This window comes from Glycomyces halotolerans, from assembly GCF_054779575.1.
Genome location: NZ_BAAGXZ010000010.1, coordinates 1 through 115,343 on the forward strand (window position 1 = coordinate 1; position 115,343 = coordinate 115,343).

General features: G+C 68.7%; 94 protein-coding genes, 1 tRNA gene and 4 pseudogenes (1 of these 99 running past the window's edge). 53 read left to right on the forward strand and 46 right to left on the reverse strand.

What is annotated here, in order from left to right; all coding sequences use genetic code 11:
- The coding region (locus ACYVL2_RS10390; RefSeq protein WP_460542918.1) for a carbohydrate-binding protein at positions 1–2,315 on the forward strand (2,315 nt) is incomplete at its 5' end.
- A gap of 106 nt (positions 2,316–2,421) precedes the next feature.
- Here ACYVL2_RS10390 and ACYVL2_RS10395 read toward each other — a convergent pair.
- Positions 2,422–3,231, reverse strand: a complete 810-nt coding sequence (locus tag ACYVL2_RS10395; RefSeq protein ID WP_460542920.1) for a MerR family transcriptional regulator — start codon at positions 3,229–3,231, stop codon at positions 2,422–2,424.
- A 23-nt stretch (positions 3,232–3,254) separates the two neighbouring features.
- Positions 3,255–3,746 carry a VOC family protein gene (locus tag ACYVL2_RS10400; RefSeq protein ID WP_460542922.1) on the reverse strand — a complete coding sequence of 164 codons (492 nt, stop codon included), beginning with the start codon at positions 3,744–3,746 and terminating at the stop codon, positions 3,255–3,257.
- A 158-nt stretch (positions 3,747–3,904) separates the two neighbouring features.
- On the opposite strand from ACYVL2_RS10400, the gene ACYVL2_RS10405 reads away from it, so the two are divergent.
- Positions 3,905–4,117, forward strand: coding sequence for a hypothetical protein (locus ACYVL2_RS10405; RefSeq protein ID WP_460542924.1), 213 nt, complete (start codon positions 3,905–3,907; stop codon positions 4,115–4,117).
- Here the strand turns inward: ACYVL2_RS10405 and ACYVL2_RS10410 are convergent.
- The gene (locus tag ACYVL2_RS10410) at positions 4,062–5,045 is read right to left on the reverse strand and encodes an EamA family transporter (RefSeq protein ID WP_460542926.1); all 984 of its coding nucleotides are present in this window, start codon (positions 5,043–5,045) and stop codon (positions 4,062–4,064) included. The genes ACYVL2_RS10405 and ACYVL2_RS10410 overlap by 56 nt on opposite strands.
- Before the next feature lie 71 nt (positions 5,046–5,116).
- Between ACYVL2_RS10410 and ACYVL2_RS10415 the strand changes: the two genes are divergently transcribed.
- Entirely contained in the window at positions 5,117–6,022 is a 906-nt protein-coding gene (locus tag ACYVL2_RS10415) for a LysR family transcriptional regulator (protein ID WP_460542928.1), read from the forward strand.
- Positions 6,023–6,167: 145 nt separating this feature from the next.
- On the opposite strand, the gene ACYVL2_RS10420 is transcribed toward ACYVL2_RS10415, so the two are convergent.
- From ACYVL2_RS10420 to ACYVL2_RS10440, 5 genes are all read right to left on the reverse strand, one after another.
- Positions 6,168–6,752: a DinB family protein gene (locus tag ACYVL2_RS10420; protein WP_460542930.1), complete on the reverse strand. Its 585-nt coding sequence runs from the start codon at positions 6,750–6,752 to the stop codon at positions 6,168–6,170.
- 186 nt (positions 6,753–6,938) lie between these two features.
- Entirely contained in the window at positions 6,939–8,609 is a 1,671-nt protein-coding gene (locus ACYVL2_RS10425) for a copper resistance protein CopC (protein ID WP_460542932.1), read from the reverse strand.
- Positions 8,606–9,319 carry a YcnI family copper-binding membrane protein gene (locus ACYVL2_RS10430; protein WP_460542934.1) on the reverse strand — a complete coding sequence of 238 codons (714 nt, stop codon included), beginning with the start codon at positions 9,317–9,319 and terminating at the stop codon, positions 8,606–8,608. The genes ACYVL2_RS10425 and ACYVL2_RS10430 overlap by 4 nt, the downstream gene beginning before the upstream one ends.
- A gap of 164 nt (positions 9,320–9,483) precedes the next feature.
- Positions 9,484–10,044 carry a hypothetical protein gene (locus ACYVL2_RS10435; RefSeq protein ID WP_460542936.1) on the reverse strand — a complete coding sequence of 187 codons (561 nt, stop codon included), beginning with the start codon at positions 10,042–10,044 and terminating at the stop codon, positions 9,484–9,486.
- 91 nt (positions 10,045–10,135) lie between these two features.
- Positions 10,136–11,395 carry an ABC transporter substrate-binding protein gene (locus ACYVL2_RS10440; protein WP_460542938.1) on the reverse strand — a complete coding sequence of 420 codons (1,260 nt, stop codon included), beginning with the start codon at positions 11,393–11,395 and terminating at the stop codon, positions 10,136–10,138.
- 271 nt (positions 11,396–11,666) lie between these two features.
- On the opposite strand from ACYVL2_RS10440, the gene ACYVL2_RS10445 reads away from it, so the two are divergent.
- Positions 11,667–11,891 (forward strand): CsbD family protein, encoded by a 225-nt coding sequence (locus ACYVL2_RS10445; protein WP_460542940.1) that lies wholly within the window; start codon positions 11,667–11,669, stop codon positions 11,889–11,891.
- Between the two features lie 82 nt (positions 11,892–11,973).
- Here the strand turns inward: ACYVL2_RS10445 and ACYVL2_RS10450 are convergent, their stop codons facing one another.
- The 4 genes from ACYVL2_RS10450 to ACYVL2_RS10465 all read right to left on the reverse strand — a co-directional run bounded on the left by ACYVL2_RS10450 (position 11,974) and on the right by ACYVL2_RS10465 (position 16,586).
- On the reverse strand, positions 11,974–13,014 hold the full coding sequence (locus ACYVL2_RS10450) for an LCP family protein (protein WP_460543160.1): 1,041 nt from the start codon (positions 13,012–13,014) through the stop codon (positions 11,974–11,976).
- 125 nt (positions 13,015–13,139) lie between these two features.
- Complete coding sequence (locus ACYVL2_RS10455) at positions 13,140–14,273, reverse strand: LCP family protein (RefSeq protein ID WP_460542942.1); 1,134 nt, start codon at positions 14,271–14,273, stop codon at positions 13,140–13,142.
- A 141-nt stretch (positions 14,274–14,414) separates the two neighbouring features.
- Positions 14,415–15,473 (reverse strand): TFIIB-type zinc ribbon-containing protein, encoded by a 1,059-nt coding sequence (locus ACYVL2_RS10460; RefSeq protein WP_460542944.1) that lies wholly within the window; start codon positions 15,471–15,473, stop codon positions 14,415–14,417.
- A gap of 9 nt (positions 15,474–15,482) precedes the next feature.
- A complete protein-coding gene (locus ACYVL2_RS10465; RefSeq protein WP_460542946.1) occupies positions 15,483–16,586 on the reverse strand; it encodes an SPFH domain-containing protein in 1,104 nt (367 codons plus the stop codon).
- A gap of 211 nt (positions 16,587–16,797) precedes the next feature.
- Between ACYVL2_RS10465 and ACYVL2_RS10470 the strand changes: the two genes are divergently transcribed.
- Positions 16,798–18,309 carry a GGDEF domain-containing protein gene (locus ACYVL2_RS10470; protein ID WP_460542948.1) on the forward strand — a complete coding sequence of 504 codons (1,512 nt, stop codon included), beginning with the start codon at positions 16,798–16,800 and terminating at the stop codon, positions 18,307–18,309.
- On the opposite strand, the gene putP is transcribed toward ACYVL2_RS10470, so the two are convergent.
- Entirely contained in the window at positions 18,303–19,820 is a 1,518-nt protein-coding gene (gene putP, locus ACYVL2_RS10475; protein ID WP_460542950.1) for a sodium/proline symporter, read from the reverse strand. The two genes, ACYVL2_RS10470 and putP, sit on opposite strands and share 7 nt — an antisense overlap.
- A 210-nt stretch (positions 19,821–20,030) precedes the next feature.
- The gene (locus ACYVL2_RS10480; protein ID WP_460542952.1) at positions 20,031–20,867 is read right to left on the reverse strand and encodes a P1 family peptidase; all 837 of its coding nucleotides are present in this window, start codon (positions 20,865–20,867) and stop codon (positions 20,031–20,033) included.
- Between the two features lie 317 nt (positions 20,868–21,184).
- On the opposite strand from ACYVL2_RS10480, the gene ACYVL2_RS10485 reads away from it, so the two are divergent.
- Both ACYVL2_RS10485 and ACYVL2_RS10490 read left to right on the forward strand, forming a co-directional pair.
- Complete coding sequence (locus tag ACYVL2_RS10485) at positions 21,185–21,403, forward strand: hypothetical protein (protein ID WP_460542954.1); 219 nt, start codon at positions 21,185–21,187, stop codon at positions 21,401–21,403.
- Between the two features lie 191 nt (positions 21,404–21,594).
- On the forward strand, positions 21,595–22,479 hold the full coding sequence (locus ACYVL2_RS10490) for a hypothetical protein (RefSeq protein ID WP_460542956.1): 885 nt from the start codon (positions 21,595–21,597) through the stop codon (positions 22,477–22,479).
- A gap of 76 nt (positions 22,480–22,555) precedes the next feature.
- Here the strand turns inward: ACYVL2_RS10490 and ACYVL2_RS10495 are convergent, their stop codons facing one another.
- Together ACYVL2_RS10495 and ACYVL2_RS10500 are read right to left on the reverse strand one after the other, a co-directional pair.
- Entirely contained in the window at positions 22,556–23,818 is a 1,263-nt protein-coding gene (locus ACYVL2_RS10495) for a hypothetical protein (protein WP_460542958.1), read from the reverse strand.
- Positions 23,819–23,989: 171 nt separating this feature from the next.
- Positions 23,990–25,264 carry a serine hydroxymethyltransferase gene (locus ACYVL2_RS10500; RefSeq protein WP_460542960.1) on the reverse strand — a complete coding sequence of 425 codons (1,275 nt, stop codon included), beginning with the start codon at positions 25,262–25,264 and terminating at the stop codon, positions 23,990–23,992.
- Between the two features lie 184 nt (positions 25,265–25,448).
- Between ACYVL2_RS10500 and ACYVL2_RS10505 the strand changes: the two genes are divergently transcribed.
- Complete coding sequence (locus ACYVL2_RS10505; protein WP_460542962.1) at positions 25,449–26,678, forward strand: hypothetical protein; 1,230 nt, start codon at positions 25,449–25,451, stop codon at positions 26,676–26,678.
- On the opposite strand, the gene ACYVL2_RS10510 is transcribed toward ACYVL2_RS10505, so the two are convergent.
- On the reverse strand, positions 26,675–28,171 hold the full coding sequence (locus ACYVL2_RS10510; RefSeq protein ID WP_460542964.1) for a glutamate--cysteine ligase: 1,497 nt from the start codon (positions 28,169–28,171) through the stop codon (positions 26,675–26,677). The two genes, ACYVL2_RS10505 and ACYVL2_RS10510, sit on opposite strands and share 4 nt — an antisense overlap.
- A gap of 205 nt (positions 28,172–28,376) precedes the next feature.
- Between ACYVL2_RS10510 and ACYVL2_RS10515 the strand changes: the two genes are divergently transcribed.
- Positions 28,377–29,078 (forward strand): CDP-alcohol phosphatidyltransferase family protein, encoded by a 702-nt coding sequence (locus tag ACYVL2_RS10515; RefSeq protein WP_460542967.1) that lies wholly within the window; start codon positions 28,377–28,379, stop codon positions 29,076–29,078.
- A gap of 38 nt (positions 29,079–29,116) precedes the next feature.
- On the opposite strand, the gene ACYVL2_RS10520 is transcribed toward ACYVL2_RS10515, so the two are convergent.
- The gene (locus ACYVL2_RS10520) at positions 29,117–30,286 is read right to left on the reverse strand and encodes a glycosyltransferase family 4 protein (RefSeq protein WP_460542969.1); all 1,170 of its coding nucleotides are present in this window, start codon (positions 30,284–30,286) and stop codon (positions 29,117–29,119) included.
- 187 nt (positions 30,287–30,473) lie between these two features.
- On the opposite strand from ACYVL2_RS10520, the gene ACYVL2_RS10525 reads away from it, so the two are divergent.
- The 4 genes and pseudogenes from ACYVL2_RS10525 (at position 30,474) to ACYVL2_RS10540 (ending at position 35,227) form a co-directional block, all read left to right on the forward strand.
- Positions 30,474–32,036 (forward strand): sugar transferase, encoded by a 1,563-nt coding sequence (locus ACYVL2_RS10525; RefSeq protein WP_460542971.1) that lies wholly within the window; start codon positions 30,474–30,476, stop codon positions 32,034–32,036.
- 51 nt (positions 32,037–32,087) lie between these two features.
- Positions 32,088–33,017, forward strand: a pseudogene (locus ACYVL2_RS10530) (NAD-dependent epimerase/dehydratase family protein); the annotation flags it as partial.
- Positions 33,018–33,122: 105 nt separating this feature from the next.
- Positions 33,123–34,196 carry an LCP family protein gene (locus ACYVL2_RS10535; protein ID WP_460542973.1) on the forward strand — a complete coding sequence of 358 codons (1,074 nt, stop codon included), beginning with the start codon at positions 33,123–33,125 and terminating at the stop codon, positions 34,194–34,196.
- A gap of 188 nt (positions 34,197–34,384) precedes the next feature.
- Entirely contained in the window at positions 34,385–35,227 is an 843-nt protein-coding gene (locus ACYVL2_RS10540; RefSeq protein ID WP_460542975.1) for a class I SAM-dependent methyltransferase, read from the forward strand.
- A 96-nt stretch (positions 35,228–35,323) separates the two neighbouring features.
- On the opposite strand, the gene ACYVL2_RS10545 is transcribed toward ACYVL2_RS10540, so the two are convergent.
- Positions 35,324–36,211 (reverse strand): helix-turn-helix domain-containing protein, encoded by an 888-nt coding sequence (locus ACYVL2_RS10545; protein ID WP_460542977.1) that lies wholly within the window; start codon positions 36,209–36,211, stop codon positions 35,324–35,326.
- 124 nt (positions 36,212–36,335) lie between these two features.
- Complete coding sequence (locus ACYVL2_RS10550) at positions 36,336–36,581, reverse strand: DUF397 domain-containing protein (protein ID WP_460542979.1); 246 nt, start codon at positions 36,579–36,581, stop codon at positions 36,336–36,338.
- A 561-nt stretch (positions 36,582–37,142) separates the two neighbouring features.
- Here ACYVL2_RS10550 and ACYVL2_RS10555 point away from each other — a divergent pair.
- The 3 genes from ACYVL2_RS10555 to ACYVL2_RS10565 all read left to right on the forward strand — a co-directional run bounded on the left by ACYVL2_RS10555 (position 37,143) and on the right by ACYVL2_RS10565 (position 39,921).
- Complete coding sequence (locus ACYVL2_RS10555) at positions 37,143–37,391, forward strand: hypothetical protein (protein WP_460542981.1); 249 nt, start codon at positions 37,143–37,145, stop codon at positions 37,389–37,391.
- A gap of 801 nt (positions 37,392–38,192) precedes the next feature.
- Positions 38,193–39,191 (forward strand): glycoside hydrolase family 11 protein, encoded by a 999-nt coding sequence (locus tag ACYVL2_RS10560; protein WP_460542983.1) that lies wholly within the window; start codon positions 38,193–38,195, stop codon positions 39,189–39,191.
- A 289-nt stretch (positions 39,192–39,480) separates the two neighbouring features.
- The gene (locus ACYVL2_RS10565) at positions 39,481–39,921 is read left to right on the forward strand and encodes a DUF305 domain-containing protein (RefSeq protein WP_460542985.1); all 441 of its coding nucleotides are present in this window, start codon (positions 39,481–39,483) and stop codon (positions 39,919–39,921) included.
- Positions 39,922–40,008: 87 nt separating this feature from the next.
- On the opposite strand, the gene ACYVL2_RS10570 is transcribed toward ACYVL2_RS10565, so the two are convergent.
- Together ACYVL2_RS10570 and ACYVL2_RS10575 are read right to left on the reverse strand one after the other, a co-directional pair.
- Positions 40,009–40,236: a beta propeller repeat protein gene (locus tag ACYVL2_RS10570; RefSeq protein ID WP_460542988.1), complete on the reverse strand. Its 228-nt coding sequence runs from the start codon at positions 40,234–40,236 to the stop codon at positions 40,009–40,011.
- The gene (locus ACYVL2_RS10575) at positions 40,237–40,650 is read right to left on the reverse strand and encodes a hypothetical protein (RefSeq protein WP_460542990.1); all 414 of its coding nucleotides are present in this window, start codon (positions 40,648–40,650) and stop codon (positions 40,237–40,239) included. It lies immediately after the preceding gene.
- Here ACYVL2_RS10575 and ACYVL2_RS10580 point away from each other — a divergent pair.
- The gene (locus ACYVL2_RS10580; protein WP_460542992.1) at positions 40,639–42,558 is read left to right on the forward strand and encodes a heavy metal translocating P-type ATPase; all 1,920 of its coding nucleotides are present in this window, start codon (positions 40,639–40,641) and stop codon (positions 42,556–42,558) included. The genes ACYVL2_RS10575 and ACYVL2_RS10580 overlap by 12 nt on opposite strands.
- Before the next feature lie 402 nt (positions 42,559–42,960).
- Here the strand turns inward: ACYVL2_RS10580 and ACYVL2_RS10585 are convergent.
- A tRNA-Arg gene (locus ACYVL2_RS10585) sits at positions 42,961–43,033 on the reverse strand.
- Positions 43,034–43,231: 198 nt separating this feature from the next.
- Positions 43,232–44,845, reverse strand: a pseudogene (locus ACYVL2_RS10590) (glycerol-3-phosphate dehydrogenase/oxidase); the annotation flags it as partial.
- 71 nt (positions 44,846–44,916) lie between these two features.
- On the opposite strand from ACYVL2_RS10590, the gene ACYVL2_RS10595 reads away from it, so the two are divergent.
- The 6 genes from ACYVL2_RS10595 to ACYVL2_RS10620 all read left to right on the forward strand — a co-directional run bounded on the left by ACYVL2_RS10595 (position 44,917) and on the right by ACYVL2_RS10620 (position 49,770).
- Positions 44,917–45,561: a hypothetical protein gene (locus ACYVL2_RS10595; protein WP_460542995.1), complete on the forward strand. Its 645-nt coding sequence runs from the start codon at positions 44,917–44,919 to the stop codon at positions 45,559–45,561.
- A 15-nt stretch (positions 45,562–45,576) separates the two neighbouring features.
- Positions 45,577–45,942 (forward strand): dihydroneopterin aldolase, encoded by a 366-nt coding sequence (gene folB / locus ACYVL2_RS10600; RefSeq protein ID WP_460542998.1) that lies wholly within the window; start codon positions 45,577–45,579, stop codon positions 45,940–45,942.
- Positions 45,939–46,463 (forward strand): 2-amino-4-hydroxy-6-hydroxymethyldihydropteridine diphosphokinase, encoded by a 525-nt coding sequence (gene folK / locus ACYVL2_RS10605; protein ID WP_460543000.1) that lies wholly within the window; start codon positions 45,939–45,941, stop codon positions 46,461–46,463. Before folB ends, folK begins: the two co-directional genes overlap by 4 nt.
- A complete protein-coding gene (locus tag ACYVL2_RS10610) occupies positions 46,456–47,019 on the forward strand; it encodes a DUF3180 domain-containing protein (protein ID WP_460543002.1) in 564 nt (187 codons plus the stop codon). The genes folK and ACYVL2_RS10610 overlap by 8 nt, the downstream gene beginning before the upstream one ends.
- Before the next feature lie 67 nt (positions 47,020–47,086).
- Positions 47,087–48,370: a hypothetical protein gene (locus tag ACYVL2_RS10615; protein WP_460543004.1), complete on the forward strand. Its 1,284-nt coding sequence runs from the start codon at positions 47,087–47,089 to the stop codon at positions 48,368–48,370.
- A gap of 47 nt (positions 48,371–48,417) precedes the next feature.
- Positions 48,418–49,770 carry an ABC transporter permease gene (locus ACYVL2_RS10620; RefSeq protein WP_460543006.1) on the forward strand — a complete coding sequence of 451 codons (1,353 nt, stop codon included), beginning with the start codon at positions 48,418–48,420 and terminating at the stop codon, positions 49,768–49,770.
- A gap of 373 nt (positions 49,771–50,143) precedes the next feature.
- Here ACYVL2_RS10620 and ACYVL2_RS10625 read toward each other — a convergent pair whose 3' ends face one another.
- The gene (locus ACYVL2_RS10625; RefSeq protein ID WP_460543008.1) at positions 50,144–50,929 is read right to left on the reverse strand and encodes a DeoR/GlpR family DNA-binding transcription regulator; all 786 of its coding nucleotides are present in this window, start codon (positions 50,927–50,929) and stop codon (positions 50,144–50,146) included.
- Positions 50,930–51,108: 179 nt separating this feature from the next.
- Between ACYVL2_RS10625 and nagA the strand changes: the two are divergent.
- The 3 genes and pseudogenes from nagA to hisC form a co-directional block, all read left to right on the forward strand.
- A pseudogene (gene nagA / locus ACYVL2_RS10630) lies at positions 51,109–52,203 on the forward strand (N-acetylglucosamine-6-phosphate deacetylase); the annotation flags it as partial.
- Between the two features lie 953 nt (positions 52,204–53,156).
- Positions 53,157–54,002 (forward strand): RDD family protein, encoded by an 846-nt coding sequence (locus ACYVL2_RS10635; RefSeq protein WP_460543010.1) that lies wholly within the window; start codon positions 53,157–53,159, stop codon positions 54,000–54,002.
- Complete coding sequence (gene hisC, locus ACYVL2_RS10640; RefSeq protein WP_460543012.1) at positions 53,999–55,054, forward strand: histidinol-phosphate transaminase; 1,056 nt, start codon at positions 53,999–54,001, stop codon at positions 55,052–55,054. The genes ACYVL2_RS10635 and hisC overlap by 4 nt, the downstream gene beginning before the upstream one ends.
- 36 nt (positions 55,055–55,090) lie before the next feature.
- Here the strand turns inward: hisC and ACYVL2_RS10645 are convergent.
- A pseudogene (locus tag ACYVL2_RS10645) lies at positions 55,091–55,432 on the reverse strand (helix-turn-helix domain-containing protein); the annotation flags it as partial.
- Between the two features lie 228 nt (positions 55,433–55,660).
- Here ACYVL2_RS10645 and ACYVL2_RS10650 point away from each other — a divergent pair.
- The 7 genes from ACYVL2_RS10650 (at position 55,661) to pknB (ending at position 64,775) form a co-directional block, all read left to right on the forward strand.
- Positions 55,661–56,380: an FhaA domain-containing protein gene (locus tag ACYVL2_RS10650; protein WP_460543014.1), complete on the forward strand. Its 720-nt coding sequence runs from the start codon at positions 55,661–55,663 to the stop codon at positions 56,378–56,380.
- Between the two features lie 87 nt (positions 56,381–56,467).
- Positions 56,468–56,941 carry an FHA domain-containing protein gene (locus ACYVL2_RS10655; protein ID WP_460543016.1) on the forward strand — a complete coding sequence of 158 codons (474 nt, stop codon included), beginning with the start codon at positions 56,468–56,470 and terminating at the stop codon, positions 56,939–56,941.
- 22 nt (positions 56,942–56,963) lie between these two features.
- Entirely contained in the window at positions 56,964–58,241 is a 1,278-nt protein-coding gene (locus ACYVL2_RS10660) for a PP2C family protein-serine/threonine phosphatase (protein WP_460543018.1), read from the forward strand.
- Between the two features lie 50 nt (positions 58,242–58,291).
- Positions 58,292–60,016, forward strand: coding sequence for an FtsW/RodA/SpoVE family cell cycle protein (locus ACYVL2_RS10665; RefSeq protein ID WP_460543021.1), 1,725 nt, complete (start codon positions 58,292–58,294; stop codon positions 60,014–60,016).
- Positions 60,013–61,476, forward strand: a complete 1,464-nt coding sequence (locus ACYVL2_RS10670) for a penicillin-binding protein 2 (protein ID WP_460543023.1) — start codon at positions 60,013–60,015, stop codon at positions 61,474–61,476. The genes ACYVL2_RS10665 and ACYVL2_RS10670 overlap by 4 nt, the downstream gene beginning before the upstream one ends.
- Positions 61,477–61,519: 43 nt before the next feature.
- Positions 61,520–62,785 carry a serine/threonine-protein kinase gene (locus ACYVL2_RS10675; protein WP_460543025.1) on the forward strand — a complete coding sequence of 422 codons (1,266 nt, stop codon included), beginning with the start codon at positions 61,520–61,522 and terminating at the stop codon, positions 62,783–62,785.
- 70 nt (positions 62,786–62,855) lie between these two features.
- Positions 62,856–64,775 carry a Stk1 family PASTA domain-containing Ser/Thr kinase gene (pknB, locus tag ACYVL2_RS10680; RefSeq protein ID WP_460543027.1) on the forward strand — a complete coding sequence of 640 codons (1,920 nt, stop codon included), beginning with the start codon at positions 62,856–62,858 and terminating at the stop codon, positions 64,773–64,775.
- 158 nt (positions 64,776–64,933) lie between these two features.
- On the opposite strand, the gene ACYVL2_RS10685 is transcribed toward pknB, so the two are convergent.
- From ACYVL2_RS10685 to ACYVL2_RS10710, 6 genes are read right to left on the reverse strand one after another with little or no spacing between them, the layout of a single operon-like run.
- Positions 64,934–66,721, reverse strand: coding sequence for a periplasmic substrate-binding domain-containing protein (locus ACYVL2_RS10685; protein WP_460543029.1), 1,788 nt, complete (start codon positions 66,719–66,721; stop codon positions 64,934–64,936).
- Positions 66,718–66,906, reverse strand: coding sequence for a hypothetical protein (locus ACYVL2_RS10690; RefSeq protein WP_460543032.1), 189 nt, complete (start codon positions 66,904–66,906; stop codon positions 66,718–66,720). Before ACYVL2_RS10690 ends, ACYVL2_RS10685 begins: the two co-directional genes overlap by 4 nt.
- Positions 66,894–67,940 carry an ABC transporter ATP-binding protein gene (locus ACYVL2_RS10695; protein WP_460543034.1) on the reverse strand — a complete coding sequence of 349 codons (1,047 nt, stop codon included), beginning with the start codon at positions 67,938–67,940 and terminating at the stop codon, positions 66,894–66,896. The genes ACYVL2_RS10690 and ACYVL2_RS10695 overlap by 13 nt, the downstream gene beginning before the upstream one ends.
- Positions 67,933–68,973 (reverse strand): ABC transporter ATP-binding protein, encoded by a 1,041-nt coding sequence (locus ACYVL2_RS10700; protein ID WP_460543036.1) that lies wholly within the window; start codon positions 68,971–68,973, stop codon positions 67,933–67,935. Before ACYVL2_RS10700 ends, ACYVL2_RS10695 begins: the two co-directional genes overlap by 8 nt.
- 4 nt (positions 68,974–68,977) lie before the next feature.
- Positions 68,978–69,880, reverse strand: coding sequence for an ABC transporter permease (locus ACYVL2_RS10705; protein ID WP_460543038.1), 903 nt, complete (start codon positions 69,878–69,880; stop codon positions 68,978–68,980).
- Between the two features lie 2 nt (positions 69,881–69,882).
- Positions 69,883–70,980 (reverse strand): ABC transporter permease, encoded by a 1,098-nt coding sequence (locus tag ACYVL2_RS10710; protein ID WP_460543040.1) that lies wholly within the window; start codon positions 70,978–70,980, stop codon positions 69,883–69,885.
- A gap of 367 nt (positions 70,981–71,347) precedes the next feature.
- On the opposite strand from ACYVL2_RS10710, the gene ACYVL2_RS10715 reads away from it, so the two are divergent.
- The 10 genes from ACYVL2_RS10715 to ACYVL2_RS10760 all read left to right on the forward strand — a co-directional run bounded on the left by ACYVL2_RS10715 (position 71,348) and on the right by ACYVL2_RS10760 (position 86,683).
- Positions 71,348–72,571: an NADP-dependent isocitrate dehydrogenase gene (locus tag ACYVL2_RS10715; RefSeq protein ID WP_460543042.1), complete on the forward strand. Its 1,224-nt coding sequence runs from the start codon at positions 71,348–71,350 to the stop codon at positions 72,569–72,571.
- Between the two features lie 183 nt (positions 72,572–72,754).
- A complete protein-coding gene (locus ACYVL2_RS10720; protein ID WP_460543044.1) occupies positions 72,755–73,489 on the forward strand; it encodes a phosphocholine cytidylyltransferase family protein in 735 nt (244 codons plus the stop codon).
- Entirely contained in the window at positions 73,489–74,538 is a 1,050-nt protein-coding gene (locus ACYVL2_RS10725) for an iron-containing alcohol dehydrogenase family protein (RefSeq protein ID WP_460543045.1), read from the forward strand. The genes ACYVL2_RS10720 and ACYVL2_RS10725 overlap by 1 nt, the downstream gene beginning before the upstream one ends.
- Positions 74,539–75,109: 571 nt before the next feature.
- Positions 75,110–75,925, forward strand: a complete 816-nt coding sequence (locus tag ACYVL2_RS10730) for an ABC transporter permease (RefSeq protein ID WP_460543162.1) — start codon at positions 75,110–75,112, stop codon at positions 75,923–75,925.
- 370 nt (positions 75,926–76,295) lie between these two features.
- Complete coding sequence (locus ACYVL2_RS10735) at positions 76,296–78,368, forward strand: acyltransferase family protein (RefSeq protein ID WP_460543047.1); 2,073 nt, start codon at positions 76,296–76,298, stop codon at positions 78,366–78,368.
- Between the two features lie 111 nt (positions 78,369–78,479).
- Entirely contained in the window at positions 78,480–80,972 is a 2,493-nt protein-coding gene (locus tag ACYVL2_RS10740) for a glycosyltransferase (RefSeq protein ID WP_460543049.1), read from the forward strand.
- A 35-nt stretch (positions 80,973–81,007) separates the two neighbouring features.
- Entirely contained in the window at positions 81,008–81,655 is a 648-nt protein-coding gene (locus tag ACYVL2_RS10745; RefSeq protein WP_460543051.1) for a hypothetical protein, read from the forward strand.
- Positions 81,652–81,999, forward strand: a complete 348-nt coding sequence (locus ACYVL2_RS10750; protein ID WP_460543053.1) for a hypothetical protein — start codon at positions 81,652–81,654, stop codon at positions 81,997–81,999. Before ACYVL2_RS10745 ends, ACYVL2_RS10750 begins: the two co-directional genes overlap by 4 nt.
- A gap of 124 nt (positions 82,000–82,123) precedes the next feature.
- The gene (locus ACYVL2_RS10755) at positions 82,124–84,949 is read left to right on the forward strand and encodes a glycosyltransferase family 2 protein (protein ID WP_460543055.1); all 2,826 of its coding nucleotides are present in this window, start codon (positions 82,124–82,126) and stop codon (positions 84,947–84,949) included.
- A 27-nt stretch (positions 84,950–84,976) separates the two neighbouring features.
- Entirely contained in the window at positions 84,977–86,683 is a 1,707-nt protein-coding gene (locus ACYVL2_RS10760) for a glycosyltransferase family 2 protein (RefSeq protein WP_460543057.1), read from the forward strand.
- 105 nt (positions 86,684–86,788) lie between these two features.
- On the opposite strand, the gene glnII is transcribed toward ACYVL2_RS10760, so the two are convergent.
- Positions 86,789–87,802 (reverse strand): glutamine synthetase GlnII, encoded by a 1,014-nt coding sequence (gene glnII / locus ACYVL2_RS10765; RefSeq protein ID WP_460543164.1) that lies wholly within the window; start codon positions 87,800–87,802, stop codon positions 86,789–86,791.
- 312 nt (positions 87,803–88,114) lie between these two features.
- Here glnII and ACYVL2_RS10770 point away from each other — a divergent pair, with 312 nt between their 5' ends.
- Both ACYVL2_RS10770 and ACYVL2_RS10775 read left to right on the forward strand, forming a co-directional pair.
- Positions 88,115–89,128 carry a hypothetical protein gene (locus ACYVL2_RS10770; protein ID WP_460543059.1) on the forward strand — a complete coding sequence of 338 codons (1,014 nt, stop codon included), beginning with the start codon at positions 88,115–88,117 and terminating at the stop codon, positions 89,126–89,128.
- Positions 89,129–89,345: 217 nt separating this feature from the next.
- Entirely contained in the window at positions 89,346–89,522 is a 177-nt protein-coding gene (locus ACYVL2_RS10775) for a hypothetical protein (RefSeq protein WP_460543061.1), read from the forward strand.
- A 605-nt stretch (positions 89,523–90,127) separates the two neighbouring features.
- On the opposite strand, the gene ACYVL2_RS10780 is transcribed toward ACYVL2_RS10775, so the two are convergent.
- Positions 90,128–92,398, reverse strand: coding sequence for a glycoside hydrolase family 95 protein (locus ACYVL2_RS10780; RefSeq protein WP_460543063.1), 2,271 nt, complete (start codon positions 92,396–92,398; stop codon positions 90,128–90,130).
- 181 nt (positions 92,399–92,579) lie between these two features.
- Between ACYVL2_RS10780 and ACYVL2_RS10785 the strand changes: the two genes are divergently transcribed.
- Positions 92,580–93,311: a hypothetical protein gene (locus tag ACYVL2_RS10785; protein WP_460543065.1), complete on the forward strand. Its 732-nt coding sequence runs from the start codon at positions 92,580–92,582 to the stop codon at positions 93,309–93,311.
- Positions 93,312–93,670: 359 nt separating this feature from the next.
- A complete protein-coding gene (locus tag ACYVL2_RS10790; protein ID WP_460543067.1) occupies positions 93,671–95,062 on the forward strand; it encodes an NCS2 family permease in 1,392 nt (463 codons plus the stop codon).
- A gap of 58 nt (positions 95,063–95,120) precedes the next feature.
- On the opposite strand, the gene ACYVL2_RS10795 is transcribed toward ACYVL2_RS10790, so the two are convergent.
- Positions 95,121–96,305 (reverse strand): ABC transporter permease, encoded by a 1,185-nt coding sequence (locus tag ACYVL2_RS10795; protein WP_460543069.1) that lies wholly within the window; start codon positions 96,303–96,305, stop codon positions 95,121–95,123.
- Entirely contained in the window at positions 96,302–97,171 is an 870-nt protein-coding gene (locus ACYVL2_RS10800) for an ABC transporter ATP-binding protein (RefSeq protein WP_460543071.1), read from the reverse strand. Before ACYVL2_RS10800 ends, ACYVL2_RS10795 begins: the two co-directional genes overlap by 4 nt.
- A 273-nt stretch (positions 97,172–97,444) precedes the next feature.
- Here ACYVL2_RS10800 and ACYVL2_RS10805 point away from each other — a divergent pair, with 273 nt between their 5' ends.
- Positions 97,445–97,570 (forward strand): hypothetical protein, encoded by a 126-nt coding sequence (locus ACYVL2_RS10805; protein ID WP_460543166.1) that lies wholly within the window; start codon positions 97,445–97,447, stop codon positions 97,568–97,570.
- Between the two features lie 55 nt (positions 97,571–97,625).
- Here ACYVL2_RS10805 and ACYVL2_RS10810 read toward each other — a convergent pair whose 3' ends face one another.
- The 3 genes from ACYVL2_RS10810 to ACYVL2_RS10820 form a co-directional block, all read right to left on the reverse strand.
- Positions 97,626–98,525 (reverse strand): DUF1996 domain-containing protein, encoded by a 900-nt coding sequence (locus tag ACYVL2_RS10810; RefSeq protein ID WP_460543073.1) that lies wholly within the window; start codon positions 98,523–98,525, stop codon positions 97,626–97,628.
- A 91-nt stretch (positions 98,526–98,616) separates the two neighbouring features.
- Positions 98,617–100,776: a discoidin domain-containing protein gene (locus tag ACYVL2_RS10815; protein WP_460543075.1), complete on the reverse strand. Its 2,160-nt coding sequence runs from the start codon at positions 100,774–100,776 to the stop codon at positions 98,617–98,619.
- Between the two features lie 32 nt (positions 100,777–100,808).
- Positions 100,809–102,665 (reverse strand): hypothetical protein, encoded by a 1,857-nt coding sequence (locus ACYVL2_RS10820; RefSeq protein ID WP_460543077.1) that lies wholly within the window; start codon positions 102,663–102,665, stop codon positions 100,809–100,811.
- A gap of 186 nt (positions 102,666–102,851) precedes the next feature.
- On the opposite strand from ACYVL2_RS10820, the gene ACYVL2_RS10825 reads away from it, so the two are divergent.
- On the forward strand, positions 102,852–103,883 hold the full coding sequence (locus ACYVL2_RS10825; RefSeq protein ID WP_460543079.1) for a LacI family DNA-binding transcriptional regulator: 1,032 nt from the start codon (positions 102,852–102,854) through the stop codon (positions 103,881–103,883).
- Between the two features lie 62 nt (positions 103,884–103,945).
- Here the strand turns inward: ACYVL2_RS10825 and ACYVL2_RS10830 are convergent, their stop codons facing one another.
- Positions 103,946–105,142: an ROK family protein gene (locus ACYVL2_RS10830; RefSeq protein ID WP_460543081.1), complete on the reverse strand. Its 1,197-nt coding sequence runs from the start codon at positions 105,140–105,142 to the stop codon at positions 103,946–103,948.
- 280 nt (positions 105,143–105,422) lie between these two features.
- On the opposite strand from ACYVL2_RS10830, the gene ACYVL2_RS10835 reads away from it, so the two are divergent.
- The 4 genes from ACYVL2_RS10835 to ACYVL2_RS10850 all read left to right on the forward strand — a co-directional run bounded on the left by ACYVL2_RS10835 (position 105,423) and on the right by ACYVL2_RS10850 (position 110,358).
- Entirely contained in the window at positions 105,423–106,826 is a 1,404-nt protein-coding gene (locus ACYVL2_RS10835) for an ABC transporter substrate-binding protein (protein WP_460543083.1), read from the forward strand.
- A 69-nt stretch (positions 106,827–106,895) separates the two neighbouring features.
- Positions 106,896–107,873: a carbohydrate ABC transporter permease gene (locus ACYVL2_RS10840; protein WP_460543085.1), complete on the forward strand. Its 978-nt coding sequence runs from the start codon at positions 106,896–106,898 to the stop codon at positions 107,871–107,873.
- Positions 107,870–108,973, forward strand: coding sequence for a carbohydrate ABC transporter permease (locus ACYVL2_RS10845; RefSeq protein ID WP_460543087.1), 1,104 nt, complete (start codon positions 107,870–107,872; stop codon positions 108,971–108,973). The genes ACYVL2_RS10840 and ACYVL2_RS10845 overlap by 4 nt, the downstream gene beginning before the upstream one ends.
- 26 nt (positions 108,974–108,999) lie before the next feature.
- Positions 109,000–110,358: a GH1 family beta-glucosidase gene (locus ACYVL2_RS10850; RefSeq protein WP_460543090.1), complete on the forward strand. Its 1,359-nt coding sequence runs from the start codon at positions 109,000–109,002 to the stop codon at positions 110,356–110,358.
- Between the two features lie 86 nt (positions 110,359–110,444).
- On the opposite strand, the gene ACYVL2_RS10855 is transcribed toward ACYVL2_RS10850, so the two are convergent.
- The 6 genes from ACYVL2_RS10855 to ACYVL2_RS10880 form a co-directional block, all read right to left on the reverse strand.
- Entirely contained in the window at positions 110,445–111,707 is a 1,263-nt protein-coding gene (locus ACYVL2_RS10855; protein WP_460543092.1) for a hypothetical protein, read from the reverse strand.
- A gap of 395 nt (positions 111,708–112,102) precedes the next feature.
- Positions 112,103–112,828, reverse strand: a complete 726-nt coding sequence (locus ACYVL2_RS10860) for a hypothetical protein (protein ID WP_460543094.1) — start codon at positions 112,826–112,828, stop codon at positions 112,103–112,105.
- Between the two features lie 14 nt (positions 112,829–112,842).
- The gene (locus tag ACYVL2_RS10865) at positions 112,843–113,172 is read right to left on the reverse strand and encodes a hypothetical protein (RefSeq protein ID WP_460543097.1); all 330 of its coding nucleotides are present in this window, start codon (positions 113,170–113,172) and stop codon (positions 112,843–112,845) included.
- 364 nt (positions 113,173–113,536) lie between these two features.
- Positions 113,537–114,529 carry an aldo-keto reductase family protein gene (mgrA, locus tag ACYVL2_RS10870; RefSeq protein ID WP_460543099.1) on the reverse strand — a complete coding sequence of 331 codons (993 nt, stop codon included), beginning with the start codon at positions 114,527–114,529 and terminating at the stop codon, positions 113,537–113,539.
- Between the two features lie 50 nt (positions 114,530–114,579).
- The gene (locus tag ACYVL2_RS10875) at positions 114,580–115,266 is read right to left on the reverse strand and encodes a response regulator (RefSeq protein ID WP_460543101.1); all 687 of its coding nucleotides are present in this window, start codon (positions 115,264–115,266) and stop codon (positions 114,580–114,582) included.
- 13 nt (positions 115,267–115,279) lie between these two features.
- On the reverse strand, positions 115,280–115,343 hold the final stretch of the coding sequence (locus ACYVL2_RS10880) for a sensor histidine kinase (RefSeq protein ID WP_460543103.1). 1,187 nt of this gene lie beyond the right edge of the window; only the last 64 of its 1,251 coding nucleotides appear in the window; its start codon lies beyond the right edge, outside the window — the gene reads right to left on this strand; the stop codon is at positions 115,280–115,282.

A 115,343-nucleotide genomic window follows, 5' to 3' on the forward strand; every position in this document is an offset into this window, starting at 1 on the left:
TGCTGGGCACCTTCTACACCGACGACATGGGCTACTGGGAGGTGACCGGCAATATCTACGACAACGTGACCTGGTCGAGCGACGGCAGCGACAACCACCCGGCCGGCCCGAACCCGCAGTCCACGACCTCGGTCGACATCCCCTACTCCTTCGACCTCGACGACGCCGGCTGCGTACCGCAGGTCGTCGACCAGACCGCCGGAGCCGGCACCGGCATGCGGGTGTCGGACGGCAACTGCGAGTCGCAGACGCCTTCCCCGGACCCGACCGACCCGACCGACCCCGACCCGACCGACCCGGACCCGACCGACCCGGACCCGACCGACCCGGACCCGACCGACCCGGACCCGACCGAGCCTCCGGACGGCACCAACCTGAGCATCGGGGCCGGCGCCGACGGTTCGAGCAAGGCCAGCGGCACCAGTTACGGCAACGTGGTCGACGGCGACATGGGCACCTACTGGTCGCCGTCCGGCTCGACCGGCCGCATCTCGGTCAAGTGGGACTCCGATCCCACGATCGCCTCGGTCAACATCCGCGAGGCGGCGGGCGCCGAAGGCAACATCGGCTCCTGGGAGCTCGTCGACCACGACGCCGGGACCGTCCTGGCCACCGGCAGCGGCGCGGGCGTCATCAGCTTCTCGCCGACCACGCTCCGCAAGATCAGCTTCCACATCACCAGCTCGAGCGGCACCCCGAGGGTCGCCGAATTCGAGACCTACGCCGGCTCCCCGCCGAACGACGGCGGCGACGGCGACGATGGCAGCGATGACGGCGACGGCAGCGGTTCCGGTTCGGTGCGCATCGAAGCCGAGTCCTCGTCGTCGGCGACCTGCGACGGTGCGATCGAGAGCGAGCACGCCGGCTACTCCGGCAGCGGCTTCTGCAACACCGAGAACACCTCCGGCGTGACCGCCGGATTCACCCTCGACGCCGGCAGCGGCGGCCAGGCGACACTGACCGTCGGGTACGCCAACGGCACGTCGAGCGGCCGCAGCGCGGACCTGGTCGTCAACGGCTCCACGGCGGCCTCGCTCTCGTTCGGGCCGACCGGCGCCTGGACCGGCTGGTCGACCGAGACCACCACCGTGCAGCTCGGCGCCGGGAACAACACGATCCAGCTGGTCGCCACCGGCTCGGCGGGCCTGCCGAACATCGACTACCTCGACTCCTCGATCGGCGGCCCGGGCGACGGCGGCGGCGACGACGGAGGCGGCGACACGCCGCCGCCTTCGGGCGACGAGTTCTTCGTGGCCCCCGGCGGCAGCGACAGCGCCTCCGGCACCGAGTCCGATCCCACGACGCTCACCTCGGCGATCGACCGGATCGAGCCCGGCGGGGCGATCTACATGCGCGGCGGGACCTACCACCTCAGCGACACCGTCCACATCGAGCCGGGGAACGACGGTCTCTCGGGCGACCGCAACGAGCTGTTCGCCTACCCCGGTGAGACGCCGGTGCTGAACTTCTCCGCCCAGAGCGAGGACTCCTCCAACCGGGGCCTCGCGATCGGCGGCGACTGGTGGCACATCAACGGCATCATCGTCGAGCACGCCGGCGACAACGGCATCCTGCTCGGCGGTGACAACAACATCATCGAGCGGGTGACCACGCGGTACAACCACGACACCGGACTCCAGTTGTCGCGGTACACCGCCGGAGCGCCGCGCGAGACGTGGCCGTCGAACAACCTGATCGTGTCCTCGGTCTCACACGACAACGCCGACTCCGACGGCGAGGACGCCGACGGGTTCGCCCCGAAGCTCACCGTCGGGGAAGGGAACGTGTTCCGCTACACCGTGGCCTACAACAACATCGACGACGGCTACGACCTGTACACCAAGTCCGACACCGGCCCGATCGGCGCGGTGACCATCGAGGACTCGCTCTCGTTCGGCAACGGCTCGCTCTCCGACGGCACCGTGAACTCCAGCGGTGACCGCAACGGGTTCAAGCTCGGCGGTGAGGACATCGGCGTCGACCACACCATCGTGGGCAACATCGCGTACGACAACGGCAAGCACGGTTTCACCTACAACCGCAACCTCGGCTCGATGACGGTCGAGAACAACCTGAGCATCGGCAGCGAAGAGCGCAACTACAACTTCGACGGCGGCACGTCGACGTTCCGGAACAACACCTCGTGCGACAGCGGGTCGAACGACCGGATCATCGGCAACGACGCCGGCGGGAACCAGTGGTGGTCCGGCTCGAACGGATCTCGATGCTCGCAGTACTCCGGTTCGCTCAACTGGTACTTCGCCTCTGACGGCCGCCTGGTGGTGACCATCGGCGGCAGCGAGGTGTCCCTGTAACGCTCCGACTCGCAGCCGGATCCGGCAGGAACACGGCCGGCCCGTCCGAACGAAACGGACGGGCCGGCCATGTCATGTCGTCGGCAGACCCGGTGACGGGGACTCCTCACTCCCAGGTCGCGGCCTCGGGGTCGACGCCGTGCCTCCGGGCGTTCGCGAAGATCGCATCGCGCAGCCAGACGGTCAGACCCGGTGCGACCGCGTCGTAGTACTCGGTGAACCCGGACTCGGCGACGTACTTCCGGGCCAGGCAGGCGTGCATCGAGTGCGTGCAGTCGAAGTACGTCGAGATCTGCGCGCGGTGCCGCTCGGCGAGAGCGTTCGCTTCCCCAGTTCCGGGTACGACACCGGCACGCTTGGCGGCGGCGAGGTCGGCCAGCAGCGCTTCCGTATCGGCCGCGACCGCTTTCCAATCCTGCGGCGTCATCTCGGCGGCCCGTTCGGCGTACTGCCGCCACTGCTCGGTGTCGCCCCAGCGCTCCTCCGCCTCCTCGACCCGGGCCGGCTGCCAGTCGTCGCCGAAGATCGCGACCTGCTCTTGCGGAGTCAGCCGGATCCCGCGGGCCGACGCCTCCAACATGCGGTCGACCGCCCCGACCATGTCCCGCAGGCGGTCGATGCGCTCCAGCAGCTGCGATCGCTGTCGACGCAGATGCCGGCGCGCATCGGTGTCGGGGTCGTCGAGGATCCGTCCGATCTCGGCGAGCGGGAACCCCAGCTCCCGGTACACCAGCACCCGGTGGATCCGGGCGACATCGCCGCTCGAATACACCCGGTACCCCGCCCAGGTGCGACTGCTCGGGCACACGAGACCGATCGCGTCCCAGTGGTGCAGGGTCTTCACGCTGACTCCGACGAGCGCTGCCGCCCGGCCCACCGTGAGACCGCCGTCGGTCGCACGGGCATCGCTGGTCATGGAGCCATTGTCCTGCCGGATCCTCATCCGTCGATGAAGTCCAGGCCCATCTCCCGCATCCGGGCGGCCTTCTCGCTGCGCGGATCGAGCCGCAGTCCGGCGGTCATCACGACCCGAGTCCGTTCAGGCGTGATGACCGCAACGTCGACGGTGTTCCACGGCGTCTCCGCCGGTCCGGTCGTGCACCCGGGGACCAGTTCCTCGCAGCGGGCGGCGATCCGGTCGATCTCGTTCGCGACGCACGCGAAGCTGACGCTCATCGCCGGAACCTCGTCGGACCGTTCCCCCGGCACCAAGAGGACGTCCTGGAACGCCCAGCGCCGCAGATGGGCCACCTGCTCCGGTATCGAGAACAGGTCGATGAAGCCGAATCCGCGGATCCAGAAATCCATCGACGCCGCGAAATCATCGGTGGGAAGGCTGACGAACATCGGCATGCCGTAGAACTCGCGGTAGACCTCGGGGGCGACCGCGTCGGGTCCGGGCACGGGCACGGGGCTGGTGAATTCGCTCATGACCCCATCCTCAAGCCTCCGGCCGCGTCAGGGTCAAACCCCGACCGCGAACAACCGACATGAGCCCGGTCACCCCCGATTTTCCGCGCGGGTCGCCGTATTCGGCGGTTCCCCGATCGTCAATCGGGTAGCGGCCATTCGACACGAGGAGGGAGACGATGACCTCGCACAGCAAGGCCCGACCCATTCCCGACGACTACCGCCGCGTCACGCCGACGCTGGTGGTGCGGGAGGCGCCGCCAAGGCACTCGGCCCGTTCGGGCGCGGTTGGGCGGTGGCGACCCACCGGCCCCACCGCCGCGTGCGCGCTCGCGCTCACCGCGAACCCGGCCGAGCAGGCGATCCTGCAGCGGCGTCTCGGCCGGGCTTGAGCTTGGCGTGGCCGGCCACGGCCGGCTGCGGCTTCACCCTCCGAACCCGGTATTCGGGCGCGCCCCTGAAGCGTCCGCTGCCGAGCAGCACGCCGCCGACGACCAGGACGCCGCCCAACGCCTCGAGGGCCGTGACCGTCTCACCCAGCAGCAGCCACGCCGCGGTCATCCCCGCGACCGGCACCAGCATGGAGAACGGGGCCACCACTCCCGCCCGATGGCGCGCCATCAGCCACGTCCACACCCCCGAACCCAATACGGTGGCGATCACGACCGTGTAGAGCAGACCGACCAGAGCGATCAGCGCATCCGGCTGCCCCCAACCGGTCAGCGACTCGGCGATACGCGACGGCCCCTCCACCGCGAACGCCAGCACCAGCATCGGCAGCGGCGGCACCACCGCCATCCACAGCGTCAGATGAAACGGGTTGGCCGCCTTCGCCTGCCGGTTGCAGATGTTGCCGATCGCCCAACCGAGGGCACCCGCGAGCGTCAGCAGGAACGGGATGGCGCTGGCGTGTTCGGCCCGCTGCCAGCCGACCAGAGCGAAGCCGCCGAGCGCGATCAGGATGCCGAAGAGCTGGCGGCCGCTCACCCGCTCGCGCAGGAACGTCGCGCCCAGCAGCATGGTGAACGGCCCGGATGCCTGGAGGACCAGGGAGGCCAGGCCGGCCGGCATCCCGGCGGCCATGCCCCAGTACAGGAACATGAACTGGACGGTGCCGAAACCGAGCCCGTAGCCGATCAGCCAGCGCAGCGGCACGTCGGGGCGGGGGACCAGCAGTATCGTCGGGACGGCGATCAGAGCGAAGCGGAACGCGACCAGGAACATCGGCGGGAAGTGCTGGAGCGAGGCGTCGATGGCGATGAAGTTGAGGCCCCACATGAGAGCGACGGCCATGGCGAGCAGCACGTGACGGAATGGCATGGGCTCATCATGAGCGCTCGGATCCTAAAGCACAATTGAAAAATACTAAATGCACTATGTAGCATCGCTACATGGACGTGCGGCACCTCGAACTGCTCCGCGAGCTGGCCCTGCGCGGCAGCGTCACCGCGGTGTCCCGGGCGACGCATCGGACGCCATCGGCGGTCTCGCAGCAGCTCAAGGCGGCCGGACGCGAGTTCGGCATGGCCCTGGTGGAGCCGTCGGGCCGCGGGCTTCGCCTGACCGAGGCGGGCCGGCTGCTGGCCGAAGGCGGGGAGGAGATCGCGACGGTCGTCGAGCAGATCCAGGCCCGGTGGGACCGGTTCCGCGGCGAACCCTCCGGCACCGTCAGCGTCGCCGCCCTGCCCAGCGCCGCGACGTTCCTGTTCGCCGACGTGATGCGACGCCTCGAACCGACCGCGATCACACTGCAGTGCGGTGACGCCGACATCGCCGAAGCCGGATTCGCGGAACTGGCCGTGGACCACGACATCGTGATCGCCCACAGCTTCACCACTGCGCGCCCTGCCGGCGCCGGAACCCTCACGGTCGTCCCCCTGGCGCTCGAACCGCTCGACATCGCCATGGCGGCCGACCACCCGCTGGCGGCCCAGGACGCCGTGCGCCCCGAGGATTTGGCCGCCTGGGAATGGATCGGCGTGCCGCACGGTTACCCGTTCAACTCCGTGATCGAGTCGATCGAGCGGTTCACCGGTGTCGAAATGGCCGTGGCGCAACGGCTCCGCGACAACCGACTCGTCGAGTCCCTGGTGGCGCGAAGCCGCAGGATCGCCGTCCTCCCGCGGTTCACCACCCCGACCGGCGGCGGACTCGTCCTGCGCGAGCTCACCGGCATCCCCTCGAGGAGGCACATCTCGGCGATGGTGCGCCCCGACAAGGCCGAGCGGCTGGCGGTGCAGCAGGTCCTCGACGCCTTCCGCCAGGTCGCCGGCGAAGTGGAACGGCGCCACCGGTGACGGGAAATGCCGCCTCGACGGACGGAGCCCCCGACCCGCACCGCGAAATCACTCGGCCCTGATGTACGAGGCGAGGGCTGAAACGGTTCGGGGAAGTCCGTCGCACGGAAGCGGTCCTCCGAGCGCGCGGGGAACCGGAACGGGTCTAAGGGCGCCAGGCGGGGTCGCGGCCGGTGATGCCGATGAGCCGCTCCTGCGGTGAAGCGTCGTCCGGGACCGGGACGACGGGGCCGAAGACGCCCTCGCGGGCGGCCTGGTCGTCGGCATCGTGACCGTTGAACTCCAGCAGCGCGTCGACGACGTCGGCGGGGATGTCGAATCCCTGGCCGGTGGAACGGGCCAGGTCCCAGCCGTGTATGGCGACCTCGTTGAGGGCGACCATGCCGGCGACCTCGGCGGGCATGGTCACCCCGCCGGCCGTCGCCTCGCCGACCCAGGCCTCCGGTGCCCTCCATGCCTCGGCCAGCGCGGCCAGCCGCTCCTCCAGCACCGATCGCCAGCGCGGATCGACCGCCGTCGTCGGCGACGGCGGGGTATCGGTGTGCGGTCCGCGTTCTTTCTTCGCCGCGCCGGTGAACGCGGTGGCGAACCCGATCGCATGGGTCAGCATCCCGCCGACCGTGTAGTCCTCGCACGGCGTGGGGCCGGACAGCTGCTCGTCGTCGATGCCGTCGAGCAGTGCCGAGAACCGGGCGGTGACGGTGCTGAAGTCGATGATGGCGTCGGTCATTGGTGTGCCTCGTCTCGATCGGAGTGCCTCTCCCGGTTACGACGACGCGGGGCCTCGGGATTCATCGCCGCACGCCGATCGGGCCGGGCCGCTCCTGGTTCGTGCGGATTTTGGCTCGATCTACTCGTCCCAGGTCCATGCGGCACTGTCGACCTCTATGGCGGCGAATGGCGACTCCTGACCCGCTCAAGCGATGTCGGCGGTGATGGTGGCGGTGCGGTGTTCGAACTCCGAGACGCGGACGTGGATCTCGATCTCCCAGCGGCCCGGCAGCGGCAGGTCCAGTTCGGTCTCGTATCCGCCGCCCGGATCGACGGCCGTCTCAGCCGTGATCGGTCCGAAGTCCTGTTCGGGAAGGGACGCCTCTACGATCGGGTCCTCCAGCGGCTCCATGGGCAGCCCCTCGTGGTCGACCAGTTCGAAGGCGAGGGTGTTGCTCCCGGTCGTCGCCGGTGACAGGACCGCTCGCAGTTCGCCGTTCCCGAGGTCGTGCCGCTCGGTGACGGTCGCCGCTCGCGTCGCCGGCACTGGGGCGCCGGGGTCGAGGTGCACCAGCGTCGCGGTCACTCCGATCGCCAGTGCCACGGCGGCGGCCTCGGCGATCAGGACGCGGCTGAGCCGCCGCAGTCCGTCTCGGCGGCCCGAATCGCGACGGATCGACGGTACCAGCCGGAACCGGTTCCAGGCCGCCAAAGCGATCGCCATCGCGACCAAGCCGAGTTTGACCAGCAGCAGCCGGCCGTGGTCCGATTCGAAGAAGCCTTCCCATTCGCGGTGGATCAGCACGGCCATGGCCACGCCGCTCGCCCCCAGCAGGGCCACGGTGAATCCGGCCCATGCCGAGAACCTGGCCACGACCGTCGCCGGACCGGTCGCATCGGCGCCCTCGTCTCCGTGTCGGGCCCGGCGCAGCAGCACGACCAGGCCGACCAGCCCGCCGGTCCAGACCGCGGCGGTGGACAGGTGCACCACGTCGGCTCCGGCCATGAGCCAGCGCGGGCCGAACAGCATGGAATGTCCTACGAGGACCGGCGCGGCGGTCGCCACCGCCGCCGACACGAGCGCCACCGAGGCCGTCCAAGTGCTTCGACCGCGGGTGAAGCACCAGTAGGCCGCGCCGACCCCTATCGATGTGAGCGCCATGATCGCGGCCGTCTTCGCCTGAACGGCGGGGCTCCATGCGCCGACGTCGGCGATCCGGCTCAGTGGCAGGCCCGATAGCGCGAGCGCGTCGAGCGGGACGGCCGCTGCGGCGGCGATGATCGCGATCGCGCCCGAGGCGCGCAGGATCCGGTGCCGCTCTCGCCCGGGCCACAGGCCGCGAGCGATGACGACCTTGAAGAACAGGAAACCGGCGAACACCAGCAGGCCCAGGTAGTGAAGGGCGCCGACGGCCATGAGCGCGGTCCGGTCGCTCTCATCGTGCTCTTGCCGCCCGGCCGGTTCCGGTGCCGCCGCGCCGGCTCCGACCGCGAAGGCGACCACGCCGGCGATCGGGTGGGCGTCGCTCGAGATCACCCGCCAACTCAGGGCGTACTGCCCGTCGGCCAGGTCCGGTGGCACGGCGACGACCACGTCGTGGTCGGTGGCGGTCGCTTCGACCGGATGGTCGCGGCCGTCTTGGTCCACCAGCCGCATCGCCTCGGCCACCGGCTGGACGGTCTCGTTGAACCGCAGTGTGACCTCGCTCGGCGCCTGGTCGAGCACGGCGCCGTTCTCGGGGTCGGTGCCCAGCAGTGACGCGTGCGCCTGCGCGGCCGAGGCCGGCAGCAGCGTCAGCAGCACCGCCGCCAGGGCGAGCAGCGCCTCGAGAACCGGCGCTGCTCGCCCCCGGCGGGGTTCGCGGTGCGCGATCACGACGACCGGCGTCCTCGGAGCAGTCCGACGGCGCCGAGCAGCACGCCCGCAGCGCCCAAGGCGAGCGCGACATACGTGAGCGCCCCGGTCGACGGTGCTTCCGCTTCGGCGGTGTCGGCGGCCGGTTCGGCCGCGGCCTCGCCTGCGTCTGCGGCCGCGTCGGCGGCCGTCACCTCGATGAACGGCGCAGGCTCGTCGAGTTCGTCGGGGTCCTGTCCCTCTTCGGCGATCTGGATCCAGGCGTGCTCGCCTTCCGGGCAGGTCTGGACGACCGGGAAGTAGAGCGTCTGACCGGCGGTCTCCTCGGGCAGGCGCAGCGAGAGCTCGAACGTGTCGCGGTAGCCGTCGGGCAGCGGGTCGATCGCGGTGTAGACGACTTGGCCGACCCGTTCGGTGACCTCGTTGCCGTGGCTGTCGGTGACCGGCTCGTCCAGGGTCGTGTCGACTTTCTCGATCTCCCAGCCGGCGTTGACGGTCGGCGACACCGACAGGATCGGTTCGGGGATCTGGATGGCGACTTCGGTGGTCGGTTGGTCCTCGCAGCCGTGGCCGATGCTGAAGGTCAGGACCGTGTACGTTCCGGCGACGGCGTTGTCGGTCTTGACGGTGGCGTGGGCGGAGGCCGGAGCGGACATGCCGGCGACCGCCGCGGCGGCGGCGAGGCCGACGACGGCGGTTCGGGCGAGGAGGCGTTTGGTGGTGCGGTGCATGGTGATTCCTTGTTCTCGGGAGAAGGTGATGGGCCGCGTGGGCCCGTGCTGGCGGGAGCCGGAACACCGTCGAGACATTGGTGGCCGCGCTCCCATAATCTCATATATCGAAATTTATCGATATAAGATCGAGTTCGGCTGCAGTGCCCGGCCGACGGCCGGGTTCAGAGGGAGGCCGCAGCGAACGCGGGAGGACCGCGCAGCGGATGGATCGCGGCCAGCGCCGCGGAGTGAGGGCCGGGCAGGTCCCGCCACGGCGGTCGAGCGGCCCGGCGCGGCCTCGGTCGCGGGGCGCCGAGGCGCAGCGGGAGCACCAGGGCCGCGAACGCGGCGGACAGCAGGTCGAGGAAGACCGCGAGCGCCGTTTCGCTGCGGTGGAGCCACACCGCCGTCACCGCGATGGCCGCCAGGTGGACCAGGATCATGCCCGGTGAGGGCAGCAGATGTCCCGGATGGACGGCGAGCACTGCGAAGGACGGCAGGTTGAACAGGAAGTGCAGCAGCACTTGGGCGACCGCGCAGCAGACGACGATGACCGGAAGGCCCCGCTGCCGTCGTCCGACGACGAACGCGAGCGCGCTGAGCGCACCGATGGCCGCCATCGTCTCCGGTCCGCGGTGCAGGTGCCCGCCGGCGACAACGTGGAGCAGCGCCGATACGGCCACCGACGCGACGCCGAAGACGCCCGCGCGCAGCAGCCGGAACGGCACCAAGCCCACATGCACACTGAAATACTCTCACGCCGGGACAAACGGGCGGCGGGGAGGTTCTCGAGGCGAAACGCCCGCGCAGCCGACCACCGACACGCGCGCGGCCTCACGAGCTGGGGATGCCCTCGTTCTTCAGCGGCACCGGGTCGGCCTCGACCGGCGTCACCTGGCCGGCGGCGACGCTGTAGGTCGCGTTGACGTAGTCCTGCTCGCCGCCCTGGACCACCGCGATGCCGACGGTGCGGTACCCGGCGTGGTCGCGGTCGCTGTACGTCAGCGGCACGATGCCGTTGCCGAGCAGTCGACCGGATTCGACGGCTTCGAGCAGCGACTCGCGGGTGGGGTCCTCGCCGGCGGCGGCGAGGGCCTCGGAGAACAGGTAGCCGACGCTCATGCCCAGCACGGTGTTGCCGGTGAACGGCGCGCCGTCGTTGTAGTCCTCGTTGATCTGCCGGAACAGCTTCGACCATTCGCTGTCGGGGCTGAACGGCAGGTAGTTGACGCTCACCAGGCCCTCCAGGAGCGGGGCCATCTCCTCGCCCATGTAGCCGACGAGGGTGGGGTAGTCCCCGCCGGGCGAGGAGACGTACCACTGCGGGAACCACTCCATCTGCGCGGCCGTGCCGACCGCCAGCGCGGTGAAGCCGTTGATGGTGCCGAGGATGTTGACCTCGCACTCGGCCTGCATCATCTTGCCGATCTGCAGGCTCAGGTCCTGGCTCGAGGTCAGGTAGAACTGGATCTCGGTGATGGCGTTGCCGCCGACGACCGTCTCGACGCCCTCGAGGATGCCCTCGCCGTAGTCGTCCTGCTGTCCCAGCACGCAGGTCTTCGCGCCCGGGTGCTGGTCGACCGCGTATTGAGCCAAGGCCGCGCCCTCGGTCACGTAGTCGGCGTTGAAGCCGAACGTGTTCGGATACGCGCCCGGCTGGTTCCACGTCAGCGACCCCGAGGAGACGAACAGGTCCGGGACGTTCTGCTGGTCGAGATAGTCCAGCACCGAGGCGTGCGTGGGAGTGCCCAGGCCGTTGACGACGGCGAAGACCTCGTCCTCGCTCACCAGCTCGCGGACCGCGTCCTGCGTCTGGAAGGGGTCGTACGCGTCGTCTTTGACGATGTACTCGATGCTGCGGCCGTGGATGCCGCCGTTGTCGTTGACGTACTCGAAGTAGGCGCTGGTGGCGGCGGAGATGGTGGAGTAGCCGGCCGCGGCCGAGCCGGTCAGCGGCTGGTGCGTGCCGATGATCACAGCCTCGTCGGTGACGCCGGGGGTCCCCTCCTCGCCGGGCGTACTGCAGGCGGCGAGACCGAACGTCGCCGCCGCCGTCACGGCGGCGACGGTCGCTTTCCTTGCGGGGGTGCGCATTCCGATCACCTCTCCGTGGTCGTGGATGCCTGACTCGGGTTACCGGTCGGTAAACCTGCGCGCTGCGGAATAGTACGCGAATCCTCGCGAATCCGCACCAGCCGAGCCCTGTCGCGCACGATCGTTACGAGCGAGCGAACCAGTCGTCATCGACCATGCGCACACCGTGAGCATGGGTCCGACTCCAGACGCCGGCCGCCGCCGAGGCATGAGCCCGGCCCCTGCGGGTACACCCGGTCCAGATCATCGTCATTCGAAGGAGGATGAGCAGATGGGTGCCATGGACAAGGCCAAGGACAAGGCCCAGCAGGCGTTCGGCAAAGCCAAAGAGCGCATGGGCGAGGCCGCCGACGACGAGGACCTGAAGAACTCCGGCAAGCGCGACCAGCTGGAGGGCGAGGCCAAGGAAGCCGGCAGAGACCTCAAGGACAAGGCCGCCGGGACCGCCCACGACGCCAAGGAGCGCTGGCAGGACGACGACTCGGAGAACCGTTGAGCACTGCCTGACAGACGTTGAGGCGGGGCGGAGCCGACCGGCTCCGCCCCGCCTCGGTCATACACGGTTTCCTGGTTTGGTCTCAGGTGCCTGATTTGACCCATTCCGGGTATTCGAGCATCCACTGGTCCAGCGTGTCGGTGCGCACGGCCTCCCACAGCGCGTCGGCCGCGATCTGCTGCTCGCCCGCGTGGATCTGGACGACCGAGAGCTCCTTGCCATTGTGATCGATCGGCCCGGCGGTCGAGGGCACCTGAATCGAGTCGATGCCGTCGGGCGAGAGATCCCGCAGGTTCGTCACCAGGTCGACGACGGTCAGGCCGTCCGGCAGGTCGAGGCTCAGCGAGCTGCCGAAGCCTTCGAGCAGGTCGGTCAGCTTGCCCGGGTCCTTGTGGAAGCCCTGCGCCTTGGCCTCCTTGAGCAGCGACTTGATCGCCTGCTGCTGCATCTTCTGGCGCCCGAAGTCCCCGCCCCAGCCGTTCTCCCAGTCCTCCGGATACTCCCAGTTCCCCCAGCCCTTGCGCTGGCGGACGAGATCGAGCGCGTCCTCCTTGCCGTAGTAGGCGCACTCGCCGGGGAAGGTCTTGTCGGTGTGGATCGAGGTGATCTCGTGCGGCGGGCACAACTCGATCTGCCCGACCAAGTCGACCAGTTCCAGGAAACCCTCGAAGTCCGCCGTCGCCCCCATGTGGAACCGCACGCCGGTCAAGTCGTAGATCGTCGACACCACGTTCGCGCGACTGACCTCCCAGTCGTCGCTGATCGAGGCGGCGTGGTTGATCTTGAAGGTGCAGGGGTTGTCGCCCCAGTCCGGGCCGCAGTCGGGGATGTCCACCCACAGATCGCGCGGCAGCGAGATCATCGTCGCGTCGGTCAGGTCCTTGTTGACGTGCACCATGATCATCGTGTCGGAGCGGGTCGTGCCGCCCTGCTCGTCCACGCCGAGCACGAGGATGTCCAGCGGGCCCTCCAGCTTCGCCGGCTCGGAGGTGTCCAGATCGGCCTGGTGCTCACCGAGGAAGTTCTCCTCCTCGACGGCGTTGTTGGCCGTCGTCAGCCCGTACTGGGCCACCGCCGCCGCGCCTCCCGACACGACCATCGTCAATCCGCCGGCGTACAACATCACGTGCGCCCACCAAGGCGCATGCGGCTTCACCGCCATCAGGTCTCCAACTTACGGGGCAAACGTTTCACGTAATGTTCAACGCGCTGAGTCCCGTCGGAGGTTGCATCCGCACGCCGATCGGCTCAGTCCGACGCCGCTTCGGTGTCGTCGGCCGTCGCGGTCTCACTGGCCGTGGCCGTCGGCGCACCGCAATCGGGCGCCTTGTCGCCGCTGGTCCACTCCGGATACTGGCAGATCCACTCGCCGATGGTGTCGTTGTTGATCGCCTCGTACAGCGCCTGAGCCGCGATCTGCTCCTCGCCCTCGTGAGTGACCACGTAGGAAGTGCCGTTGATCTCATCGGCCGTCGACGGCACCCCGATCGAGATCATCGAATTCGGATCCAGGTCGGCCATCTGCGTGATCATGTCGGTCAGCTTGTACGGGCCCAAATCGATCGTGAGCGCCTCACCGAAACTGTTGAGCAGGCTCACGGCCTTGGTCGGGTCCTTGTGGTAACCCTGCGCCTTCGCCTCCACCAGCAACTGCTTGATCGCGTGCTGCTGCATCTTCTGGCGTCCGAAATCGCCCCACGTGCCGTTCTCGTAGTCCTCCGGCCAGTCCCACACGTAACGCTGGCGCACGATGTCGAGCGCCTCGTCCTTGTCGTAGTCGTTGCAGCCCTCGGGATAGGTCTGGTACGTGTGGATCGAGGTGATCTCGTGCCACAGGCACAGCTCGATCGTCCCCAGCTCCTCGACCAGATCCAGAAAGCCCTCGAAGTTCGCGATAGCGCCGCCGTCGAACTGGACCCCCGTCAAATGCGTGACCGCCTCGGCGGTGTTCTGGAACGCCAGACCCCAGTCCTCGTGCGAGGCGAACGCCTCGGTCAGCTTCGTCTCGCACGACGGATTGCAGCTGGGAATCTCCACCAGCAGGTCCCGAGGCAGCGAGATCAGGCTGATCTCGGTCAGGTCCTTGTTGACGTGCACGATGATGTCGGCGTCGGTGCGGGCCAGCCCCGCCGCGCCGACGCGCTCGTCGGTGCCCAGGACCAGGAAGTTCAGCGGGCCCTCGATGTTGTCGTCCTCGGCCTCGACGCGCTGGTCGCCCAGGAGGTCGTCGGTCCGCACCGAGTCGTTGACCAGATGGACGCTCACCTGCGTGGCGACCGCCCCGCCCCCGGCGACGACCATCACCAACGCACCGACGACGACCATGGCCTTCGCCCACCACGGCGACGAGGCCTTCGCCGCGTGCTTCATCGGCTCGCTCACAGCTGCTACTCCCAGGGGATCATCGGTTCCTCTACCGGCTACACGCGGGGCGGATCATCGGGGTTGCGCTACCGGCACCATAGAACATACCCGGCCGCCACACCCAGTGAACAGGGCTCACATGGGGCGACGGCTCCCGGCTCACCGATTCGCGAAGAAGTAGACGACCGCCGCCACGATCAGACCCAAAGCCACCGCGAACGCGATCTTCCACGGGCTCCACGGCCGCTCGCCGGTCACCCGACCGGTCTGGCCGCTCACCAGCACCTGCCACGACCGGTTCGCGAACAGGTACACCACCAGCCACACCGGCAACAGCAGCAGCTTGTAACGCAGATTCGAGTACGTCGTATCGATCGAGTGGACCCGCTGCTCGTCGCCGCCGATGTCACGACGCACGTCCCGATGGATCTGCGCCTCCATCTTCTGCTTCGCCATCGACAGCCCCGTCTCGGGCTCGATGTCATAGCGCTGCGAATGATGGCCGGCCAGGAACTCCGGCTGGTACGCCAGCGCCTGCCCGGTCGGCCAGTCCCCGCTCAGGTCGTCGAGCCAGCGGTGCGAGACGTGCGTGGTCGCCGGCACCACCACGTCGTCGAACGAGCGCTCGACCCGCCCGCGCACCGGCGACCACCTGGTGCGCCGCTGACGGTTCCCGTTGGAGTCGGTCACGTAGTAGTGCACGCCGCGCTGGCCGGTGTACCGCGATTCGGTCTCGGCGTCCCACGTCCAGTGCGGCAGATACGTCGATTTGAGCGACTCGGCCTCGTCGACGTGCTTGAACCGGTTCGGCGCGAACCAGCGGCTGCGCACCCAGTCGCGCAGCGCCTGGCGTGCCGCCGCCCGGTCGATCTGGAACGGCAGCACTCCTTCGGGCGGCACCAGGTCGGGGTTGAACTCGTCGACCACGACCGGGGCGGCGCAGAACTGGCACACGTCCGACCAGGCGTCGGACTCGGTGTGGGCGCCGCACTGAGTGCACACGAACAGGTTCGGCGCGACCTGGTCGCGGGTGCGCCTGGGCTTGGCGGCCAGCGCCGCCCACTCGCGTTCGACCACGCGGCGCCGTTCGAGCTCGATGTGCTGCTCGGTGCCGCAGTACGGGCAGGTGAGGGCGCTGGCGCCGGGGGAGAACTCGAGCTGGGCGCCGCAGCTCGTACAGGGGTAGGTCTGGTGGCCGGCAGAGGTCTGTTCGGACACGTCGGGCTCCTATTGCGGGGGCAGGGGCGGGGGCATGGACGAGAACAGGCTCGCCAGTTCGGGGATCTCGCCGGCGGGCTTCCAGGAGTCCTGGCCGGCCTTCCAGGCGAGGGTCTCGCGGGTCAGTTCGCCGGAGGCGGCCTGCCGGCGGAGCGCGGCCTGGTCGAACGGCCCCGCCTGCCGCCCGCCGATGCCGAGGTACCACTCGGCCTGGTTCGGCAGCGGCGGCGGGGCCGCGGCCGGCTGCTGCTGGGGCTGCTGTTGCCGCTGGTTCATCTGGTTGGCCATCTGGTTGCCCATGGCCATGCCGGCGCCCAGGCCGAGGCCCTCGGAGGCGCCGCCGCCGTGCTTGGCCGACTCCTCGAGCGCGTTCGCGGCCTGGAACTGGGTGTAGGAGCCCAGGTCCCCGACCACGCCCATCGAGGTGCGCTTGTCGATCGCCGCCTCGACCTCCTTGGGCATGGAGATGTTCGAGATGGTGAACGAGGGCACGTCCAGTCCGAGCGCGGTGAGCTGCTCGGCGACCTTGCCGCGCAGCTGCTCGCCGAGGCGGTCCTGGTGGATCGCCATGTCGAGCACCGGCACGCCGGCCGAGGCGATCGCGGGGGCGAAGGCTCCGGCGACCTTCTCGCGCAGCCAGGTCTCGATCTCCTCGGTGCGGAACAAGGCGTCGGTGCCGGCGGCCTCGCGCAGCAGCGTGGCCGGGTCGATCACGCGGACGCTGTAGGCGCCGAAGGCGCGGATGCGCACCGGGCCGAACTCGGGGTCGCGCACCAGCACGGGGTTCTTGGTGCCCCATTTGAAATCGGTGAACTGCCGGGAGGTCACGAAGTACACCTCGGCCTTGAACGGCGAGTTGAATCCGTGCCGCCAGCCTTTGAGGGTCGAGAGGATCGGCAGGTTCTGCGTCTCCAAGGTGTAGGTGCCGGGGCCGAACACGTCGGCCAGCTGGCCCTCGTTGATGAACACGGCCGTCTGCGACTCGCGCACGACCAAGCGTGCGCCCATTTTGATCTCGTTGTTATAGCGTGGGAAGCGCCAGACCATGGTGTCTCGCGAGTCGTCGAGCCATTCGATGATGTCGACGAATTCGCCGCGGAGTTTCGAGAACAAGGTCTCCACACCTTCCAGGTAGCTTGGGCGGGCTGGTCTCACTTTAACGCCGTCGCGCACCACGCGTGGTCCGGCGACCGTCGGTCCCGTTCCGTCAAGGCCGCGACCGGCGAGGACTCGGCTTCGGAGCCATCGGCATCGGCAGATGCACGTGCAGAGAAAGCGGTAGCCACCTCTAGCTATATCCGCTCGGCGGTGGCAGGATAGGGCTGTGACGCCACGGAGGGAGACCACACCTGCGCGTGATTATGCCGAGGAGTACCGGCGTCTGCGCGCGCTGATGGGATCGGGCCGGGTAGCCGAGGCCGTCGACAACGCCACCACGATCGCCTACAACGCACCGACGGCTCAGCGCCGTGCCCAGGCCTGGCTCTTCATCCTCCAAGGCCAGATCAACCAGCGCGCGATCACCGAGATCCCCGCCACCCTCGACCAGTCCGACTCGGCCGTGCGCCGCTGCCGCGACTACCGCCTCACCGGCGAGTTCCACGCCCTCGCCGCCTGGTACCACCACCACCACGTCAAGTCCCTCCACTTCACCGCGCAGCACCTGGTCCTGGCCTCGCGCGCGCTGCGCTCGATGAACGAGGTCAGCCAGGCCGCCGTCGACGCCTGGTACGACCTGGCGGTGGTCATGAGCAACTGCGGCTATCAGCAGCAGTCGACCGAAGCGCTCGACCAGTGCCACATGCTCGCCGAGCGCATCGGCATCCCCCGCTCCTCGGTCGAAGGGGTCGAGATCCGCGTCCGCGAGGCCCTCCTGGCCTACTACACCGGCGACCCGCACGCCTGCATCGGCATGCTCCGCCGCGAGCTGCGCCGCGTCAAACCCCACCTGCACGACCTCGACACCCGCGAGCTCGAATGGATCCACTACGCCCTCGGCAGGCTCGGCCTGCTCGGTTTCAGCGAGCAGTGGTCGGTCGAGCAGCTGCTGCCGCCCACGACCTCCTCGGCCGAGGCCCTGGACCTGCGGGCGCTCGCCCGAGCCTCGCGATTGATCACGCAGGGCCGCGGCAATGAGGCGCTGGAGACGCTCGAGGCCCGCGAGATCGGCGACGAGACGATCGGGGTGATGGAGCCCGAGCACCTGCGGTCGCTGGCGATGGTCGCCAAGGGCGACCACGCCGAGTCGATCCTGGCCGCGCACCAGACGACGTACGCCCTCTACAAGCAGATCAACGAGTTCCACACGATCTACCTGGACTCGGCTGCGGCGCTGGTCGACCACGACCAGCTTCGCCGGGCCGCGGCCGGGTGGGCCGACCGCGCCAACACCGACGACCTCACCGGGCTGCCGAACCGGCGCCGCCTCGACGCGTTCCTGGCCGAGATCGTCGGCGAGGGGATGATCGCGGTGCTCGACCTCGACGGGTTCAAGGCCGTCAACGACACCCACGGCCACCAGGCCGGCGACGCGATACTGCAGCGGGTGGCGGCGCTGCTGTCGAGCGTGACCCGTTCGGGGGACCTGCTGGCGCGGACCGGCGGCGACGAGTTCATCCTGGTCCTGCCGGGCGCCACCGAGTACGACGCCGACGCGGTTTCCGAGCGCATCAGGGTGGCCGTGGCCGCTGAGAACTGGGAGTACTCGGTTCCGGGCACGCCGGTCGACGTCTCGATCGGGTGGGCCCGGCTGGTGCCTGGCGGCAACCCCGCGCAGACGCTGTGGGCTGCCGACCAGGCGATGTACCAGATGAAACGGGCTCGTAAGTCTTACTGAGCGGCCGGTTCGGCCTCCTCTTCGTCGGTCTCGCGGTAGGCGCCGGTCCATTCGCGGTCGGGGCGGCGCCCGATCATGCCGAAGATCCAGGCCGCCAGCAGACCCGCGGCGAAGCCGGGAAGCATCGAGTAGACGCCGCCGGGCGAGCCGACGTTCTCCCAGACGACCACGGTGGTCGCGCCGGCGAGCATCCCGGCCAGCGCGCCGAGCCAGGTCATGCGCGACCAGTACAGCGACAGGATGACGATCGGTCCGAACGCCGAACCGAAGCCGGCCCAGGCGTAGGCGACGATGTCGAGGACCGTGCCGCCCTGCAGCGCCAGGAAGTAGGCGATGAGGGCGACGACGACCACGGCTCCGCGGCCGATCCACACCAGTTCGGCGTCGCGGGCTTCGCGGCGGAAGAACCGCCGGTAGAAGTCCTCGGTGACGGCGGTGGAGGCGACCAGCAGCTGGGAGTCGGCGGTGGACATGACCGCGGCGAGCACCGCGGCCAGGACGATGCCGGCGATCCAGGGGTTGAACAGGTCCTGCGTCAGCGCCAGGAAGACCGTCTCGGGGTTGTCGAGCGGCTCGTCGAGGTAGGCGATGCCGGCGAGGCCGACGAACACGGCCGCGGCCAGGGTCACCAGCACCCACGTGGTGCCGATGCGGCGGGCGGTGGGGACGTGGGCGGCCGAGCGGATGCCCATGAAGCGGGCGAGGATGTGCGGCTGCCCGAAGTAGCCCAGGCCCCAAGCCAGGAGTCCGGCGATGGCGACCCAGCTGAGCGTGTCGCCGGCCGCCCAGCCGTCACCGGCGGTGAACGAGGCCTCGTCGACCCAGTTGAGCAGGTTCGGGCTGGAGTCCTCGACGTCGCCGAACATGGCGTTGAAGCCGCCGATCGCGCCGACGGCCAGGAGCGGCACGACCACCAGCGCCAGGAACATGAGCGTGCCCTGGATGAAGTCGGTGAACGACACCGCCAGGAAGCCGCCGAGGAAGGTGTAGACCACGATGACGGCCACGGCCACGGTGATGGCGACGTCGGGCTCGACGCCGAAGATCGTCTCGAACAGCAGGCCGCCGGCGACCAGGCCGGAGGCGACGTAGAGAGTGAAGAACACGCCGATGATGAGCGCCGAGACGATCCGCAGCATGGAGGTGCGGTCTTCGAAGCGGGACTCGAAGTAGGCCGAGAGGCTGATGGAGTTGTGGGCGCGTTCGGTGTAGGTGCGCAGGCGCGGGGCGACGAACAGCCAGTTGAGGTAGGTGCCCGCGGCCAAGCCGACGGCGATCCAGGCTTCGCCGATGCCGGCGGCGTACACGGCGCCGGGCAGGCCCATGAGCAGCCAGCCGGACATGTCGGAGGCCTGGGCCGAGAGGGCGGCGACCGGGGCGTTGAGGGAGCGTCCGCCGAGGGCGAAGTCGGACAGCGTCTTCGTGCGCCGGTAGACCCAGACACCGATGAGCACCATGACGACGAGGTAGGCGATGAAGGTCGTGATGATCGGACCCGAAAGATCGACCATGTGATTACCTCACAATCGAAGGTTTTTGGGCAATGACGCTGATCATACCGTGGCGATCATCGCAGGAAAACCCCTGTTTTTTGTGCTCACAGCCCCGGCAAAGCGGACAACCCGAACCGCTGCTTCTCACCATACGGTTCGCCGGCGGCCTTGCAGGCCGTTAAGGGGAGTAATTGATCGAATCGAGACCTGCCGATGCGGATCGGACGTTCAGGCCTCGCCGATCGCTTCGGCGACCGCCTCGACGACCAGTGCCCGGACCACGTCCGCCGATGCGGCGACCTTCCCGGTGGCGGCGGCGATGAACGCGTCGCCGTCCATGCGGGTGTGCACCGGGCTGACCGCGCGAGCCAGTCCGTCGTGCGCGCCCTGGGCGAGCAGGCAGCACTCGACCTTGCTCAGCCGCGCGTTGGTCGCCACCACGCCGATGGTCGTGTTGCGGCCGAAGGCTCCTCGGCCGGCCCCGGTCGGAAAGCCCTCCGGCTCCAGCAGGTCCCGGTCCAGCGGGCCCGGCTCGCCGAAGGCGTTCACCGCCGCCAGGACGCTCACGACCAGCTCGCCGGTCCGCGGCGTCGCCGCCCGCAGTCCCGAAGGCAGGGCCGCGCCGCGCCACTGGCCGACCGTGGCTCCGCGTCCGGCGCCGACCGGTCCGACCAGCTCCGGCTCGGCTTCGGCGCCCGCGGCGCTCTCGCACGCCTCATATCCGCCCGCCGCCTGCGGGACCACGCCGCTGCCGTCGAGATCGTAGAGGCCGAGCGTCGGCACGATCGGCACCACGCCCCCGGGCGTGTTCACGCCGCGTCCGCGCTCGGCGAGCCACCGCATCACTCCGTCGGCGGCGGCGAGTCCGAACGCCGAGCCGCCGGTCAGCAGCGCCGCGTCGATCCCGGAGTTCCCGCGGACGGGGTCGAGCAGCTCGATTTCGCGGCTGGCCGGCGAGCCGCCCCGCACCTCGCCGGAGGCCAGCGCCGGCTCGTCGAACAGCAGCACCGTGCAGCCGGTGTGCTCGCCGGTCCAATGGCCGACCCGGATTCCCAACTCCCGCATGGGGACAGACTACCGCCAATGTGGCGAACCGCCGCCGCGGAATTCGATAACCGAACGGTAACTAAGGCTATTATGGACAGTGGTATGGGACACCTGTGACGCGCGCGAAATCGCTGGATTCCCCCGGCGTGGAAGCCATAGCATGGAAACCGAAGCCGGGAGGCACAGCGAAGAAGCGGCAATCCCGATCTGGCCTCAAGCCCCCCGGTCCCGATGCGGAAGCATCGAACCGTAGCCGTCGACAATGGCGTCATCGACGGGCGGTCTCCCCGAGAAATCCACTATCCGGCACACCATGCCGGGAAGGAAACGACAACATGAACGAGTTCGTAGGTGCATACCTCGCAGTCGACGCCGCCAACACCCTCGCCACCTCGGCGCTGCCGAACGCTCCGGTCGTCGACGACGGCCGTGCGAACAAGGCGTACGTCGCCGGCTACACCACCCGGGACAAGGTCCGGACCTCGACCGCCGGCGTCCTCCGCCGCGTGGCCGACCGCGTCGAGCGCCGTGCCCTGGTCGGCGCCACCCGCTAAGGCGAAGGTGCAGCGCACCCACAAGGTGCCTCGCCGGACTGCATAACTCAACTACACACGCGACGCGCTGAGCCGACGAGGCCAGCGCGTTTCGCTTTCCCCGGGAACGAATCCCGTCGTGGCGCAACTTACACGAGGACTCGCCGTCTGCTTCCGCGGCGTACGGCGATGCGCCGCTTAGCGTGCGCCCCATGGTCTCCCACCAGCACGAGATTCCGATCCGGCTCTTCCAGAAGCGGCCCGAACTGGCGGCCGAACTGCTCGTCAAGACGATCGGTGCGACGGTGCCCCCGTACTCGACGGTCGAGTCCGAGTCGGAGGCACTGACCGACAACGACCCGATCGAACTGAACTGCGACAACGTGAGCGTCTTCCGCGACGCGTTCGGTGTCGCCGTGTTCGCGATCGTCACCGAGATCCAACGCAGCCAGGACGACGGCAAGTACTACAGCTGGCCGATGTACTTGACGATCCTCAGGAAGCGGCTCGAATGCCCGGTGTGGCTGCTGGTGATCTGCACCGACGCGGCGACCGCGCACTGGGCGGGCCGGCCGATCGAGATCGGGCCGCCGGGCTTCACGCTGCTCCCGGCGGTCATCGGCCCCGACGAGCTGCTGAAGGTCACCGAGGAGCGTTCGGCCCGGGAAGCGGCCGAGCTCCTGATCCTGTCGGCGGCGATGTGCCGAGTCGGGCCGCAGACCGAATCGATAGCCCATACGCTGGGGCGCCGCCTCAACGAGCTTCCCGAGCCCGAGCGCAAGAAGTATGCTGGATGGGCGTGGCGACTGCTCTCGCAGGAGGCATGCCGAGTACTGGAGGATTATATGAGCTTGACGTACCAGGAGTACCGCGAGAGCCCGGCCGGTCAACTCGAGCAGCGCGGTGAGCGGCGCGGTGAATTGCGCGGCGAGTTGCGCGGCGAAGCCAAGTCACTGGTGAAGCTGCTCGGCCATCGAGGGATCGATGTTCCGGCCGAGGCGCGGCAGCGCATTGAGAGCTGCACCGACATCGAAGAGCTCGACCGCTGGTTCGAGCGTGCGCTGAGCGCCTCCAGCATCGAAGAGGTCTTCGACTGACGAACATAGATCGAGGGGGTGCCCGGTTCCGAGGAACCGGGCACCCCCTCGTCGATATCGGTCGATACCGAGCCGTCTACCAGTCTGCGGCGGCCTTGCGCCGGCGCACGACCACGAACATGACCGCGCCGGCGGCCAACGCCGCGGCGGCAGCGCCGATGACGATCGTCATCGACGATCCGGTCTCCTTCAGCTTGCCGGAGCCTTCACCGTCGTCGCCGCCGATCAGGTCGGCGGCGTTGACGCCGATCACCGCGAGGTTGTTCTCCAGGTCGCCGTCGAGCGAGTCGGTGTGCGGGCTGTCGATGCGTTCGCGAACTTCGAGCAGTCCGTCGTCTGCGGCGGCATCGTCGGTGATGCGAACGGTGAATGTCAGCTCGACCGACTCGCCGACCGCCAGTTCCCGGAACATGCAGGCGAGGTCGAACCGTTCGAGTTCGGTCTTGTCCTGCTCGTACTCATATTCGACGGCGAGCGACTTGGGGTGGAGACAGTTCCATCCCTCGGACTGCCACTGCTCGTGGGGGTCGCTGTCGATTCGAACCAGTTCGAGCCCGGCCGGCAGCTGAGCCCGCACCTCGTACGAGCCGTGAGTGTCGGTGCGGTCGTCGGCGATCGCCGGTCCCTCATTGGTGACCGGTACGGTCACGGTGACTTCGTCTCCCTCGGAACCCTCGACGTCCACATCGTCGATCGACAGATCGAACGGGTGCTCGGTGTTGGAGATGGTGATCGTGCCGGAGTCGCGGTCGCCGCCCACAGTGCTCGCGGCGTCTCCCGAGTCATCCAGTGTCAAGAGGTTCCCCGATTCGTCGTTCCATGACAGATCGCCGAAGATCGATTCATAGGTCTCGGCGTTGACGGACTTGACGTAGTAGATGCAGCTGCAGACGTCGATCGGTCCGACCGTGGTCTCGTCGATGTCGTAGGTGACCGGCGAGGCGTCACTGATGGTGAACGCGGTGCCCGGGCTGTCGGTGTAATCGGTCACGGCGCAGACGACGCCACCGGAGATCGGGCTTGAGGCTTCGACGCAGTTGTCGTAGGCCGCCTGGGCTTCGGCGCCGGCCAGATCGAGACCGATCCGGGAGAACGAGTCACTGAAACTGACCACCAGGGCGACCGTGTCATCCGGCAGCGGCCCTTCTTGAACGAAACTCGGGGAGACTTCGACGGTGCCGCCGGGAGCCACCTCCTCGATGGTCACGTTGCCGTGAAGGAAGGGGTAGTCCGCGCTCTGGGCAGTGGCGGGGAGGGCCGCGGTGCCGGCCGCGAGAAGGCCGGCTGCCGCCGCGGCGGCGAAGCGAGTCGCACGACGCCGGGGGTCGGGGGAGTTCATAGAGCTCCGATTCTGCTGATTCGATTGATCGGGTTATGTGAGTCGGATGGGGGTAACGGGCTCCGACTGAGACAACACGCGCAACATTCATCCCCGGTTGCATGCGTTTGCCGAGCGAAACGGCGAAGGCGCCCGGCCGGCCGGCCGGGCGCCTTCGCCGTTTCGCTGCCTCTAGGCCTGCCAGCCCGGGATCGGGTAGGACCGGCAGAACTCGCGGATCTCGGCGGCGATCACCTCGTACTCGGAGTCCTTCTCGGCCCGGGCCGCGCCGATCACCCGGTCGATCCAGCCGGCGATCCGGTCCATGTCGCCCTCGGTCATGCCGCGGGTCGTCACCGCGGCGGTGCCGATGCGCAGCCCCGACGGGTCGAACGGCTTGCGCTGGTCGTACGGGACGGCGTTGAAGTTCAGTTCGATGCCGGCCGCGTCAAGGGCCTTCGCCGCCGGTTTCCCGCCGATCTCCTTGTTGGTCAGGTCCACCAGGATCAGATGGTTGTCGGTCCCGCCCGAGACGAGGTCGTAGCCCCGCTCGGTCAGCGCCGCGGCCAGAGCCCTGGCGTTCTTCACGATCTGCGCCGCATAGTCGCGGAACGACTCACGGGCCGCCTCGCGCAGCGCCACCGCGATCGCGGCCGTGGTGTGGTTGTGCGGGCCCCCCTGCAGCCCCGGGAAGACCGCCTTGTCGATGGCCTTGGCGTGCTCGGCGTCGCACATGAGCATCGCGCCCCGCGGTCCGCGCAGCGTCTTGTGGGTCGTGGTCGACACCACGCCCGCGTGGCCCACCGGGCTCGGGTGCGCACCGCCGGCCACCAGGCCCGCGATGTGGGCGATGTCGGCCAGCAGCACCGCGTCGACCTCGGCGGCGATCCGCGCGAAGCCCTCGAAGTCGATCGTCCGCGGAATCGCCGTCCCTCCGCAGATCATGAGCTTGGGCCGCTCACGGCGGGCGATCTCGGCGACCTCGTCGAGGTCGACCCGGCCGGTGTCCTTGCGGACGCCGTAGCGCACCGGGTTGAACCACTTGCCGGTGGCCGAGACGCCCCAGCCGTGGGTCAGGTGCCCGCCCATGTCCAGGGCCATGCCCATGACGGTGTCGCCCGGCTTGAGGAACGCCATGTAGACGGCCAGGTTCGCCGGCGAGCCCGAGTACGGCTGCACGTTGGCGTGGTCGGCGCCGAACAGCTCCTTGGCGCGCTCGACGGCCAGCTGCTCGACCTGGTCGATGTACTGCTGGCCCTCGTAGTAGCGCCGGTCGGCGTAGCCCTCGGAGTACTTGTTGGTCAGGATGGACCCGGTCGCCTCCATGACCGCCTCGGAGACGTAGTTCTCGGAGGCGATGAGCCGGATCTTCTCCGACTCCCGGCGACCCTCCGCCTCGATCAGCCGCTCGATCTCCGGGTCGGCGGCCGCGAGCTTCGCGGTGAGGGCCTCAAAGGCGTCAGTCATTCATGCTCCAGTTTGCGATCGGCATGGTCTCAGCACGGCGACCGGGCAGGTGGCCTTGACTCTCCGAGCATAACCGCGGCCCACCGTCCGGTTCGAGCGCGTTTACGCCAGTCAGACCCGGCCGAGGCCGTGACGGGAACGGCCCTGAAGGACTTCTCTGCGTACACGCAGTACGGTGCGATGTATGTCACCTAAGACCACTGCCAATGTGCTCGGCGTGGGTTTCGCCGTCGCCGCGACCGCCGCGCTCGCCCAGCTCGGCCTGGCCTACGGCTTCGGACTGCTGTCCTGGGCCGAGGCCGCCCCCGGCTCGACCGACCCCGTGCTCGACCTCCGCACCAACGCGAACCTCGCCTGGGTCTCCTGGTTCGCCGCCGCCTCCTGCGTCGTCGGCGGCCTCGCCTCCGGCGTCATCGGCGGTCACGGCTCGGACACCGGCTCCCCGGCCGTCCGCGTCGGTGCCGTCGTCGCCTCCGCGGCCGGCTCGTTCCTCGTCGGCCCCCTGGTCGCCCTCTCGGCCGAGCAGAGCGCCGTCTTCGCCTCCTTCCCGACCGAACCGCTCGTCGCCGCCGGCATCGGCGCCGCCGTCGGCTTCGTGCTCACCCTCATCGGCCTCGGCTCCCGCTCGGTCGCCGTCAACGTCGGCGCCTCGATCGCCCTGATCTGGGTCCTGGCCGTCCTGGCCGTGTTCGTCAAGATCGGCGAACCTGCCACGCCCGTGACCGAACTGGCCGTATGGGGCTCATGGGCCGGACCCGAATCCGTCCTCGGGCGGCGCGGACTGTCGATCGCCGTCCCGTTCGTGATCGGCTCGGCCCTCATCGGCGCGATCGTCGCGATCCTGGCCCGCCGCGGCCCGATCACCAACTCCGGCTACCGCATCGCCGCCGCCTCAGGCGTCGCCGGGCCGCTCATCGTCACCGTCGCCCACCTCGTCGCCGGACCCTCCCGCCTCGACAACGCCGAATCGATGGCCGTGATCCTCGTCGGCCCCTACGCCGCCATCGCCGGACTCCTCGGCTCCCTGATCGTCTCGGCGATCCCCCGCTCCGGCGGCCAGCTCGACGACACCGCCCGCGCCGACGACGACACCGCCGACCCGATCCCCGCCCAGGCAGGCGCCTGGACTACCCCCGAAGCCCCCGAATCCGCCTACGCCGGCGACACCAAGGACCTGCCCGCGGAACCGGACGCCGACGGCGCCGCCGAAGCCGACCCCGAAGTCGACTGGGTCCAAGACCTCAAACCCGCCGGCGACGGCTCGGCCGCGACCATCACCGCCGACCCGGAGACCAAAACCGAGCCCGAGACCAAGAGCAAGACCAAACCCAAGCGCCGCCCCCGCAAGTCCACCGGACGCAACCGCCGCAAACTCACCGACGCCGAACCCGAAGAGCCTGAAGAGGACTCCTAAAGCTCCCACTCGTGGACCGGTCGGCCCTCGGCCGACTGGGCCGCGTAGTCCAACACCATCGCCCGCAGCGCCTCCGGCCGCTGCAGGCGCTGGCGGTGCTCGGCCATCTGCACCCGCGCCACCTGCCACGAAGCGCCGTTGACCCCGCGCCGGCAGCGCTGCTCGACCACCTGCAGGAACCGGTCGGCGTCGCGCCGCACCACCCCGAGCGAGCAGAGCCCCTCGCCGGCCAGCGGCAGCAGGTGCTCGAGCACGAGCTTCCTGGCCGGCAGCAGGCCGAGCCCCGGCCAGACCTGGTCGGCCTGGATGCCGTGCTTGGCGGCGGCCTCGAAGTTCGCCGCGGCCGTGGCGAAGTCGAGCCGGTCGGTCAACTGCTCGGTCCGCTCGGCGAAATAGGCCACCAATCCGTAGAACAACGCCATGTTCGCGCAGATGTCGACCGCCGTCGGCCCGGCAGGCAGCACCCGGTTCTCCACCCGCAGATGCGGGCGGCCCGACCGGATGTCGTACACCGGCCGGTTCCACCGGTAGATGCTGCCGTTGTGGAACCGCAGCTCACGCAGCACCGGCACGCCGCCGCCGGCCACGACGTCGAGTGGGTCCTCTGGCCCGCACAGCGGTAAAAGCGGCGCGAAATGCTTGTAGTTCTCGTCGAACAGGTCCAGGACGCTGTCGATCCAGCGCGAACCGAACCAGGCCCGCGGCATCGCCCCCGCCGCCCGCTCGGCGGCCCGGCGGGTGTCGGTGCCCTGCTCGAACAGCACGATGCGGGTCTCGGCCCACAACTGGCGGCCGAACAGGTAGGGGGAGTTGGCGCCGAGCGCGACCTGCACCCCGGCGACCGCCTGGGCGCTGTTCCAGTAGCGCGCGAAGTCCTCCGGGGCCACCTGGAGATGGAACTGCACCGAGGTGTTGGCCGCCTCCGGGGCGATGTTCGGGCACGAGAAGCGGACCGACTCGGCGCCGCTGATATCGATGTGGACGTCCTCGCCGCGTGCGGCCATGATCTCGTCGTTGAGCACCCGGTAGCGTTTCGCCGACGACAGCGCCTCCAGTCCGATGTGCTCAGTGCACAGCGTCGGCATCGTCCCGATCGGGCACACGTACGTCCCGGCCTTCTCGGCGGCCTCGCGCACCTCGGCGAGCGCCGCGACCAGGTCCGCCTCGTACCACGAGATCCCCGCCCCGTCCAGCAGCCGCGGCGGCAGGTTCAGCTCCAGGTTGAACGCACCCAGCTCGTGCTGGGCACTGTAGAGAGCGTCCTCGTCCCCTGTCGTGTGGAGGTACTGGAGGACGGCGTCGTTGGTGAACGCCGGATCGCCGTTGTGCTCGAGCAGATCCAGCTCCAGCTCGACTCCGGTGAGCGGCCTCTCGCCGTCCAGGCGGTGATCGGTCAGCAGCTGCTCCAGGGCCTCGCGTCCTGATCGGAGTTTCGCCCGGTAGGCGGCCTGATCCCAATGCGCCAAGGCAGAGCCGCTCACCTCGTCGCCCATGTTTCCTCCCCAGGAATCGATGGTTCATCAACCTTAAGACGGTAGGTCACTTCGCAGCTACCAAGGGAGATGTCTTTACGCACCAATTGATATGGTTCACGCATATATTAGGGATCGACTACTCCCAGTGGTGTCAGAAGATTGACACAAACCGATCCCCGTTGGCAACGGTGGGTGCGCTACCAGGCGCGAGTAGTATCAGCGCGTGACCGATCAGAGCGCGCCCCGGCCCCGCCCGGCCGACTTCCACGCCGCCCTGCGCGGCGGCGGCCTCCTCACCATGCAGAACCAGCGCATCGCCGCGCACTTCGCCTACCTCGCATCGCGACTCGGCCTCAAGCCCACCCACCTCACCCTCACCAACCTCGCCCTCGGCCTCCTCGCCTCCGCCGGCGTCATCGCCTACATCCCCCTGGCCCGCGACGGCGCTCCATGGTGGCCGGTCGCCCTCGCCGCCCTCATCGCCTGGCAGATCGCCTACACCCTCGACTGCGCCGACGGCCAACTCGCCCGCGTCACCCGCACCGGCTCCGAAGCCGGAGCCCGCACCGACATCCTCAGCGACGTCGCCATCCAGACCTCCGTCGTCGCCGTCGTCGTCGCCGTCACCCACGCCTACACCCCCGGCATCCCCGCCTGGGCCGGCGCCGCCTTCGCCGCACTGTGGATGACCAACCTCGTCACCTCCGTCATGGCCAAAGAAGACTCCAGCATGTCCCTGGTCACCGCCGACAACCTCGCCGTCCGCCTCATCAAACTCGTCCGCGACTACAGCTTCGCCATCACCGTCATCGCGCTGGCCCTCCTCTGGCCCGAAGCGATGGCCGCGGTCATGCTGCTCTTCGGCGCCGTCAACGCACTCTTCCTGCTCGCCAGCATCGCCAACGCCGCCCGCGCCAGCCTTTAGGCCGCGTTCAACAGCCCCGACCGGCTATCAAACTCGGCCTAATCGAGCAGCTCCTCGTAGACGCCCAACAGCCGCTTCAACACCACCTCGGGGGAGAACACCGACTCATAGCGCGCCCGCGCGTTCGCCGCATACGAGCCCGCCCGGCCGGCCACCAGCTCCAAGCCCGCGGCCAGCGCCTTCGGATTCGGTTCGACCGCCACCCCTGCCGGAGCCTCCGTGCCGTCACCGACGATGAACGGCGCCCCGCCCATGCGCGTGGCCACCACCGCCCGGCCCGTCGCCAGCGCCTCGATCCCCGAGGTCGGCAGAATGTCCTGCCACACCGACGGGATCACCGCCGCCGCCGAGCGCCCCAGCGCCGCGTCACGCTCCTGCGGCGCCAACTGACCCAAGTACTCGATGCCGTCGGCGCCCGCGGCCGACTCCACCAGCGGCCGCAGCGGCCCGTCCCCGGCGATCCGCAGCGGCACTCCCAGCCGCGCCTGACGCCACGCCTCCAACAGCAGCTCGACGCCCTTCTCCGGCACCAGCCGCGCCGCGAACAAGAACCCCTCACCCGCATCCGAGAGGCCCGCCCCGCCCTCCAGCGGATCGGCCACCGCGTTCGGCTTCACCCGGATACGGTCGGCATCGATACCGATACTGCGCAGATAGTCGGCCATCGGATCGGTCAAGGCGATGAACCGGTCCACCGACCGCCATGTCGGCTGATGCACCCCCAGCGCCACCGCCATCACCGCGCTCTGCGCCCGCGACCCCCGATAGCAGCCGTGCAACACCCCCGGACCGTTCCAACGCCGCCCATGGCAGTCCCGGCAGTCGTGCCCGTCGCGGAAATACAGGCCGTTCACGCAGTCGTGCCGATAGTTGTGAATCGTCTGCACCACCTTCACGCCCGCCCGATGCGCCGTGGTCACCACCGACGGCGACAGCAGCGGATACGGATTGTGCAGATGCAGCACATCCGGGCGCTCGACCTCCAGCAGCGCGGCCAACTCCCGCTGCGTGCCCGCAGCATGCACCGGCGACACCGCCAACGCCGCCTTCCGGTGCACCGGGAGCGAACCGATCTCATCAGAGGAGCGCAGAAACGGCACCACCGACACGCCGGCCTCGCTCAACGCGCCGATCTCATAGTCGACGATCGTGTTCTCACCCGACGGCTGCGCCGACGAATACCGGTTGTGAGCGACGACGATCTTCACAGTATTTCCCTCACACAGTCTCCGGGTGGCGCGCACGGCTTCCAGCTCGGCCGAAGATACCGCAAAGCGCGAATAGGTGTAGGTTGTCGGGTACCGTGTCGGCGGGCGCCCGGTAGGGATCGGTCAGCACGATCTCCCCCCGCAGACACTCACCTCCACCGTAAGCTGACGACCGCAGGGATGTGCAGTGGCGACGAGCCTGGAACGCCCAGCTAAGCAATACCCAGCCGGGAAGATCGAACGGACGGGGACTCAAGTGACCGGCGCGCGCGAGGACGGAGATCCGAAGCTCGTCACCAACGGAGTCACCCGCTCGGCCTGGCGTCGTCTCGCCCGCGTCTCCCGCTGGCACCGCGCCTACCAGGCCGCCCTCGTCGGCGTCGACTTCGTCGCCGCCTTCGCCGGCTCGGCCATCGCCGTCAACTTCACCCCCCACGCCGACGCCGGCTTCGACCCCGGCACCGAAATGCAGCTGTTCCGCTTCATCGTCTGGCTGCTGTTGCCCCTCACCTGGGTCGCCGTCCTCTGGGGCAACGGCGCCTACGAACGCCGCTACTTCGGGATGGGCAACGACGAATTCAAACGCGTCGTCCGCGCCTCCCTGTTCATGCTCGCCCTCGTCTCCTTCCTCGCCCTCACCTTCAAAGCCGACGTCTCCCGTGTCGCCGTCGCCGTCATCCTCCTGTCGGCCGCCCTCCTCATCGCCGGCTCCCGCTACGCCGCCCGCCTCGCCCTCCACAAAGCCCGAGGACACGGCCGCGCCGTCCAACGACTCCTCCTCATCGGCTCCTACCCCGAAACCCTCGAGGTCTACCGCACCGTCCGCCGCAACACCGACGCCGGACTCCTCCCGGTCGGCATCTACGTCACCGAAGGCGCCTCCTCGGTCCGCGACCTCGACACCCCCGTCCCCGTCTTCGCCGGCACCGACGTCGTCACCTGCGCCGAAGACATCCGAGCCGACACCCTCGCCGTCTGCGGCACCGCATCGGCCGACTCCACCGACCTCCGCCGCCTCGCCTGGCAGCTCGAAGGCACCGGCCGCGACCTCATCGTCGCCCCCCAACTCACCGACATCGCCGGCCCCCGCGTCCACATCCGCGCCGTCGAAGGCCTCCCCCTCCTCCACCTCGAAGAACCCAAGATCTCCGGCGTCGGCTGGCTCATCAAGAACATCCTCGACTTCACCTCCGCCGCCCTCGGCCTCATCGTCCTCTCGCCCCTCTTCCTGGCCGTGGCCATCGCCATCAAACTCGACAGCCCCGGCCCCGTCTTCTTCCGCCAAGCCCGCGTCGGCCGCGACGGCGAGACCTTCCGCTGCTGGAAGTTCCGCACCATGTACATCGACGCCGAAGAACGCCAAGCCGCCCTGATGATGCACAACGAGAGCGACGGCCTGCTGTTCAAAATGAAGGACGACCCGCGCATCACCCGCGTCGGCCGCTTCCTCCGCCGCAGCTCCATCGACGAACTCGCCCAGCTCATCAACGTCGTCAAAGGCGAAATGAGCCTCGTCGGCCCCCGCCCCCTGCCCGCAGAGAACGGCGACTTCCTCGGCGACGTCCGCCGCCGCCTCCTCGTCCGCCCCGGCATCACCGGCCTCTGGCAGGTATCCGGCCGCTCGGACCTGTCCTGGGACGACGCGGTCCGCCTCGACCTCTACTACGTCGACAACTGGTCGCTCACCACCGACCTCCAGATCCTCTCGCGCACCGCCGCTGTAGTCTTGCGCCGAAAAGGCGCCTACTGACCGGTTACGACCAGGTGAACGCCTGCCCAATTCTGATAATCTGGGGAATTGATGACTACTTACGGAACTGGCAGCCGGATCCTCGTCACCGGCGGCGCGGGCCTGGTCGGCTCGCACCTGGTCGACGCGCTCCTCGCGCGCGGCTGCGAAGTCACCGCCGTCGACAACTTCTCCACCGGTTCCCGCGACAACCTCGACGACCACCCCGGCCTCACGATCGTCGAAGCCGACGTCACCCAGGGCCTCCCCGTCGGCGACGAACCCTTCGACGCCGTCCTCCACTTCGCCTGCCCCGCCAGCCCCGTCGACTTCGCCACCCTCCCGGTCGAAATCCTCCGCGTCGACTCCGTCGGCACCCTCCACGCCCTCGACCGCGCCCTCGCCGACGGCGCCCGCTTCATGCTCGCCTCCACCTCCGAGGTCTACGGCGACCCCCAAGTCCACCCGCAGGCCGAGACCTACTGGGGCAACGTCAACCCCATCGGCGTCCGCTCCTGCTACGACGAGGCCAAGCGCTTCAGCGAAGCCGCCACCGCCGCCTACCGCCGCCACAAGGGCCTCGACGCCGCGATCGTGCGGATCTTCAACACCTACGGACCGCGCATGCGAGCCGACGACGGCCGCGTCGTCCCCACCTTCATCACCAAGGCGCTGGCCGGCGAGCCGCTCCCGGTCCACGGCGACGGCTCCCAGACCCGCTCGCTGTGCTTCGTCGACGACCTGATCCGCGGCCTGGTCATGCTCCTGGAGTCCGGCGAGTACGGCCCGGTGAACCTCGGCGCCGAGTACGAGCTGACCGTTCGCGACATCGCCGAGACCGTCATCCGCCTGACCGGTTCGGCCTCGGTCGTGGAGTACACCGACCGGCCCTCCGACGACCCCGAGCGCCGCCGCCCCGACCTCACACAGGCGCGCGAACTGCTCGGCTACACCCCACAGGTGCCCTACGAGGCCGGCCTGAAGGCCACCATCGACTTCTTCGCGACCGAGCCGCACCGGCGCCGCGCACAGACCACAGCGGACGCCGGGTCCGCCTCGGGCCCTCGCGGGCACCGTCAGGATGCGACCGCCGCGTAAGCTGTCGCCATGACGTATTCCGGTTCCAATTACCGGGGCAGCGCCTCGGTGCCTTCCGGGGGCGGCGGTGGCGCCCGAATCGCGCAGACCGCCGGCGGCCCGACCCGCCGCGGGCTGATCGGCTCGGCGGTCGGCCTGGTCGCCTCGATCGCCGCGACCGGTGCCGGGGCCGCGGTGTGGACCACCGCGAACAGCGCGAACTCCGACCTCGACCGCGCCTTCGACCTCGGCGGCATCCCCGAGGAGGAGCGGCCCGACAAGGTCAACGGCGCGATGAACGTCCTCGTCCTCGGCTCCGACGCCCGAGGCGACGAGGACGACGCCCGCAGCGACACCTCGATCGTCATGCACGTCAACGAGCGCGGCAGCGAAGCCTACGGCATCTCCATCCCTCGGGACCTGTACGTCTACGTGCCGCCGCACCCGGACGCCACCTACTCGGACTTGAACGCGAAGTTCAACGCCGCCTACGCCTGGGGCGGGGCGAGCCTGACCGTGCAGACGGTCGAGGAGCTCAGCGACGTCCGCATCGACCACATCGTGGAGATCAACTTCCCGGGCCTGGTCAAGGTCGTCGACGCCCTCGGCGGCGTCGAGATGTACGTCGAGCAGACGATCCAGTCGATCCACAAGCCCTACCGCACCTTCGAGGAGGGCTGGAACCACATGAACGGCGAGGAGGCCCTCGACTGGGTGCGCCAGCGCAAGCAGTTCCCGGACGGGGACTTCGCCCGCATGCGCCACCAGCAGGACCTCATCAAGGCCATCATGGACGCGGCGGTGTCGGCCGATGTCCTCACCTCCCGGTCGAGGCTCACCTCGTTCATCGAGTCGGTCTCGGACGCGGTCAAGGTCGACACCGACTTCAACGTCGTGGCCACCGCGATCGAGTTCATGCACCTGCGCAGCGACGACATCGTCTTCCTGACCACGCCGAACCACGGCACCGACAACGTCAACGGCGAGTCCGTGGTCGTCTACGACGAGGAGAACGGCGCGTCCCTGTGGGACGCGGTCGCCGACGATACCGTCCGCGAGTGGATCGAGGCCAACCCGGAGTTGGCGGGGAACGGCGAGGAGTGAGGGTTGCTGCCGCCGTGACCGCGGTCGTCCTCATCGATTCAGAAGTCGGCTATGTTGTTGCGGCGACCGGTGTTCCATTCTCTCATTACTGTGGCGTGTGGGGTCGCTCGGTGTGATCCCGCTCTCCGGCAGGGTGATCGGCGGTCGTACGATGGCAGGAACGTTCCTTCAACGGAGAGGTGGAGCCGATGAGCGAGGAATCCGCTGTCGTGTCCGGTGAGAACCCGCCCTACGAACCCGAATTCGACATCAGCAAGCCCACCATCGCCCGCGTCTACGACGCGCTGCTGGGTGGCAAGGACAATTTCGCCGCCGACCGCGAGGGGGCGGAAACGTACGTCAAGTACGTGCCCGACGCCGGCGGCTGCGCCAAGGAGAATCGCGAGGCGCTCGTCAAGGGCGTCCAGTACATGGCGCGTCAGGGGATCGATCAGTTCCTCGACATCGGGGCCGGTTTGCCTACGATGAAGAACACGCACCAGGCGGCCCAGGAGATCAACTCCGGGGCGAAGGTCGTCTACGTCGACAACGACCCGATCGTGCTGGCGCACGGCCGGGCGCTGCTGGCGACCGACGACTCGACGACGGTGGTGACCGCCGACCTGCGCGAGCCTGAGGGGATCCTCGGCCATCCCGATGTCAAAGCGATGCTGGACTTCAGCCGTCCGATCGGCCTGATGGTCGTGGGGCTGCACATGCACTTCCACGACGACGAGCGGCCCGACGAATGGGTGCGCGTCCTGCTGGACGCCTGCCCGAGCGGCTCCTACCTGTTCATCACCGACTTCGTGGACACCGGCGAGCCCCTCCAGAAGCACATGGAGAAGGCCGGCCTGGAAAGCCTGGGCAACGGCTGGATCCGCACACCCGAGCGGATCCGGGAGCACTTCCTGGGGCTGCCGCTGGTCGAGCCTGGCCTGGACTTCTTGGCCCGCTGGTACCCCGGCGAGCCCGACAGGGACGTGCCGGCGGCCGAGGACCTCGAGCCGTGGCAGCGGATTCTCCTGGCCGGTATCGGCTACAAGGAGTAAGGAGAGGGCGATGCGGGCGCGCGGTGAGCCGCGCGCCTTTTTCTTGTCCCGCTTTCGGGTGAAACGAACGGGTCGCACCCGTGCGTGCGATGGTCACTAAGCGTAACGCTCGTCGAGGATGCGGCGGAGGATGTCGGGCGTCTCGTCGGGCCTGGCGGCCTGGACGCACAGGTGCTCCATCGCCGCCGAGTAGGCGTCCACTTCGTCGTCGCGGTCGAGGTAGAGGCCGCTGGTGAGGTGTTCGAGGTAGATGACGTCCTTGAGCTCCTCGGCGGCGAAGCGCAGCCAGGTGAAGGCGCCGCCGGCTCCTGAGTGCCCGCCGCGGCTGAAGGGGATGATCTGGATCCGCACGTTCGGCATCTCGCAGTACTCGATGAGGGTCTCCAGTTGGTGGCGCATGATCTCGCCGCCGCCGAAGGGCCGATGGAGCGCCGCCTCGTCCACCACCGACCACAGCGTGGCGGGGTTGTCCTTGGTGAGGACGTTCTGGCGCGACAGGCGCACGTTGACGCGGTCGTCGATCTCCTGCAGCGGGGTCGTCCCGTACCCGACCATCAGCACCGACCGCGCGTAGTCCCTGGTCTGCAGGAGGCCGGGGATGAACTGGACCTCGTAGGTGCGGATCATGGAGGCGGCGCTCTCGAGGTCGAGGTAGGCACTGAACCAGTCGGGCAGGGCGTCGCCGTAGCGGTGCCACCATCCTGGACGGTTGGCCTCGCGCACCAGCGCGAGCAGGCGCTGGACCTCGTCTTGGTCGTCGATGCCATAGTGCCGCAGCAGATCTTCGACGTCGCGGACTTTGAAGCTGACCCGGCCCAGCTCCATGCGGCTGATCTTCGACTCCGAGGAGCGGATCTCCCAGCCGGCTTCCTCGCGGGTGATGTTCTTGGCTTCACGCAGGCGTCTGAGGTAGCCGCCCATGATCATTCGCAGCGCGGTGGGGCCCCCGGCCGACCCGCCTGAAGGGGGCGATGCGGTGCTCATGTCTGCCACCTCCGGACTGTCGAGGCAGGAAGGGCCTTGAACCAAACGCTCACCCTGACAGGGTAGCCGCCGGGGCCGTCCTGTCAGGGTGAGAGTGCTGCCCGCGGGCCGCTAACCCTTCACGCTAGGCGAGCAGGTTGTCGAACTCGCCGTCCTTGGCTCCTTCGACCAGGGCCCGGATCTCCGCGACGGTGTAGATCAGGGCCGGCCCCTGCGGGTCCCGGGAGTTGCGGACCGCGATCTCCTGGCCACCCGGGAGGGCCGCCAGTTCGACGCAGTTGCCGCCCTGGGGGCCGCTGCGGCTGCTCTTCTGCCAGGAGAGCGAGCCGGGCAGTTCGCCGGCCGGTGTTCCGTTGCGTGCCTTGTCCATCAGAGATTCCTTCCACCAGTGGCCGGTTTCCCGGCCGGTATCTCGGGTGCTTGACCGGCGCGGAGAGGCCGCAGGGTGCCCGGAACATGTCCCCACCTTGACTTGAGCAGCCACATGTTCCGGGTTTTTCCGACGTTCCCTTTGCTGGTCGAGCTCAGTGTTGCACATTACACTCCGTTGCTGCACGCGCCTATGCGCGTTCAGATGCACGTGCATCTGCCCGGTGTCGATGCATGATATGATGAATGTGACAATGCACATAGACATGACCGTGCGAATGTGCGATCGTGATCCCAGACTCACAGCTAACCGACATTCGGCGCTGCTCATGGTGGGGAACAGCCGGGGGCCGTTGCGAAACGGTCCCCGGCGGCAACCGCCATCGCGGCCGAGCGTCCCGCATCTCCATAACCGGATCCCGCTTAGTCGTCTTGCAGTACCGGCCGGGCCCCATGCCGGCAGGTCTTGATCGTCGCCCGGAGAGGGGTGGGTGCCATGGTGGAGCGTCTCGAGGCTCAGACGTTGCTACAGGCAGCCGCGGCAGGCAAGCTGCGGAGCTCTATGTGCCAGCAGGTGATGGCGATCGAGTACGACCGGAGCGGGCACGCGGTCTACCGCTGCGACCGCTCGTGCGGCAAGCACTTCGCCGACGCCGGTCAGGTGCGCGCAGGACTGCTGTGGCACTACCGAAGTAGGGGCATCGGACAGCTCTACGGGCTGCCCGATGAGGAGATCGTGGACGAGATGTTCGCGGCCTTGCAGCTGGCATGGATCCGCGACGGCGACATCTATACCGCGCGGTTCCGCTAGCGGCGGGCCGCGCCCCCGACAGAGACTTTGCTCGTGATTGGTGGGGAGACTCGGGGAGGCCGGTGGGGGCCTCCCCGAGCTCGTATGGGCAAGGCACGATGATGCCGGGCAGCCGAGAAGCCGCCGCGGAAATCACGGCTTGACCAGCCAGTTTACCAGCCGTCCACCAAACGGTGCACGCCTGCGGCGACCAGCGAATCGATCGCTGATGGCAACCGCCCCAATGGAAACGAACACCCCATCCCGCCTGCGCCCGAGCCGGGAGCGCGCGCAGCGGGCCTTCCCGCAGGCCGGCCGGGCCCGAACCATCTACTCAGGATCCAGCCCGACCGTGCCGCCGGTCGCCGGCCGTCTCGATCGTGACGGCGACCCCTTCAGTCGACTCCGCGCCTCCCTCGCCCGGAAGTGCTCCGAAACTTTCGGCATCCGATGCCTGCGATTTGCCGCTATCGATCGATACGTTTCGATGTGACTTGTTAATGGACACCCATGCACCAGGTATGACGCGCACCGTGCGTGGCCGGCGGGTGCAACTGAATTCTCGCAACTTTTCCGGAAGTTATTGACAACCCCGCAGCGCGCCACCATACTGTCTACATCGACAGGCATCGATGATTGTCGATCCGGCTCGCTTGGTGCGACCCGGCACCTCCGGCCGTCGACCGCACGACGACCGGTGAAAAATCGCCGCGTCATACGGCACCGACAGGCATTGGCCCTCACCCTGGCACGCGCCAGGTCCGGTCGAGCCGTATCACGCAGGCTGGCCCCCGCCAGCCTTCACGAGGAGGAAGTACGGCCATGGAGAACGAATCCGGCCAACAACCGCTACTCAGCCGCCGGGGCATGATTCTCGGCGGAGCCGGCGCGCTAGCGCTGGGCTCGACCGGAATGCTGCTGCCCGGTACCGCGAATGCGCAGCAGACGATCACGACCAACCAGGAGGGCACCCACGACGGCTACTACTACTCGTTCTGGACCGACACCCAAGGCAGCGTCTCCATGACGATGGGCTCGGGCGGCAACTACAGCACCCAGTGGAGCAACACCGGCAACTTCGTCTGCGGCAAGGGCTGGGCGAACGGCGGCCGCCGGTCGGTCCAGTACGACGGCTGGGTCAATCACGGCAGCAACGGCTACCTCGCGTTGTACGGCTGGACCGCGAACCCGCTGGTGGAGTACTACATCGTCGAATCGCACGGACCGTACAACCCCAGCAGCGGCGCCGAGCAGCGCGGCACGGTCTACGACGACGGCGGCACCTACAACATCCTCAAGTCCACCCGGTACGACAAGCCGTCGGTGGAGGGCACCGCGACGTTCGACCAGTACTGGAGTGTCCGGCAGAGCCACCGCAGCAGCGGCACCATCAACACCGGCACCCACTTCGACGCCTGGGCCAACGCCGGCATGAACCTGGGCAGCTTCAACTACTACATGATCATGGCCACCGAGGGCTACCAGAGCAGCGGCAGCTCCAACATCACCGTCGGCAGCTCCGGCGGTGGCGGCGGTGGTGGCGGCGGTGGCGGTGGCGGTGGTGCCTGCACCGCGGCGCTGTCGGCCGGCAGCCAGTGGAGCGACCGCTACAATCTCGGCGTCAACGTCTCCGGCTCCAGCAACTGGACCGTGGTCCTCGACGTCCCGTCCCCGGCCAAGGTCATCGCGTACTGGAGCTGCAACGCGAACTGGCCGACCGCCCAGCGGATGGTCTGCACGCCCAACGGCAGCGGCAACAACTTCGGCGTCACCATCCAGCACAACGGCAACTGGACCTGGCCGTCGGTCTCCTGCAACTGAGACCGGCACCCACCCGTAAAACCCACGACCGGCGCGGCGGCTGTGTGCCGCCGCGCCGCGCACGTGCCGTCACCTCGCCGGCGCCCACTCCCGCGGCCGGGTCCACGGCGACTGCCAAGGCCGGAACCTCTTCTGGAAGGGCGACACCGTCACCGCCGTCATCGACGGGGCCCGCGTACGAGTCCGCCTCGTGCGTACTCGGTGATCAGACCGCCGAGGAAGACCCCGGCGGTGCCGCCGGCGGCACCGCGGAGCCGTAGAATCCGAGAAGGGCCCACAGGCGTGGCCGATGGCCCTGGAATTGAGGAAAGCGGCGCGCCCCTTCCATGTGCGTCGCCACCGTCACAGGCTGCGAATGATCGCCCGCGACGGCCTCCACGCCGGAGGGAAGGGCGGCCCGGGCGGGGTCGGGCGCGTGACGTTCCACGGCCATTTCCCTTCTCGCACCGAACTCGCCGAGGCGATAACGCCCACAGCGCATCAGATGCGTCGCGGGCTTCCGGTTTCCGCTCAGTCGGCCGCGGCCGCGTACTTCGCGGGGTCGGCGCTTCCCGGCAGTGTCGAACGCGCCGATTTCGACAAGCTCTTCGTCGAGCTGATGATCGCCCACCATGAGGGCGTCGTCGCCATGGCCGAAGAGCACCACGCCGAAGGCCGGAACGCCGCCGCGGTCATCGACACCCAGACCACCGAGATCGCGACCCTGCAAGAGATCCAGGCACGGCTGTAAGCAATCGGTCCGGGGCGCGTCGACCGTCGGAAATCGCGCCCCGGACGCCGCAGCCGCGATCGCTGCGATCCGTCGGGCAGCGACCGCTCACGAAGCCGGGCGGAAAGCCTCCCGCCAGGCCCAGCCCCAGTCGCTCATGAGAATCCGGCCGTCGTCGGTGGCGAGGAAGAGCTCGTCACCCGCGACGGTGAACGCGGTCGGCGCCGCGCCCACTGCTTCGATCGCCGGTTCCCAGGTGAGGCCCTGGTCGTAATTCTTGTAGATCTCGCCGCCCGGGCCGACGACCCAGAGCGGGAAGAACGTGCTCGAGCCCACTCACTCCTCCGTGGAATATCTCCGTGAGGGGCGAAGTTGAAGCAATTGCCAGTATACCCCCAGGGGGTATATGCTCGAAGCGACGACCTCCGATATGGAAGGAGCCCTCCTGTGAGCAGCAACCACGCCCACGGCGACGACGCGAGGCACCACGAGGACCATTCCGGTCACGACGAACCCTCCGAGCGCCATCGGCACACACCCCATGGTTCGACGACGACCGTTCAAGAGGCGGACGACCACCGGGGCCGCGATGCACATCAGGGTCATGGATCCCATGGCGATCACGGTGATCACGACGCTCATGCCGGCAACGGCGGGCACGACAAGCACGCTGGTCACGATCCGGAGGTCTTCCGGCGCAAGTTCTGGCTCAGCCTTGCTCTGACGGTCCCGCTGGTCGTGACCAGCCACATGATCATGGACTGGTTCGAGTACACACTGGACTTCCCCGGCATGGAGTACGTCGGCCCCGTGCTCGGCACGTTCTTGTTCTTCTACGGCGGATGGCCGTTCCTCGTCGGCGGCGTCCGCGAGGTCCGCGATCGCGCCCCGGGCATGATGCTCCTGATCGCCACGGCGATCACCGTCGCCTACATCGCTTCCCTGGCGACCAGTATCGGCTGGTTCGACCTCGAGTTCTGGTGGGAGCTGGGCGCTCTGATCTCGATCATGCTGCTCGGCCACTGGCAGGAGATGAAGGCCATCGGCCAGGCCCGAGGGGCCCTCGCCGCCCTCGCGGCGCTGCTGCCCGACGAGGCCGAGCGAGTCACCGGCGACGGCTCGACCGAGACCCTCCCCGCCGGCGAGCTCGCGGTCGGCGACGTGGTGCTGGTCCGCTCCGGGGCGCGCGTCCCGGCCGACGGCGAGGTCGTCGACGGCGAAGCCGAGATGGACGAGTCGATGATCACCGGTGAGTCTCGTCCGGTACCGCGGAGCACGGGCGACCGGGTCGTGGCCGGCACCGTCGCCACCGACTCGGCGATCCGCGTGCGCATCGACGCGGTCGGCGACGACACCGCCCTCGCGGGCATCCAGCGCCTGGTCTCTCAGGCCCAGGAGTCCCGCGGGCGCGGCCAGGTCCTGGCGGACCGGTTCGCGGCCCTGCTGTTCTACATCGCCATGGCCGCGGGCGTGGCCACGTTCGCGGTCTGGTCGCTGCTCGGCGACACGGCATCGGCCGTCGTCCGCACCGTCACGGTCCTGGTCATCGCCTGCCCGCACGCGCTCGGCCTGGCCATCCCGCTGGTCATATCCATCACGACCGCGGTGTCGGCCAAGACGGGCATCCTGGTGAAGGATCGGCTCGCAATCGAACGTATGCGCACCGTCGACGCCGTCCTGTTCGACAAGACCGGGACGCTGACCAAAGGCGAGCACACCGTCGCCGGCATCGCCGGGGCAGAAGGCGTCGATGGAGACGAGGTGCTGCACCTGGCCGCGGCGGTCGAGTCGGACTCCGAGCACCCGCTCGCCCGCGCGATCGTCGCCCACCACGGCCACGCGCACGGCGAGGGCGGACACGCCTCGGACTTCCGCTCCCGCACCGGCAAAGGCGTCGAGGCCACCGTCGACGGCCGCCACTACGCGGTCGGTGGTCCGGCCTTGCTCCGTGAACTCGGGATCGAGACTCCGAGCGAGTTGGAAGGCGAGATCGCGACCTGGTCGGATCGCGGTGCCACGGTGCTCTACCTCATCGCCCTCGGCGACGAGACGAAGCTGCTCGGCACCATCGCGCTCGAGGACGAGATCCGGCCCGAAGCGCGGCAGGCGATCGCCGACCTGCGCGCCCAAGGCGTCCAGAAGATCGCGATGATCACCGGCGACGCCAAGGCCGTGGCCGAGGCCGTCGCCGCGGATCTCGGATTCGTCGAGGGCCGCGACGAGGTCTTCGCCGAGGTGCTGCCCGCCGACAAGGATCAGGCCGTGGCCGATCTGCAAGCGCGCGGGCTTCGGGTGGCGATGGTCGGGGACGGCGTCAACGACGCGCCCGCACTGGCGCGGTCCGACGTCGGCATCGCGATCGGCGCGGGCACCGACGTGGCGATCGAGTCCGCCGGGGTGGTCCTGGCCTCCTCGGACCCGCGCGGCGTCGGCGGCGTCCGGCGGCTCTCGAAGGCGAGCTACCGCAAGATGATCGAGAACCTCGGTTGGGCCGCGGGCTACAACATCGTCGCGATCCCTCTCGCGGCCGGTGTGCTGGCCTGGGCCGGATTCACCTTGAGCCCGGCGGTCGGTGCGGTGCTGATGTCGGCCTCCACGATCGTGGTCGCCCTCAACTCCCAACTGCTGCGCCGTGTCAAGCTGACAACGGAGTCCTGAGAGCCGAAGGGCCGCAGACCGTCGGGGTCTGCGGCCCGAGTCGCCGCATCACGCCTCCGCTACTGCTCTGGCCAGCCGCGCCCTACGCGATGATGCCCAAGACGGCGGACCCCCATAGGGGCCGGAGGAGCCCGGCACCGTCCTCAGAACTTCGGGCTTCGCTCCGCACCAGTCCTCGATGAGGTCGGCGGGGCCTGCCGCCTCGATGCCGTCCATGCCGACTGGCGCGCGGCGATGCTCGGCCTCAAGTAGCGGTAAACCTCCCGGCCAATGGATCGGGCGGGGCACCACGCCCGCGACTACCAGCGCACCGGCAAGCCCAAGGGCCCGCCCGATAAAACGCGAAACGGCCCCAACCATCGCAGGTTCGGACCGTTTCCCATGTCCTGATACATCACACGGTGCCCCAGGCAGGATTCGAACCTGCGACGCACGGTTTAGGAAACCGACGCTCTATCCCCTGAGCTACTGGGGCGACGACAGACGAGTCTAACCGATCCGATCGCAGCGGCCATGCGGCCTCTGGACGCCTCAGCGGCTCGACACGGCGGATCTCGGCCGCCGCCAAACGCGCGGCCTCCGCCGCGTCGTCATCCGGCTGCTGCTGCGACCGCCGCTCCGCCTCCACCCGCCGCAGGTACGCCTCCACCTCCGCAGCACGCCGCCCCTCGTCCCAGCCCAGAACCTCACCGGCCAACCCGGCCGCGTCCATCGCCGCGCGCGTACCCCGGTCCGAGGTCTCGATCGACAACCGCAACCGCCGCGTCAACACATCGTCCAGATGCAGCGCGCCCTCGCAACGCGCCGCATACACCACCTCGGCGCGCAGATAGTCGCCCACGCCCGGCAACGGCCGGCCCAGCTGCGGCTGCTCCGCCGCGAGACGCAGCACCTGCGGCGCCAGACTCCCGTACCGGCGCAGCAACCGCTCAACCGACTCCACCGGCACCCCGAAACGGTCCGCCAGCGCCTCCCGCTCCGACCAGAACCAGCCGAAGCCGTCCGCTCCCAGCAACGGCAGCAAATGCGTCCCACTGGCCGGCACCTCCCGGCCCAGCCTCGAGACCGCCCGATCCACCGCGTCACGGGCCATCACCCGGTACGTCGTCAACTTCCCGCCGGCGACGAAGAACAACCCCGGCTCGGCCTCCACCACCGCGTGCGTCCGACTCAACTTCGAGGTCTCCTCGGTCTCCCCGCGCAGCAGCGGCCGCAGCCCCGCGTACACGCCCTCCACCTGCCCCACGTCCAGCCGCTTCCGCAGCACCTCGCTGGCCTGCTGCAACAGATACGCCACATCACCGGCCGACGCCGCCGGATGCGCCGGATCGAGCTTCCAATCGGTATCCGTCGTACCGACGATCCAATGCCCGTCCCACGGGATGATGAACAGGACACTCCACTTCGTCCTCGCGATGACCCCGGCGTTCCCATCGATCGCCTCGCCCGGCAGCACCAGATGCACGCCCTTCGAGGCCCGCACCGCCATCCCCATCCGCTCGGGCACCATCCGCGCCAGCTCGTCGCTCCACACCCCCGCCGCGCAGATCACCGTCGAAGCCCGAACCCGATACCGCTCACCGCTCTCCACATCGAGCACCTCGACACCGGTCAGACGCCCGCCCTCCCGGACGAAACCCACCGCCTCCGCCGACGACACCACCGCCGCGCCCAGCGACGAAGCCGTCCGCGCCAACGTCACCACCAGCCGCGCATCATCGACCCGCCCGTCGAAATACCGGATCGAACCGCGCACCCGCCCGGACAGATCCGGAAACGCCAAATGCGTCGCCGCCCGCCCCAAATGCCGATGCCACGGCATACCGCCCCGCCCGCGACCCGCAGCCGCGCCCGAACCCCACGCCGCCGCGAGCACGTCGTACACCGCCACGCCCGCGCCATAGTAGAGCCGCTCCCACCCGTCCCTCAACGGCAGCAAGAACGGCACCGGCCGCACCAGATGCGGCGCCAACCGCTCCGACAGCAGCCCCCGCTCGGCCAACGCCTCCCGGACCAGACCCAGCTCCAACTGCTCCAAATACCGCAAGCCCCCATGCACCAGCTTGCTCGAACGCGACGACGTCCCCGAACCGAAATCCCGCGCCTCCACCAACGCCGTCCGCAACCCGCGCCCGGCCGCATCGACCGCCGCACCCAGACCCGTCGCCCCGCCGCCCACCACCAGCACATCGAACCGCTCCTGCGACGACCGCTCCAGATCCGACCGGCGCCGCTCCTGGGACAGACGACCGGACTGCGAACGCGTCCAAGCGGCGAGCGTGACCATACGGTCACCATACTCAAAACGCCCACACCTAGTGACGTATAGCGCCCAACACCTTTCGGTACCGTAGAAGGGTGGCCCCTTCCCCCCGATGGAGTCCGCGACGGCTCACCGCCTTCGCCCAACGCATCGAAAGCCGGCTCACCCTGCCCGTGGTGATAGCCGTGTGCGCCTCCGTGCCCGCAGTCTTCCTCACCATCTGGTCCGACGGCGAACTCGTCATGGCCGGCAAAATCCTCGGCTGGGCCGCCGGAGCCGTCCTCTGGGCAGAGACCGTCATCCTCCTCCTCGCCGCCGAACACAAACGCAAATGGCTCATGCAGCACAAATGGCTGCTCCTCGTCTCCGCCCTCACCCTCCTCAGCCTCATCGTCGCCGCCGGCGGAGCCCAAATCCTCCGACTCCTCTACGTCATCGGCTCCATCCGCATCCTCCGCGCCAAACGCATCATCACCGCCGCCCAAGTCCTCAACCGCCGCTTCAGCCTCGGCATCTGGTGGCGCTCCGCCCTCTTCACCGGCTCCGGCGTCATCGCCGCCGTCTTCGTCGCCGTCGTCCTCGCCGACCCCACCTCCGAATTCGTCAACCTCGCCAGCTGGTTCGACCACAACCTCGAAATCATCCCCATCCTCCTGGCCGGCGTCATCCTCACCGCCGCCACCTGGCTCGTCATACGCGGACGCGCCGAAGCGGACGAAAAAGAGCACGAAAACGAATGACGTAGGCTCAGGCACGTGGATACCGACGTCATCACCCTGTCCGGCCTCAAAGTGCACGGCCGCCACGGCGTATTCGCCCACGAACGCGAAACCGGACAAGACTTCATCGTCGACGTCACCCTCACCACCTCCACCGCCCAAGCCGCCGCCACCGACGACCTCGCCCACACCGTCGACTACGGCGCCCTCGCCGACACCCTCGCCGACATCGTCGGCGGCGAACCGTGCAACCTCATCGAAACCCTCGCCGAACGCCTCGCCACCGCCTGCCTCCGACACCCGCACGTCGAACGCGCCAAAATCACCGTCCACAAACCCGGCGCCCCCATCGCACACCACTTCACCGACGTCGCCGTGACCATCGAACGGAACCGCCCATGAGCCGCGTCGTCCTCAGCCTCGGCTCCAACCTCGGCGACCGCGAAGCCAACCTCACCGCCGCCATCACCGCCATCCGCCCCCACACCGTCTCCGACCTCTACGAAACCCCACCCTGGGGCGGCGACGACGAACAACCCGCCTACTACAACGTCACCGCCATCGCCACCGACCCGGCCAAAGGCGCCGACCAATGGCTCCAACTCGCCCAAGACCTCGAACTCGACGCCGGCCGCATCCGCGACCCCGACCGCCCCTACGGCCCCCGCACCCTCGACGTCGACCTCATCGCCGTCTGGAACGACGACGGCACCCCCGTCCACCGCGCCGAACCCCGACTCGAACTACCCCACCCCCGCGCCCACCTCCGCGCCTTCGTCCTCGTACCCTGGCTCGCCATCGACCGCCAAGCCCACCTCCCCGGCAAAGGCCGCGTCCGCGACCTGCTCCGCGACGACAACCTAGCCGCGGACGCGCGCGCATTGCGCCGACTGCACCCGATATGGTCAGAAGATCATGAGTGACGACAAGCACGGTCCCCAGCCGACCCTGAGGCCGACCGCCCCGTCCACCCTCGCCGTCAGCGCCACAGCCGGCGGCGCCACCACACTGCTGCTCGTCGCCCGCTACTACCAGCAAGCACCCGACCTCGCCTGGTACAACTCCGCGGCCATCCTCACGCTCGCCGCACTCCTGGCCTGGCTCGCCTGGAACACCAGAAAGACGCTGAACCCGAACCCGCGGCGAACACCGGCGGAAGCCGCCCAGCAAACCGGGACCCCCACACCACCCACCGGGACCCTCCAAGGCCCCGACCACGCACTCCAGATCGCCAGATACGCCGTCCTCGCCAAGGCCGCCGCCATAGCCGGCGCCCTCTTCTTCGGCGCCTACCTGGGCTTCACGATCTGGCTGGCCATCCAAAGCGACCGACTCACCGCCGCCACCGACGACCTGCCGGGAGCCATCCTCGGCACCGTCTCCTGCGCCGGGCTCACCGCCGCCGCACTATGGCTGGAACGCTCCTGCAGAATCCCGCCACAACAAGAACGCGACGACGACGACAGCTCAACTGGATAGCCACAACACCCGGTTCCATCCCCATCCGGTACATCACGCATACATTGCGCGTTATGAGGTGCGCCAAATGAAGTTTGACACCCCAAGTCGACGCGACGACCGCGATTCGACCTCATCCCACGACGTCGTCGCCGAACTACCGGCCGACCGCATGGCCGTCCACGTCGTCTGGGAAATCGGACTGATGCTCCTCGGCGGCGGCATCCTATTCGCCCTCACCCAATCCGCCGGCGGACCATTCGCCGAACAATCATGGAACGGCTACACGGCCGCCCTCGCCCCCCTGCTACTCCTCGCCACCGCCGTCGCCACCTCACTGCGCATCGGCTCCATCAACCTCGCCGTCGGACCCATCGCACTCCTGTCAGCCTGGATCTTCACCGACGCCTCCGGCTCCGGAACCGCCATCGCACTCGGCACGGGCCTCGGTGCCGCCCTCTTCGCCGGCATCTTCCTCGCCATCCTCTGCGCATGGCTCCGCGTCCCCGGCTGGGCCGCCAGCGGCGTCATCGGCGGCGCGATCGGACTCTGGTCCGGCACCGCCGGCGACCCCGCCGACTTCATGCTCGCCGAACTGCCCGCCACCGGCATCCTCGCCGCGCTGGCGGGCGCGATCGGACTCTCGGTGTTCCTCGGGCTCGTCGGGGCGTTCGTCGGCGTCCGACAGCGCCTCGCGCCGATCCGCGACACGCCCGCCGGCGACCGGCACGGGCGCGGCGGCACCGTCTTCTTCGGCACCCTCATGTCCACGACGATGGCCGGCGCCGCCGGCGTGATCATCGCCTGGACCGGCGTTCCCGAAAACGGGGCCGCCGGACTGCCCGACCCGATCCTCCTGTCGGTCATGGCGCTCGGCGCGGCCCTGCTCGGCGGCACCAGCCTCTTCGGTCGACGCGGAGGCGTGTGCGGGACCGTGTTCGCCTCGACACTGCTGCTGGCCCTGATGTGGCTGGCGGAGGCGCGCGGCTGGAACTTCGACCCCGGCTGGATCGCGCTCGGCGCGATCGTCCTCGGCTTCCTGGTCACCCGTCTCGTAGAGGCCATGAACCTCCCCGACGAAGACGAGCTCGCCTTCTCCAACCGGGCAGGCGAGGTCGACGACCTGCGCGAAGACGACCCGATCCCGGCTCAACGAGACGGCGACTACGAGCAGTACGACGAAGACCTGGCGGCCGTCGGCAGCGGCGGCGACCCATGGGCGACCACCGGGAGCATGCCTCGCGTAGGCGGCGACCCGTTCGGCGCCTCGGGAGTCTTCGACGACCTCCGCGACCCCCGCGCCGACGACTACGGCTACGAGTCGCACGGGGGCGCTCGATACGATGACGGCGACCGACGTTTCGGACGGTAAGGGCCGGATTCGTATAGAAACATCCCCTCCACACAGAGGACTCTCCAATGACCTATGTACCCCCTGAACGCGAAGACGAGGACGGCGAGCAGCGCGACCAGACCCAGCAGCTGACGGCCGTGCCGGGCGCCCTTCCCAGCGTCGGCAACGGCGACATGGGCGGGCAGTCGGCACCCTTCCAGCCGGAGGCCTCGCCCACCGTGCCGTTCGCCTCCGACCGCGGCGAGGCGAGCGGCGCCGACTTCGCCGAGGCCAAGCCGCCGCGCGACCGGCTCGTCTTCCAGCTGGTCTGGGAAGCCATCCTGGTGCTGCTGACGCTCAACGCCCTGTTCCTCGTCTACCAACAGCGCAGCGAGATCTTCGGCGACCAGCCGCTGATGGACACGGCCAACACCGAGATGGCCCGCCTGGCCCCGCTGCTGCTGCTCGTGACCGCCCTCGGCCTGTCACTGCGGCTCGGCGCGGTCAACCTGGCCGTGCCCGCCATGGCGTTCCTGGTCCTGTCGGCCCCGACGATGTTCGTCAGCACCAACCCGTGGATGGGCTTGGGCATCACCGCCGTGGCCGCGGTGGTGACGACGGCGGTGTTCACCGTGCTCGCACTCGCGCTGCGCATCCCGGCGTGGATGACCGGCCTGGCGCTGGCCTTCGCGATCGTCGGTGCCGCCCCGCTCATGAGCCGGCTCGCCGCAGACCTCAACCTCGAGTCCGGTTCCGGCTGGACCGCTCCGGACGGCATGTGGCTGTTCGCGGGCGCGGCGGTGATCTCCCTCGCCGGTGGGCTGCTCGGTCTCGCTCCCGGGGTGCGCGACCGGTTCACGCGCGTCAAGGGTGCGCTCGAGGGCACCGAGCCCCGCGAGGCGGCTTCAGTGCTCGCCCTCTTCGGCGGCACCTTCCTGTCGCTGTTCCTGGCCGGCTCGGCCGGCTTCCTCGTGGCGGTGTTCCAGTCCGGCGAAGCGATGCAGGGCGGCTCCGTGTTCGGCTCCTTCTCCTCAGCCGGCGGACCCACGCTCCTGCTGACGCCGTTCGTACTGATCGCAGTGCTCCTCGGCGGCACCAGCCTGTGGGGGCGCCGCGGCGGTATCGCCGGCACGCTCCTGGCCACGGTGCTGCTGTGGTCCGCGATCCTGCTCCGGTCGAACCTCGAGGCGCCGTCCTCGGACCCCGAACTGTTCAACCGCTGGGACGGCGTGATCTTCGCGGGCGCGCTCCTGGTGGGCGTGGTCGTGTCGGTCGTGCTGGACCGGCTGGGCCGCCCGAAGGTTTCCGAGCCGCTCGAGGAGCAGCCGATGGAAGGCGCCGGCGTGGAGGGCCAGTTCAGCCCGAACCAGGGCGGTCTGTTCGAGCCCGGACCCGGAGCCGATCAGAACGGTCAGGAGAGCATGGTGCCTCGCTCCTGATGTGAATGTGTCGTTCGGCGGACGGGTCAAGGTTCTAGGGGAGTCTTGGCCCGTCCGCCGTTTTTTATGCTGTTGTGTGTTGTGTGGCTTCGGCGGCCGGAACGGGCTGGGTTCCGGCCGCCGTGGCCTCCCGGGCGCCTGGTGCAGGTGCCGCGGCGCGGGAGCCTACCCCGCGCCGCGATCTTCCGGCGGTCCGCGCGGTCTCCCCTATTAACCGCCGACCTACACCAAAACTGGAGCCAGCGTCCCACAAGAAGTCAAGGGCCTCAAGCACTGATTCTCCGCCTGTGGACAACTTCGGTACTCAGCGGTGTTCTGACTGGTAGCCGGATCGTAGCGAGGGTTGGTGCGGAGCGCGGCCGCCTGTGGACAACTAGACGACGATGACTCGGATCCCGGCCTCTTCGAAGGCCCGCAGCTGCTCCGGCGGGGCGTTTCCGTCGGTCACCAGGGTGTGGACCCGGTCGGTGGCGCAGATTCTCGCGAAGGCGTGGCCGCCGATCTTGGAGCCGTCGGCGATGACCACCACCTTGCGGGCCCGGGCCGCCATCAGCGCGTTGATCGCCGCCTCGCCTTCATGGTGGCTGGTCGCGCCGAGCTTGATGTCGATCGCGTCCACTCCCAGGAAGGCGATGTCCAAGGTGATCTCCCGCAGGATCGGCGCGGCCAGCGGCCCTATCAGCTCGTACGACTGCGGGCGCACCACGCCGCCGACCACCACCACCTTCAAGTGCGGGCGCACGATCAGCTCGTTGGCGATGTTGAGCGCGTTTGTCACGATCGTCAGCCCCGTCGAGCCCGGTGTGGCCACCAGGTCGGTGCGGGTGGCCAGCGCGCGGGCCACCTCGGTGATGGTCGTGCCGCCGTTGAGGGCGATGACCTGTCCGGCGTTGACCAGTCCGGCCGCGGCGGTGCCGATGCGGTGCTTCTCTTCGACATGGCGGGCGGTCTTGTAGCGCAGGGGCAGGTCGTATGAGATGCCGCCGGCGACGGCGCCGCCGCGGGTGCGGGTGATCATCTGCTGCTGGGAGAGCTGGTCGAAGTCGCGGCGGATGGTCGCCTGTGAGACGCCGAGCCGGCTCGCCGCGTCCTCCACCGTGATCCGGCCGGTTTCGGCGAGGATCTCCAGCAAGGTGTTCCACCGGGCGTAGCGGTCCACGGTTCTCCTCGGGTCGGTATCGCGGCGGGCCGCCGCGGCCTGCAAGATAGTGTTCGAAACTAGGTCGTCGGTGCGCGCGCCGTGCACGTTGCAGGCTCGCGCGCTCATGAGTATTCTGCCGCACCGGCGTGAGCTGTCACATGCCGGATCGAAATGAAGGAGTTCCAGTGGAAGGCGTCATGCTGCCGGACGTGGGCCGGATCGTCACCCCGGACGGGGTCGTGAACGGGGCCTTGGTCGTCGAGGGGGATCGGATCGCCGCGGTCGAGGAACGGGACGGGGATCCGAGCGGCTGGGTGCTGCCGGGCTTCGTGGACGTCCACTGTCATGGCGGTGGCGGGTATTCGCTGGCGGACGGTGATGCGGACGCTGCTCGTTCGGCGGCGGCCTTCCATGCGTCGCGGGGGACGACGTCGCTGGTGGCGTCGTTGGTGTCGTCGCCGCACGAGGACATGTTGTCGGCGACGAGGGCGCTCGCGCCGCTGGTGGCCGAGGGGACGCTGGTGGGGGTGCATTGCGAGGGGCCGTACATTTCGGCGGCGAAGTGCGGCGCCCATGTGGTGGAGGCGCTGCGTGATCCGGATCTGGGCGAGTTGGCGGAGCTGCTGGAGGCCGGTGAGGGCGCGGTGAAGATGGTGACGATCGCTCCGGAGCTGCCGGGTGCGGTGGAGGCGATCGAGTTCCTGGATTCGCGGGGGGTGGTCGCCTCGATCGGGCACACCGACGCCAGTTATGAGCAGACGGAGGCGGGGATCGATGCGGGGGCGCAGTCGGCGACGCATCTGTTCAACGCCATGCGGGGTTTCGATCATCGTGATCCGGGGCCGGTTCCGGCGTTGATCGCCGATGAGCGGATCTTCTCGGAGATCATCGCGGACGGGGTGCATCTGCATCCGGGGACGATGCGGTTCGCTTTCGACGTGTCGTTGCCGGGTTGGACGATGCTGGTGTCGGACGCGATGGACGCGGCGGGTCTGGAGGACGGCTCGTACCGGCTGGGGCGGCACGAGGTGGAGGTGCGCGAGGGGGTCGCTCGGGTGGCGGGGACCGACACGATCGCGGGTTCGACGATCACGTTGCTGGATGCGGTGCGCAATGCGGTGCAGTTGGCCGGCCGGTCGGTGGCCGCGGCCGCGCAGATGGCGGCGACGACGCCGGCCGAGCTGCTGGGGTTGGAGGATGTGGGCGCGATCGAGCCGGGCCGGTTCGCCGACGCGGTGGTGCTCGACGACGAGTTGCGCCTGGTGTCGGTGATGCGCCGTGGTGCGTGGCTGCGGGTGTTAGAGCGGCGGGGCCGCGTCGTAGTAGCTGTTGCCGCCGGCGCCGATGAGGACGTAGATCAGGCAGAGGGTGAAGAACGAGACGATGCCGAGGACGAGTCCGGCGATGGCCGCTTTGCGGTTGGTCGCTTCGCCTTTGTTCGCGCGGCTCCACCCGACGGCGCCGAAGATGATGGCGAGGACGCCGAGCGGCCAGGTGAAGAGGTTGAGGCCGGGGATGAGGGACAGGCCGACGGCGACGATGCCGCACACGAGGCCGGCCAGGCCCATGCCGTTGCGGGGTTCGCGGCCGGGGACGGGCCTGTCGCCGCCGTAGGGCGGTGGGGGCGGCATCGAGCCGCCCGAGTACGAGCCCGGCGTGGCGCCGCCGCCGGACGGGTCGGCGTCGCCGGGCGTGCCCGGGGAGGGCGGGTCCTGCGTGGTCATGGCGTCCTCCTCAACGGCGTCGCGCCGAAGCGCTCTTGTCCCGCAAGGTACTGCATTGCCGGGCCGGACGTGCCGTTTCGACCGATCGCGGTGCCGCCGAAGGCGCCGGCTCCCTCACCGCTGAGCGGCGTTCGGATTTTTTGCCGAATGGGGTTTACTACCGGTGAGTATGCGGGTAGAAATGAGTTACGGATTCCGAAGGACTATCCGGGGACACGGTCTCCGCAGACCGGAGGAATCCGGGCACAGCCGCCGAGTACCCACGTGCGACACGAGCCGTCGGGAGGCACAGCGGGCCCCGCGCCTAGGAGCAGGACACCGCTTAAGAGATTTCACGCTTGGTAACTCGGTCCGGATGTGGCAGCAGTGAACGAACGGCCCGGTCGGGGATTCCCCGGCCGGGCCGTATCACTGCGGAAGGGGCCGCGGGGCGGGCGCCGGACCCCTGGTGCGGGCCCGCCGACGGGCCTAGGCGGCAACTCGCTGGGATCGTCGGCGGGCGGCTGCAAGAATGGGCGTCGATGACCACGATCGAACCGGGCTGGTACCGGGACCCCGCCGACCCAGCCGTGCAACGCTACTGGAACGGCTCCGCCTGGGTCGGCAAGCCCGTCCCGGCCGACGTCGAACCCCCCGAGAGCCCCGAACCGGTCGACGAACCCGCCGAACCCTCCCCATCGGACGAGGCCGCCGGCCCGCAGGGGATCGGCGGCTTCGGCGGCGAGGCGCCTCCCAAGATCATCCAGCGCGCCCCCGGCGTCACCCAGCCGCCCGACACCGTCCCCATCCGCAGCCTCGGCATCACCGTCGGCTGGATCTCCAATCGGGACGTCCAGCGCATCCTCGCCGGCCGCGTCCTGGCCCACCCGGGTTCGCGCTTCGTCGCCCGCCTGATCGACTTCCTGTGCCTGCTGGGCCTCAACGCCGTCGTCAACGGCTACTTCATCTACCAGTTCCTCGAGCAGCTCTGGCCGGCCGTCCAGGAGGCCGCGCAGAACCCCGACAGCAGCGAAGTCCAGATCGGCGACGGCGCCGCCAACGGCTGGTGGATCGTCCTGCTCATCGGCATGGGCCTGTGGTTCGCCTACGAGGTCCCCGCGACGCTCAACACCGGGCAGACGATCGGCAAGCGCCTCATGGGCATCAAGGTCGTCTCCCTGGCCCCGGTCGAGCTGGGCTGGGGCCGGCTGCTGCTGCGCTGGTCCTATGCCGCGCTGCCGCTGCTGTGCTTCCCGTTCGGCGCGATCGTGTGGATCCTCGACGGGATATGGTGCACCCGGGACCGGCCGTTCCGCCAGTGCCTGCACGACAAGTCCCCCGGCACCGCCGTCGTCGAGGTGCCCCGTACAGAGGAGTCACATTCATGACCGCGCCGCTCCGATCCGACCTCGAGGCGATCCCGACCTACGTGCCCGGCAAGGCCATGCCCGAGGCGCTCAAGCTCTCCAGCAACGAGGTCCCCTACGGGCCGCTGCCGGGCGTGGTCGAGGCGATCGCCGAAGACGCCGGCCGGGTCCACCGCTACCCCGACATGGCCGTGGTCAAGCTCCGGGAGGCCCTGTCGCAGCGGCTCGGCGTCGAAGTGGACCGCATCGCCGCCGGCACCGGCTCGGTGGCGCTCATCGGGCACCTGCTGCAGTCGGTCGCGACGCCCGGCAGCGAAGTCGTCTACTCGTGGCGGTCCTTCGAGGCCTATCCGATCGCCGCGACGGTCGCGGGGCTGCGGAGCGTGCAGGTCCCGAACACGCCCGACCACCGGCACGACGTCGCGGCCATGGCCAAGGCCGTCGGCCCCGACACGCGCGCGGTGATCGTGTGCAGCCCGAACAACCCGACCGGGCCGGGTGTGACCGCCGGTGAACTCGACGAGCTGTTCGACGCGGTCGACGAGTCGGTGCTGGTCGTCGTCGACGAGGCCTACCGCGAGTTCGTGACCGACCCCGAGGTGCCCGACGCGATCGAGCGCTACGGCGACCGGCCCAACACCGTGGTCCTGCGGACCTTCTCCAAGGCCTGGGGCCTGGCCGGGCTGCGTGCCGGTTACATGGTCGCCGCGAGCGAGGTCGCCCAGACCGTCCGCAAGTGCGTGATCCCGTTCGCGGTCAACAGCCTCGCCCAGACCGCGGCGCTGGCGGCGCTGAAGGCCGACCGGGAGATGCGCCGCCGCGTCGGCCTGGTCGTGGACGAGCGCGAGCGCGTGACCGCCGCGGCGCGGGAGCTGGTGCCGGCCGTGCCCGGGTCGCAGGCGAACTTCTTCTGGCTGCCGCTGGGCGAGCGGGCCCAGGACTTCGCCGCGCATTGCGAGCGGCGGGGGATCCTGGTGCGGCCGTTCGCGGGCGACGGCGTCCGGGTCACGGTCGGGCGGGCCGAGGACAACGACAGGATGCTGGAGGCGCTGCGCGAGTTCGTCGGCGCTTGAGCGAGGTCAGCGGCGGGTGGGCTGCGTCGGCAGCGTCGCCGTGCGCTCGTTCTCGCGTACGAAGGACTCGTAGATCTCGGTCAGCGTCTGCTTCTGCTTGGCGTTCAACTCCGGGTCGGTCGCGATCGCCAGCGGCGTCGCCCCGCCCTCGTCGGTGCCGAGACCGGCGCGCAGGTACATGATGGGCGTGGTCATCCGCAGCGCCGCGGCGAGTTGCCGCAGCACCGCCGCGCTGGGCCGGCGCACGCCGCGCTCGCCTTGCAGGTACGGGTTCGACACACCGGCCTGATCAGAGAGCTCACGGAACGAGACGTGCGCGCGTTTGCGCACGTCGCGGATGAATGAACCAATGTCGCGATCTGTCACCCGCGTCACCATACGCGCCTCCGAACATGAGCGCAATGCGGCCTGGCCAGCGGTGTCATGAGCCGATACGACCCGTTGATCGAGTCGTCACCCGAACCCGTGATCCGAGGGCTGCTCGCGGAAGTGTTGGCACTCAACCGCTCGTCGACGCGTGAAACCTGCCGATACCATCGGAGTGCGACGCGCTTATTCTAGGGACAGCGTCACCGCCTGCTGGGCGTCAAACGAGGAGGATAACCGGTGAGCGTTCTGCAACGCTTGGAAAAACAACTGGAGGGCCTGTTCGAGGGCACCTTCAACAAGATGTTCAAGGGCGTTGTGCACCCGGTCGAGATCGCCAGCGCCATGCAGCGCGAGGCCGAGACCCACAAGGCCGTGCTGGCCGGCGGTCGTGTACTGGTGCCGAACCGCTATGTCATCGACCTCTCGCCGCCGGACCACGACCGTTTGGCGCCGTACGCCGCGGCCCTGGCGCAGGAGCTGGCGCAGTCGCAGGCGGAGTTCATCGGTGAGAACGGCTGGACCGTGTACGGCGATGTGATCGTCGAGATCGAGCGCGGCGAGGGACTGGACACCGGGATGTTCCGGGTGACCGCCGAGGTCGCGGCGCTCAATGAGGGCGTCGATTCGTCGCAGCCGGTGTCCGGCGGCGGTTACGGGCCGTCGCATCAGCCGGCTCCGGCCGGTCCGGTGCTGGTGGCCGCGGACGGTCGCCAGTTCACCGTCGCGCACGGTGCGACGGTGATCGGGCGGGGTGAGCAGGCGCAGATCCGGTTGCCGGATGTGGGGATCTCGCGCCGTCATGTGCGGGTCGATTTCGACGGCCGGCAGGTGTCGGTGACGGACCTGGGTTCGACGAACGGGACGCTGGTCAACGGGCAGCGTGTCACGACGGTGAGCATGCAGCCGGGTGATGTGCTGCAGATCGGGACGACGTCGCTGACGCTGCAGGCCGGTTAGGGCGCGGCCGCCGCAGCGCGCGGGGCTGCGCGAGTGCGCGTGGGCTACCGTGTTCGGGACTGATTCATTGTCCGCTGGGAGTGCCGCATGCCTGAGATAGTCCAGACCGTTGCCCGTTTCGGGTTTCTCGTGCTGCTGTGGCTGTTCGTGTTCGCGGCGGCTCGTACGGTGACGCGGGATCTTCTGGCGCAGCGGCGTCCGGCGACGGCGGGCGGCCCGGGTTCTCCGGTGTCGGGGCCGCCGGCGCCGTCGGGGCGGCAGCCGGCGCAGACGGCGCAGTGGCTGGTGGTGACGTCGGGTGAGTTGGCCGGTCGCCGGTTCGTGTTGACGGGGCAGTCGATCTCGATCGGGCGGGCTCCGGATTCGACGATCGTGATCCGCGACGACTTCGCGTCGAACCGGCATGCGCGTGTCGCGCCGGTGGACGGGCAGTGGGTGGTGGAGGATCTGGGCTCGACGAACGGCACCTACCTGGGACGCGCTAGAGTCACCAGACCGACCCCAGTGCCCTTGGGGGTCCCGATTCGGATCGGGCGTTCATCTTTCGAGCTGCGGGCCTAGTGCTCCTACGGCGGTTGATTACATGAGTTTGCACCTGCGATACGCGGCGGTGTCCGACCGCGGTGTGGTGAGGCAAGGCAATCAGGACTCGGTGTATGCGGGGGCGCATTTCATCGCGGTCGCCGACGGCATGGGGGGGATGGCCGCGGGGGATCTGGCTTCGGCGATCGTGGTGAACACGATCGCGCGGCTGGACGAACCGCCGCCGGCCGATTCGGTGGCCGATGAGCTGGCCGACACGGTGGCGGAGGCGAACCGGGCGATCCGGCATATGGTCGCCGACGACCCGAGCAAAGAGGGCATGGGGACCACGTTGACGGCGCTGTGGTTCGACGGCGAGTGGTTCAACATGGTGCACATCGGTGATTCGCGGGCGTACCGGTTGCGCGACGGCGGCTTCGAGCAGATCACTGTGGACGACACGTATGTGCAGATGCTGGTCGACGAGGGCCGGATCACGGCCGAGGAGGCCGAGCGGCATCCGCAGCGTTCGCTGCTGCTGCGGGCGCTGGGCGCCTCGGAGGTCGAGCCGGCGTTTCAGACGTTGCGGGCCGTGGCCGGGGACCGGATGCTGTTGTGTTCGGACGGGTTGACCGGTCCGGTCTCGGACGCCGACATCGCGTTGACGCTGCAGAGCGCGGCCACGCCGATCGAGGCGGTGGAGTCGCTGGTGACGCAGGCGTTGGAGGCGGGGGCTCCGGACAATGTGACGGTCTTGATCGCGGACGTGGTCGAGGAGGACCCGGGCGAGCAGGCGCCGGTGATCGCGGGGGCGGCGGCGGATGCGCGGCTGGCCGAGTCGGACACGGCGGTGCTGCCGGCGCTCAAGCGGCGTGAGGAGCCCGAGGAGGAGACGCGGGACGATCCGGGCGATGAGGCGGCCGATGAGCCGCGGCGTCGCGGCCGGGCCGGCCGGGTGTGGCGGACGGTGCTGGGGGTGTTCCTGGTGCTGCTGCTGGTGGCCGCCGGCGGTGTGTGGTGGCTGCGCACGCAGTACTTCATCGGTGTCTCGGAGGGCGGCAACATCAGCGTCTTCCGGGGGATGCCGGTCGAGGTCGCGGGGGTGCGGGCGGCGTGGCTGGAGGTCGAGTCGGAGCGGGCGGCCCGGGACGCGGTCGAGGAGGTCCGCCGCGACCTGGACGAGGGGATCGTCGCCGACGGCCTGGACCGGGCGCAGGCAGAGCTGGCCGAGCTGGTCGATCCGGCGCCGTCCAATGACATGCTGCTGCCGCTGTGCTCCTCACCGGACAACCCGTCCGATCCGGTGCCCGCGGCGGCGAAGGACTGCCGCGACGACTGAGCGGACTGGAGGTAGGCTCACTTGCGTTATCCGAGACGCGAGGGGGACTGATGGCCCAGCCGATGTCGGCGACCGCTCGGCCGCAGGGACCGTCCGAGCCGCCACTGACGCCGCTGTCGGGCATGCCCCGCCGTATCGGACGCCAGTTGGCGCTGATTCTGCTCGGCGGCCTGATCGTGCTGGCGCTGCAGATCGCGGTCGACATGGGTTTCGAGGGCACGACCTCGGCCACGACCGTCGCGCTGCCGGTCGCGATCGTGCTGGTCTCCTTGGCCGCGTGGGCTTTGACCGCGTATTTCGCGCCTTACGCCGACCCGCTGTTCGTCACGGTCGCGTCGCTGATCTCGGGGATCGGGATCGTGTTCATCCGGCGGATCAACTACCAGTACGACGACAACGCGATCGAGCCGGACACGGGCCTGTTCGCGGGTATCGGCGGGCGCCAGCTGATCTATCTGATGATCGGGGTGGCGCTGTTCGGCGTGTTCCTGGCCGTGGTCCGCAACCACCGGGTGATGCGCGGCTATGCCTATATTCTCTTGTTCGCGGGCATCGGCCTGGCCGCCCTGCCGGGTTTCCTGCCGTATTCGATCTCCGGTTCCGACGGGTCGAAGAACTGGATCAAGCTCGGCGGCCTGTCGGTGCAGCCCAGCGAGTTCGCGAAGCTGATGCTGCTGATCTTCTTCGCCGTCTACCTCGTGCGCAAGCGCGACGTGCTCGGTGTGGCGGGCCCGAGGATCCTGGGCCTGCAGTTCCCGCGCATGAAGGACCTGGGGCCGATCGTGATCGTGTGGGCCGCGAGCCTGCTCATCCTGATCTTCGAACGCGACCTGGGCACCTCGCTGCTGCTGTTCGGCATGTTCTTGGCGATGCTCTACATCGCGACCCGGCGGGTGTCGTGGATCGTCATCGGCCTGACGCTGTTCATCGGCGGGTGCGTGGCGATCTACCCGTTCTTCTCCCACCTGCAGCTGCGGGTGCAGATCTGGCTCGACCCGTTCAACCCCGACTATGTCGACAACCAGTCGTATCAGCTGGTCACCGGCCTGGTGGGCATGAACGACGGGGGCCTGCTCGGCAATGGTCCCGGCCAGGGCCGGCCCGATCTGCTGCCGGCGGCCGAGTCCGACTTCATCCTCTCGGTCGTCGGCGAGGAGACCGGCCTGTTCGGGATCATGGCGCTGCTGGTGCTGTACGGGATGTTCATCGAGCGGGGCTTCAAGACCGCGGTCATGTCCCGGGACCTGTTCGGCAAGCTCATGGCCGGCGGCATGGCGTTCCTGGTGGCCTTCCAGCTGTTCGTCGTCTGCGGCGGCATCACCGGCCTGATCCCGCTGACCGGGCAGACCACGCCGTTCCTGGCCATGGGCGGGTCCTCGCTCATCGGCAGCTGGCTGCTGTGCGCGCTGCTGGTCCGCGTCTCCGACGACGCCCGCAAACCCTGGCAGGCCTCGTACGGCCTGCACAAGACCGAGGCGCCGCCGGAGTTCTTGGCCGAGCAGGCCGCCAAACGCGCCGCAGAGGAGGCCGCGGCCGTCGGCGGTCCGGTCCCCGGCGGCGACCAGAAGACCGAGCTGATCATCCCCGCTTCCCTGGAAGGTCCCAGTGGCGAGCAGTCCGGTCAGGCGCCGTCTCCGGGAGCGCCGCCGCCCGAGTCGAGCCCGCCGTCCACCGGCCAGTCGCCGCCCCGGGCCCCTGACTCCGCGTACGGGCCCCCGGCCGGGCCCGGCCCCGACAGCAACGGCATGCCGCCAGGGAAGGACCCCCGACAGTGAACCCAGCGCTCCGCCGCACCGGCGTCGTCGCCCTCGCCTTGGTGGGGGTGCTCCTGCTCCAGGTCACGTGGGTGCAGTTCTTCGGCCACGCCGACTACGAGCCGCACACCGCCGGGCGCACCCAGTACGAGGAGTACGAGGTCCCGCGCGGTTCGATCCTCGCCGGCGACGTGGTGATCGCCCAGTCGCTGGAGAGCCCGCCGGACTCGGCCTACGACTACTACCGCGACTACCCCGAAGGGAACTACTTCGGCAACATCACCGGTTTCAAGTCGCTGTACCGGGGCGCCTCGGCGATGGAGGCCGAGCAGAACGAGGTCCTCAACGGCTCCAGCGACCTGTTCTTCCTCGACGAGCTCGGCTCGACCCTCACCGGTGAGGAGCAGCTCGGCGGCGACGTCGTCCTCACCATCGACGCCGACCTCCAGAAGGCCGCCTACGACGCGATCGCCGACACCGGCAGCCACGGCGGCGCGGTCGTGACCGACCCGCGCACCGGGCAGATCCTCGCCGAGGCCTCCTATCCCGGCTGGAACCCCACCGAGGTCGCCTCCAACGACTACGACACCGCGCAGGCCGCCTGGGAGGACCTGATCGGCCACCCGGACGATCCGGGGGAGGACCGCACCCGGGCCCACTGGTACCCGCCCGGTTCGACGTTCAAGACCGTCGTCGCCTCGGCGTTCATCGAAGGCGGCCACGGCGACGCCGACACCATGGTCCCGGCGGGGAACTCCTACACCGCCCCCGACACCGACCACGAGATCCGCAACTCCTCCGACCAGTGCCCCAGCGAGGAGATGACCCTCAAAGAGGCGTTCGCGAAGTCGTGCAACACCACGTTCGCGCGGCTGTGCGTCGAAACGCTCAGCTCCGGCGACATCGAAGCGATGGCCGAGGCCTACGGCTTCGGCGAGGCCTACCAGACGCCGCTGGACACCCACCACTCCCAGACCGGCGACATCTCCGCCGACGCGTTCCGCGCCCAGGCCTGCATCGGCCAGCAGGAGGTCCGCGAGACGGTCGTGCAGAACGCGGTCATCGCCGCGACCATCGCCAACGGCGGCGAACGGATGGAGCCCCAGATGATCGACCAGATCATCGGTCCCGACGGCGTCACCGTCAAACGCGGCCGCGAGAACTCGCTGGGCAGGGCGATCTCCGGTTCGACCGCCGAGCAGATGCAGGAGCTCATGCGGGCCGTCGTCGAGGAGGGCACCGGGTCGAACGCGCGGGTGTCGGGGCACACCGTCGGCGGCAAGACCGGCACCGCCGAGCACTCGGTCGGCGCCGACGGCGGCGAACCCGACCACGGCTGGTTCCACGGCTGGGCGCTCGACGAGGACGGCGAACCGGTCGTGGCCGTCGCGGTCTTCCTCGACTCCTACGGCGACGGCGCCTCCTCCAAGGCCGCCGACATCTCCGGGGACCTCATGGAGCAGGTCCTGAGCGGCGACTGACTAGACTGGGGCGGCAACCCCCCGGAGCAATGAGGAGCACGCCGTGTTGAGCCCCGAAATGCGTCTCGGGCAGCGATATCGACTGCTCGAGCGCATCGCCGTCGGCGGTATGGGGGAGGTGTGGCGCGCGGAGGACACCGTCCTGGAACGCACGGTCGCCGTCAAGGCGCTGCTGCCGTCCCTGCTGAGCGAACCGGGCTTCGCCAAACGGTTCGCCGCCGAGGCCAAGACCGTCGCCGCGCTCTCCCACCCCCACATCGTCGGCGTCCACGACTACGGTGAGGCGCCCCTGCCCAGCGGCGACACCACCGCCTACCTCGTCATGGAGTACATCGAGGGCCGGTCGCTGTCCGACCTGCTCTCCCAGCGCGGGCGCCTCGACCCCGCCGAACTGATGCCGATCGTCGCCGCGGTCGCCGACGCCCTCCAGCACGCCCACGACCACGGCGTCATCCACCGCGACATCAAACCCGGCAACATCCTCGTGCGCGACCGCGACGGCCAGGCGGTCCTGACCGACTTCGGGATCGCCCGGTCGGGGGCGGCCGGCGACCTGACCGCGACCGGCGCGGTCATGGGCACCGCCTCCTACATCGCGCCCGAACAGGCCGAAGGCACCGGCGTCCTCCCGGCCTCGGACATGTACTCGCTCGGCGTGGTCGCCTTCCACGGCCTGACCGGGCGACGGCCCTTCGACGCCGAGAACCCGATCGAACTGGCCCTCCACCACGTCCGCACCCCCGCCCCGCCGCTGCCGCCGGACGTGCCGCAGGGCGTGCGCGCGTTCGTCGAACGGGCCATGACCAAGGACCCGTCGCAGCGCTTCGGCACCTGCGCCGACATGGCCTCGGCCGCGCGCGCCTCACTGACGGCGCACCCGCCGACCTCCCTCATGTCCGGTCCCGGCCCTGGCCCTGTGCCCGCCGGCGCCGGCGTGGTCGGCATGGGCGGCCCGTCCGCCGCCGTCGCCGCCCCGTCCGGTCCCGGCGGCCGGATCGACCTCGGAGCGCAGGCCCCGCCGCCCGGAGAGGGACGGGCAGGGCCCGGCAGGGCCGTCCTGGGCGTGCTCGTAGGCGTGGTGGCGCTGGTGCTGGTGGGCGGTATGGTTTGGCTGCTGCTGCAGAGCGGCCGCGGCGCCGACGACGAACCGGAGATCGGCGACGGGCAGACCGGCGAAGTGGCCGATTCCGACGCCCCCGATGAGGGAACCCCGACCACCCCGGCGCCGTCCGAATCCCCGAGCGAGGAGGACAGGACCGGTCCGCCCACACACGGCTGCATGCCGGGCCTCCAATGCGAGGACCGATAGCGGCGAATCGGGACTGCCGCTGCGATTAGAATCAATCGGCGATGAACGGAACACGAGGACGTAAAGCGAGATGACGACAGAGCCCCGCCTCCTCGGCGGCAGATACGAGATCGGTGAGGTCATCGGCTACGGTGGGATGGCTGAAGTCCACCGCGGCCGCGACCTGCGTCTCGGCCGCGACGTGGCGGTGAAGCTCCTCCGCGCCGACCTGTCCCGCGACGAATCGTTCCTCGTTCGTTTCCGGCGGGAGGCCCAGAACTCGGCCTCGCTCAACCACCCCAACATCGTCGCGGTCTTCGACACCGGCGAAGAGCACGGCATCCCCTACATGGTGATGGAGTACGTCAACGGCCAGACCCTCAAAGAGGTCCTCCAGGCCGAGGGGCGGTTCGACTACGTCGCCGCCTGCGAGATCGTCGCCGACATGTGCTCGGCGCTCGACTTCAGCCACAAGCACCACATCATCCACCGGGACGTCAAACCCGGCAACGTGATGCTGTCGGACACCAGCCAGGTCAAGGTCATGGACTTCGGCATCGCCCGCGCCCTGGCCAGCGGCCAGGCCACCATGACCCAGACCAGCGCGGTCATCGGCACCGCCCAGTACCTCTCGCCCGAGCAGGCCAGAGGCGAGACCGTCGACGCCCGCAGCGACGTGTACGCCGTCGGCTGCGTCCTCTACGAGCTCCTGGTCGGGCACCCGCCGTTCACCGGCGACAACCCGGTCTCGGTCGCCTACCAGCATGTCCGAGAGGAGGCCCGGCCCCCCTCGGAACTCAACCCGGCGGTCCCGGCCGGCGTCGACGCCGTGGTGATGAAGGCGTTGGCGAAGAACCCGGACAACCGGTACCGGTCGGCCGGGGAGATGCGCGAGGACCTCGTGCGCGCCGCCCGCGGCGAAGCGGTGGCCGCGCCCATGGTGATGGGCGCCGACGCCCGCACCCAGGTCATCGCCGGCGCCGGCGCGACCGACCCGATCGTGCCGATCGAGACCGAGCAGGACCGCAAGCGGCCTTGGCTCATCGCCCTCGGGGTGATCGCCGCGCTCGCGCTGGTCGGCCTGGCCGCCTGGGGCATCATGCGGGCCGTAGAGGAGGCGACGGTTCCGGTGCCGAGCGTCATCGACATGGAGCGGTCGCAGGCCGAGCAGACCCTCACCGAAGCCGGGCTCGAATACGAGGTGATCGAGGAACCGGCCGCCACTCCCGACGCCGAGGGCATCGGCTTCGTCACCTCGCAGACCCCGGAGGCCGGCGACGAGGTCGAGGAGGGCACCGTCGTCGAGATCACGGTGCCGGTCGAGCCCGAACCGGTCGAGATGCCCGACGTCCGCGGCGATCACATCGACGACGCCCGGGCGCTGCTCGAAGGCGACGATTACCTGTTCGAGGTCACCGTCGAAGAAGAGCAGAGCACCGAATCGGCCGGCACGGTCCTGGGCCAGAACCCCGAGGAGGGCGAGACGCTCGAGAAGGGCTCCCAGGTGACCTTGATCGTCTCCGAGGGCGGGCAGTCCGCGGTGCCCTCGGTCATCGACATGACCGAGGAGCTGGCCAAGCAGACGCTCGACGATTCCGGCTTCCAGTGGGAGGTCGTCTACGGCAACGACGGCGGCTCGATCGGCGTCGTCTACCACCAGGATCCCAGCGCCGGATCGACGCAGAGCGAAGGCGACACGGTCACCATCACCGTTCAGGGCGTCACGGTCGAATGGAACGAGGAGACCACGCCCGAGCAGCTGCGGTCGTCGCTCGAATCCGAGGGGCTGACGGTCACGATCGCCGGCGACCCGGACGGCACGGTCATCGAGAGCGTCTCCGGCCCCGGCGGGGAGCTGGAATCGGGCACGGCGGTGGCCCCGGGCAGCAGCATCACCGTCAACGCCGTCGCCGAGGACGAGGGCGGCGAGGGCGGCGGCGACCCCACCGATGAGCCGACCGACGAACCGACCTGCGGCGGCCTGACGCAGCCCCCGTGCGAGGACGACTGACGGCAGATGAGAGGCCCCGCGGGGAATTCCCCGCGGGGCCTCTCATCTGCCGTGCCGCGCAGACCCGCCTCGGTGCACGCGCAGCCCGGAAGGCGGGAGCCGCTCGCGGCCCCCGCCCCGTATTAATCCCCATAGGATATTTCCTATATGGGGACGGATCACTGGGCCGGCTTGATCTCGCCCTCGAGCAGGCGCACCATGATCGGGTTGTCGAAGTAGACGTCGTTGAGCTCGTACGGGCCCGGGCCGATCGCCTCGACGCGCTCGCCCTCGATCGCGAAGGTGATGCGCTGGTTCAAGAACAGCGGCAGCCGCGGCAGCGTCTCGTTGAACACGACGCCCAGCTTGTGGTTGGCCTCGGCCTGCTCGGCCTCGGAGCCCTGCTGCGACTGCAGGTACAGCTCGTCGACGTTGACCGTGCCCAGCGTCGGGGACTCGACCTCGGCGGTCGGCACGCCCATGCCCGGCGCGTCGGCCGTGTTCGAGTTGTCGGTGAACCAGGCCATCTGCCACGAGCCGTACACGTACGGCACGAACGGGTTGCCCCAGTGGCGCACCGCGATGTCGAAGTCGCCTGCGCCCCAGATGCCCCACGGGTTGTCGGCCGGGACGTTCTGGTAGGTCACGCCCAGCCCGAACTCGGCCAGCTGCGAAGCGGCCTGCTCGCCGGAGAGGACGAAGTCGGTCCAGCCCTCGACGCCGATGATCGTGTACTCGGCGAGGTCGCCGTCCGGCTTGTGCCAGCCGTCGTCCTCCTTGGTCCAACCGGCCTCCTCCAGCAGCGAAGCGGCCTTGTCGTGGTCGGGCGAGTAGTACTCCAGCTCCCCGTCGGCGAACAGGTCCTCGGAGTGCGGGTCCGGAAGACCGCTGTAGTTCGCCGGAATGTAGTAGCCGCCCCCGCCCTTGGCGATCTCGCCGATGACCTCGGTGTCGAAGACGTACATGAACGCCTTGCGCACGCGCGGGTCGGCGAGCTCGGGGTGGCGGCCCTGGTTGATCATCAACCCGATGCCGTCGAAGCCGGGCGTCGAGATCTCCTTGAGTCCCTCGACCCCTTCGAGCGTCTGCCGGTCGGTCGCGCCCAGCACGTTGGTGCAGTAGTCGACCTCCCGGCTGAGCAGCATCTGCACCGACGCCGGGTTGTCGCCCTTCTGGATCTCGACGGTCGCGAAGTTCACCTGATCGGCGAACAGGCCGTCCTCGTGGACGCTCAGGCTCACGACCGTCTCGCCGATCTGGTCGAACTTGTAGGCGCCGCAGGTGATGAACTCCTGGTCGAGGAAGTCCTCGGCGGCGATCTTCTCCGACAGCGCCGACTGCTCGTCGTCGCCCTGCACCACACCGGCGGCGACGAGCTGCTCGGCCTCGTCCATCCACTCGCCGTAGCGGGCGTACGGCAGGACCTGGACCTTCAGCGCACCGTGCTCGACGCCGGGGAACGCCTTCGAATAGGCGACCGTCACGGTCAGATCGTCGTCGGCCGTGGCCGACTGCAGCTGGTCCCAGCCGACCGTGCCCTGCGCGGCGTTGAGCTTCTGCAGGTAGATCGTCCCCGCCACGTCCTTCGCGGTCACGTCGTTCCCGTCGGTCCACTTCACGCCCTCGCGGAGCTTGATGGTCAGGGTGTCCCCATCAAGCTGCACCGACTCCGCCAGCTGCGGAATCCACTCGTTGGTGGCCCAATCCAGGACGGCCGGACGCGGGATGAACAGCTCGGCCACCGGAGCCGAGGTCAGGAGCGCGGCGTTGTTGATCGCGGCGTTGTAGTGCTGCGTGGTGGTGTCGAAGGGGTAGACGTAGACGAACTTCCCGTCCGTGCCGCCGTCGGACTCGCCGCTGTCGGCCTGGCAGGCCCCCAGCACACCGGCGGCGGCGACACCGCCCGCGCCGATACCGATCGTCTGCATGAGCCGGCGCCGAGAAAGCTCGAAATTCTGAGAGGTCATCGCCTCTTCCTTTCCGTGTAAAGGGCAAATAGGGAGATGAGGATCAGGAAGCCGCCGAGCACGGCCGTCAACGTCGTGACGGCCGACTCGGCCCCTCCCGCGGGCAGGTAGAGCAGGAGCAGCAGCGCGCTCGCGGTCAGAAAGACCCCGAACCCGAGCCCGAACCGGGCCATCAGGGCGACCACGTCGCCACCTGACCGCCGTCGCCCGCCGCCGCCGCCGCCCGGCCCTGAGCCGGAGCGCCGCGCGCGGCCACATGGCAGGCCAGACGCCTGCCGTGCACCGGGCCGAGCCGCGGCTCGGACGCGTCGCACAGCCCCGGCTCGAACGCCGGGCAGCGCGGATGGAACGTGCACCCGGCCGGCAGGTCGGTCAGGCTCGGAATGTCGGCCGACCGCAGCTCGTCGACCGCCCGGTTGGCGCGGGCCAGGTCCGGGTCGGGCTCGCACACCGCGCCGATGAGGGCCTTGGTGTACGGGTGCTGCGGATCGCCGATCACCTGCGGAGTCGGGCCGTGCTCGACGACCTTCCCCAGGTACATGACCGCGATCTCGCCGTCCCAGGCGAAGTACTTGGCCACCGCCAGGTCGTGGGTTATGAACAGGAAACCGACGTCGAGCTCGTCGCGGAGCTTGCCGAGGGTGTTGAGCAGGCTCACCCGGATCGAAACGTCCAGCATGGAGGTCGACTCGTCGCAGATGAGCACTTCGGGCGTCATCGCCAGCGAACGCGCCACGTTGACGCGCTGGCGCTGGCCGCCCGACAGTTGGTGCGGATAGGAGTCCAGGTAGGACTCCGGTGGGGTGAGGTCGACGAGCCGGAGCAGCTCGCCGGCCTTGTGGCGGGCCTCGGCCTTGGACCTCACCAGGCCGTGCCGGCGCAGCCCCGCCGTGAGCGTGGAGAACACCGTGCGCGTCGGGTTCAGCGCCGCGTACGGGTCCTGGTGGATGTACTGGACCGCCCGCCGGTAGGCGAAGCGCTCCTTGGCGCCCATCTCGGCGACGTCCCTGCCGCGGAAGGTCACGCTGCCGCCGGTGGGCCGGGCCAGACCGGCGGCGGCGCGGGCGGTGGTGGTCTTGCCGCAGCCCGACTCGCCGACCAGGCACAGCACTTTGCCGGGCCTGACCTCGAGGTCGACGCCGCCGACGGCCGGCACCGGGCCCTTCTTGGTGTCGAAGACCTGCTCGAGGCCGGACAGCTGCAGCAGTGGGCTAGACATCGCTGGTCTCCTTACGGTCGAGCCGGACCCGGTCGTGGTGCAGGCACGCCGCGGCGTGCGTCATGCCGTCGGGGCGGTCGGTCAGGACGTCCAAGGCCACCGGCGCCAGGCGGCACTCCTCGGTCGCGAATGCGCACCGCGGATGGAACGCGCAGCCCGGCGGCATGGCCTTGAGGCTCGGCGGATAGCCGGGGATCGACTCCAGGACCGGCCGGTCCCCCTTGACGGGCATCACCGCGTTGATCAGCCCGGCCGTGTACGGGTGCTTCGGGGATTTGAAGATGTCGCGCGCCGACCCGGTCTCGATGATCCGACCGGCGTACATCGTGGCGACGCGGTCGGCCAGCTCCGCGGCCAGCCCCAGGTCGTGGGTGATGAACACCATCGTGAACCCGAACTTCGCCCGCAGCTCGTGGAGCTGCTGCACGATCTGGCGCTGCGTCAGCAGGTCCAGGGCCGTGGTCGGCTCGTCGAGGACCAGCACCTGCGGGTCCAGGGCGATCGCCAGCGCGATCAGGGCGCGCTGCTTCATGCCGCCGGACAACTCGTGCGGGTACGAGGGCAGGACGCGGTCGGGGTCGAGCCGGACGGTCTCGAGGAGTTCTCCGGCTCTGGCTTCGACGGCCCGCTTGGTCCAGCGTTTGCCGTCGGCGTGGTCGCGGAGGGTGTCGGCGAAGTGGTCGACGATGCGGGCGACGGGGTTGAACGCGTTCATGGCGCCTTGGAAGACCATGGCCGCCTCGTTCCAGCGGAATCGGCGCAGCGGCTCTTTGCCCATGGTGAGCAGGTCGGTGTGGGTGCCGTCTTTGAGCCGGTAGAGGAGGGTGCCGGCGGTGATCTGGCCGAGGCTGGGGAGCAGTCGCAGCAGTCCGAGGCCCAGGGTGGTCTTGCCGCAGCCGGACTCGCCGACCAGGGCCAGGGACTGGCCCTGGTAGAGGTCGAGGTTGACGCCGTCGACGGCGGTGACCGACTCTTTTCTGCCGGTGCGGTAGGCGATCTGGAGGTCGCGGACGCTGAGAATCGGGTCGTTCACGGTTTCACCTTTCCCTCAGGCGGGGGTTGAGGGCCTGGTCGAGGCCGCGGCTCATGGTGACCAGTCCGATCGTGAAGAGCACGATCATGACCAGTGGGGCGATGACGTACGGCAGGGCGCTGGAGTTGAGGTAGAAGTTGTCGCGCCAGGAGATGTGGATCATCAGGCCCCAGTTGGGGGTGCCCGAGGGCATGAGGCCGAGGACGTAGAGGCCGACGATGGCGTAGATGGCCTGGTTCACGGCGATGACGAAGTTGATGAAGATGAAGCCGGCCATGTTGGGCAGGATCTCTCTGAAGACGATCCTGGCGGCGCCGAGGTTCTGGAGTTTCGCGGCTTCGACGAACTCGCGTTCCTTGAGGCTCATGACCTGTGCTCGGATGGAGCGGAACAGGAAGGCCCACATGGTGGAGCCGACGACCAGGGAGATGCCCCAGGGCGGGATGTTCTCGAAGAAGGCGACGACGGAGAGCATCAGGAGGAACTGGGGGATGGTGACGGTGACGTCGGTGAGTTGGAGGAGGACGGCGTCGAGGCGGCCGCGGAAGTAGCCGGCGGCGGAGCCGAGCGCGACGGCGACGGCGACGGCGAGGCTGGCGGCGAGCGCGCCGACCCAGATCGGTTCGGCGCCGGAGTTGACGAGGATCGTGAAGGTGTCCTTGCCTTCGTACTGGGTGCCGAGCCAGTGGTCGGCCGAGGGGCTCTGCCAGATCCTGGTGACGTCGGTGGGGTTGTGCTGGTCGATGAGCAGGGGTCCGACGAAGGAGAACAGGACGATGGCGAGGACGAGCAGGCTGCCGGCGAAGCCGGCGGGGGAGCGGGTCAGGCCGGTCCAGATCTGGGCGAGTGCGCTCTCGCGGCGGCCGGCGGCGGGCTCGTCGGTGGCGGCGGGGGTCTGGTCGATCATGTTCACGCCTCCTCTCCTGCGGTTTTGATGCGGGGGTCGACTTTGCTGAGGACGAGGTCGACGGTGAGGCTGGCGATGACCACGGAGGTGGCGAGGATGATGACGGCGGCTTGGACGACGGGGTAGTCGCGGTTGCCGATGGCTTTGATGAGCATCTGGCCGACGCCGGGGTAGTCGAGGATCTGCTCGATGACGATGGAGCCGCCGACGAGGGTGCCCATGGCGAGGGCGATCTGCGGGATGACCGGGAGGAGGGCGTTGCGGCCGACGTAGGAGCGGCTGATGCGTCCGCTGGTGAGGCCGCGGGCGCGGGCGACGGTCACGTAGTCCTCGGTGAGCACTTCGGTGGTCGCGGCTTTCATGTTGAGCATGAAGGTGCCGGTGGCGGTGAAGGAGAAGGCCAGGATCGGCAGGATCGCGTGGTAGAGGGCGTCGCCGATGAAGACGGCGTTGAGTCCGGGTTCGACGCCGGCGGTGACGCGGCCGCGCATGTCGAGGAACGGCAGGACCTGGAGGACGGTGTAGCCGATGACGACTACGGCGGCGATGAGGATGTAGTTCGGCACGGCGGTGAGGAAGGAGCCGATGGAGGTCATGGCGTGGTCGAAGGCCGAGCCGCGGCGGTAGGCCATGATCATGCCGATGGTGAGGCCGAGGGTGACGGCGAGGACGACGCCGGCGCCGACGGCGAAGAGCGTCCAGGGCAGGTATTCCATGACGTAGTCGAAGACGGTGGTGCTGGGACTGGTCAGGGAGTTGCCGAGGTCGAGGGTGACGAGGCCTTGGAGGAAGTCGAGGTACTGGGACCACAGGGGGGCGCTGGTGTCGTAGTGGACGATGTTCTGCGCGGTGGCCATGGCCTGCTCGTGGGACATGCCGGCGCTGTTGAGGCGTCCGGCCATGATCTCGATGGGATCGCCGGGCATGAAGTGCATGAGCAGGAAGGTGATGGTGGAGACCAGCCAGATCACGAAGACCGACTGGCGGATGCGGCGGAAGGCGTAGGAGTTCCATGCGCGATGGAGGATGCCGAGCGGGGCCTGTCGTGGAGGGGCCGCGCCGGCCGCATCCGTCGGCGGGGGTGCGGTTGGTGCTGTCACCGGCACTCCTTCGTGCGTGAGCTGGTTGGCATCTGGCGGGAAGCGGCTGCGAAACAAACTGGAAAGAATGTTTCTAGTTAACGAACTTACCCGTGGTGACGTGTCGCACGCCAGCCCTGAGACGGAATCGTTACGTTGAACTTCAGATAGCGTTTCCCCTGGTCCGGCAGACGGGGACGCATCGACAGTAGCCACTGGAGGCGCCCGGCCGGCAGCGGCGCGGTCGCCGGCGGCTGTGACGAGAGCCTCGGGGACCGGGTTGTCGCCCCGCCTCCACCACCCAGTACGCTCGTACTGTTAGTAGCAGTGCGTCCACGCCACCCACCGAGCGGCGCGATCCGTGAAGCGCTAGGAGAGGTACGAACCCATGGCCAAGATCAGAGTCCAGGGCCCTGTCGTCGAACTCGACGGCGACGAGATGACCCGCATCATCTGGCAGAAGATCAAAGACGAGCTCGTCCACCCCTACCTGGACGTGGACCTCAAGTACTACGACCTCTCCATCCAGTCCCGCGACGCCACCGACGACCAGATCACCGTCGACGCCGCGAACGCGATCGCCGAGCACCACGTCGGCGTCAAGTGCGCCACCATCACCCCCGACGAGGCCCGCGTCGAGGAGTTCGGCCTCAAGAAGATGTGGCGCAGCCCCAACGGCACCATCCGCAACATCCTCGGCGGCGTGGTCTTCCGCGAGCCGATCATCATGAACAACGTGCCGCGCCTGGTACCGGGCTGGACCAAGCCGATCATCATCGGCCGCCACGCCCACGGCGACCAGTACAAGGCCACCGACTTCAAGGTCGACCGCCCCGGCACCCTGACCGTCACCTTCACCCCCGAGGACGGCTCCGAGCCGATGGAGTTCGAAGTCGCCCGCTACCCGGAGGGCGGCGGCGTGGCCATGAGCATGTACAACTTCAAGAAGTCGATCGAGGACTTCGCCCGCGCCTCCTTCCGCTACGGCCTGGCGCGCAACTACCCGGTCTACATGTCGACCAAGAACACCATCCTCAAGGCCTACGACGGCATGTTCAAGGACGTCTTCCAGGAGGTGTTCGACAACGAGTTCAAGGCCGACTTCGAGGCCGCCGGACTGACCTACGAGCACCGACTCATCGACGACATGGTCGCCGCCGCGCTCAAATGGGAGGGCGGCTACGTGTGGGCCTGCAAGAACTACGACGGCGACGTCCAGTCCGACACCGTCGCCCAGGGCTTCGGCTCCCTCGGCCTGATGACCTCGGTGCTCATGACCCCCGACGGCCGGACGGTCGAGGCCGAGGCCGCCCACGGCACCGTCACCCGCCACTACCGCCAGCACCAGGCCGGCAAGAAGACCTCGACCAACCCGATCGCCTCGATCTTCGCCTGGACCAGGGGCCTGGCCCACCGCGGCAAGCTCGACGGCACGCCCGAGGTCACCGCCTTCGCCGGCGAGCTCGAGCAGGTCGTCATCGACACCGTCCAGGGCGGCAAGATGACCAAGGACCTCGCGATGCTGGTCGGCGGCGAGCAGGAGTGGCTGACCACCGACGAGTTCCTCGACACCCTCTCGGAGAACCTCTCCAAGAAAGTCGCCGCTAAATAGGTGACGGCCGTAACTCGCCGACGGCGAGTTCGTTGAGCAGAGTGCGGTGCGCGAGAGCGAACCGTCCCTTCCCAGTTGGAGGCCCCAGTCGAAGTGCTCTGCAGCACTCTTGGCCGGGGCCTCCCCCCTTTGGCGGCTTGTAAACTGAGGCGGCCAACGAATTCGAGCGGAAGGCACCAACACGTGAGAGGCGTCATCCTCGCCGCCGGACAGGGGCGGCGGCTCCGTCCCGACACCGACGAGCTGCCCAAGACCCTGCTGCCGCTCAACGACTCCGAGACCATCCTCGACACCATCGTGGCCGGCCTGGTCGCGGTCGGCATCGACGACATCGCCGTCACCGTCGGGCACGCGGCCGACAGGATCCGCGACCACCGCCCCGCCCTCGAAGCCCGCTACAGCGCCCGCGTCACCCTGATCGACAACGACCGCCCCGACTGGAACAACGCCTACTCCCTGTGGACGGCCCGCGAACACTTCCGCGACGGCGCCGTCCTGGTCAACGGCGACACCGTCCACCCCCACAGCATCGAATCGCGCCTCCTGGCCGAAGCCGAGCACTCCTCCCAGCTCCTGCTGGCCCTGGACGACCACAAGACCCTCACCGACGAGGCCATGAAGGTCCGCATCGGCCCCGCGGGCGTCGAACTCATCCACAAGGAGCAGCCGGTCGCGACCGCCGCCGGCGAGTACATCGGCGTCAGCCTCATCCCCGCCGGACTCGCCGACGACCTCGTCAAAGCCCTCGAAGAGACCTACACCCGCGACCACACCCGCTACTACGAGGACGCCTACCAGCTGCTCGCCGAGCGCGGCGAAGTCGCCACCGTCTCCACCGGCCCGGTCGCCTGGACCGAGGTCGACGACCACGCCGACTGGGCCGCCGCCAAAGCGATCCACGCCGAGAAGGGGCGCTAGTGCCGCTCCTCGCCCGCACCGTACTGGCGCCGCTGGCCGTCGAGGTCGCGCCCGGCGCCCTCGCGAGGCTGCCCGAACTGCTGTTCGACACCAGAATCTCCTCCGGCGGCCGCGTCGCCGTCGCACTCGGCCCCGGCCTCGGCCCCGAGATCGCCGCCAGGCTCGAACTGCCCGACGCCGTCGTCCACACCATCGCCCCCGGCACCCTCGCCAGCGCCCACGACCTCGCCTCCAAGCTGCGCGGCGACCGCGTCGACGCCCTGGTCGGCATCGGCGGCGGACGCCTGATCGACACCGCGAAATACGCCGCCACCGAACTGGGCCTGCCGATGGTCTCGGTGGCCACCAGCCTCGCCCACGACGGCATCGCCTCCCCGACCGCCTCACTGGTGCGCGAAGGCGCCTCCATCTCCTACGGCGTCCACACCCCGCTGGCGGTGCTCGCCGACCTCGAGTTCATCCGCCGCGCCCCCGCCTCGCAGCTGCGCGGCGGCATCGGCGACGCGCTCACCAACCTCTCGGCGATCGCCGACTGGGAGCTGTCGCACCGGGTCACCGGCGAAGCGGTCGACGGACTGGCCCTGGCCATCGCCAGGTCCGGCGCCGAAGCGGTCCTGCGCCACCCCGGCGGCATCGGCGACGACTCGTTCCTGACCACGCTGGCGAACGCCCTCGTCCAAGGTGGCCTGGCGATGGGCATGGCCGGCTCCTCGCGGCCCTGCTCGGGGGGCTGCCACGAGATCTCGCACGCCCTCGACGTCATGCACCCGGGCTTGGCCCAGCACGGCGAGCAGGGCGCGATCGGGGCGCTGTTCTGCACCTGGCTGCGCGGCGACCGCGAGCTGTTCGGCGAACTCGCCTCGGCCATGAAACGTCACGGCCTGCCGAGAACTCCGGGCGAACTCGGTCTCACAGTGGAGGAACTCACCTCCGCGATCGAGTACGCTCCGAGGACCCGGCCGGGCCGTTATACGATTCTCGAACATCGTGAACTGGATCCGGTGGCCATCAGCCGTCACCTCACGGAGATGATGCATGAGCTCGATTAGCCCTCACCCTGACGGACTCTCCGGTGGCAACCCCGGAGACGGCGACGGTGAGAACCCGGACGCCCCGGCCACCCAGGGCGGCTATGGAACCGGGCCATCAAGCTCCCCCGGCCTCTACCCGCCGGGCGCCACCAGCTCCGGTTCGGCGGCCTTCGCGAGCGCCCCGCCCGGCGCCGGCCCGCACGGGCCGCAGGCCCCGCAGGCGTACGGGCCCCCGAGCCACCAAGCCCCGCAAGGGCCACCGCCGGGAGGCTACGGCGCGCCGCCGCCTCCGCCGAACCCCGGCTACGGGCAGCCGCCCCAGGCCCCGAACCCGCAGACGCAGCAGCCGCAGGCTCCCTATGGTCGGCCGCCCCAGGCGCAGCAGCCGCCGCAGGGCCAGATGCCGCCGGCGCCGTACGCCAGCCGTCCCGAGCCCGGCCGCGACATGCCGATGGCCGGCGCCTCACCGATTCGCCGAAACATCGACGACACCGCTGAGCTCCCGGCATTCTTGGACTCGGCGATGAGCGACGAGAGCCCGAACCGGGACCCGAAGGCGCCCGAGCGAGGGGTGACCCGCAAGTTCCCCCTGACCACGGGCTTCACCGCCCTGCTCCGCCACCGCCACGCCCTGTCGGTGCTCATTCGTCGCGATCTGGCGGTCAAGTACCAGTCGACCTTCATGGGCTATGTGTGGTCGCTGATCGAACCGCTCGGTCTGGCGCTCATCTACTGGCTGATCTTCAGCGTCGTCTTCGACAGCGGACGGGACCTGCCGGGCGACGCCGGATATCCGCTGTTCATCGTGTCCGGCATCTTCGCCTGGCAGTGGTTCACCACCGCGGTCAACGAAGGCACCAAGTCCCTAGGCGGGCAATCGAGCCTCATCACCGTCATGAAGGTGCCCAGAGAGGTCTTCCCGGTCTCGAAGGTCGCCGCCAGGTTCGCCGAATACGTCGTCGGCTTCCCGATCCTCATCCTCATGGCCGTGTTCTTCGGAGGGCGGTTCGGCGTCAACCTGCTGTGGCTGATCCCGGCGATCCTGGTGCAGGCCATGTTCCTCACCGGCCTGGTGTTCATCCTCGCGGCGATCAACGTGCTGTACAAGGACGTGCAGCGGTTCATGTCGCTGTTCATGCGCGTCCTGTTCTACACCTCCGCGATCATCTACCCGCTGCAGCGGGTAGAGGAGGCCCTGAAGTCGCAGGACTTGGAGGTCGCGTACACCATCTTCACGTTCAATCCGCTGGTGACGATCTTCCAGCTGCACCGGGCGGTGTGGATTCCGGGACTCGCCCCGAACGCGTACCAGATCGCCACCGCCGTCGGCGTCTCGATAATCCTGCTGTTCTTCGGCCGCTGGATCTTCTACCGCCTCGAGCCGCGCGTCCTGAAGGCCCTGTAGACCCTTCGCGGCCGCGGGGACGAAGCGTGTCGACGCAGTGAGTTCTTTGTACGATGGTGAATATGGTTCGAGTTGCGGCGTAAGAGCGTCGCCTTCCACAACCGCACCATCGGAGCGACCGTGAGTCGTGCGCGAGCATCGGCGCGCCGTTCGTTCCCATGGACCCCCGGACGGAGACAGTAGCTTTATGACCTCGCCCCAGCCCCCGAGGCCCCATACCAGACGCACCGCGGGGGCGGCTCTCGACGAGGACACCATGCACCTCCCGTTGACCACTCCGGGACCCGCTTCCGCGACCAGGCCGTCCGCTCCGAGTCCTTACCCGCCGAGGGCGCCGTTCCGCCCCCCGCCCGCCCCGGCCGCTCCCTCCATGCGTCCGCCGCGTCCGGAACGCTGGGAGGGGACCGGCTTCCGACCCGACATCCAAGGGATGCGAGCCATCGCGGTCACGCTCGTGCTGCTGTCGCACGCGGGCTTCACCTTCGCCTCGGGCGGCTACGTCGGCGTCGACGTCTTCTTCGTCCTCTCCGGTTTCCTGATCACCTCACTGCTGATCAAAGAGGTCTTCGACACTGGAACGATCTCGTTGGCCGACTTCTTCTCTCGGCGGGCCAGACGCATCCTTCCAGCGGCGGGGATCGTGCTCATCGCGACCGTAGTCGCCTCGTGGCTATGGTTCCCCGTGACGCGCCTCGAAGCGGTGATGCAGGACGCGTTCACCGTCATCGTCTACGCGGTGAACTTCAGGTTCATCATCGAGCAGACCGAATACCTGAACGCCGACCAGATGCCCTCGCCGTTCCAGCAGTACTGGTCACTCGCCGTCGAAGAGCAGTTCTACCTGGTGTGGCCGCTACTGCTCCTGTGCCTCCTCGTGATGGCGAAGCGAGCGCCCCGCCGGGCACTGAACATGGGGGTCGGGGTCGTCCTCGTCGTCTTCGTGCTGTCGCTCATCACCTCCGTACTCGTCACCGAGTCCTCGCCGACGGCCGCCTTCTATGCGCCCCACACGCGCGCCTGGGAGCTGGCCGGGGGAGCGCTGCTCGCGATGACGTTGCCGTACTGGAAACGGACGCCGAAGTCCCTCGCCGCCGTGCTCGGCGTCATCGGACTCGTAGCCGTACTCGCATCGGCACTGCTGTACACCGACCGGACTCCGTTCCCCGGATATACGGCATTGCTGCCAGTCTGCGGCACGATGCTGCTGATCATCGCCGGCACGGCACCCGGGGGCAATCTCGTCTCCTCGATGTTGTCGACCGCGCCGTTCCAGTTCGTCGGCAAGATCTCCTACAGCCTCTATCTGTGGCATTGGCCGGTGCTGATCCTCGCGCCGCTAGCGCTCGGCGTCGAACCGTCGCTGTCGCTCAACGTGATCCTCTTGACCGGCACGTTCGCCCTCTCGCAGTTCTCATACGCCTATATCGAGACGCCGATCCGCACCGCCGCACCGCTTAAGAAGCACCCGTTCTATGGGATCGCGGCGGGCGTGGCGTGCTCGTTCCTCGGACTGGCCATGATCCTCGTCCTCACGATCGGATTTCCCAAAGCCCCGCACAGCAGCGGACCGACCGACCTGACGGCCATCGAGGAGTTCGACGAACGCAGCGACTTCGAGCAGCGCCTCGTCGACGGGCTCGAAATCGACGAGGCGCCGTCCGACCTGGTGCCGGAGCTCGCCTCGATAGAGGACGACAAGCCGGCGGTCTACTACAACGGCTGCCACCTCGGCTTCGACGAGGTGGAACTCCCGGAGGGATGCTGGAGCGGCGGCGCGGACGCGGACACGACAGTCGTGCTCTTCGGCGATTCCCACGCCGCCCAATGGTTTCCAGCGTTCGATGCGATCGCCGAAGAGAACGGCTGGGCCCTGCTCACGAGGACCAAGAGCTCATGCACGCCGGTTTCAGTGGCCGTGCTCGACACTCAAGAGAACCCGTACGGCGCTTGCGACGACTGGAGACGCGAAGTCTTCGCCGAGATGGCCGAGATCAAGCCGGACCTGGTGGTGGTGACGACTTCCGACAACACCAAGTTGGCTCAGGAGACGACCGGGGACGGCGGCGCGCTGTGGGAGGAGGGCTGGGCCACGACGCTCGCCGAGATCACTCCCCACGCGCGAAACGTGGTCACACTCAACGACACCCCGTTGGCCACCGGAATGCCTGCGCCCGAATGCATCGCGATCAATCAGAACTCAGTCGGCGATTGTTATGAGGACCCATATATCATCGCCCACACGGAGCGTCGGTACGCCGCACAAGTCGCGCAAGAAGACGCCGGTGTGATCAGCATCGACACGGAATCGTGGTTCTGTTTCAGGAGCCAGTGCCCGATCATCGTCGAGAACGTCCTCGTGTATCGAGACGGCAATCATATGACCACCGTCTACGCGAAGTCCCTGGCGGGACTTCTCGAGAAAGCCTTGCCGCAGGACCTGTGACCGCAGCCGGCGCCGCGTTGAACGACGACGCGAGCGAAGCGGGGACTCTCGCAGCTCACGGCATGGTCTCGGTCCCCGATGAATTGACCATATAGGAAAGGTATACGAGGCATGGAAGGGACGACCGCAGACTCGCTGAGACGTATGCTGCTGGACGACTACAGAGACACGTACAAGAAGCGAGAGCCGGCGTCGCTGCCCAATTCCGTCATCAGAAGCTTCAGCGAGGACACCGCGGAGCTGCTGGCGCACCATGTCTTGGACGGCACCGGCGAGTTCGCCGATATAGTCGACGTCGCCGAAGCCGGTAAATTCCTGCGAAACGACATCAAATGGTCGCAAATACATCCCTCGAGACTCGCCATGGCCGCCCGAGTCCTCGCCCTTCGCGCCGAGAGCGCCTCCGAGTTCGCGCGGGCACAGCGATTCTACGACCTGCTGGTCCGCACCCACGGAGCCGAGCGAATGCCCGACTTCCATCAAGGCGTCCATATCCAGCTCGCGTTCCGCAACCGGGACATCCGCCGAACCCGGACCCTACTGGCGGATTACCCGAGAAGTCCGGCACCGGTTCGATCGACTATGGAGCTCAATCTCGCCAACCCGCTGATCGACCCGTCGAGTCACTGGGACGCGTGGTTCTCGAAGCTCCAGAACCTCATGCCTTCCGCTCGCTTCTCCATGTCCCAGGACGATCCGGAGCAGTCGCCGCTGGACCGCCTGCGAGCCGACCCGCTGAGCAGCGTCCGCGACGCCGCGACGGTGACCGTGGTGGTGACGTGCTTCGAACCGGACGAACAACTCCTCACCGCCGTACGCTCGATATCACGGCAGTCATGGGAGAACCTCGATATCCTCGTCATCGACGACGCGTCGTCCCACGACTGCCGCCCAGTGCTCAAGTCCTGCGAGGCGATCGACGAGCGCGTAAGGGTCGTGAGGCTAGAGGAGAATCGCGGCACCTACCATGCCCGAAACCTCGGCTTGGATCTCGCTCACGGTGAGTTCGTGACCTTCCAGGACTCCGACGACTGGAGCCACCCGCAGCGCATCGAGGGACTGATGCGGCTGCTGCTCGCCGACGATGCGGCGAAAGCCGTGGTCGCAGACGGCATCAAGATCGGTTCGGACCTGACTGTGGACCGAGTGGGCCGTCCGCTCATCGACGTCAGCATGCCCACGACGATGTTCCGCCTGTCGGAAGTGCGCGACCGCATCGGCTACTTCCACGACATCCGCAGATCTGCGGACGGTGAGTACCTCGACCGGATCCGCGCCGCTTTCGGAGAGAACTCCGTGATTCGCGAGCGGAGCACCGCCTACAAGCTGATCAGGCAGACTGCGGACTCGCTTTCCCGCGGCGACTTCGGGGCCGGAGGCTGGATGCATCCGGCGCGGGAAGCGTACATGTCCGCCATCCGTCTGTGGCACGGACAGATCCGCGAGGGCCGGAGCGAACCGTATATGCCGCGGGAGGGCAACCGCCGACGACTGCCGGTCCACCGACACCTGTCCGGGGAGGCCGTCGAGCGCCCGATGAAGTACGACTTCGTGTTCGCCACCGACTGGCGGCCCTACGGAGCCCCGGCCAAGGCCATCATCGAGGAGATCAGAGCACTCAAGGCCGCCGGCCGCACCCTCGGTGTCCTGCAGCTGGAGACACTCCGGTACATGGCCGCCTACACGCGGCCGCTCTGCGCGCCGATCCAGGCGCTCATCAACGAGGGGGTGGTAGACCGGCTGCTGCCCGTCGACGAAGTCGAGGTCGGCGCACTCATCATCCGGTATCCGCCCGTGCTGCAGTTCAAGCCTGGAACCGAATTCAAACTCAAGGCCGATCGGGTCGTCATCCTCGCGAACCAAGCGCCTTCAGAGGGCGACGGCAGTGACCGACGCTATGTGGCCGCGGACTGCTCGGCCAACGCGCGCTCTATGTTCGGGGTCGAGCCGGAATGGCTGCCGGAGGGCCGGCAGACCCGGGCGGCCCTCGAATCCGAGGGCACACTGCCGGCATCGGCGATCCTCGACACGGAGTTCCCCTGCGTCGTCGACCCCGCCGAGTGGGCGATGCCGCGAAGGCGATTCCGGAGCGATCTGCCGGTGATCGGACGGCACTCACGTGACCATTACACGAAGTGGCCCGCCACGAAGGAACAGCTGCTAGAGGTGTACCCGGACGATCGCGGCATCGATGTTCGGATCATGGGGGGAACCACCGCGGCGGCGAACCTGCTCGAAACCGGTCTACCGCCCAACTGGACCTCCTTCGAGTACGACGCCATGAATGTGAAGGCGTTCCTCTATCAGCTCGACTTCTGGATCTACTTCCACCATCCGGTGCTCATCGAGTCGTTCGGACTGGCGGTACTGGAAGCCATGGCCACCGGATGCGTCGTCGTATTGCCCGAGCGATTCGAGCCTACGTTCGGGCCCGGCGCGGTGTACTGCCGCGAAAACCAGGTCCAGGACGTGATACGAGAATTCTATGGCGACTTCGCGCGGTTCAAGGCGCAGAGCGACAAAGGACTGGAGACGGTCCGGCGCCGGTTCAGCCACGGCTCGATGCTCGAGCGCCTTGAGCGGTTGTCGCTCCTGGTATCATGAGCTGGAGTGCAGTGCCTGGTGAGACGGGCCTCCCGGTGACCCCGAGCCCCGATGGAGTCGAAATGAGACCGATCCCCAAGTGGATTGCTGCCGTGTGCCTTTTGGCCTTCACCACGGCATGCTCCGCCACTGAAGGAGACGGTGACGCACCGGTGGAAGAGGACGTGTCCGTCACCTCGGAGAGCCCGGCCGAAGAGCCGGCGGTCCACACCGCTCCGATCCTGCCCGAATTCGCCGTTCCCGACGGATTCGCCCGGATCGAGGACGGCGAGATTCCGTTCAAGCTCGAATATGAGAGCGAGACGAGCGCCTATGGGTTCGGCGATGCCGCTTCCGACGTCATCTATGTGACGGCGTACCTGCTGCCCGAAGACCGCGTGCCCGAGAACTACCAGCAGATGGCGCCGCTGGTGGCCGAATACGACGAGGCCAGCGCGAACGAGATCGACGACTCCGTGACCACCCGCTCGATCACTCACGGCCGTCATGGAGTCTTTCGATACGCGGAGGTACGGGACTCGGTCGGCGCCAACGCGTACCAGCGGAACTTCTTCGTCTTCGAAGGACGCCTGATGGTCCACCTGTCCTGCCAATGGCAGGCCGAGCCCGATGCGATCAAGGCTGCATGCCAAGAGATCTCTGCTTCGTTCTCGCTACCGAACCAGCGGCTGGACGGGGAATGACGACCGTGAAGCGCCGACTACAGCAACTGCGGTCGCTGCCGAGGTCGCGGAAACTCCTCTTGGCCATGAGCGTCGGAGCGGTGGCAGCCACCGCCGCAGCGGTGGCCTTGGAGCGAACCGGTATCGCACTGGTCCCCGTCGCCGCACTGCTCGCCGTCCTGGCCGCCTATCTGGTCATCTTGGAACGCCGCGTCCTCTCGGCCGTTCGGAGAGTCGACGGGAACTTGTCGAGTATCGAACAACGACTCGACCCGGATCGAATCGAGTTCATGCAGCAGCGGATCCTCGCATCGATCGAGACCGAACGGCTCGAGGTCGCGGAACGGTTCGAACGATTGCACTGAGCGCGGACAGAGCGCCGGTCGACCAAGTCCGCGGTCGATTCCGCCTGGCTCGGCGGGCACGTTCGCGCGTGGTCGGGCGGTGCGAGCAACAGCGGTATACCAGACGAAAGCCCAGGTGACTGAGTTGGCAACGGATCCAGCCCTGCAGGGTCTCCTCGCAGAGATCGAACAGGAGATCGGGCTCGTACACGGCGTGGACGCGATAGTGCGGCCGGAGCAGCACCGCTTCGAGTACCGGAGTCGCCTCTACGGGTACCGTGAGCGGCTGGCCGCCCACAAGGGAGACGAGCCGCATCCTGACATAGCGTACTTCGAGGCCCGACTCGCAATGGCGCTGAACGAGCAGGATGCCGCCGTGCCGTTGTGGCTCGAGGCCATTTCACGCTGCAGCGGTGAGAAGGCGAAACTCGCGCGGTTCCACCTCGCCATCTGCCAGAAGAACATCGGCGCCTACCATCGCGCTCGCGAGTCGCTCGCATCCTGCGAACGGCAGCGGCTCGACCGCGGCATGGTCTCACAGGTGCGTCGCGACCTGGACCTCGCCGAGTCCAAGTTCGTCGCCCATTGCCTCGGCGGGCGGTACTTTGACCTGCTCAGAAGCCGGTCGGTGTCGGCTTCCGCCCGTGCCGCGTTCATTGACGCGTACCGGGACACCGGCGCTTCCGATCCGCAGCTCTACGCCGTGTCACTCCTGTGCGAGGTCTTGGAGCAGGCCGCGCGAGGAGACCGGATCGAGGTACCGGTGCATCGGCACAGCGAAACCGAACCGCACCGGCAGGTGTTCTTCGCGGGATTCGGCTGGACCGGTTCGGGGGCCTGCTTCGACTACTACGCCCAGAGCGATCATGCGGTGGCTCCCTTCGGCGCGGGCGAGCTCACGCTCTATCGGACGCGGTTTCTGGACGCGCTGTACCGGCGCGGCGACGAGAACGGCGACAAGGCATGGCGCGCCCTCCTGGACTACCTCGAACTGACCGTGTTCGGCCTCATCGGCCGGATGGGCGGTCAACCGGGAGGCATCCAGTCACGTTCGGTGCTGCACTCGCTCGACGGCGACGGGCTCGCCGAGCGGCTCGCGCATTCACTCGGACGGCTCATGTCGGGCTACCGCGAAGGCGATCTGCGCAGATCCGTCACCCGTTTCCTCAACGACGTCACGAACCTCGGCGACCAGCCTGGCGCCGTCCACCTGTTCAACAACAGCATCAGCGGTATCCTGGCCGATCGCATCGACCTGCTGCCGGACGCGAAACTGGTCGCCGTCGTGCGCGACATCCGCGACGTCTACGTCGCTCGGAGCATCGAATCGGGGCGCATGGATCCCGAGGCCTTCGTGAAGTCGTACCGGTGGTCGTTCAACGAGTTCCAGAAGTGGTACGAGGCTACCGGCGCGAAGCACCGCGTCAGCGTGGTGCGGTTCGAGGATTTCGTCACTTCGGAGTCGTGCCGGAGGGCGCTCGGCGACGAGATCGGCGTGCCTGTCGACTCCGTCCCGGTCTCCAGCGACTCGTACCACCCCTCGGTGTCGGTGCGGAACGTCGGGCTCTACAAGACCAGCGAGCTCCAAGAGGAACTGGGGCGCGTAGCGGAGGCGCTGCCTGAGTTCGTCTGGGGAGACCACCGGTCCGGGACGACGGTCCTGAGCTCGGTCGAGTACCCGAACGAACCTGATGAGGCGCGGCTTGTTCCCGGCCTTTCCGCCGTGAAGGCGGGAGCCGCGCTGTCGCCGGAGGAGATACCGGCGGTCTACGCCGGTGCCTTCAACCCGTCTGGATTCAAGTCCCGGACAGATCGCCCCGCCGGTGTCATGCGGCTCGACAGCGGGGCCATCACGGTCCCTTCCGATTCGGGGTATCCGGAGGTGATTCCGGGTGACCGGCCGCTGCGGGACTTCGAGATCGAACACCTACGGCAGACCGAATCGGTCGAGGTGCGCTGGGGGCACCGGTATCCGTCCCCGCAAGACGTCTACAAGCTGCGCCAGCTGGCGGTGCTGGGCGTCCCACTGTACGCCTGTGATGCCGCTCCCGCGTGGGCGGACGCGCTGCTGGGAACGGAACTGGTGGACGACCTCCGCTCGTACGGGCGTTCCGACCGATCCAATCCGCTGCTGCGGGAGCACCACAGCATCGCGCTGAGGCGGATCGGACTGGACACGTTCTCGACGATCGCCACTCGGGGCGTTTCGGACGTTCCCGGCTCCGATACGGGGCTTCCCGCGGTATCGGCCGTACTCTGCAGCAACCGGCCGGAATTCGTCGAGCAGGCCATCGAGCAGGTGCGGGCGCAGAACTACCCCAACCTGGAGTTGATCGTCACGCTTCACGGACCCGCGGGCGACCTGGCGGCGAAGCTTCGATCCGATGAGGACTCCGCGGTGCCGCTGATCGTCGTCGAGGTGCCTTCCGACGTGCTGTTCGGGGAGGCGTTGAATCGCGGTGTGCGGGCCGCCTCCGGCACGATCGTCACCAAGATCGACGACGATGACTGGTACGGGCCCAACCACGTCTGGGACATGGTCAGGGCCATGCGGTATTCGAAGGCGGACATCGTAGGCGCGTTCGCCGAGTTCGTCTACCTCGGGCCGCTCGACGTCACCGTGTTCCGGCCGGCCGGCGGCGGCGAGCGCTACGGCTCCTCTCTGTCGGGCGGGACGCTCACGCTCACTCACGACCTCTTCCTCGACATCGGGGGCTATCCGGCGGTCTCGACCGGCGCCGACCGGGGCCTGATGCAGGCGCTGGAGGCGGCGCGCGCGACGGTCTACCGAACCCATGGCATGGGGTACCTGCTGAACCGGCACGACCGCGGCCACACCTGGGAGATAGAGATCTCGCATTTCCTGCAGTCGGCTCAGCACCAGTGGCACGGGACCAACCTCGCCCACATGGTGCTCAACGACCAGCTCGGCCCGTTCTTCGCGGTCACGGAGAGAATCTCAGGCTACTAGACCGGCCGCATTCGGAGAGGTGGAATCATGCCCGTGTTCAGGAACGATTACTCCAGCATCAAGGTCCCCGAGCTGGATTCGGAGTGGCGGCCGAACAAGACGGTGTCCGTCGTCATCCCCGCCCACGACAGTCAGCGAGAACTGGATCTCCTGCTCGGATCGCTGTCGGAACAGTCGTATCCGTCCGACCTGATGGAGGTGATCGTGGTCGACGACGGCAGTTTGACACCGATCGAGCTGCCGTCGGTCTGCCCGAAGCGGGCCGCCGTCGTCCGGACGTCGGACGGTGCCTGGGGCATCCCCCATGCGCTGCGGCGCGGTATGGCCGAGGCCAGCGGGGAGATCGTACTGCGCCTGGACTCGGATGTCATAGTGAACGCCGACCACGTCGCCGCCCACGCGCGGTGGCACCATGAGGTCGACTACGCGGTAGTGCTCGGCACCGTCGAATTCGTCTCCGGGCCTGACTTCCACTCCCTGAGCAGCGCCGATGTCGTCGATGCGGTCCGCGCGGACCGCATCCCGGCTGTTTTCGAGGGGGCCGAGTTCACCGCCTCGTGGACGAAGCAGCGGATTCACGATTCGGACGGGTTGCGCGAGCTCGACGCGCGCGCGTACAGCGTGGCGAACGGGGCCTCGATTTCGTTCTCGCGGTCCCTGTACGACGACGCCGGTGGAATCAGTCCCCAGATCCCTCTCGGGGAAGACACCGAGTTCGCGTTCCGGATGGCCCAGCACGGCGCCGTGTTCATACCCGATTCCGGCGCGTCCGCATGGCATCTGGGCCCTTCGTCGATGGTGCTGCGCAACCAGGAGGGGAAACGATACCGCGGCCCGTACTTCCGCAATTTCGTACCGGTCCTGCGCGAGCACCGCGCCATGTCGGGCGTGCTCCCCGCGGTCCCGCTGGTCGAGGTCGTCATACGCATCGACGCCGCCGCTTCCTTCGAGTCCGTTGCGGCAATGGCGAACGCTCTGTTCACCGGAAGCCTCAATGACGTCAAGGTGGTCCTCGAAGGACCCTGGAGTGGAATCAGCGACGACCGTGTCGCTCTTTTGGACGACCCCCAACTCGATCTGAAACTCATGCGGCAGTACTTCTCAGCCGACCCGAGAGTGGAGTTCGCTGAGGGCGTGAAGCATCACGCGGCGCCGATTCCCTATCGCCTCACCGTCACCAGCGGCGCTGAGATCGGCGGGGGGACACTCGCCGGCGTCATCGGACTCATGGACCGCAAGCGCGTGGGCGCGGTCGTCTTCGTGTTCGACCCCACCGACCCGCACTCGCACGCAGTTCTCGAGCGCACGGCCGCGGTCTCGCGGGCGGCGCGGCTGGAAGACCACGGCGCCCGGAGCCGTCTCGACCACATCAGCGAGGTCTGGGGAGTCTGGTGGGCCGACGGTGAGGACTGGTTCGCGGCCGGCAATACCGGTTCGCAGGTTCCCTCGGCTTCGGCCGCTTCGCCCGCGCGCCTGGAGAAGGACAATCAGCGGCTCAAGGCCGAGGTCGCGCGGCTGCAGCGGGCCCGCGACGCGATGGAGCAGCGGGCGAAGCACTGGGAGCAGAACGCTTACAACGCTCGCAACCGTTCGATCTCGTGGGAGAACGCGGCGATCCGTTGGGAGAAGCGCGCCGCGAAATGGGAGCAGGCGGCGAGGCGGGCGACGCTTGCCGGGCTGACGCGGAGGCTCGCCGGCAAGGTGCGGCGCAAGCTTCACCGCGAGCGCTCCTGAGAGCGACGGCCCAGTGGGGACGGATCCGAAAAGGGCGGGACGCCGCTTCGCGGCGCCCCGCCCGCCATCTGGCTGAGGCTCCCCAAGGGAACGTTGGGACGGGCTCTAGACGAGGCCCTTCTTTTCGAGGGCGCTGCAGACGGTGTCGACCATGAGTTTGGTGACGACGTAGGGGTCGCAGTTGGCGTTGGGGCGCCGGTCCTCGAGGTAGCCCTTCTTGTCCTTCTCGACCTGCCAGGGGATGCGGATCGAGGCGCCGCGGTCGGAGACGCCGTAGGAGAACTGGGTGTAGTGGGCCGTCTCGTGCTGGCCGGTCAGACGCTCGTCGATCCCGTGGCCGTAGCCGGCGATGTGCTCGTCGGTCTTGGTGCCGAGCGCCTCACAGGCGGCGATGATCGGCTCGTAGTCCTCGCGCATGGCCTTGGTGGAGAAGTTGGTGTGGCACCCGGCGCCGTTCCAGTCGCCCTTGGCGGGCTTGGGCTCGATCGTGGCCGAGACGCCGAACTCCTCGGCGGTGCGGTAGAGCAGCCAGCGCGCCAGCCACAGCGCGTCGGAGACTTCGAGGGGCCCGGCGGGGCCGACCTGGAACTCCCATTGGCCGGGCATGACCTCGGCGTTGATGCCGGAGATCGGCAGGCCCGCGGCGAGGCAGTTGTCCAGGTGCTTCTCGACGATCTCGCGGCCGAAGATCTCGTCGGCGCCGACGCCGCAGTAGTAGCCGCCCTGCGGGGCCGGGTAGCCGCCTTCGGGGAAGCCGAGCGGGCGGGAGCCGATCATGAAGGTGTACTCCTGCTCAAGGCCGAACAGGGACTCCTGGGCGCCGTACTTCTCGGCGATCTCGGCGGCGTCGGCGCGGGTGTTGGTCGGGTGCGGGGTGAAGTCGGTGTCGAGCACCTCGCAGAGGACCAGCAGGTGGTCGCCGCCGCGGATGGGGTCGGGGACGGTCTTGACCGGTCGCAGCACGCAGTCGGAGGAGTTGCCCTCGGCCTGGTTCGTCGACGAGCCGTCGAAGCCCCAGAGCGGCGGCTCCGCGCCGTCGGTGAGGACCTTGGTCTTGGAACGCAGCTTGGCGGTCGGCTCGGTGCCGTCGAGCCAGATGTATTCGGCCTTGATTGCCATCAGGTAGGAGCCCTTCTGTTGCTTTCGCTGTTCGGCCACGGCGACGCCAGTTGCTGGCGTTCCGTCACGGGAGCATGCGGAGCCGTAAGTCTTTTCAGCCACGCTCCCAATGGGCAATTTCTCGCGCATTGATGCCGTGTAAAGAGTCTGTTAACCCAGGGCCGGTGGGGCTCGGAGCGATTTGTGAGTCCTCATCGACCGATTTCGGGCCAGAAAATCTCGATCACCCCGTATCCGCCGTTGAGATCGGTTCGTTCTTCTAGGTGCGAGCGTCAAGTGCTCGCGCTCAGGTTCAGAACGGCAGGGGAGACGATGGGAAGCATCATGCAGGTCGGCGGCATCGCCCGCCGGCTCGGCGTGTCCCGCCTCCTCCTCGCCGCCGCGCTCGGGTTCTTCGGCTTTCTCTTGCTGGGGGCCTTCGGCGCGGCGACCGCCGCTTGGGCATCGGATGAGAACACCGGGGCGAACGGCCTCGCCGCGGTCACCGATCCGCTCTCCGCAGAGGTATCCGACGTGTCGCGCCTGGCCGCGCGGCTGGTCCCGCAAAGCCAGCAGGGACTTGGGACGCCGGCGGACGAGCGGTCGGGGCCGGGGCTGGTGTCGGGCCTGACCGCACCGGTGGGATCGCTGATGGCGGAGCCGGCGGACGCCGCGCGCACAGGGCTGCGGGGCGATGCGTCGTCTGGCCTTGCCAACGGCATGTCTGTCGGAGACAGTGCCGCTGGAGTGGTGACATCGCTGTTGGGAACCCTGGTCGACGAGACGGCCCCTGCGGCCGGCGATCCGGCCGACGCGGTGTCCGGTGTCTACTCGACTGTCGCGCCCGTGACCGACCAGGTCGACGTGTTGGCGCGATTGGTGACCGATGGCCTCGGGACGACGAGCGATGGGATGCCGCCCGGGAGCGTCCCCGCCGACGGCCGAGGACAGCCGCTCACCACCCTCCAGCCGGCGACCGACTCCACCGAGGTGGCGGCGGCGCTCTCGCGAGCGTCCAACGACCGGTCGGCCGCCGACCTCGAGTGCTCCGCGGCCGAAGTCGGCCAGCGGGCGATGGACACGGCCGAAGACGAGGCCCGGCGGCTCCCGACGCGGGGCGCCGAGCCGACGAGGTCCGGGCCCGGCCCGAACCTGCCCGACCTGAGCGTCATCCCCGGTGGAGCCGCTGGCTCGTCAACCGCCGGTGTCAGTGTGGACGGCGGTCACTCCGCCGTCGACGTCTCCTCGATCGCGGCTGGTGAGCAGGTGTCGCTCGCCCGCACCGTGATCGGGGAACTGGGGCGTCCTTTGGACCGCGCCGCCGAGCAGTCCGTCGCCCCGGACTAGTGCCTCCGCGCGTCGGCGCGGAGCGACGAGCCCGCACTGGGCCGCAGTGCGTTTCGATCCCACCGGTACCAGTGCACGAGGTCGCTTCCTCGGTGGTGTCCGGCGCGCCGGCGCGCGGCCAGGCTCATCCAGGCCGTCTTCTCGAGAAGTCCGGCCCATTCCAGTGAAGAGCGCCCGAAGTCTCGGGCGCGCAACCCAGAAGGATAAGTAACGCATCATGCGCAAGGTACTCACCGTCGCAGCCGCGGCAGCAGGTGTCACTGCCCTCGGCGCCGTCCCGGCCTCGGCCCGGAACGTCAGGTCCGACATCGGCCGGTCCGACCTGGTCAACGCCGACCAGGTCAGCGAGGGCGAGCACTTGCCGTCCAAGAGTTACGAGCACGACGACTACTGAGTCGACGGGGCGAGCCCGGCACGGAACGAAGTCGAAGGCGGGATTGAGGAAGCCATGCGAGACAAGGAACTCACCGTCGTCTCGGCCGCTGCGGCGGCCCAGATGCCGGGCGGTACGGCCGCGGCGTCTACACCGGATCGGCCGACTCTGGCCACGGCCGCAGCCGGTGAGCGGTCACTGCCGTCCGCGAGGTACGGCGAGGAGTTCCACGGCACGGCACTCGAACCGGTCGGCGAAGGCGTTTCCGGAACGGGTTCGGCCCACGGAGTAAAGGCGGTCGGGCATCGACCGCGAGCGACCGCCGTCGGCCGTCCGCACCCAAAGGCGGCCGATGTGGACAGTCGTGACTTCTCCAAGCGGGAAGACCGCTGTGTCGCCGCATGGTCCGCTCACGAGGCGGAACGCGGCGACGCGATCACCGCCGCTCACGTTCGGGTACGCCCCGGCTCCGCATTCCTGGCCGATGTGAATGCTCGGGGCCGGCTCGATCGGAGGCGCCGCGGTGTCACGGTCTCGCTCACCGCGGCGGCGTTCGACCGCTGAAACGAGAGCGCACCTTCATACCAAAGGCCGGGATCCCCACCGGGGGTCCCGGCCGGCCCGCGTCATCCGCCGATCTTCGGCGTCCACGGCTCGCCCGCGCGGAGCCGAACCTTGCCGGAGGAGTAGTCGGAGTGGACCCACACGGTGGTGTCGGTGCTCGAGGCCAACTCCAGGTCCGCGATCCGGCCGCCGCCCCACACCAGTCGGTTCACCGTGACACCGCCCCTGGCGCGAAGCCCGGCGACCTCACCGTCGGGCCACGCGCTCGGCAGCGCCGGCAGCAGCTCGATCAGCGGGACGCCATCCTTCATCCGGTGCGACTGCACCAGCATCTCGGCGATCGCGGCCGTGGTGCCGAAGTTCCCGTCGATCTGGAACGGCGGATGCGCGCACAGCAGCGAGTCGTAGACGCCGCCGTCGGCGTACTCGGCCTCCGATCGGCGGAATCCGACCGGAGTCAGGAACTCGCCCAGCAGCCGGTGCGCGCGATCGCCCTCGCCCAGGCGCGCCCACAGGGCGGTCTTCCACGCCAGCGACCAGCCCGTGCCGGCGTCGCCCCGCGCTTCGAGGCTGCGGCGCGCGGCCTCGAGCAGTTCGGGGGAGTCGGCGAACGACGCACCGGGGAAGAGCCCGTACAGATGTGAGACATGCCGGTGGTGAACCTCGGTCTCCTCGCGTTCGGCGGCCCATTCCAAGAGGCGCCCGTCGGCGCCGACCTTCGGCCCCGCCAGGCGAGGCAACGCCTCCTTGACCGCCTTCACGACCGCCAGGTCCTCGCCGTGGACGGTCTCGGCGACCACGTCGGCGGCCTCCAGCACGAACTCGAACAGCTCGCGCACCAGCGCCGCGTCGATCGCGGTGCTCTCGTCGACCGCCGCGGTCCCCTCCGGAGTAGCGAACTCGTTCTCCGGGCTCGTGGCGGGATTGGTCACCAGCGTGCCGTCCGAGCCCTCGCTCAACCGGTCCAGCGCGAACCGCGCCGCACCGAGCACGACCGGCAGGCGGTCGGCCAGGAACTCCTCGTCGCGGGTGAAGCGCCAGTGCTCGGCGAGGTGCATGCACAGCCACAGGCCGGCCATCGGCCAGGCCGCCCAGCTCGACTTGCCGGTGACCGGGGTGGTGATCCGCCACCGGTCGGTGTTGTGGTGGCAGCACCAGCCGCCCGCGTCGTAGAGCCGCCGGGCGGTCGCGGCACCGTTGCCTGCCAGATCGTCGACGAGGCCGAACAGCGGCTCATGGAACTCCGGAAGACCGCATGTCTCGGCGGGCCAGTAGTTCATCTCGACGTTGATATTGGTCGTGTAGTCGCAGTTCCAAGGGGGCGTGACCTCGTCGTTCCAGACGCCCTGCAGGTTCGCCGCCTCCGTGCCCGGCCGGGAGGAGCCGGCCAGGAGGTAGCGGCCGAACTGGAACGCCAGCACCGCGAGGCCCTCGTCGGCGCCGCCGGCGGCGCGCCTCCGCAGCCGTTCGTCCACAGGGGCCTGCGGCGCGTCGCCGCCCAGGCGCAGTCGCACCCGGTCCATGATCTTCCGGTGCGTGGCGACGTGGTCTTCATGGAGGGTCTTCCAGCCGTTGGCGGCCGCCAGGCGCGACTCCCGCTGCACCTCGCCGAACGCGCCGTCCGGGTCGGTCGAGCTCCGCAGCGCCAGGAACATCGTCACCTCGCGGCAACCGGTGAAGCGGTGTCCGCCCGAACCGGTCGCCGCCGCTTCGCCGTCGCAGCGCAGCTGCGACTGCAACGCGATCCCGAGAGTGCCTGGGGCGTACTCGTAGTCGGGGGCCTCGTTCGGCCGGATGTCGCTGGGCCCGAATCCGGTGAAGGAGAACTCGTCGAAGTCCGCGACCGACGAGCCGGCCCGATGCGGCCACTCGAATTCGACGGTGAGATCGAACGGCTCGTCGGCCGTCCAGCGGAGGGCCAGGACCTGGAACCGCTCGGAGACGAACGACTCCTGGCGTACGCGTCCCTTCACGACGGTGGCCACGCCATCGCGCAGGTCCAATTCGCGGCGCTCGTCCGCGTCGCCGTCGGCATGGCCGACCTTGAGGCGGCCGGCGGGCTGGTACGCCTGCGCGTCCGAGCCTTGGAGACGCGTCAGCAGCCGGTCGGCGGCGACGAACTCGCCGCGCCGGACCAGCTCGGCCGCCTCGGCGGCAACCCCTTCGACGCCTTCGGGCACGGTCCAATCACCAGTGCCGGACCAGAACCCGTCCTCGTTGAGGGTGATGCGACCACCGCCGATCATCGCGCCGATGCGGCCGTTGCCGACGGGCAGGCCCTCATGCCAGGCGCTGGGCGCGCCGTCGTAGGTCAGTTGCAAGTCTTCCGGCATGCGACCAGGATTTCACTCCCGGGACCCGCCGCCGGCGCCGGGCGCGCCGGGATTCGGTCGCTCCGGGATCCGTTACGGAACTGCAATGCAACCTCATGAGTCTCGCGCGCGTTCAGGTTGTGCCTAGTTCGAATCCGGCACATTCGATTCGCAACCTCTTTCGAACACGGAGAGCAATTAAGTGGAATTCAAGCAGCCCTTCAAAGGACTCGGGGCATTGGCCGCGGCAGGCACGGTCGGCCTTGCGGGAGCCCTGATCCTTGCCGCTCCGGCGCAAGCCGAAGAGTCGGAGATCAACATCAACCCCGGCAATGTTCCGACCACCGCCAGCGGGCACACGGACCTGTCCTGCGACCAGGTGCCGGGCGGCGAACCGCTCGACGGCGAAGACGGCTGGGTCTTCGTCCTTCCGGGCAACGACGGCGAGTTCAAGTCGGTCACCGCTCAGTTCGACGACCTCAATGGAGACTCGCAGACCTATACGACCGACGCCGACGGCGGTATCGACACCGGCAACGGGACCAGCAAGGCGTACATCATCACGCCTGAAGGCTGGACGCTGACGGGCGCGAGCGCCGTGGTCGAGGGCACGTCCAGGACGCAGTTCAACCTGACTCACGCCTGCCCGGCCGGCTTCACCCCGCCGCCCGACGGCGAGACCACGCCCCCCGGCGACGGCGAGACCACTCCTCCGGGTGACGGCGAGACCAGCCCTGGCGAAGAGCCCACTTCCCCCGGTGCGGAAGAGACCAGCCCCGGTGAAGCCTCGACCTCTCCGGCCTCGAGCGACGACGCGCTCAGCCAGACCGGCGCCCCGCTGACCGTGGCGCTCGTCTCGGCCGCCGCGCTGGCCGCCGCCGGTGGCGCGCTGTTCTTCATGATGCGTCGCCGCCGCGCCGCCGAGAACTGGTAGGAACGCGCATCCCCATGACCGTTATCCAAACGTTATGCAACCGTCGGCAACGGTCCAGCGTTTAGCAACTGTCATAGGGAAGACTTCCCCAGGACTACCGCCCGCTGCTTGACGGTGCGGTCCTTGTCGGGCCCCAGGAATCCTGCCACCCGGGGCTCGACCCACGACGCCCCGGAGCCGTCCCCCTTGGCTCCGGGGCGTCGCACTTCCCTCACTTAACACCCGGCCCTCACTTACATCTGGCCATGGCGTTGCCGGCGCGGTACATTACCCGCGGGTTCTGCGAAGGACCCGCTTCCGTGTCCCCGAGGTGCCCGCTGCCCGGCATCCACGCATCGTTTCTCAGGAGATGCCCGCCCATGGCGACTGACGAACAAACGCGCCCGCCCACGAGCGCGATCGACCGATACTTCCGGCTCAGCGAGAACCGCACCACATGGAAACGCGAACTCCTCGCCGGCACCACCACCTTCCTGGCGATGGCCTACATCCTCGCCGTCAACCCCGGCATCCTCAGCTTCGACCTCGGAGCGGCGCTCGGCGACGGCGACCCCTTCGCCGCGTTCGCCGCCGGGACCGCGCCGGACCCCGGCGCGATCTTCACCGCCACCGCCCTCGCCTCCGCGCTCGGCTGCCTCATCATGGGCCTGTGGGCCCGATACCCGATCGCGCTCGCCCCCGGCATGGGACTCAACGCCTTCTTCGCGTTCAGCGTCGTCCTCGGCATGGGAATCCCATGGCAGACAGCCCTGACCGGGACGCTGGCCTCCGGTGTCATCTTCTTCATCCTCGCCGTCACCGGGTTGCGCGAGATGATCGTCAACTCCATTCCGGCGCAGCTGAAACTAGCGACCGGCGCCGGCATCGGCCTGTTCATCGCCTTCATCGGCCTCAGGGGCGGCGGCATCGTCGCCGCCGACGAGGCGACCTTCGTGGCCCTCGGCGACTTCACCTCCGCGCCGGTCCTGCTGACGCTGTTCGGCCTGGTCGCCACAGCGGTGTTCATGGTCATCGGCTGGAGGGGCGGGGTGCTCTACGGCATGCTCGCCACCCTCGTGCTCGGCGTCGTCACCGGCCACATCCCGCTGGACTTCTCGTCCGAGACCTCGCCGAACCTCGACGCGTTCGGCGCCGCCTTCACCGGCATCGAGGACGCCTTCACCGCCCAGATGATCATCGTCATCCTGACGATGCTGTTCGTCGACTTCTTCGACACCGCCGGCACGCTGTTCGCCGTGGCCGGCCAGGCCGACCTGCTCAAGGACGGCAAGCTGCCGCGCGCCGGACGCGCGCTCGCCGCCGACTCCGCCGCCACCATGGGCGGCGCGATCCTCGGCACCTCCACCACGACCTCCTACATCGAGTCCACCGCGGGCGTGTCGGTCGGCGGGCGCACCGGCCTGGCGTCGGTCACCACCGCCTTCTGGTTCCTCGTCTCGCTCATCGCCTTCCCGGTGTTCACGCTCGTCGCCGGATACAGCGAGGTCACCGCTCCGGCGCTGATCGTCGTCGGCGTCCTCATGGCCAGGCAGCTCGGCGGGATCGAGTGGGGCAGGCTCGAGTACGCCATCCCGGCGTTCATCACCGTCATCGCCATGCCGCTGACCTACTCCATCGCGAACGGCATCGCCCTGGGCCTGCTGTTCTTCCCGGTCACGATGATCGCCAGGGGCCGCTGGAGGGAGGTCCACCCGATCACCTACGGCCTCATGCTGGTCTTCCTCGGCTACTTCTTCTTCCTGGCCGAGTAGGGCTCCGTGACGGCGACGGCCCGGCTCCCGCGGGAGCCGGGCCGTTCGCGTGTCCGGTTCAGGCGGCGCGGCGCAGCGCCTCGGTGAACTTCAGCCGCGAGCCGGTGTGCAGGACGCTGCGCTTGTACAGCAGCGCGCCCAGCGCCAGCGCGCCGACGGCCGAGACGGCCAGCAGCCCGATCGCCAGGGCCACTTCCCAGAACGGGACTTCGGCGATCGCCATCCTGGTGGGCATCGCGATCGCCGAGAACGGCGGCACGATCGACAGGACCCGGCCGAGCGTGCTGTCGGGCGCGTTGAGCAGGAAGATGGAGCCGACGTAGGCGATCGTCAGCGCGGTGGTGAGCGGCGCGAGCACCGATCCGGCCTCTTCTTGGCGTGAGACCAGGGAGCCGATGCCGCCGGCGAGCGTGCCGTAGAGCGCGAACGCCAGCAGCCACCAGCCGAGGGTGGACAGCGCTGCGGTGGCGGTGCCCTCGGGCAGGTCCGGCAGGAGCCCGGTCGCGGCCGCGACGCCGAGGCCGGTGGCGATGATGGCGACGAGGTTGACCAGGGCCACCGCCCCGAGGCCGATGACCTTGCCGCCGAGGAGCTGCCAGGGTTTGAGACTGGTCAGCAGGATCTCGACGATGCGGCTGGACTTCTCCTCGACCACGCCCATCGCGATGTACTGCACCGGCATCATGAGCATGAAGAACATGACGATGGAGATGATGAGGCCGGTGAAGTAGTCGAGGGGGCTGCCGACGCCGTCTTCGGAGACCGAGACCTCTTGGAGCGGTTCGACGGCCAGGGCCTGGCGGATCGTCTCGGTGTCGAGTCCGGCGTCGGCGAGGTTCGCTTCGATCGCCGCGCTCTGCCAGGCCGAGTTGAGGATCGCGCCGAGCTGGGCGTCGATCTGGCCGGAGGTGTAGAGGGTGCCGTCGGCGACCGCGGCCTCGACCTCGCCGTCTTCGACGGCGGCCCGCGCTGCTTCGGGCGAGTCGTAGACGGTCGTCTCGACGTCGGCTCCGCCGGCCTGGAGTTGCGCTTCGACGGCGGTCGCGTTGGGGCCGGCCAGGCCGACCTGCGAGGCGTCGTCGCCGCCGAGCAGTGAGGGCAGGGCGGCGAGCACGCCGACGACGATGACGGTGACGGCGAGGCTGACGAGGTTGGCCTTGGACAGGCCTCGGACGCGGATCTCGCGGGAGGCCACGAGCCACAGGCCGCGCAGGTTGGACGTCTCGGTGCTCTGGGCGCTCATCGGGCGACCGCCTCTCGGAAGATCTCGGTGATGGTGGGCTGGTCGTAGGCGAAGTGCGCGACGCGGCCGGCGCCCATGGCGGCTTGGAGCACGGCCTGGTCGTCGGCGTCCTCGATGAGGTAGTCGTCGCCGTCGCGGGTGACCGATCCGGGCAGCGTGTCGGTCAGGTCCGCGGCGGTGTCGACGCGGACGCGCAGGCGGCGGGTCTCGCGTTCCTTGAGTTCGGCGACGGTGCCCGAGGCGATGATCTTGCCGGCGGAGATGATGGCGACCGAGTCGCAGAGGCGCTCGATGAGATCGAGCTGGTGGCTGGAGAACACCACCGGCACGCCGCCGGCGGCGCGCTCTTTGAGGGCGGTGCCCATGACGTCGACGGCGATCGGGTCGAGGCCTGAGAACGGTTCGTCGAGGATGAGCAGTTCGGGGTCGTGGACGAGGGACACGGCCAGCTGCACGCGCTGCTGGTTGCCGAGCGAGAGGTCTTGGACGTTGTCGCCGGCCCGTTCGGTGAGGTCGAGCTGCTCGAGCAGGTCGGCGGTGGCGCGTCTGGCTTCGGCGCGGCTCATGCCGTGCAGTTCGCCGAAGTAGGCCACCTGTTCGCCGACCTTCATCTTGGGGTAGAGGCCGCGCTCCTCGGGCATGTAGCCGACGCGGATCGACTTGCCGGGGACCAGTTCGGCTCCGTTCCAGCGGACGGATCCGGCGTCGGAGGAGAGCACGCCCATGGCGATGCGCATGGTGGTGGTCTTGCCGGAGCCGTTGGCGCCGACGAAGCCGACCACTTCGCCGGGGCGGGCGGTCAGCGACACTCCGTCGAGGGCAACGGTGTCGCCGAACCGCTTCCGGAGTTCTTCGATTTCAAGCATGCCTTCACCCTAAAGTGGCCGGCCGGCCTCCACGTCCGCCGTGCGGACGATTCACCCGGCGGGTCTCCTCCTTCCGGAGTACGACTCGGTTCACGGGCGGCGTCGTCGGGTCCGTGTCGTCGCGACGGCGCGCACGGGCCGGAGGAGGTCACCGCGTGTGGACCTGCGTGGAGTTCCAGATCTCCGGCGGTGAGCTGAGCACCCGGCTCGACGGGACGCTCGTCGAAGGCCGTCGTCGACGGTGAGCCGACGCACAACGTCGACGGCCAGTGGCTGTCGCGGTCCGGCTGGAGCCCGTCGCTCACCTACCTGCGCCTCGGCTGGGAGAGCTACGGCTCGGACTCCGACACGATCTGGTACGACGACGTCGCCTTCGGCCCCAGCCGCATCGGCCGCTGAACCGGGCCCGCGCCGGCCGCTTGCGATGAGCGGCCGGCGCGGAACGGGTCCCCGATCAGGACCGGATGAGTTCGTAGTTCTCGTCGAGCACCGCGCCGCGGTGCGGTTTGTACAGGTCGTAGCCCCTTGAATCGCACTGGAGCCCGCCGTTGATGCAGTGGACGACCAACGCCTCGAGCGTCTCGGGCTCCCAGGCGTTGAAGAAGTCGTAGTGCCACGACGAGGCCGCCCCGCTGGCGAGGCGCACCCGCGACATGTCGCCGTTGACCGGGAAGTGGATCTTGAACTCGAGCATCGGCACCGGGACCGGGTGCGAGCCGGGGCATGCGCCGTCGACCGGGTAGGCCATGTGGCTCTTGTGGTCCGGCGAGTCGAGGTTCACCCCGTCCCAGCAGCTCGGCGCCTGGTACCGGACGTTGAGCCACGAGTAGTCGGGGCAGTGGTCCGGGAAGGTGTAGTTGTGGAAGCTCTCCCCGCACTCGAAGCCCTCGACCGCGCCTGGCGCGTTCGCGAACTCCTCGGCGGTGGCCCCCGGGTCACCGGTGACGAACCGGAGCCCGGGCGGGAACGGCCGCACCGAGGTGTAGTCCTCCACCCCGGATTTGTAGTAGACGACCTGGTGCCACGTCGACAGGGCCGCCTCGTCGCCGTTGAACAGCGTCGGGAACCAGTAGGCCGAGCGGTCGGCCGGCACTAGGCAGGAGGTGTCGCCCTCCCGCAGCGACTCCGCGGTCGAGTGCGCGTCGGTCCCGGTGTTGCCGAGGAACGTGTGGTGGTGCGAGGCCCCCGACCGCCCGGGGTAGACGATCGGGTCGTCGTTCGCGGTGTGGCTGATCGTGCAGTTGGCCTGGAACTCGTGGTGGGTCACCTCGTCCTGGGCCGAGGCCGCCGGGGACCAGGCCAGCGTCGCCGCCGCGACCGCGGCTGTGGCGACCGCGGCGATACTCCGTCTCATGATTGACTCCTCTCAGTTGAGGGCGGACCGCCGGCTCGGCGGGGCCTGTTAGCCGTGCGTCGGTGCCGGCGGGCCGCCCGGTTCGGATCGGTCACGCGTATACGCCGAACTCGTAGAGCGAGTAGCCCCATTCGGTCGCGCGCTGCTCGCACAGCACCCGCACGTAGCGTCCGGTGCCGTTGATGGCGAGGGTGTCGGCGCCGCCGTCGCCGTCGGCGACCTCGTGGACGGTGGTCCAAGCACTGCCGTCGGTCGAGACCTGGATCTTGTAGCCGGTGGCGTAGGCGGATTCCCAGACCAGCTGGACCGTGTCGAAGTCGGTGGTCTGGCCGAGGTCGACCTGGAGCCACTGCGGGTCCGACCATTCGCTGGCCCAGCGGGTGGACAGGTCGCCGTCGGTGGCCCGGCCGGGGGCGTGTCCGCCCCATTCCTGGAAGGTCGAGGCCGTGGTGGGGCTCCCGGCGGCGAGGTTCTCGCCCTCGACCTGTGGCAGGGTCACCTCGAACGAGCGGCTTTCGACGCCGACGTTGCCCTGGCCGTCCTCGGCCCAGACGTACAGCTTCCACACGCCGAGGATCTCGGGCGCGGTGACGGTGATGGTGCCGTCGGCGTTCACGGTGTAGTCGGCCAGCAGCATGTCCCACGAGTCGTTGATATAGGCGCTGTTGACCATCGGGATGAACTCGATCGAGTCCCCGTCGGGGTCGGTCACGTCCATCGAGACCGTGAAGTCCTCACCGCCGACCACCGGTCCGTCGAGGCCGAGGTCCATCGACGAGATGACCGGGGCGGTGTTGGACCGCGGGGTGCCGCCGTAGGCTTCGACGACCGCGTCGTAGGCCAGGCGGCGGTTGCCGCCGGGGATGAGGTTGAACCACACGCCGCCGAAGTCGCCTTCGGTGCCGAAGTGGAACATGGTCGCGCCCAAGGCCACGCCTTCGTGGCCGGTGATGCAGTCCCAGGCGTCGAGGTAGGCCCGGGCCTTCTCTACGTCACCGGGTTCGTCGGGGACGCCGTTGGCGTCGTCGGGGACCTCCCACTCGCCGATCGGGCCGGTCTCGGTGATGATGTACGGCCGGTCGTAGCCGCCGTCGATCCAGTCCTGCCGCACGCCGCAGACGTCGCCGTAGGCGTTGACCGACAAAAGATCCAGATCGGGGGCGTTCGCCTCGTAGTACGGCCAGGCGCCGGTCCAGGCGTCGGTCGAGGTGACCGGGTGCTGGTCGTCGACCCCGTGGATCGCCACGGCGACGTCGTTGACGAAGGCGGTGTAGGCCCCTCGTTGCGCTTCGAGCTCGGCGCCGTCGTAGCAGTTGCCGAGCCCGAGCACGGACTCGTTGCCGACGTTCCACATCAGCACGCCCGGGTGGTCGCGGTAGGTCTCGACCCAGCCGACGATGTCGGCGAGCGTGTCGTCCTTGTACGACTGGTCGGTCGTGTAGTCGATGCAGCCGCCCGAGCCGGGCCCGCCGCCGGGCAGCAGCCAGAAGCCGAGCATGACCTTGACGCCGTGGGCGGCCGCACTGTCGAGCAGCGGCTCGGTGGAGGCGTCGGTGCCCCAGGTGCGGAGCGTGTTGACGCCCATGTCGACCAGTTCGGGCATCCACCGCTCTGCCTCGGCGGTGGAGGGTCCCCACGTGAGGCCCTTGACGGTGAACGGCTCGCCGTCCACCGTCAGCTGCCAGTTCCCGCTGCCGCCGGTGACTTCGACGGCGGCCGCCTCGCCGGCGCCGCCGCTGTCGGCGGTGCAGCCGTAGACCTCGAAGCTCCACAGCGAGTAGCCGTAACCGGTGGCGCGCTCCAGGCCCGTCATGCGGACGTAGCGGCCGGGCACGTCGATCTCGATCGTCTCGGATCCGCCTTGGCCGCTGTCGGTGCTGTAGGCGGTGGTCCAAGCACTGCCGTCGGTCGAGACCTGGATCTGGTAGGCGGACGCGTAGGCGGCCTCCCAGACCAGTTCGACCCGCTTGAGGTCGAACACGTCGCCGAGGTCGACCTGGATCCACTGGGGATCGCTGAACTCGCTGGACCAGCGGGTGCCCGCATCGCCGTCGAAGGCGGCCGAGGCGGGCGTGTCGTCGGGGTTCTCGACCGAGGAGGCGGTGGCGGGCCGGTCCTGGGAGAGCAGGGCCACGTCCTCGGTCTGCGCGTTGGCGCCGGTGACGGCGAAGGCCCAGGCCGAGGCCGCGGTGATCGCCGCGAGGGCGAGCACGGCGGCCCGACGGGCCGTGAGTGAGAGCGGTGATCGCATCGGTTGCTCCTGTATCGGTGTGGTCCGGGAGGTCACGGGTAGCTCACGACGTAACTGGTGAAAGTGGACTCGTCGACTTGGTCGCCGGTGTCGTTGATGACGTTGCGGATGGTGCCGACGCCGCCCAGGGAGACGGCGACGAGGCTGGTGAAGCGGACGCCGTCGCGTCGCGGGGCTTCGAAGACGCGGTCGGCGACCACGCCGGGATTGGCGTTGAAGAAGCAGTAGCCGCCCACGCCCCAGGCGGCGTGCTCGGCGACGCCGTCGTCGACCTTGTAGGACGCCCAGCCGGCGGCCTGGCCGTCGCGCCAGGCGGCGTTGTCCGGCGGGTCGTAGGGCATCTCGTTCTGGAAGAAGTAGGTTCTGCCGCGCTCGCCGGCCCAGATGACCTGGTGTTCCTGGTAGTGCTCGGCGAACAGGCCGTAGGCGGTGACGTCGTCGCCCGAGACGATGAGTCCGTTGGCGGCGGTGTTGACGTCCCAGCCGATGCCGTCGCCGTGGTCGCCGCGCCAGAGCCACAGGTGGTCGGCGATGACGCCTCGGCTGTTGATCTCGAGGCTGACGGCGGCCTTGCCCGGGTGGGCGCCGCCGATGCGGGCGAAGAGGTCGTGGACGGAGGTCGGGTCCGCGGAGTGGTCGGCCGAGGAGCCGGGCGGCCCGATCTGGACGAGGACTTCGGATTCGGTCTCGCCGGCGTCGATGAGCAGCCCGGCCAGGACGACGCCGTCGACGTCGGCGACGGTGATGGCCGTCTGCCCGGCGGTGGGGATGATCGTCGCCAGTCCCAGGCCGAGCACGACGGTGCCGGGGGCGGTGACGTTCAGCGTCTGGTCGAACTCGTAGACCCCGGGCGCGAACAGCAGGTGGCGGCCCTGCTCGAGCGCCGTGTTGACGGTCGCGGCGTCGGTGCCCGGGACGACGACGTAGAACTCCGCCAGGGAGATCGAGACGCCCTCGGGTTCGCCGCCGGCCCAGCTGGTGCCGCTGACGCCTCGGCGCACCGCTGGTTTGAAGACGCGGTATTCGCCGTCGTCGGCGACGTAGAGGAACGGCTTCTCGCGGAGGACCGGCGCGGCGTCGACGACGGTGTGCGAGGGGTCGGGGAAGTGGTGGCTCGGGGCGCCGTCGACGCCGACGAACACCATGTTCCACACCGAACCGGCCCAGCCTCCTTCGAGGGTGCTGTTGCGGGTGAAGAACTGCTGCTGGGAGCCGGAGACGACGGTCCCGGAGATCCGGGAGTCGGCGATGAAGCCGCCGGAGGCCCAGCCTTCGTAGCCGTCCCACAGCTGCATTTCGACCGTTTCGAGGTCGACGCGCCGGAACGGGGCGGCTTGGGAGACCGCCCAGCGGGCGATGTGCCCGCTGGGGTTGCGGACGGCGAGGTTCTCGACCGACCGCCAGAAGTTCTGCGTGGCGTTGCCCTTGTAGTCCGGGTCGTCGCCCTGGTTCAGCCAGTCGGCCTCGACGCGGACGTGTCCGTTGAGGACGACGTCGCCGGGCAGCAGCCCGAGCCCGGCGACCTGCGTGTAGAAGCGCAGGTCGATGTCGGCTTCGTAGGTGCCGGGGCGGAACAGCACGGCGTGCCTTCCGCGTCCGAACTGGTCGGTGCGCATCTGGTCGGTGATCGCGTCGACGGTCGACTGGATCTCCGCGGCCGGGGTCGAGGGGTCGAACACGTGGGTTCCGGGACCGAAGTCCGGGTTGTAGGCGTCGGTCGGGGGGAGGAGGTCCGGCGGCTGTCCGCATTCGCCCGCGGCGGGGGCGGGTTCGGCGCGGGCCAGTCCCACGCCGATGCCGGCGCCGGCTGCCAGGGCCGCGGCGGCGGCTCCGCCGAGGGCCGCTCGCCGTCCGAGCCGTGGGCTCGCGGTCGGGGGTTTTTCCTGCATATCAGGCTCCTGTGAGGGTAGCGACAGGGTGAAACGGTGGGAGAGCGCTCTCCCATTTCCGCCATATTAAGCCCGACGTTTCGATAATGTCAAGAACTTCGATATGTCGGCAGCAGGTGGGGGCACTACGCTCCATGACGGCGCAACGGCTTCGGCGAGCGCTCTCCAACGTGCTATAACTGCTCCATGAGCGCTCAACCCACCCCGACCTTGGAAGACGTCGCCCGCCTCGCCGGCGTCTCCCGGGCCACGGTTTCGCGAGTCGTCAACGAGACCCGCAACGTCGCCCCCGAGATCCAGGAGGCCGTGCGCCGGGCCGTGGCCGCCACCGGCTACGTCCCCAACCGCGCCGCCCGCTCGCTGGTCACCCGGCGCAGCGACGCCATCGCGGTGGTCGTCTCGGGCGCGGGCGAGGCGGACAACCTCTTCGCCAGCCAGGTGTTCTCCGATCCCTTCTTCGCCCGACTCATGGCCGGCATCACCGACTCCCTGCGGCCGCGCGGCGTCTACCCGGCGCTCATCCTGGCCGAGAGCGAGGAGGATGAGGCCGAGGTGGCCTCCTACCTCAAGCAGGGCAACGCCGACGGCGCCCTGCTCATCTCGACCCACGCCGTCGACCGGTTGCCCGCACTGGCGGCCGAGGCCGGCAAACCGGCGGTGCGCTTCGCCCGCCCGCCGCAGCCGGCACCGGTGAGCTATGTGGACTTGGCCAACCGGGAGGGCGGCAGGCTCGCCGCCGAGCACCTCGCCGGACTCGGGCGGCGCCGGCCGGCCGCGATCAGCGGTCCGCTCGCGGTGCCGGCCGCGCAGGAGCGGCAGGCCGGCTATCTCGAGGCGTGGGCCCGGCGCGGCCTGGCGTTCGTGCCCTCGGCGGAGGGCAACTTCGACTACGACAGCGGCGAGAGGGCCATGACCAGGCTCCTGGCAGACCACTCGGAGCTCGACGCGCTGTTCGTGGCCAGCGACCTGATGGCGCAGGGCGCCATCCACTGCCTCCACGACCACGGCCGCCGCGTGCCCGAGGACGTGGCCGTCGTCGGCTTCGACGACAGCTCCCCGGCGCGGCTGAACCGCCCGCCGATCACCACGGTGCGGCAACCCTTGGAGGACATGGCCGCCGAGATGGTGCGGCTGCTCACCGAGCGCATCGCCGACCCGGCGCTGGAGCCGACCTCGGTCATCTTCGAACCCGAGCTGATCGTGCGCGCCTCGGCCTGAGCCGGCCGCCCACAGACCGACCAATGTGGCCTGGCAGTCACGGTGGCCCTATAGGATATATCCTATAGAGTCCGTTGGTCGCCGCCGAGGAAGCGCTCGATCACCAAGGTCGCCGCGCCCTTGGCCACCGCGTCGGGACCGAGCCGGCCGGGCACGATCCTCGCGGTCTGGAACGGCTGGTGCAGCGCGTACGACCCGGCCGCGGCCACGATCTGGTCCATCCGGCGGCGCGACAGCATCAGCCCGGCCCAGCCGCCGATGACGATCAGCTCGGGGTTGAACAGGTTGAGCAGGTCCGCCAGGCCCGCCCCCAGGTACTCCACGGTCTCGTCGATCACTTCGCGCGCCGCCGGCGCGTCCTCCTCCAACAGCCGCTCAAGTGCGCTCTCCTCGCTGAGCTCGGCCAAGTCGACCGCCCCGCCCGCGGCGAGGTAGCGTTCGAGCATCCCTTCGGCGCCGACATAGGCCTCCAGGCAGCCCCGGCAGCCGCACCGGCAGGCCCGGCCGCGGACCTCGACGGTGGTGTGCCCCCACTCGCCCGCGCTGCTGGCCGAGCCCCGGTAGAGCCGGCCGTCGGCGACGATGCACGAGCCCACGCCCGAACCGATGAGGGCGATGACCGCGTTGCCCGCCCCGCGGCCGGCGCCGAACCACAGCTCGGCCTGTCCCATGGTCATCGCGCCGTTGTCGACGTGCACCGGAAGCGGATCGAGCCGGTCCATGAGCATGCGGCCCAGCGGGATCTCGTCCCAGCCGAAGGCCTTGGCGTGTATGACGCCCTCGGGTCCGTACTCGACGATGCCGGGCATGCCCACGCCCACACCGAGGAACCGGGTGCCGTCCGATTCGGCGAGGACCGCCCGGACCCCGGAGACGATGTGCTCGACGACCGTGGCCGGGTCGTGCCGGCCGGGGGAGAGGGCGTACTGGGCGCTGGCCTTCACAGTGAGCTTGAGGTCGAGCAGTTCGACCCGCACCTGCGTCTCGCCTACGTCGACGCCGACCACGTGGGCGTGGCCGGGATCGACCTCGAGCAGTATCTGGGGGCGGCCGCCGTCGGATTCGAGCTTGCCGGCCTCCCGCAGTACGCCGTCGGCGAGCAGCTCGGAGGTGACGTTGCTGATCGAAGCGGTGCTCAGCGCGGTGGCGGGGGCCAGGTCCCGCCGGGTGAGCGGGCCGTCGAAGTACAGCGTCCGCAGCAGCCGCATCCGGTTGCCGAGCTTGAGGTCCCGCGTGGTCTTCTGCCGAGGCCGTTCCATCGTTCCACCAGTCCGTCGTTATCGGTCCGCGACCATGCCGTTATCTCGAAGAGATTGACCGCACGAGCCCGCGTACTTAATATAAGTCTTATAAGTAAGTCGTGTACGACTCCCCAAGCGTACCGCCGTGACGCCCCGAGTGCACTGGGGCGCGAGGGCCGCAGCGGCCGACCCGCCGCTGGACCCGAAGACGCGCTGACCAACCACAAAGGAACCTTCCGATATATCCCTCACCAGGCGCCGGCACCGGCACCGGCGCCACCCGAACTAGGAGCATCCTATGAGGACCAAACCTCTCACCCGCGCCCGCGCCGCCGCCCGCGCCGCCGCAGTCGGCGGCTGCACCGCCCTGCTCGCCGCGGCCTGCCTCGACGGCGGAGGCTCGGCCGCCTCCGACCGCGTCGAGATCCGCTGGTTCGTCGGCATGGGCGCCGGCTCCGACGCCCCCACCATCCCCGCCCAAGAACAGATCGTCGAGGAGTTCAACGCCGGCCAGGACGAGATCGAACTCGTGCTCGAGATCGTCGACGCCGACCAGGCCCCCGACATCCTCAGCACCCAGATCGCCACCGGCGACGCTCCCGACATCGTCGGTCCCATGGGCATCCGCGGACGCTCGACCTTCCCCGGCGCCTGGCTCGACCTGACCCCCTACATCGAGAAACACGACTACGACCTGTCCGACTTCGACCCCGCGCTGGTCGACTTCTACCAGATCGAAGAGGAGGGCCAGATCGGCCTGCCCTTCGCCGTCTTCCCCTCGTTCATGTACGTCAACCTCGACCTCTTCGACGAGGCCGGCCTGCCCTACCCGCCGCAGGAGTACGGCGCCCCGTACATCGACGCTGACGGCACCGAGCGGCCCTGGGACATCGAGACGATGACCGACCTGGCCATGCGGCTCACCGTCGACGCCGACGGCAACGACGCCACCGACCCGGCCTTCGACCCCGACAACATCGTCCAGTTCGGCTTCGGCAACGTCTTCGCCGACATCCGCGCCCAGTCGACACTCTTCGGCGCCGGCACCCTCGTCGACGACGACGGCAACGCCCAGATCCCCCAGCACTGGGCAGAGGCCCAGCGGTGGTACTACGACGGCATGTGGACCGACCACTTCATCCCCAACGGTCCCTACGGCGACTCCGACATGATGGGCGCCGGATCCTGGTTCGAGTCCGGCAACCTCGCCATGGGCAACACCCACCTGTGGTACGCCACCTGCTGCATGAGCGGCTTCGACGGCAACTGGGACACCGCCGCCGTGCCGTCCTACAACGGCGAGGTCACCGCCAAACTCCACGCCGACACCTTCTCGATCACCAAGGACACCGAGCACCCCGACGAGGCATTCGAGGTCCTCACCTACCTGATCGGCGACGCCGCCGAAGACCTCACCGCCACCTACGGCGGCATGCCCGCCCGCATCAGCCTGCAGGACGGCTACTTCGAACGCGTCGGCGCCGACAACTTCGAAGGCCAGGACATCAACTGGGACGTGGCCGTCGAAGGCATGTCCTACGTCGACAACCCCTCGCACGAGGGCGGCATGCCCAACTTCCTCGAAGCCGACGCCGTCATCGCCGAATACGGCACCAAGTTCGCCCAAGAGGAAGGCCTCGACATCGACGCCGAACTCGAGGCGCTCCGAGAAGACCTCCAGGCCGTCTTCGACGCCGCGTGACCTGACGCTGCTCGAATCCGCCGGGCGGGCGACCCCCGCCCGCCCGGCGCGCTCCTCCGAAAGGACGCCATGTCTGACTTCACCGAAGCGGTGCTCGCCGCCCGCCGCGAACGCGGAGCGAAACGACCCGCCAGCCCCATGCAGCGGCGCGAGGCGCGCTGGGGTTTCGCCTTCATCTCGCCCTGGCTGATCGGCTTCGTCCTGTTCTGGACGATCCCCATCATCGCCTCACTGGTGTTCTCCACACTCGACTTCCAGCTCACCGCCCCCGACGAGACCTCCTTCGTCGGCCTCAGCAACTGGGAACGCGCCCTCTCCGACCCCAACACCTGGTCGTCGCTGCTGGTCACACTGCGGTTCACCGTGCTGTTCCTGCCGCTGAGCCTCGTCGTCTCCCTCGGGCTGGCGCTGCTGCTCAACTCCGGGCACCTCAGGGGCACCAGCTTCTTCCGGCTGCTGTTCTACGCGCCCTCGATGATCCCGCTGGTCGCCGGCATCCTCATCTGGCAGCAGGTCCTCAACCCCCAGACCGGCTGGCTGAACCGGCTCATCGACCTTACCGGCGTCCAAGCCTCCGGCGCCAACGGCCTGCGCTGGTTCGACAACCCCGTGCTGGTCCTGTTCGCCTTCAGCTTCATCGGACTGTGGGGCGTCGGCAACGCCATGATGATCAACCTCGCCGGCCTCCAAGGCATCCCCACCCAGCTCTACGAGGCCGCGGCCATCGACGGAGCCGGCTGGTGGCGACGACTGCGGAGCATCACGCTGCCGCTGCTGTCCCCGGTCATGTTCTACAACCTCGTCATCGGCAGCGTGCTCATCATGCAGTACTTCGTGGTGCCGTGGGTCCTCTTCGGAGCCAGCGGACATCCCGACGGCGCCAGCCGGTTCATGCTGATCCACTTCTACCAGCAGGCGTTCGTATTCGGCAACATGGGCTACGGCGCGGCCCTGGCCTGGTTCATCTTCCTCGTCGTCGCGGCCCTGACCGCGGTGCTGTTCGGCACCGCGCGCTTCTGGGTCCACTACGGATCGGAGCGGCCATGACCGTCCAGACCCCCGAACGGACCGAACCGGGCGAGGCCGGCGTCGAACCGCCGAGCGACGCCCCCCTGCGGCGCCGCCGCAGGAACATCATGTGGGCCGGGTGCACCACCCTCGGTGCGTTCCTGCTGGTGATGATCTTCCTCATGCCGCTCGGATACGGCACCGTCACCGCGCTCAAGGACAAGGACGGCGTCTCCGACCCCAACTCGCCGATCCTGCCGGTGTCCGCCGAAGTCTTCGAATACGAAGGCGAGGAGCACGACGTCTACTCCGTGCCCATGCCCGACGGCACGGTCCGCGAACTCGCGCTCATCCGACCGGGCCGCGAATCGAGCGTCTTCATCGACCCCGAGAACCCCGGGGCCGGGCCGATCGAATGGGAAGGGCGCTGGCGCACCCTCGAACCGGTCGCCGGGTTCGCGCCGCAGTGGGGCAACTTCGCCGAAGCGTGGAACACCATCGACTTTCTGCGCCTGACCGGCTGGACGCTGTTCTATGCGCTCACCACCGTGCTCGCCACCGTGGTGTCCTCGGCCGTGGTCGCCTACGGCTTCGCCCGGTTCCGGTTCCCGTTCCGGAACACGTTGTTCGCGCTGCTGCTGGCCACGATCCTGCTGCCGCCGGCGGTGACCCTCGTGCCCAAGTACGCGGTCTTCCTCCAAATGGGCTGGGTCGGCACGTACCTGCCCCTGATCGTGCCGCACTTCTTCGCCAACGCCTTCAACGTATTCCTATTGAGACAGTACTTCCTGACCATACCCCGAGAGCTCGAGGAGGCCGCACGGATCGACGGTGCCGGACCCATCCGGACCTTCCTCAAAGTGATCGTGCCGCAAGCCGTTCCAGCGCTCACCGCCGTAAGCCTGTTCCATTTCTTCTACGCCTGGAACGACTTCTTCGAACCGCTGCTGTACCTGGCCGGCAACCGCGACATCGTCCCCATCGGCGTCGGCCTCAGCTACTTCAGCGGCGTCTACAGCACCGAACCCCACCTGATCCTGGCAGCGGCGCTCCTGGCGCTGGTGCTGCCGGTGGCGATCTTCCTTGCGGCGCAGCGCGTCTTCGTCCAAGGAATCGTCGTGACCGGAGTCGACAAATGAACCACCCAAGCGAGGAGCAGACGCACATGAGCGCAGCCAGCCCGTTCCCCGAGGACTTCCTCTGGGGCGCGTCCACCGCGGCCTACCAGATCGAAGGCGCCGCCGAAGCCGACGGCCGGGCCCCGTCGGTCTGGGACACCTTCGCCGCCGCCCCGGGCAAGACCCGAGACGGCGACACCGGCGCGGTGGCCTGCGACCACTACCACCGCTGGCGCGAGGACTTCGCGATCGCCGAATCGATCGGCCTGAAGGCCTACCGGATGTCGGTGTCCTGGGCCCGCCTGCAACCGAGCGGCCGCGGCGAGCTGAACCCGGCGGCCGTCGAGTTCTACCGCGCCCAGCTCGCGGACCTTCGTTCACGCGGCATCAAATCGGTGGTCACGCTGTTCCACTGGGACCTGCCGCAGGTGCTTGAAGACGAAGGCGGCTGGCCGCAGCGGGCCACCGCCGACCGGTTCGCCGACTACGCCGGACGCACCGCCGCCGCCCTCGGCGACCTCGTCGACGAGTGGATCCCGATCAACGAGGCCTGGTGCGTCTCGTTCCTCGGGCACTTCGAAGGCGTCCACGCCCCCGGCCACCGCGACCTGACCGCGGCGCTGCGCGCGGCCCACCACCTCAACCTCGGCCACGGCCTCGCCGTCGCGGCCATCAGGTCCGCCAGCCCGGGCGCCAAGGTCGGCTCGGCGGTGATCATGACCGACATCGAACCGGCCAGCGACCACCCGGCCGACCAGGCCGCCGCCCAGCTCGCCGACGGCAACGGCAACCGCATGTTCCTCGACCCCCTGTTCAGGGGCTCCTACCCCGAGGACATGGTCTGGCACTACCGAGGCACCGGCGCCTTCGACGCCGTGGCCGCCGGCGACCTGGAGACGATCGCCGCGCCGCTGGACTTCGTCGGCGTCAACCACTACCACCGCTTCAGCATCGCCGCCGATGAGAACGACTCCCACCTCGGCACCCGGGCCCTGCCTCCGGAGGGCCCGGTGACCGCCTTCGACTGGGAGATCAGTCCCGACAGCATCCGCCGGGTTCTGGAACGACTCAACGCCGAGTACACCGACCTGCCGGTCTACATCACCGAGAGCGGAGCCTGCTTCGACGACGAGATCGGCCCCGACGGCACGATCGACGACGCCGCGCGCATCGACTACCTCGACGGCTACCTGCGGGCGGCCGGGGCGGCGATCGAGAAGGGCGTGGACCTGCGGGGCTACTTCGTCTGGTCGCTGCTGGACAACTTCGAATGGGCCGAGGGCTACTCCAAGCGCTTCGGCCTCGTCCACGTCGACTACGACACCCAGAAGCGCACCCCGAAGCGCAGCGCCGACTGGTACCGAGGCGTGATCGCTTCCGGCGGAGCCGCTCTCAACTGGAAGTAGACCCGCCGGGGTAGGTCGTGCCCGCCCGGGTGAGTCTGCGTTCGGACCGGGCGGGCACGAGTCTCGCTTCCAGGCTGGGGTGCCGTCTAGACGTAGGGGTCGGTCTCTTCGTCGTAGTCGGTGCCCCAGACGTCGTCGTCCTCGGTCAGCCAGGTCGCGCGGCCCTCTTCGTCCTCTGAGCCCGCGCCGGCTCCTCGTCCGGCGCCGCCGCCCATCATGCCGCCGGTCATGCCGCGACCGGCTGCTCCGGCCGTACCCGCTTTGGCACCCATGCCGCCCGGGCGGCCGCCGGCGCCGCCCGCACCGCCGACCATTGCGCCTCCCGACCCCATGCCGGCACCGCCTGCGCCGGCACCGATGCCGCCGCCGGTTCCCGCGCCGGCGCCCGTGCCGAGACCCGTGCCTGCGCCGATGCCGCCGCCCGGCCCGGTGCTGGAAGCCAGACCACCCGAGATGTCGTCAGGGTCGTCTCCGGCGGCACTGGCCCAAGGGTTGTTGCCGTCGAGGCCGGAGCCGGAGAACTCGGATCCGCCTCCGGTGAAGCCGCCTCCGCCTCCGAGACCTCCCGAGCCGCCGCCGAACGGGCTCGTCGACTCAGGGGGATTGAGTCCTCCGGTGCCGCTCGAGCTCGGCGACCCGTTGAACGAGCCGCCTCCCGGCGGCGAGTAGTCGTTGCCGGTCAGGTCGCCGCCCGAGTCCCGGAACGCGGTGTCCTTCGAGTCCTCGACCGTCGGCGCGAACTCGCTCGCCGAGCTCTCGGCGTCGGTCCAGCGGGCGATCACCGTCTCGTTCTGCTCTGTGGCGCGCGCCTCGTAGTCGTTGCTGGCCTCGTCGTAGTCTTCGGCCGCCCGGTTGTTGGCGTCCTGCTCGGCCAACTGCTCGGCCCGGGCACGAAGCGAAGCCTCGTCGGTGTCGGGGTTGTCGGCCTTCAACTGGGCCAGGTGGAACTCGGTCTGGTCGGACTTGTACTGGTTGAGCTCATTGGCGTACTCGCCGTCGAAGCCGCCGAGTTCCATGGCCTTCTCGGCGTCGCCGTCGCCGAACATGCAGCCTTCGGCGACCTCGCAGTCCCCACTCTTGAACGGCGTCCGGACGTGGACCTTCGGATTGGAGAACAGTCCACCCTTGTCCTCCACCCAGTACTGCGGCGCCGGGTACGGAAGTTCGTGCGAGTCCCCGCCTTGGAGGGCGTAGATCTCGTCGCTCTTCTGGTTCAACAGACCGACCATGCCGGAGGATTGGTCGCCGATGTCGGCCGTAATTCGCTCACAGTTGGCGAACACCGTCTCCATCTGGTCGGCGAAGGCGTCGAAGTCGTCACCCTGCCATCCGTTGGCGAGATCTTCCAACTTAGACCGGAGGATTGGAGCGACTGCTGTGCTTTCATTGTCGGAGAAATCGAAATTGAAGTTGAACCACTCATCGGCGATGGTCCGCAGCGCATACTTGTCTCCGTCCGCGGGTCTGATCTGACTGACGAGCGACTGGACCTCTTCCGGGCTCGGAGCCGCGGTGCCCCCGGCCACGCACTTGAAGCTTTCGACCTGGCCAGCGACAGGGATCGCGGAGACAAGCTTGACCCAGGCGAGCTCGGCAGGGTTGTCCGTATTGGTGCAGCTGCCGTTGGAGCATTCCGCTCCCGAGAGGAGGGTGGAATCGGCAATTGACTGTTGCTGGCCGATCGCCTCCGCGCCTTCCATACCTTCGTATGGATCGGTATCAAGCTGAACGTTGTCGCTCACGGTTACTGCACCCCTGCGATTCTATCGTTCACGATCTGGTTCACCTCAGGCAGATAGCTCTCGACAAGCCATTGATTGAGTTCGGCGTCGGTGAACGCGAGTGCTGGATCCCCGCTGCCTCGGAGTCCGAAGTCATTGGTGTGATAAAGCCGCACGTGGATCACCCACTGGCCGTCGCGGGCAACGACTTCGACGTGTGGTTGATCGGCATCGCCGGTCCACGACACCACGGTTCCTTGATCCCAAGGACCAGAGAACTCTTCCACCACTGCGCCGGTTCCATCGGAGGCCGCGGAACTCGCAGAAGAGGTGCGTTCCTCATACGACGCCGTAGCTTGCTCTTCGTTCTCGGTGGGTACGATTTTGACGTTGAGCTCTCCGCTCATACTGTAGTCGTTGTCGCTCGAAGCTCCCTCGTAGCTGCCGAGGTAGATGAGGCTTCCACAACCGATGGCGGCCGGGTCGAGGGTGTTGCCGATTTCTTGGTTTCCGGGTTGGCCGCCTTCGGCAGTGGAGGAACCGTAGCCCTTGATGCCCATGTAGTCGGTGATGGGCTGGAGATGGTCGAGGACTTCGCAGGCGTCCCAGGAGGTCATTTCGGTGTAGACCGGGTCCTGGGATGAGGAGTCCTCCGACGAGTCGCCGGATGCGCCGCCCGATTGGCAGGCGGTGAGCAGCAGTGCCGCCGAGCCGGCGGCCGCGAGGGATTCGAACAGTGTGCGTTTCATCGGAGCTTCGTGTCCTAGTTTTCGAGGTCGTTCGCGTGAGCGGAGGTCTCCGCGACGTTCAACTCTTCGGATTCGTTGTGCAGGCTGAGGGACTCGTCGATCGTGACGATCGCGCCGTGCAGGTCCGCGCGAAGCTTCTGGAGGTTCTCCCAGGTCTTCTCGTGGGCCTCGGCGTACTTCTGTCTGGCGTCCCGCGACGAGTCCAGGAGCCCGAAGCCGGGCTCGACGCCCAGTTCGTTGCCGGTGCGCATCTTCTCGACCAGGCCGGTCACGAATTCGAGCCGTGCTTGGAGTTCTTCACGGTAGGCGTTCAGATATGCGGGGTCGAGGATCCGTTGGGCCACAGCACAGACCTCCCTGGGGTGAAGAGCATGGGTTCCAAAACAGACAGAATCAGGTTAGCAAGTCGTCACAAACGGTGCGGTACAGGATGATGTGACCTCGATCTAGGGCGACAAAAAGGGACCGACGGCGTGTCGGTCCCTTTCGCCGCGCCGCTGCCGTGCAATGGCGTTGTAAGGCGCAGTGCGCCGTTCCCCCTGAACGATTGAATACGGCGGTCGCGGGCCGCCGACCGAATCGTCAAACAAGTTCGGCGGCCCGCTCCCCCAACCAGAGAGGAGCACCTCCCGTGGCCTGCGTCAGCCTACGTCGAGGGCGTCATCCGACTCCGCAGCGAAACGCCCGGGTCTTCGGCTCCGCGCAGGTCTAGCCGATCGCGTACTCGTCGATCTCGGCCAGTTCGGCGTCGGTGAACTCCAGGTTGTCCAGCGCGGCGACGTTGTCCTCCAGCTGCCGAACACTGCTGGCGCCGATGATGAGGCTCGTCATCCTCTCGTCGCGCAGCGCCCACGCCAGCGCCATCTGCGCCAGCTTCTGGCCCCGCTCGGCCGCGATCGCGTTGAGGCCGCGAATGCGCTCCATCTTCGTCTCGTCCAGCGCGTCCTCGTTGAGGAACACGCTGGTGCGCATGCGCGAGTCCTCGGGGACGCCCTCGAGGTACCGGTCGGTCAGGAGCCCTTGGGCCAGCGGGGAGAAGACGATGCAGCCGGCGCCGATCTCCTCGAGCGCGTCGAGGAGTCCGTCGCGCTCGGTCCAGCGGTTGAACATCGAGTACGACGGCTGGTCGATCAGGAGCGGCGTGCCCAGGTCCTTGAGGATCGCGGCGGCGCGGCGGACCTGCTCGGAGTCGTAGTTCGAGACGCCGACGTACAGCGCCTTCCCTGAGCGCACGATCGCGTCGAGCGCGCCCATGGTCTCCTCGAGCGGTGTGTCCGGGTCGGGCCGGTGGTGGTAGAAGATGTCGACGTAGTCCAGGCCCATTCGCCGCAGCGACTGGTCGAGCGAGGCGATGAGGTTCTTGCGCGAGCCCCACTCGCCGTACGGACCGGGCCACATGTAATACCCGGCCTTGGAGGAGACGACCAGTTCGTCGCGGTATCCGGCGAAGTCCTCAGCGAGGATCCGGCCGAAGTTCTCCTCGGCCGACCCGGCCGGGGGTCCGTAGTTGTTGGCCAGGTCGAAGTGCGTGACGCCGAGGTCGAAGGCGCGGCGCAGGATCGCTCGCTGGGTGTCGAGGGGCCTCTCGTGGCCGAAGTTGTGCCACAGGCCCAGCGAAATGGCGGGCAGCTTGAGGCCGGTGCGTCCGGACCTGCGGTAGGGCATGGCTGTGTAGCGGTCGTCCGCGGGGAGGTAGGTCACGGACTCAGCCTATCCGGCTGGGGCCGGTGGGGCTCCGGTGTGTCCTGATATCAGGCGTGCGGGTCGAACTTGTAGCCCAGGCCGCGGACGGTGACCAGGTGGCGGGGCTTGCCCGGCTCGGGTTCGATCTTGGAGCGCAGGCGCTTGACGTGCACGTCGAGGGTCTTGGTGTCGCCGACGTAGTTGGCGCCCCAGACGCGGTCGATCAGCTGCCCGCGGGTGAGGACCCGGCCGGCGTTGCGCAGCAGCATCTCGAGCAGCTCGAACTCCTTGAGCGGCAGCTGGACGTCGGTGCCGCCGACCGAGACGGTGTGGCGGTCGACGTCCATGCGCACCGGTCCGGCCTCCAGGACGGTCACGATCGGGTCGTCCGGCTCGGCCGAGCGGCGCAGCACGGCTCTGATGCGGGCGACCAGCTCGCGGGAGGAGTACGGCTTGGTGATGTAGTCGTCGGCGCCGAGCTCCAGGCCCACCACCTTGTCGACCTCGGAGTCGCGGGCGGTGACCATGATGATCGGGACGTTCGAGTTGGCTCGCAGCTCGCGGCACACCTCGGTGCCCGACTTCTCGGGAAGCATGAGGTCCAGCAGGACCACGTCGGCGCCGGTGCGCTCGTACTCCTTGATGGCGGCGTCGCCGTCACCGGCGACGGACACCTCGAAGCCCTCCTTGCGGAGCATGTAGGACAGGGCGTCGGAGAACGATTCCTCGTCTTCGACTACGAGAACGCGCGTCACGGGTCAACCTTCCCTAGCAAACTGGGCCGTCTGTTCTGTCGATTGCATCCGAGTCCGGTGCCCCTGCGTCGGCCGGT

Coding starts and splice junctions, on each gene's coding strand:
- ACYVL2_RS10395 (WP_460542920.1), bottom strand. CDS start 3,231: ATGACCAGCGATGCCCGTGCGACCGACGGCGGTCTCACGGTGGGCCGG.
- ACYVL2_RS10400 (WP_460542922.1), bottom strand. CDS start 3,746: ATGAGCGAATTCACCAGCCCCGTGCCCGTGCCCGGACCCGACGCGGTC.
- ACYVL2_RS10405 (WP_460542924.1), top strand. CDS start 3,905: ATGACCTCGCACAGCAAGGCCCGACCCATTCCCGACGACTACCGCCGC.
- ACYVL2_RS10410 (WP_460542926.1), bottom strand. CDS start 5,045: ATGCCATTCCGTCACGTGCTGCTCGCCATGGCCGTCGCTCTCATGTGG.
- ACYVL2_RS10415 (WP_460542928.1), top strand. CDS start 5,117: ATGGACGTGCGGCACCTCGAACTGCTCCGCGAGCTGGCCCTGCGCGGC.
- ACYVL2_RS10420 (WP_460542930.1), bottom strand. CDS start 6,752: ATGACCGACGCCATCATCGACTTCAGCACCGTCACCGCCCGGTTCTCG.
- ACYVL2_RS10430 (WP_460542934.1), bottom strand. CDS start 9,319: ATGCACCGCACCACCAAACGCCTCCTCGCCCGAACCGCCGTCGTCGGC.
- ACYVL2_RS10440 (WP_460542938.1), bottom strand. CDS start 11,395: ATGCGCACCCCCGCAAGGAAAGCGACCGTCGCCGCCGTGACGGCGGCG.
- ACYVL2_RS10445 (WP_460542940.1), top strand. CDS start 11,667: ATGGGTGCCATGGACAAGGCCAAGGACAAGGCCCAGCAGGCGTTCGGC.
- ACYVL2_RS10450 (WP_460543160.1), bottom strand. CDS start 13,014: ATGTTGTACGCCGGCGGATTGACGATGGTCGTGTCGGGAGGCGCGGCG.
- putP (WP_460542950.1), bottom strand. CDS start 19,820: ATGGTCGATCTTTCGGGTCCGATCATCACGACCTTCATCGCCTACCTC.
- ACYVL2_RS10480 (WP_460542952.1), bottom strand. CDS start 20,867: ATGCGGGAGTTGGGAATCCGGGTCGGCCATTGGACCGGCGAGCACACC.
- ACYVL2_RS10485 (WP_460542954.1), top strand. CDS start 21,185: ATGAACGAGTTCGTAGGTGCATACCTCGCAGTCGACGCCGCCAACACC.
- ACYVL2_RS10490 (WP_460542956.1), top strand. CDS start 21,595: ATGGTCTCCCACCAGCACGAGATTCCGATCCGGCTCTTCCAGAAGCGG.
- ACYVL2_RS10495 (WP_460542958.1), bottom strand. CDS start 23,818: ATGAACTCCCCCGACCCCCGGCGTCGTGCGACTCGCTTCGCCGCCGCG.
- ACYVL2_RS10500 (WP_460542960.1), bottom strand. CDS start 25,264: ATGACTGACGCCTTTGAGGCCCTCACCGCGAAGCTCGCGGCCGCCGAC.
- ACYVL2_RS10505 (WP_460542962.1), top strand. CDS start 25,449: ATGTCACCTAAGACCACTGCCAATGTGCTCGGCGTGGGTTTCGCCGTC.
- ACYVL2_RS10510 (WP_460542964.1), bottom strand. CDS start 28,171: ATGGGCGACGAGGTGAGCGGCTCTGCCTTGGCGCATTGGGATCAGGCC.
- ACYVL2_RS10535 (WP_460542973.1), top strand. CDS start 33,123: ATGACGTATTCCGGTTCCAATTACCGGGGCAGCGCCTCGGTGCCTTCC.
- ACYVL2_RS10540 (WP_460542975.1), top strand. CDS start 34,385: ATGAGCGAGGAATCCGCTGTCGTGTCCGGTGAGAACCCGCCCTACGAA.
- ACYVL2_RS10545 (WP_460542977.1), bottom strand. CDS start 36,211: ATGAGCACCGCATCGCCCCCTTCAGGCGGGTCGGCCGGGGGCCCCACC.
- ACYVL2_RS10550 (WP_460542979.1), bottom strand. CDS start 36,581: ATGGACAAGGCACGCAACGGAACACCGGCCGGCGAACTGCCCGGCTCG.
- ACYVL2_RS10555 (WP_460542981.1), top strand. CDS start 37,143: ATGTGCCAGCAGGTGATGGCGATCGAGTACGACCGGAGCGGGCACGCG.
- ACYVL2_RS10560 (WP_460542983.1), top strand. CDS start 38,193: ATGGAGAACGAATCCGGCCAACAACCGCTACTCAGCCGCCGGGGCATG.
- ACYVL2_RS10565 (WP_460542985.1), top strand. CDS start 39,481: ATGGCCCTGGAATTGAGGAAAGCGGCGCGCCCCTTCCATGTGCGTCGC.
- folK (WP_460543000.1), top strand. CDS start 45,939: ATGAGCCGCGTCGTCCTCAGCCTCGGCTCCAACCTCGGCGACCGCGAA.
- ACYVL2_RS10610 (WP_460543002.1), top strand. CDS start 46,456: ATGAGTGACGACAAGCACGGTCCCCAGCCGACCCTGAGGCCGACCGCC.
- ACYVL2_RS10615 (WP_460543004.1), top strand. CDS start 47,087: ATGAAGTTTGACACCCCAAGTCGACGCGACGACCGCGATTCGACCTCA.
- ACYVL2_RS10620 (WP_460543006.1), top strand. CDS start 48,418: ATGACCTATGTACCCCCTGAACGCGAAGACGAGGACGGCGAGCAGCGC.
- ACYVL2_RS10635 (WP_460543010.1), top strand. CDS start 53,157: ATGACCACGATCGAACCGGGCTGGTACCGGGACCCCGCCGACCCAGCC.
- hisC (WP_460543012.1), top strand. CDS start 53,999: ATGACCGCGCCGCTCCGATCCGACCTCGAGGCGATCCCGACCTACGTG.
- ACYVL2_RS10655 (WP_460543016.1), top strand. CDS start 56,468: ATGCCTGAGATAGTCCAGACCGTTGCCCGTTTCGGGTTTCTCGTGCTG.
- ACYVL2_RS10660 (WP_460543018.1), top strand. CDS start 56,964: ATGAGTTTGCACCTGCGATACGCGGCGGTGTCCGACCGCGGTGTGGTG.
- ACYVL2_RS10665 (WP_460543021.1), top strand. CDS start 58,292: ATGGCCCAGCCGATGTCGGCGACCGCTCGGCCGCAGGGACCGTCCGAG.
- pknB (WP_460543027.1), top strand. CDS start 62,856: ATGACGACAGAGCCCCGCCTCCTCGGCGGCAGATACGAGATCGGTGAG.
- ACYVL2_RS10685 (WP_460543029.1), bottom strand. CDS start 66,721: ATGACCTCTCAGAATTTCGAGCTTTCTCGGCGCCGGCTCATGCAGACG.
- ACYVL2_RS10695 (WP_460543034.1), bottom strand. CDS start 67,940: ATGTCTAGCCCACTGCTGCAGCTGTCCGGCCTCGAGCAGGTCTTCGAC.
- ACYVL2_RS10705 (WP_460543038.1), bottom strand. CDS start 69,880: ATGATCGACCAGACCCCCGCCGCCACCGACGAGCCCGCCGCCGGCCGC.
- ACYVL2_RS10715 (WP_460543042.1), top strand. CDS start 71,348: ATGGCCAAGATCAGAGTCCAGGGCCCTGTCGTCGAACTCGACGGCGAC.
- ACYVL2_RS10735 (WP_460543047.1), top strand. CDS start 76,296: ATGCGTCCGCCGCGTCCGGAACGCTGGGAGGGGACCGGCTTCCGACCC.
- ACYVL2_RS10740 (WP_460543049.1), top strand. CDS start 78,480: ATGGAAGGGACGACCGCAGACTCGCTGAGACGTATGCTGCTGGACGAC.
- ACYVL2_RS10750 (WP_460543053.1), top strand. CDS start 81,652: ATGACGACCGTGAAGCGCCGACTACAGCAACTGCGGTCGCTGCCGAGG.
- ACYVL2_RS10760 (WP_460543057.1), top strand. CDS start 84,977: ATGCCCGTGTTCAGGAACGATTACTCCAGCATCAAGGTCCCCGAGCTG.
- glnII (WP_460543164.1), bottom strand. CDS start 87,802: ATGGCAATCAAGGCCGAATACATCTGGCTCGACGGCACCGAGCCGACC.
- ACYVL2_RS10770 (WP_460543059.1), top strand. CDS start 88,115: ATGGGAAGCATCATGCAGGTCGGCGGCATCGCCCGCCGGCTCGGCGTG.
- ACYVL2_RS10775 (WP_460543061.1), top strand. CDS start 89,346: ATGCGCAAGGTACTCACCGTCGCAGCCGCGGCAGCAGGTGTCACTGCC.
- ACYVL2_RS10780 (WP_460543063.1), bottom strand. CDS start 92,398: ATGCCGGAAGACTTGCAACTGACCTACGACGGCGCGCCCAGCGCCTGG.
- ACYVL2_RS10790 (WP_460543067.1), top strand. CDS start 93,671: ATGGCGACTGACGAACAAACGCGCCCGCCCACGAGCGCGATCGACCGA.
- ACYVL2_RS10795 (WP_460543069.1), bottom strand. CDS start 96,305: ATGAGCGCCCAGAGCACCGAGACGTCCAACCTGCGCGGCCTGTGGCTC.
- ACYVL2_RS10800 (WP_460543071.1), bottom strand. CDS start 97,171: ATGCTTGAAATCGAAGAACTCCGGAAGCGGTTCGGCGACACCGTTGCC.
- ACYVL2_RS10810 (WP_460543073.1), bottom strand. CDS start 98,525: ATGAGACGGAGTATCGCCGCGGTCGCCACAGCCGCGGTCGCGGCGGCG.
- ACYVL2_RS10815 (WP_460543075.1), bottom strand. CDS start 100,776: ATGCGATCACCGCTCTCACTCACGGCCCGTCGGGCCGCCGTGCTCGCC.
- ACYVL2_RS10820 (WP_460543077.1), bottom strand. CDS start 102,665: ATGCAGGAAAAACCCCCGACCGCGAGCCCACGGCTCGGACGGCGAGCG.
- ACYVL2_RS10825 (WP_460543079.1), top strand. CDS start 102,852: ATGAGCGCTCAACCCACCCCGACCTTGGAAGACGTCGCCCGCCTCGCC.
- ACYVL2_RS10830 (WP_460543081.1), bottom strand. CDS start 105,142: ATGGAACGGCCTCGGCAGAAGACCACGCGGGACCTCAAGCTCGGCAAC.
- ACYVL2_RS10835 (WP_460543083.1), top strand. CDS start 105,423: ATGAGGACCAAACCTCTCACCCGCGCCCGCGCCGCCGCCCGCGCCGCC.
- ACYVL2_RS10840 (WP_460543085.1), top strand. CDS start 106,896: ATGTCTGACTTCACCGAAGCGGTGCTCGCCGCCCGCCGCGAACGCGGA.
- ACYVL2_RS10845 (WP_460543087.1), top strand. CDS start 107,870: ATGACCGTCCAGACCCCCGAACGGACCGAACCGGGCGAGGCCGGCGTC.
- ACYVL2_RS10850 (WP_460543090.1), top strand. CDS start 109,000: ATGAGCGCAGCCAGCCCGTTCCCCGAGGACTTCCTCTGGGGCGCGTCC.
- ACYVL2_RS10860 (WP_460543094.1), bottom strand. CDS start 112,828: ATGAAACGCACACTGTTCGAATCCCTCGCGGCCGCCGGCTCGGCGGCA.